The sequence below is a fragment of the Kineosporia rhizophila genome (assembly GCF_021277265.1).
In the GTDB taxonomy this organism is placed as follows: Bacteria; Actinomycetota; Actinomycetes; order Actinomycetales; family Kineosporiaceae; genus Kineosporia; species Kineosporia rhizophila.
The window spans coordinates 570,284-685,626 of record NZ_JAJSOH010000002.1; the positions used below are offsets into that span (position 1 = coordinate 570,284).

Annotated in this window: 97 protein-coding genes, 3 tRNA genes and 1 pseudogene (2 of these 101 running past the window's edge); 36 read left to right on the forward strand and 65 right to left on the reverse strand. The window is 70.8% G+C overall.

Features of this window, described 5'->3' with window-relative positions:
- The 4 genes from LWF15_RS05990 to LWF15_RS06005 form a co-directional block, all read left to right on the forward strand.
- Nucleotides 1-696 carry the final stretch of a magnesium chelatase gene (locus LWF15_RS05990; protein ID WP_232809358.1) on the forward strand. It extends 762 nt beyond the left edge of the window, so only the last 696 of its 1,458 coding nucleotides appear in the window; its start codon lies beyond the left edge, outside the window; it ends in the stop codon at nt 694-696.
- 197 nt (nt 697-893) lie between these two features.
- Nucleotides 894-2,393 (forward strand): integrin alpha, encoded by a 1,500-nt coding sequence (locus LWF15_RS05995; protein ID WP_232809359.1) that lies wholly within the window; start codon nt 894-896, stop codon nt 2,391-2,393.
- A 378-nt stretch (nt 2,394-2,771) separates the two neighbouring features.
- Nucleotides 2,772-4,790, forward strand: a complete 2,019-nt coding sequence (locus LWF15_RS06000; protein WP_232809360.1) for a vWA domain-containing protein — start codon at nt 2,772-2,774, stop codon at nt 4,788-4,790.
- Between the two features lie 106 nt (nt 4,791-4,896).
- Nucleotides 4,897-5,295, forward strand: a complete 399-nt coding sequence (locus LWF15_RS06005; protein ID WP_232809361.1) for a response regulator transcription factor — start codon at nt 4,897-4,899, stop codon at nt 5,293-5,295.
- A 5-nt stretch (nt 5,296-5,300) separates the two neighbouring features.
- Here LWF15_RS06005 and LWF15_RS06010 read toward each other — a convergent pair whose 3' ends face one another.
- From LWF15_RS06010 to LWF15_RS06055, 10 genes are all read right to left on the reverse strand, one after another.
- Nucleotides 5,301-6,782, reverse strand: a complete 1,482-nt coding sequence (locus LWF15_RS06010) for an ATP-binding response regulator (RefSeq protein ID WP_232809362.1) — start codon at nt 6,780-6,782, stop codon at nt 5,301-5,303.
- A gap of 42 nt (nt 6,783-6,824) precedes the next feature.
- Nucleotides 6,825-7,340: a response regulator gene (locus LWF15_RS06015; RefSeq protein ID WP_232809363.1), complete on the reverse strand. Its 516-nt coding sequence runs from the start codon at nt 7,338-7,340 to the stop codon at nt 6,825-6,827.
- Nucleotides 7,337-9,058 carry a sensor histidine kinase gene (locus LWF15_RS06020; RefSeq protein WP_232809364.1) on the reverse strand — a complete coding sequence of 574 codons (1,722 nt, stop codon included), beginning with the start codon at nt 9,056-9,058 and terminating at the stop codon, nt 7,337-7,339. Before LWF15_RS06020 ends, LWF15_RS06015 begins: the two co-directional genes overlap by 4 nt.
- Before the next feature lie 13 nt (nt 9,059-9,071).
- Entirely contained in the window at nt 9,072-9,464 is a 393-nt protein-coding gene (locus tag LWF15_RS06025; protein ID WP_232809365.1) for a response regulator transcription factor, read from the reverse strand.
- Nucleotides 9,465-9,648: 184 nt separating this feature from the next.
- The gene (locus LWF15_RS06030; RefSeq protein WP_232809366.1) at nt 9,649-11,022 is read right to left on the reverse strand and encodes a cystathionine beta-synthase; all 1,374 of its coding nucleotides are present in this window, start codon (nt 11,020-11,022) and stop codon (nt 9,649-9,651) included.
- Nucleotides 11,023-11,053: 31 nt separating this feature from the next.
- The gene (locus LWF15_RS06035) at nt 11,054-12,097 is read right to left on the reverse strand and encodes an SGNH/GDSL hydrolase family protein (protein ID WP_232809367.1); all 1,044 of its coding nucleotides are present in this window, start codon (nt 12,095-12,097) and stop codon (nt 11,054-11,056) included.
- 247 nt (nt 12,098-12,344) lie between these two features.
- Nucleotides 12,345-12,671 (reverse strand): hypothetical protein, encoded by a 327-nt coding sequence (locus LWF15_RS06040; RefSeq protein WP_232809368.1) that lies wholly within the window; start codon nt 12,669-12,671, stop codon nt 12,345-12,347.
- A gap of 23 nt (nt 12,672-12,694) precedes the next feature.
- Complete coding sequence (locus tag LWF15_RS06045; RefSeq protein ID WP_232809369.1) at nt 12,695-14,026, reverse strand: glutamine synthetase family protein; 1,332 nt, start codon at nt 14,024-14,026, stop codon at nt 12,695-12,697.
- Nucleotides 14,027-14,049: 23 nt separating this feature from the next.
- A complete protein-coding gene (gene cysC / locus LWF15_RS37330) occupies nt 14,050-15,321 on the reverse strand; it encodes an adenylyl-sulfate kinase (protein ID WP_232809370.1) in 1,272 nt (423 codons plus the stop codon).
- Nucleotides 15,322-15,514: 193 nt separating this feature from the next.
- Nucleotides 15,515-16,315, reverse strand: coding sequence for a Bax inhibitor-1/YccA family protein (locus LWF15_RS06055; protein ID WP_232809371.1), 801 nt, complete (start codon nt 16,313-16,315; stop codon nt 15,515-15,517).
- A gap of 454 nt (nt 16,316-16,769) precedes the next feature.
- On the opposite strand from LWF15_RS06055, the gene LWF15_RS37335 reads away from it, so the two are divergent.
- Complete coding sequence (locus tag LWF15_RS37335) at nt 16,770-19,244, forward strand: EAL domain-containing protein (protein WP_232809372.1); 2,475 nt, start codon at nt 16,770-16,772, stop codon at nt 19,242-19,244.
- A gap of 22 nt (nt 19,245-19,266) precedes the next feature.
- On the opposite strand, the gene LWF15_RS06065 is transcribed toward LWF15_RS37335, so the two are convergent.
- Nucleotides 19,267-19,339, reverse strand: a tRNA-Leu gene (locus LWF15_RS06065).
- Between the two features lie 90 nt (nt 19,340-19,429).
- On the opposite strand from LWF15_RS06065, the gene LWF15_RS06070 reads away from it, so the two are divergent.
- Complete coding sequence (locus LWF15_RS06070) at nt 19,430-20,326, forward strand: formate dehydrogenase accessory sulfurtransferase FdhD (protein ID WP_232809373.1); 897 nt, start codon at nt 19,430-19,432, stop codon at nt 20,324-20,326.
- Here LWF15_RS06070 and LWF15_RS06075 read toward each other — a convergent pair.
- The 9 genes from LWF15_RS06075 to mfd form a co-directional block, all read right to left on the reverse strand.
- The gene (locus LWF15_RS06075) at nt 20,323-21,255 is read right to left on the reverse strand and encodes a Ppx/GppA phosphatase family protein (protein WP_232809374.1); all 933 of its coding nucleotides are present in this window, start codon (nt 21,253-21,255) and stop codon (nt 20,323-20,325) included. The genes LWF15_RS06070 and LWF15_RS06075 overlap by 4 nt on opposite strands.
- Entirely contained in the window at nt 21,252-21,782 is a 531-nt protein-coding gene (locus LWF15_RS06080; protein ID WP_232809375.1) for a DUF501 domain-containing protein, read from the reverse strand. The genes LWF15_RS06075 and LWF15_RS06080 overlap by 4 nt, the downstream gene beginning before the upstream one ends.
- Complete coding sequence (locus LWF15_RS06085) at nt 21,779-22,780, reverse strand: septum formation initiator family protein (protein WP_232809376.1); 1,002 nt, start codon at nt 22,778-22,780, stop codon at nt 21,779-21,781. The genes LWF15_RS06080 and LWF15_RS06085 overlap by 4 nt, the downstream gene beginning before the upstream one ends.
- Complete coding sequence (gene eno, locus LWF15_RS06090; protein ID WP_232809377.1) at nt 22,777-24,060, reverse strand: phosphopyruvate hydratase; 1,284 nt, start codon at nt 24,058-24,060, stop codon at nt 22,777-22,779. Before eno ends, LWF15_RS06085 begins: the two co-directional genes overlap by 4 nt.
- 161 nt (nt 24,061-24,221) lie before the next feature.
- Nucleotides 24,222-25,871: a DUF885 domain-containing protein gene (locus tag LWF15_RS06095; protein ID WP_232809378.1), complete on the reverse strand. Its 1,650-nt coding sequence runs from the start codon at nt 25,869-25,871 to the stop codon at nt 24,222-24,224.
- Between the two features lie 49 nt (nt 25,872-25,920).
- Complete coding sequence (locus LWF15_RS06100) at nt 25,921-26,754, reverse strand: phosphoribosylaminoimidazolesuccinocarboxamide synthase (RefSeq protein WP_232809379.1); 834 nt, start codon at nt 26,752-26,754, stop codon at nt 25,921-25,923.
- Between the two features lie 36 nt (nt 26,755-26,790).
- A complete protein-coding gene (locus tag LWF15_RS37340) occupies nt 26,791-27,831 on the reverse strand; it encodes a MazG family protein (protein WP_232809380.1) in 1,041 nt (346 codons plus the stop codon).
- Nucleotides 27,831-28,472, reverse strand: a complete 642-nt coding sequence (locus LWF15_RS06110) for a SurA N-terminal domain-containing protein (RefSeq protein WP_232809381.1) — start codon at nt 28,470-28,472, stop codon at nt 27,831-27,833. Before LWF15_RS06110 ends, LWF15_RS37340 begins: the two co-directional genes overlap by 1 nt.
- A gap of 294 nt (nt 28,473-28,766) precedes the next feature.
- Nucleotides 28,767-32,375, reverse strand: a complete 3,609-nt coding sequence (gene mfd / locus LWF15_RS06115) for a transcription-repair coupling factor (RefSeq protein ID WP_232809382.1) — start codon at nt 32,373-32,375, stop codon at nt 28,767-28,769.
- A gap of 386 nt (nt 32,376-32,761) precedes the next feature.
- On the opposite strand from mfd, the gene LWF15_RS06120 reads away from it, so the two are divergent.
- Nucleotides 32,762-33,949: an IS701 family transposase gene (locus LWF15_RS06120; RefSeq protein WP_456298970.1), complete on the forward strand. Its 1,188-nt coding sequence runs from the start codon at nt 32,762-32,764 to the stop codon at nt 33,947-33,949.
- A gap of 140 nt (nt 33,950-34,089) precedes the next feature.
- Here LWF15_RS06120 and LWF15_RS06125 read toward each other — a convergent pair whose 3' ends face one another.
- Nucleotides 34,090-35,136, reverse strand: a complete 1,047-nt coding sequence (locus LWF15_RS06125) for a glutathione S-transferase family protein (protein ID WP_232809384.1) — start codon at nt 35,134-35,136, stop codon at nt 34,090-34,092.
- 103 nt (nt 35,137-35,239) lie between these two features.
- Between LWF15_RS06125 and LWF15_RS06130 the strand changes: the two genes are divergently transcribed.
- Nucleotides 35,240-36,202, forward strand: a complete 963-nt coding sequence (locus tag LWF15_RS06130; protein WP_232809385.1) for a sulfite exporter TauE/SafE family protein — start codon at nt 35,240-35,242, stop codon at nt 36,200-36,202.
- Nucleotides 36,203-36,256: 54 nt separating this feature from the next.
- Here LWF15_RS06130 and cysN read toward each other — a convergent pair whose 3' ends face one another.
- The 8 genes from cysN to LWF15_RS06170 all read right to left on the reverse strand — a co-directional run bounded on the left by cysN (nt 36,257) and on the right by LWF15_RS06170 (nt 44,102).
- Nucleotides 36,257-37,501, reverse strand: coding sequence for a sulfate adenylyltransferase subunit CysN (cysN, locus tag LWF15_RS06135; protein ID WP_232809492.1), 1,245 nt, complete (start codon nt 37,499-37,501; stop codon nt 36,257-36,259).
- Between the two features lie 8 nt (nt 37,502-37,509).
- Nucleotides 37,510-38,418, reverse strand: a complete 909-nt coding sequence (gene cysD / locus LWF15_RS06140; protein WP_232809386.1) for a sulfate adenylyltransferase subunit CysD — start codon at nt 38,416-38,418, stop codon at nt 37,510-37,512.
- Nucleotides 38,415-39,179, reverse strand: coding sequence for a 3'(2'),5'-bisphosphate nucleotidase CysQ (locus LWF15_RS06145; protein WP_232809387.1), 765 nt, complete (start codon nt 39,177-39,179; stop codon nt 38,415-38,417). The genes cysD and LWF15_RS06145 overlap by 4 nt, the downstream gene beginning before the upstream one ends.
- A gap of 38 nt (nt 39,180-39,217) precedes the next feature.
- Complete coding sequence (locus tag LWF15_RS06150; RefSeq protein ID WP_232809388.1) at nt 39,218-40,741, reverse strand: sugar transferase; 1,524 nt, start codon at nt 40,739-40,741, stop codon at nt 39,218-39,220.
- A gap of 53 nt (nt 40,742-40,794) precedes the next feature.
- Nucleotides 40,795-41,424: an aminoacyl-tRNA hydrolase gene (pth, locus tag LWF15_RS06155; RefSeq protein ID WP_232809389.1), complete on the reverse strand. Its 630-nt coding sequence runs from the start codon at nt 41,422-41,424 to the stop codon at nt 40,795-40,797.
- A gap of 293 nt (nt 41,425-41,717) precedes the next feature.
- Nucleotides 41,718-42,323: a 50S ribosomal protein L25/general stress protein Ctc gene (locus tag LWF15_RS06160; protein ID WP_232809390.1), complete on the reverse strand. Its 606-nt coding sequence runs from the start codon at nt 42,321-42,323 to the stop codon at nt 41,718-41,720.
- A gap of 222 nt (nt 42,324-42,545) precedes the next feature.
- Entirely contained in the window at nt 42,546-44,000 is a 1,455-nt protein-coding gene (glmU, locus tag LWF15_RS06165; RefSeq protein ID WP_232809391.1) for a bifunctional UDP-N-acetylglucosamine diphosphorylase/glucosamine-1-phosphate N-acetyltransferase GlmU, read from the reverse strand.
- 30 nt (nt 44,001-44,030) lie between these two features.
- A tRNA-Gln gene (locus LWF15_RS06170) sits at nt 44,031-44,102 on the reverse strand.
- A gap of 287 nt (nt 44,103-44,389) precedes the next feature.
- On the opposite strand from LWF15_RS06170, the gene LWF15_RS06175 reads away from it, so the two are divergent.
- The 7 genes from LWF15_RS06175 (at nt 44,390) to LWF15_RS06205 (ending at nt 51,094) form a co-directional block, all read left to right on the forward strand.
- Nucleotides 44,390-45,379, forward strand: a complete 990-nt coding sequence (locus tag LWF15_RS06175) for an acyl-CoA desaturase (protein ID WP_232809392.1) — start codon at nt 44,390-44,392, stop codon at nt 45,377-45,379.
- Nucleotides 45,380-45,531: 152 nt separating this feature from the next.
- A complete protein-coding gene (locus tag LWF15_RS06180; protein ID WP_232809393.1) occupies nt 45,532-46,215 on the forward strand; it encodes a TetR/AcrR family transcriptional regulator in 684 nt (227 codons plus the stop codon).
- Nucleotides 46,212-46,715: a MarR family winged helix-turn-helix transcriptional regulator gene (locus LWF15_RS36050; RefSeq protein ID WP_285617622.1), complete on the forward strand. Its 504-nt coding sequence runs from the start codon at nt 46,212-46,214 to the stop codon at nt 46,713-46,715. Before LWF15_RS06180 ends, LWF15_RS36050 begins: the two co-directional genes overlap by 4 nt.
- 181 nt (nt 46,716-46,896) lie before the next feature.
- Nucleotides 46,897-47,664, forward strand: a complete 768-nt coding sequence (locus LWF15_RS06190) for a DeoR/GlpR family DNA-binding transcription regulator (protein WP_232809394.1) — start codon at nt 46,897-46,899, stop codon at nt 47,662-47,664.
- A 147-nt stretch (nt 47,665-47,811) separates the two neighbouring features.
- Entirely contained in the window at nt 47,812-49,152 is a 1,341-nt protein-coding gene (locus LWF15_RS06195; protein ID WP_269809730.1) for an ABC transporter substrate-binding protein, read from the forward strand.
- Between the two features lie 38 nt (nt 49,153-49,190).
- The gene (locus LWF15_RS06200; protein ID WP_232809396.1) at nt 49,191-50,186 is read left to right on the forward strand and encodes a carbohydrate ABC transporter permease; all 996 of its coding nucleotides are present in this window, start codon (nt 49,191-49,193) and stop codon (nt 50,184-50,186) included.
- A complete protein-coding gene (locus tag LWF15_RS06205) occupies nt 50,183-51,094 on the forward strand; it encodes a carbohydrate ABC transporter permease (protein WP_232809397.1) in 912 nt (303 codons plus the stop codon). The genes LWF15_RS06200 and LWF15_RS06205 overlap by 4 nt, the downstream gene beginning before the upstream one ends.
- Before the next feature lie 21 nt (nt 51,095-51,115).
- Here LWF15_RS06205 and LWF15_RS06210 read toward each other — a convergent pair whose 3' ends face one another.
- The 14 genes and pseudogenes from LWF15_RS06210 to LWF15_RS06280 all read right to left on the reverse strand — a co-directional run bounded on the left by LWF15_RS06210 (nt 51,116) and on the right by LWF15_RS06280 (nt 70,739).
- Nucleotides 51,116-52,939 (reverse strand): ABC-F family ATP-binding cassette domain-containing protein, encoded by a 1,824-nt coding sequence (locus LWF15_RS06210; protein ID WP_408622665.1) that lies wholly within the window; start codon nt 52,937-52,939, stop codon nt 51,116-51,118.
- Nucleotides 52,939-53,883, reverse strand: a complete 945-nt coding sequence (locus LWF15_RS06215) for a 4-(cytidine 5'-diphospho)-2-C-methyl-D-erythritol kinase (protein WP_232809399.1) — start codon at nt 53,881-53,883, stop codon at nt 52,939-52,941. Before LWF15_RS06215 ends, LWF15_RS06210 begins: the two co-directional genes overlap by 1 nt.
- A 164-nt stretch (nt 53,884-54,047) precedes the next feature.
- On the reverse strand, nt 54,048-57,530 hold the full coding sequence (locus LWF15_RS06220) for an ATP-binding cassette domain-containing protein (protein ID WP_232809400.1): 3,483 nt from the start codon (nt 57,528-57,530) through the stop codon (nt 54,048-54,050).
- 48 nt (nt 57,531-57,578) lie between these two features.
- On the reverse strand, nt 57,579-57,752 hold the full coding sequence (locus tag LWF15_RS06225) for a hypothetical protein (protein ID WP_232809401.1): 174 nt from the start codon (nt 57,750-57,752) through the stop codon (nt 57,579-57,581).
- A 116-nt stretch (nt 57,753-57,868) separates the two neighbouring features.
- The gene (locus LWF15_RS06230) at nt 57,869-58,228 is read right to left on the reverse strand and encodes a VOC family protein (protein WP_232809402.1); all 360 of its coding nucleotides are present in this window, start codon (nt 58,226-58,228) and stop codon (nt 57,869-57,871) included.
- Between the two features lie 10 nt (nt 58,229-58,238).
- Entirely contained in the window at nt 58,239-59,105 is an 867-nt protein-coding gene (gene rsmA, locus LWF15_RS06235; RefSeq protein ID WP_232809403.1) for a 16S rRNA (adenine(1518)-N(6)/adenine(1519)-N(6))-dimethyltransferase RsmA, read from the reverse strand.
- Between the two features lie 97 nt (nt 59,106-59,202).
- Nucleotides 59,203-60,336, reverse strand: coding sequence for a ubiquitin-like domain-containing protein (locus LWF15_RS36055; protein ID WP_332879877.1), 1,134 nt, complete (start codon nt 60,334-60,336; stop codon nt 59,203-59,205).
- Between the two features lie 368 nt (nt 60,337-60,704).
- A complete protein-coding gene (locus LWF15_RS06250; protein ID WP_232809404.1) occupies nt 60,705-61,571 on the reverse strand; it encodes a TatD family hydrolase in 867 nt (288 codons plus the stop codon).
- A gap of 60 nt (nt 61,572-61,631) precedes the next feature.
- On the reverse strand, nt 61,632-63,431 hold the full coding sequence (gene metG / locus LWF15_RS06255) for a methionine--tRNA ligase (RefSeq protein ID WP_232809405.1): 1,800 nt from the start codon (nt 63,429-63,431) through the stop codon (nt 61,632-61,634).
- A gap of 67 nt (nt 63,432-63,498) precedes the next feature.
- The gene (locus LWF15_RS06260) at nt 63,499-64,698 is read right to left on the reverse strand and encodes an ATP-binding protein (RefSeq protein WP_232809406.1); all 1,200 of its coding nucleotides are present in this window, start codon (nt 64,696-64,698) and stop codon (nt 63,499-63,501) included.
- Between the two features lie 75 nt (nt 64,699-64,773).
- Nucleotides 64,774-65,100, reverse strand: a pseudogene (locus LWF15_RS38075) (AlbA family DNA-binding domain-containing protein); the annotation flags it as partial.
- Nucleotides 65,101-65,175: 75 nt separating this feature from the next.
- Complete coding sequence (locus LWF15_RS06270; protein ID WP_232809408.1) at nt 65,176-68,073, reverse strand: hypothetical protein; 2,898 nt, start codon at nt 68,071-68,073, stop codon at nt 65,176-65,178.
- 3 nt (nt 68,074-68,076) lie between these two features.
- Nucleotides 68,077-69,456 (reverse strand): SWIM zinc finger family protein, encoded by a 1,380-nt coding sequence (locus LWF15_RS06275; protein ID WP_232809409.1) that lies wholly within the window; start codon nt 69,454-69,456, stop codon nt 68,077-68,079.
- 92 nt (nt 69,457-69,548) lie between these two features.
- Nucleotides 69,549-70,739, reverse strand: coding sequence for an aminotransferase class I/II-fold pyridoxal phosphate-dependent enzyme (locus LWF15_RS06280; protein ID WP_232809410.1), 1,191 nt, complete (start codon nt 70,737-70,739; stop codon nt 69,549-69,551).
- A 131-nt stretch (nt 70,740-70,870) separates the two neighbouring features.
- On the opposite strand from LWF15_RS06280, the gene LWF15_RS06285 reads away from it, so the two are divergent.
- The 3 genes from LWF15_RS06285 (at nt 70,871) to LWF15_RS06295 (ending at nt 73,345) form a co-directional block, all read left to right on the forward strand.
- A complete protein-coding gene (locus tag LWF15_RS06285) occupies nt 70,871-71,815 on the forward strand; it encodes a hypothetical protein (protein ID WP_232809411.1) in 945 nt (314 codons plus the stop codon).
- 198 nt (nt 71,816-72,013) lie between these two features.
- Nucleotides 72,014-72,751: a VOC family protein gene (locus tag LWF15_RS06290; protein WP_232809412.1), complete on the forward strand. Its 738-nt coding sequence runs from the start codon at nt 72,014-72,016 to the stop codon at nt 72,749-72,751.
- 42 nt (nt 72,752-72,793) lie between these two features.
- Complete coding sequence (locus LWF15_RS06295; protein WP_232809413.1) at nt 72,794-73,345, forward strand: GNAT family N-acetyltransferase; 552 nt, start codon at nt 72,794-72,796, stop codon at nt 73,343-73,345.
- A gap of 49 nt (nt 73,346-73,394) precedes the next feature.
- Here LWF15_RS06295 and rsmI read toward each other — a convergent pair whose 3' ends face one another.
- Together rsmI and LWF15_RS06305 are read right to left on the reverse strand one after the other, a co-directional pair.
- Nucleotides 73,395-74,261 (reverse strand): 16S rRNA (cytidine(1402)-2'-O)-methyltransferase, encoded by an 867-nt coding sequence (gene rsmI, locus LWF15_RS06300; protein ID WP_232809414.1) that lies wholly within the window; start codon nt 74,259-74,261, stop codon nt 73,395-73,397.
- Nucleotides 74,258-76,108 carry a hypothetical protein gene (locus tag LWF15_RS06305; protein ID WP_232809415.1) on the reverse strand — a complete coding sequence of 617 codons (1,851 nt, stop codon included), beginning with the start codon at nt 76,106-76,108 and terminating at the stop codon, nt 74,258-74,260. The genes rsmI and LWF15_RS06305 overlap by 4 nt, the downstream gene beginning before the upstream one ends.
- Nucleotides 76,109-76,231: 123 nt before the next feature.
- Here LWF15_RS06305 and LWF15_RS06310 point away from each other — a divergent pair, with 123 nt between their 5' ends.
- From LWF15_RS06310 to LWF15_RS06325, 4 genes are all read left to right on the forward strand, one after another.
- On the forward strand, nt 76,232-77,842 hold the full coding sequence (locus LWF15_RS06310) for a dolichyl-phosphate-mannose--protein mannosyltransferase (protein ID WP_269809604.1): 1,611 nt from the start codon (nt 76,232-76,234) through the stop codon (nt 77,840-77,842).
- A gap of 90 nt (nt 77,843-77,932) precedes the next feature.
- Nucleotides 77,933-80,368, forward strand: a complete 2,436-nt coding sequence (locus LWF15_RS06315; RefSeq protein WP_232809417.1) for a methyl-accepting chemotaxis protein — start codon at nt 77,933-77,935, stop codon at nt 80,366-80,368.
- On the forward strand, nt 80,365-81,867 hold the full coding sequence (locus LWF15_RS06320) for a chemotaxis protein CheW (protein ID WP_232809418.1): 1,503 nt from the start codon (nt 80,365-80,367) through the stop codon (nt 81,865-81,867). The genes LWF15_RS06315 and LWF15_RS06320 overlap by 4 nt, the downstream gene beginning before the upstream one ends.
- Nucleotides 81,868-81,990: 123 nt before the next feature.
- Nucleotides 81,991-83,025, forward strand: a complete 1,035-nt coding sequence (locus LWF15_RS06325) for an LLM class F420-dependent oxidoreductase (protein ID WP_232809419.1) — start codon at nt 81,991-81,993, stop codon at nt 83,023-83,025.
- A gap of 18 nt (nt 83,026-83,043) precedes the next feature.
- On the opposite strand, the gene LWF15_RS06330 is transcribed toward LWF15_RS06325, so the two are convergent.
- On the reverse strand, nt 83,044-84,192 hold the full coding sequence (locus tag LWF15_RS06330; protein ID WP_232809420.1) for an ROK family transcriptional regulator: 1,149 nt from the start codon (nt 84,190-84,192) through the stop codon (nt 83,044-83,046).
- Nucleotides 84,193-84,305: 113 nt separating this feature from the next.
- On the opposite strand from LWF15_RS06330, the gene xylA reads away from it, so the two are divergent.
- Nucleotides 84,306-85,496: a xylose isomerase gene (gene xylA, locus LWF15_RS06335; RefSeq protein WP_232809421.1), complete on the forward strand. Its 1,191-nt coding sequence runs from the start codon at nt 84,306-84,308 to the stop codon at nt 85,494-85,496.
- 10 nt (nt 85,497-85,506) lie between these two features.
- Here xylA and LWF15_RS06340 read toward each other — a convergent pair whose 3' ends face one another.
- Nucleotides 85,507-85,659, reverse strand: coding sequence for a hypothetical protein (locus LWF15_RS06340; protein WP_232809422.1), 153 nt, complete (start codon nt 85,657-85,659; stop codon nt 85,507-85,509).
- Between the two features lie 224 nt (nt 85,660-85,883).
- On the reverse strand, nt 85,884-87,881 hold the full coding sequence (locus LWF15_RS06345) for a glycoside hydrolase family 26 protein (RefSeq protein WP_232809423.1): 1,998 nt from the start codon (nt 87,879-87,881) through the stop codon (nt 85,884-85,886).
- 217 nt (nt 87,882-88,098) lie between these two features.
- Here LWF15_RS06345 and LWF15_RS06350 point away from each other — a divergent pair, with 217 nt between their 5' ends.
- Both LWF15_RS06350 and LWF15_RS06355 read left to right on the forward strand, forming a co-directional pair.
- Complete coding sequence (locus LWF15_RS06350; RefSeq protein ID WP_232809424.1) at nt 88,099-89,091, forward strand: cation diffusion facilitator family transporter; 993 nt, start codon at nt 88,099-88,101, stop codon at nt 89,089-89,091.
- Between the two features lie 102 nt (nt 89,092-89,193).
- The gene (locus tag LWF15_RS06355; protein ID WP_232809425.1) at nt 89,194-90,645 is read left to right on the forward strand and encodes an amino acid permease; all 1,452 of its coding nucleotides are present in this window, start codon (nt 89,194-89,196) and stop codon (nt 90,643-90,645) included.
- Nucleotides 90,646-90,654: 9 nt separating this feature from the next.
- On the opposite strand, the gene LWF15_RS06360 is transcribed toward LWF15_RS06355, so the two are convergent.
- The 3 genes from LWF15_RS06360 to LWF15_RS06370 are packed head-to-tail and all read right to left on the reverse strand — an operon-like array spanning nt 90,655 to nt 93,775.
- Complete coding sequence (locus tag LWF15_RS06360) at nt 90,655-91,500, reverse strand: carbohydrate ABC transporter permease (protein WP_232809426.1); 846 nt, start codon at nt 91,498-91,500, stop codon at nt 90,655-90,657.
- On the reverse strand, nt 91,497-92,399 hold the full coding sequence (locus tag LWF15_RS06365; protein WP_232809427.1) for a carbohydrate ABC transporter permease: 903 nt from the start codon (nt 92,397-92,399) through the stop codon (nt 91,497-91,499). Before LWF15_RS06365 ends, LWF15_RS06360 begins: the two co-directional genes overlap by 4 nt.
- Nucleotides 92,399-93,775, reverse strand: coding sequence for an ABC transporter substrate-binding protein (locus LWF15_RS06370; RefSeq protein WP_232809428.1), 1,377 nt, complete (start codon nt 93,773-93,775; stop codon nt 92,399-92,401). The genes LWF15_RS06365 and LWF15_RS06370 overlap by 1 nt, the downstream gene beginning before the upstream one ends.
- Nucleotides 93,776-93,981: 206 nt before the next feature.
- On the opposite strand from LWF15_RS06370, the gene LWF15_RS06375 reads away from it, so the two are divergent.
- The 3 genes from LWF15_RS06375 to LWF15_RS06385 are packed head-to-tail and all read left to right on the forward strand — an operon-like array spanning nt 93,982 to nt 96,180.
- Complete coding sequence (locus LWF15_RS06375) at nt 93,982-94,398, forward strand: YciI family protein (protein ID WP_232809429.1); 417 nt, start codon at nt 93,982-93,984, stop codon at nt 94,396-94,398.
- A gap of 2 nt (nt 94,399-94,400) precedes the next feature.
- Nucleotides 94,401-95,549 (forward strand): RNA polymerase sigma factor, encoded by a 1,149-nt coding sequence (locus LWF15_RS06380; RefSeq protein ID WP_232809430.1) that lies wholly within the window; start codon nt 94,401-94,403, stop codon nt 95,547-95,549.
- 13 nt (nt 95,550-95,562) lie between these two features.
- A complete protein-coding gene (locus LWF15_RS06385) occupies nt 95,563-96,180 on the forward strand; it encodes a TetR/AcrR family transcriptional regulator (RefSeq protein ID WP_232809431.1) in 618 nt (205 codons plus the stop codon).
- 12 nt (nt 96,181-96,192) lie between these two features.
- Here LWF15_RS06385 and paaI read toward each other — a convergent pair whose 3' ends face one another.
- From paaI to paaA, 6 genes are read right to left on the reverse strand one after another with little or no spacing between them, the layout of a single operon-like run.
- The gene (gene paaI / locus LWF15_RS06390) at nt 96,193-96,627 is read right to left on the reverse strand and encodes a hydroxyphenylacetyl-CoA thioesterase PaaI (protein WP_232809432.1); all 435 of its coding nucleotides are present in this window, start codon (nt 96,625-96,627) and stop codon (nt 96,193-96,195) included.
- Nucleotides 96,627-97,706, reverse strand: a complete 1,080-nt coding sequence (gene paaE / locus LWF15_RS06395) for a 1,2-phenylacetyl-CoA epoxidase subunit PaaE (RefSeq protein ID WP_232809433.1) — start codon at nt 97,704-97,706, stop codon at nt 96,627-96,629. Before paaE ends, paaI begins: the two co-directional genes overlap by 1 nt.
- A complete protein-coding gene (gene paaD, locus LWF15_RS06400; RefSeq protein WP_232809434.1) occupies nt 97,706-98,197 on the reverse strand; it encodes a 1,2-phenylacetyl-CoA epoxidase subunit PaaD in 492 nt (163 codons plus the stop codon). The genes paaE and paaD overlap by 1 nt, the downstream gene beginning before the upstream one ends.
- Entirely contained in the window at nt 98,194-99,096 is a 903-nt protein-coding gene (gene paaC, locus LWF15_RS06405; protein ID WP_408622679.1) for a 1,2-phenylacetyl-CoA epoxidase subunit PaaC, read from the reverse strand. Before paaC ends, paaD begins: the two co-directional genes overlap by 4 nt.
- A 3-nt stretch (nt 99,097-99,099) precedes the next feature.
- Nucleotides 99,100-99,390, reverse strand: coding sequence for a 1,2-phenylacetyl-CoA epoxidase subunit PaaB (gene paaB, locus LWF15_RS06410; protein WP_232809436.1), 291 nt, complete (start codon nt 99,388-99,390; stop codon nt 99,100-99,102).
- On the reverse strand, nt 99,383-100,318 hold the full coding sequence (paaA, locus tag LWF15_RS06415) for a 1,2-phenylacetyl-CoA epoxidase subunit PaaA (RefSeq protein WP_232809437.1): 936 nt from the start codon (nt 100,316-100,318) through the stop codon (nt 99,383-99,385). The genes paaB and paaA overlap by 8 nt, the downstream gene beginning before the upstream one ends.
- 99 nt (nt 100,319-100,417) lie before the next feature.
- Between paaA and paaZ the strand changes: the two genes are divergently transcribed.
- Both paaZ and LWF15_RS06425 read left to right on the forward strand, forming a co-directional pair.
- On the forward strand, nt 100,418-102,439 hold the full coding sequence (gene paaZ / locus LWF15_RS06420) for a phenylacetic acid degradation bifunctional protein PaaZ (protein WP_232809438.1): 2,022 nt from the start codon (nt 100,418-100,420) through the stop codon (nt 102,437-102,439).
- Nucleotides 102,436-103,209: an enoyl-CoA hydratase/isomerase family protein gene (locus LWF15_RS06425; protein ID WP_232809439.1), complete on the forward strand. Its 774-nt coding sequence runs from the start codon at nt 102,436-102,438 to the stop codon at nt 103,207-103,209. The genes paaZ and LWF15_RS06425 overlap by 4 nt, the downstream gene beginning before the upstream one ends.
- A 165-nt stretch (nt 103,210-103,374) precedes the next feature.
- Here the strand turns inward: LWF15_RS06425 and LWF15_RS06430 are convergent.
- Nucleotides 103,375-103,448, reverse strand: a tRNA-Ala gene (locus tag LWF15_RS06430).
- Between the two features lie 206 nt (nt 103,449-103,654).
- Here LWF15_RS06430 and LWF15_RS06435 point away from each other — a divergent pair.
- Entirely contained in the window at nt 103,655-104,734 is a 1,080-nt protein-coding gene (locus tag LWF15_RS06435) for a CapA family protein (RefSeq protein WP_232809440.1), read from the forward strand.
- Nucleotides 104,735-104,751: 17 nt separating this feature from the next.
- Here the strand turns inward: LWF15_RS06435 and LWF15_RS06440 are convergent, their stop codons facing one another.
- The 3 genes from LWF15_RS06440 to LWF15_RS06450 all read right to left on the reverse strand — a co-directional run bounded on the left by LWF15_RS06440 (nt 104,752) and on the right by LWF15_RS06450 (nt 106,799).
- Nucleotides 104,752-105,423: an NADPH-dependent F420 reductase gene (locus LWF15_RS06440; protein ID WP_232809441.1), complete on the reverse strand. Its 672-nt coding sequence runs from the start codon at nt 105,421-105,423 to the stop codon at nt 104,752-104,754.
- 3 nt (nt 105,424-105,426) lie between these two features.
- Complete coding sequence (locus LWF15_RS06445; RefSeq protein WP_232809442.1) at nt 105,427-106,458, reverse strand: LLM class flavin-dependent oxidoreductase; 1,032 nt, start codon at nt 106,456-106,458, stop codon at nt 105,427-105,429.
- Nucleotides 106,459-106,577: 119 nt separating this feature from the next.
- The gene (locus tag LWF15_RS06450) at nt 106,578-106,799 is read right to left on the reverse strand and encodes a hypothetical protein (RefSeq protein WP_232809443.1); all 222 of its coding nucleotides are present in this window, start codon (nt 106,797-106,799) and stop codon (nt 106,578-106,580) included.
- Nucleotides 106,800-107,248: 449 nt separating this feature from the next.
- Between LWF15_RS06450 and LWF15_RS06455 the strand changes: the two genes are divergently transcribed.
- Nucleotides 107,249-107,728, forward strand: a complete 480-nt coding sequence (locus LWF15_RS06455; protein WP_232809444.1) for a nucleotidyl cyclase domain-containing protein — start codon at nt 107,249-107,251, stop codon at nt 107,726-107,728.
- On the forward strand, nt 107,725-108,447 hold the full coding sequence (locus LWF15_RS06460; protein ID WP_232809445.1) for a GAF and ANTAR domain-containing protein: 723 nt from the start codon (nt 107,725-107,727) through the stop codon (nt 108,445-108,447). Before LWF15_RS06455 ends, LWF15_RS06460 begins: the two co-directional genes overlap by 4 nt.
- A gap of 38 nt (nt 108,448-108,485) precedes the next feature.
- Here LWF15_RS06460 and LWF15_RS06465 read toward each other — a convergent pair whose 3' ends face one another.
- A complete protein-coding gene (locus tag LWF15_RS06465) occupies nt 108,486-110,861 on the reverse strand; it encodes an ATP-binding cassette domain-containing protein (protein ID WP_232809446.1) in 2,376 nt (791 codons plus the stop codon).
- A 117-nt stretch (nt 110,862-110,978) separates the two neighbouring features.
- A complete protein-coding gene (locus LWF15_RS06470; protein WP_232809447.1) occupies nt 110,979-111,602 on the reverse strand; it encodes an acyltransferase in 624 nt (207 codons plus the stop codon).
- Nucleotides 111,603-111,742: 140 nt separating this feature from the next.
- Here LWF15_RS06470 and LWF15_RS06475 point away from each other — a divergent pair, with 140 nt between their 5' ends.
- Together LWF15_RS06475 and LWF15_RS06480 are read left to right on the forward strand one after the other, a co-directional pair.
- On the forward strand, nt 111,743-112,651 hold the full coding sequence (locus tag LWF15_RS06475) for a phosphotransferase (protein WP_232809448.1): 909 nt from the start codon (nt 111,743-111,745) through the stop codon (nt 112,649-112,651).
- 230 nt (nt 112,652-112,881) lie between these two features.
- Nucleotides 112,882-113,118 (forward strand): hypothetical protein, encoded by a 237-nt coding sequence (locus tag LWF15_RS06480; RefSeq protein ID WP_232809449.1) that lies wholly within the window; start codon nt 112,882-112,884, stop codon nt 113,116-113,118.
- A gap of 27 nt (nt 113,119-113,145) precedes the next feature.
- Here LWF15_RS06480 and LWF15_RS06485 read toward each other — a convergent pair whose 3' ends face one another.
- Both LWF15_RS06485 and LWF15_RS06490 read right to left on the reverse strand, forming a co-directional pair.
- Complete coding sequence (locus LWF15_RS06485; RefSeq protein WP_332879880.1) at nt 113,146-113,808, reverse strand: DUF305 domain-containing protein; 663 nt, start codon at nt 113,806-113,808, stop codon at nt 113,146-113,148.
- Nucleotides 113,805-114,656, reverse strand: a complete 852-nt coding sequence (locus LWF15_RS06490; RefSeq protein WP_232809450.1) for a lytic polysaccharide monooxygenase — start codon at nt 114,654-114,656, stop codon at nt 113,805-113,807. The genes LWF15_RS06485 and LWF15_RS06490 overlap by 4 nt, the downstream gene beginning before the upstream one ends.
- Nucleotides 114,657-115,125: 469 nt before the next feature.
- On the opposite strand from LWF15_RS06490, the gene LWF15_RS06495 reads away from it, so the two are divergent.
- A protein-coding gene (locus LWF15_RS06495; RefSeq protein WP_232809451.1) for a rhamnogalacturonan lyase crosses the window boundary here: on the forward strand, nt 115,126-115,343 show its 5' end (the start). It continues 1,654 nt past the right edge of the window; 218 of the gene's 1,872 nt are visible here — the first part of the coding sequence; the start codon lies at nt 115,126-115,128; its stop codon lies off the right edge, out of view.

Consider the following 115,343-nt stretch of genomic DNA (forward strand, 5'->3'; position numbering starts at 1 on the left):
CTGAAGGACCGCTTCGGCGCCGAGATCCGCACCCACTACCCGGTCGACCTCGAGCTGGAGATGGAGCTCGTCCGGCAGGAGGCCGGGCTGGTCGCGGTGCTGCCCGAGCACCTGCTGGAGGTCCTGGCCCGGTTCACCCGCGCGGTGCGCGAGTCCAACGCCGTCGACCAGCGTTCCGGGGTCTCGGCCCGGTTCTCGATCGCGGCGGCCGAGACGGTTACGGCGGCCGCCCTGCGACGGGCCACGCTGAACGGCGAGACCGACCCGGACGGCGCCCCGCCGGTGGCCCGGGTCGGCGACACCGAGACGATCACCGGGACCCTGCGCGGCAAGGTCGAGTTCGAGGCCGACGGCGAGGGCCGGGAGACCGAACTGCTCGACCACCTGCTGCGCCGGTCGGTCGCCGAGACCTGGCGCAACCGGCTCGGCGGGGTCGACCTGGCCGGCTTCGTGGCCGCGGTGACCGAGGGCGAGGGGGTCTCCACCGGCGACGCGGTGGCCTCCAGCGACCTGCTGGCCCAGCTCGGCACCGTTCCCGGGCTGTCCACCGTGCTCGAGCGCCTCGGGTTCGACGAGGTGCCCGGCCCGGCCGACGCCGCCTCGGCGATCGAGTTCACCCTCGAAGGGCTGCACCTGACCCGGCGGCTGGCCAAGGACTTCCTGGCCGACGGACGCACGGTCTACGGCGGCGAGTAGGTCGCACGGTGAACGGGGCGGCCCTGCGACGGGCCGCCTCGTTCGTCGGTTATGTCCCTGATCTGCAGTGCCCGTTGAGGCAGCTTCCCACCCGGCCGCGACAACTCGGCTCAAACCCCTCCTGTTTTGTCGGACCCCCGGTCTAGAGTCGCCGTGGCGAGGTGACGCGGGTCACTTCCGGTCCAGGTGGGGGCATTGTGAAAACGTCTGGTGCGATCCGAGGGCTGGCCGCTCTGGCCGGGGTTCTGCTGGTCGCGAGCGCGCCTTCGCCGGCGTTCGCCGCAGCCGATGCGCCGGTGGGCGCCGCGGCCTCGCCCGGGCGCTACAGCTTCGACCTGACCGTGGTGGGTGTGCCCACGCGCACGGTGTCCGGGGCGAAGCAGGCCGGGGTGGTCGACGTGCACTTCCCCGACGGGCGCACCCAGCGGCTCAGCCAGCGCTCGCTCGGCCTGGGAACCAGCTCCCACCAACGGTTCGGCGCCGCCGTCTCGGTGCGCGACCTGAACGGCGACGGCCTGTCCGACCTGGTGGTCGGGGCCCCCGGCGCGGCCGGCAAGAGCCGCACCGGCGCGGCCTACCTGCTGCTGCAGAGCGCGGGCGGCTTCACCGCGGCCAATGCCTCCGCGCTCGACAACAACGCCGGGCCGGGCGACCGGTTCGGCAGCGCCGTCGCGGTCGGCACCCGCGCGAGCGGCACCGGCATGCTCGACCTGTGGGTGGGCGCGCCGGGGCGCGACGTGAACGGCAAGAAGGACGCGGGCGCCGTCTACCGCTACTACCTGAACGCGACCACCGGCAGCGCGTCCTTCAACGACGTGATCTCGCAGGACACAGCCGAGCTCAGCCAGTCCGCCGAGACCGGCGACCAGTTCGGCGAGGTGCTGGCCGACTCGCTGAACGGAGTGGTGGTCGGCGTGCCGCACGAAGACGTGGGGGCCGGGCGGGACGCCGGTGAGGTGGTGTTCGTGCGTACCAACACCACCACCGACCTGCTTACTGCGGCAACCACATTCACCCAGAACACCAAGGGCATCCCCGGAGCGGCCGCTTCCGGCGACCGGTTCGGCGCCGCGCTGGCCCCGTTCGGGTTCGCGGTGGGCGCGCCCGGTGACGACCTGGGCACGGTCACCGACGCCGGGCGGGTGCAGGTGTTCCAGGTCAACGCCGGTAGCACACCGCGCCCATTCTTCTCCTTCACGCAGGACACGAGCACCATTCTCGGCAAGGCCAAGAAGGGCAACCAGTACGGCGCGGCACTGGCTCTCGGGTCCTTCCGTTGTCCGGGCGCCTTCCAGCTGGCGGTCGGCGCCCCCGGCACCGATGTGGGTAAGGCGAAGGACGCCGGGGCGGTCTTCGTGCAGTCGCTGCCCGGCACCGGGGCCGACAACTGCAAGTCCACACAGCTCAACCAGGGCAAGGGCGGGGGCCTCGGCGGCACCGCGAAGAAGAACGACCACCTGGGCCGGGTGATCACCACGCTGCCGGGCGACCCGGCCGAGCCGAACGCGAAGATCGACAACCTGATCGTCGGAGTGCCGGGCAAGGACATCGGGAAGGCGGCCGGCACCGGGGTCTCGGTGGTCTGGACCGGCAAGAAGGTGCTGAAGACCTTCGGCTTCTCCGGCGGGAACGCGAAGAACCAGGCCTACGGCAGCAGTTTCGGGGTCAGCGACGTCCTGCCCGAGATGGTGATGTAGAGACTGAGGGTCGTGGCCGGGCTGCTCCTGGGGGGCGCGGTCGGGCTGTGCGGCGGTGACCGGGGTGAAGGATGGCCGGGCGCGGCCCGGGCAGAGCGGGCCAGCGGGTTCGGCGGTTTCGTGCGCGGCACGGTTCGGCGGTTTCGTGCGCGGCACGGTTCGGCGGTTTCGTGCGCGGCACGGTTCGGCGGTTTCGTGCGCGGCACGGTTCGGCGGTTTCGTGCGCGGCACGGTTCGGCGGTGAGGCGGCCTGGCGCCGACCAAGGCTTGCGTCGGGCTGAAGAGTGGCACGGGGCGGGCTTATTCCCGGTGATCGGGTAATCAGCTAAGGGCGATCAGGGGTGACCTTGGGGGCCCTTGCCGACGTACGGTCTTCCGGTGACTCCTCGGCGGCGCGATCCGCGTTATCGGTACGGTCCGTGGCGCGGCGGGCCGGATCCGCTGACTCCTCCCTACGACGTGCGCCGGGCCCTCGACGCGATCGGCGATCGGGTGCTCAGCGGCGAGAACGTTCGCGAGGCCCTGCGCGACCTGCTGCGGCGCGGCCTGCCCGACGAGAACGGGCGGCGCACCGGGCTGGACTCGCTGCGCGCGCGGGCCGAGCGGATGCGCAAGGAGACGTCGCGACGGGGCCGGCTGGACGGCGCCGTCACCCGGGCCCGGGCCCAGCTCGACCAGGCCCTGGCCTCCGAGCGGGAAGAGCTCTCGCTGCGCGACGGCGACGAGGCCCGGTTCGCCGAGGCCCAGCTCGACGCCCTGCCCCGTTCCACCAGCGCGGCGGTGCAGGAGCTGTCCGAGTACCGCTGGGCCTCGAAGGAGGCCGAGCAGATCTACCGGCAGATCCTCGACGGCCTGCGCAGCGACGTGATCGACCAGCAGTTCAACGGCATGCGCAACGCCCTGCAGGGGCTCGGGCCGGACGCCGACCCGCAGCAGCGGGCAGCGGCGATGGCAGCGATGAACGAGATGCTCGACGACCTGAACTCGCTGCTGGACAAGCACGCCCGCAACCAGGACACGCCCGAGGACTTCGAGCAGTTCATGGCCAAGCACGGCCAGATGTTCCCGGACGACCCGCAGAACGTGGACGAGCTGATCGACTCGCTGGCCCGTCAGGCGGCCGCGGCCGAGCGGCTGATGAACGCGCTCAGCCCGCAGCAGCGCGAAGAGCTGCAGGGCCTGATGCAGCAGGCCCTGGGCGACGCCGGGCTGGCCGCCAAGATGGGGCAGCTGACCGACAACCTGCGGGCCCTGCGGCCGGGTGAGGCCTGGGGCCAGGGTCGCGGTGAGGGCCGGCGGATGAAGGGCCAGGGCGAGCTGGGCTACGGCGACGCCGCCGGGGCCCTGCAGGAACTGGCCGACCTGGACGACCTGATCGACCAGCTCAGCCAGGACCACGCGGGCGCCACGCTCGACGACATCGACGTGGAGACGGTCGAGCGCTCGCTCGGCGCCGGTGCGGCCGCCGACGTGCAGGCCCTTCAGGAGCTGGAACGCGAGCTCGAGCGGCAGGGCTGGCTCACTCGGGCCGACGGTGCGCTCACCCTCTCCCCCAAGGCGCTGCGGCGGCTCGGGCAGAGCGCGCTGCGGCAGGTGTTCGCGCACCTGGGCTCGGGTCGCCGCGGCGAGCACGACATTCGCGACGCCGGAGCCGCCGGCGAGGCCACCGGGGCCTCCCGACGCTGGGAGTTCGGCGACGAGCAGCCGATCGACGTGGTGCGCTCGCTGCGCAACGCGGTGCACCGTCAGGCCGCGGCCGGCAACCGGGGCGGGATCCAGCTGCTGGCCGAGGATTTCGAGGTCGTCGAGACCGAGCGCCGGGCCAGTGCGGCGGTGGCGCTGTGCGTGGACCTGTCGTTCTCGATGATCTCGGAGGGCCGCTGGGGCCCGATGAAGGAGACCGCGCTGGCCCTGGCCCACCTGGTCGCCACCCGGTTCCCGCAGGACGCCCTGCAGATCGTCGGTTTCGGCCGCTACGCCTCGAAACTCACCGTGGAGCAGCTGGCCGGCATCGAGCCGGACTACGTGCAGGGCACCAACCTGCAGCACGCCCTGTCGATCGCCGGACGGCACCTGCGCCGGCACCCCGACGCCGAGCCGGTGGTGCTGGTGGTCACCGACGGCGAGCCCACGGCCCACCTCGAGCCGGACGGCACCGCCTACTTCGACTACCCGCCCACCCAGACCACGATCAGCCTGACCGTGGCCGAGGTGGACGCGCTGACCCGTTACGGCGCCGCGATCAACGTGTTCATGCTGGGCGAGAACGAGGGGCTGCGGCGCTTCGTCGACGCGATCGCCCGGCGCAACGGCGGCCGGGTCTTCACCCCCGGACTGGAGAACCTGGGCGAGTACGTGGTGAGTGACTATCTGAAGTCGCGCCGCGGCCGGAAGTAGACCGAACGAGCCAAAGGCGTTGTGGACGTCCATTGTTGCCTCAAGCGACTGTGCCTCGCCGCCGAGAACGGGGAGACCCACATCCATAGTCGCGAGGGGATTCCCCATGGCCGAGATCCTCGTCATCGACGACGACCCCGACATCCGGGACCTGCTGTTCGACGCCCTCAGCGGGGCCGGGCACGCGGTCCGGGTCGCCCCCGACGGGGACTCGGGGCTGAAGGCCGCCAGCGGGCACGCGCCTGACCTGGTGGTGCTGGACTGGATGCTGCCCGAGCACAGCGGCCTGGAGGTCTGCAAGGCGCTGCGGGCCGACCGCGCGCTGGCCGACGTGCGGGTGCTGATGCTCTCGGCCCGGGGCACCGAGTCGGACATCGAGTACGGGCACGAGGCCGGGGCCGACGGCTACATCGTCAAGCCGTTCAGCCCCCGGGCCCTGGTCTGGCGGGTGGAGTCGATGCTGGCGCAGGAGCACAAGGTCATCGACGCCACCCCGGACGAGTAGCTCTTCTACAGCCGCAGCGGGACGGGGAGCGAGGTCATCGCCGGGAGGTTGACGGTGAAGGTCGCTCCCTCGTCCGCCGCGCTCTTCACCCCGATCGTGCCGTGGTGCGCCTCGACGATCTGACGGACCACCGCCAGCCCCAGCCCGGTGCCCTGGATCGCCTGCCGGCGGGCCTGCTCGGTGCGGAAGAAGCGGGTGAACAACTGGCCCTGCTCCTCCACCGGGATGCCGATACCGGTGTCGCTGACACTGATCTGCACACCGGGCCGGGTCAGGTCGGGCACCGACGCCGCGACGGTCACCGTGCCACCCGCGGTGGAGAACTTCACCGCGTTCGAGAGCAGGTTCAGCAGAACCCTTTCCAGCTGCGAGCGATTGCCGATCAGGTAGGGCAGGCCGGGCGGGATCTGCACGTCGATCTCCACCCCCTGCGACTCCATCGCCGGCCCGAGCACCCCCACCGACGTGGCGACCAGCTCGGCCACGTCGACCTCCTCGTCCATCCGGGCCGCGGCCCCGGAGTCCACCCGGGACAGCGTGAGCAGGTCCTCGACCAGGGCGAGCAGCCGGCGGGAGTTCCGGTCGATCACCTGGACCATGCGGGTGTGGGTGGGGTCCTCGGCGGAGGCCAGCAGCATCTCCGCGTAGCCGGTGATGCTGGTCAGCGGGGTGCGCAGCTCGTGGCTCACGGTCGCCACGAACTCGCCCTTGAGCCGGTCGAGTTCGCGCAGTTCCTCCTCGACCTGCTTCTGCCGGGTGATGTCGACGTAGATCGCCCCGATCGCGAACCGCCTTCCGGTGCCGTCCACCACGGGGTAGCGGACCACCAGGAAGGTGCGGTCCTCGCCGTCCACCGACCAGATCTCCTCACCCTCGACCTTGTCGGCGCCGTCCAGGCAGGCCTGCTCCACCGAGGTCAGCTTGCGGCGGTCGAGCACGGCGGGACGGGGGGCGGCGGCGGTCGGGCGCAGCCGGTCGAACTCGGTGTTGGTGAGCAGCGTGCGGCCGGTGGCGTCGCGCACGCAGATCGCCGCCGGCGCGTGATCGACCACCCCGCGCAGGATCTCGGCGGTCTCCCGGCGTTCCTGCTCGATCACCCGGGCCTGGGTGGCGAGCCGGCGCTTGGCCAGCGCGTGCTCGATCGCCGGGGCGAGCCGGACCAGCCGGTCCTTCAGCAGGTAGTCGGAGGCGCCCAGGCGCAGCGAGTTCACGCAGGTGTCCTCGTCCATCACCCCGCTGACCACGATCAGCGGGATGTCCATCTGCAGCTCGCGGAGCATGCGCAGGGCGTCCGGCGCCGCCATCGAGGGCAGGGAGTAGTCGCACAGGACGATGTCCGGCTGCTCACCGAGGCCGGAGACGAACTCCTCCGGGGTCTCCACCCGGGTCCAGGTGGGCTCGTACCCGGCCCGTTTCAGCTCCAGCAGGAGCAGCTCGGCGTCGTCGGGGCGATCCTCGACGATGAGCAGCCGCAGTGGCGATGGCATGGTTTCTCCCGTGTCGTGATGCCGTTCCCGCTCTTTCGTCCGTCACCGGCCCCCACCGGCCAGGACGACCCTCCGGTCGCGGGGTGGATGGTTGTGGACGAGCCAGTACCGGCCGATGTCGAGGACCGTCTCGAAGTACGGCTCGATCTCGACCGGCTTGACGATGTAGCTGTTCGCGCCCAGCGTGTAACAGGTCTCCAGGTCGCCGTCCTCGGCCGACGACGTCATCATCACCACCGGTACCTCGCTCAGCACCGGGTGCGCCCGCATCTCCCGCAGCACGTCGATGCCCGAGACCATCGGCATCTTGATGTCCAGCAGCACCGCGCGGGGCAGGTCGTGCAGGTCCCGCCCGGCCCAGGGCCCGCGGCCCAGCAGCAGGTCCAGTGCCTCGACACCGTCCCGCGCCGACTCCACCCGCCCCGGGAACCGTCCCCGCCGCAGCGCGTGCAACGCCAGTTCCCGGTCGTGCGGGCTGTCCTCCACCAGCAGCAACCAGGGCTGCAGCTCACCGATCGGCCCGTTGTTGACCCCGGCGGCCGAAACCACTCCGCTCATCGCAGATCACCCCCCGGTGACGGCAGTGTGAAACCCATCGTGGCGCCGACTCCCGGTTCACCCACCGCCGAGAGCTGCCCGCCGTGCCGTTGCACGATCCGCTGCGACAGCGCCAGGCCGATCCCGGTGCCGGTGAACTCCTCGTTGTGGTGCAGACGCTGGAACACCTGCCCGAGCTTGGCCACGTAGCGCATGTCGAACCCGGCGCCGTTGTCCTTCACCAGATACATCACGGTGTCCGGGACCGGCAGCGGATCCGGCCCGGGCCGGGCCGGCTCGTCCTGCTCGGCCACCTCGGCCCGCACCTCGATCCGGGCCGACTCCTTCTTCCCGGTGTACTTGATCGCGTTGTCCAGCAGGTTCATCCAGACCTGCTGGATCAGCCGCCGGTCGCCGTAGGCGGGTGGCAGCGGGGCCACGACGAATTCGATCTGCCGCCCCTCCCGGGCCGGTTCCAGCGCGTTCCAGCACTCCCGGGCCAGCGCCGCCATGTCGATCGCCCGGGACTGCATCTGCTGGCGCTGCATCCGCGAGAACGACAGCAGGGCGTCGATGAGATTGCCCATGTGCTCGGCATTCTCGGTGACCTTGGCGAGGTAGTGCAGGGCCTCGGCGGGCATCTGCTCGCCGTAGTCCTCGGTCATGATCCGGGCGAAGCCGCTCATCGCCCGCAGCGGCGCCCGCAGGTCGTGCGAGACGCTGTAGGAGAACGCCTCCAGCTCGGCGTTGACCGCGGCCAGGTCGGCGTTCTTCTGCTCCAGCTCGACCGTGCGCTCGGCCACCCGCTCCTCCAGCAGCTCGGTAAGTTCCTGGCTGGCCTGCTGCAACGCCCGCTGCTCGGAGACGTCGTGGGTGACCTTGACGTAGCCCTGCAGCCGCCCGTGCTCGTCCCGCATCGCCGAGATCGAAGCGTGCGCCCAGAACACCGATCCGTCCTGGCGGACCCGCTTGCCCTCGACGTGGATCTTCCCGAGGGCCTGCGCGTCGGCCAGGATCTTCCCCGGTAGCCCGGAGGCCTGGTCGGCGGCGTCGAAGAAGCTGGCGTAGGGCAGCCCGATCGCCTCTTCGTGGGAGTAGCCCTGCATGCGCTCGGCCGCCGCGCTCCAGCTGTGCACCTTCCCGCAGCCGTCGAGCATGATGATGGCGTAGTCCGAGGCTCCCTCGAGAAGCCTTGCCAAACGGGCCAGCTCGTTGCGGCTGCGCTCGGCCGACTGCCAGCTGTCGGTGATGTCGGTCCAGATCATCAGCGCGCCGGCGGTGCCGTCGTCCAGCTCGATCGGCTGTCCCGACAGCAGCATCCGGCGGGGCCCCGAGTTCGGACCCAGGCTCACGTCGACCAGTTCCCGGGAGAGCGTGGCCCCGCCGAGGACCTTTTCCACGGGCGCGCTCTCGACCGACTCGTCCACCGCCGGGTGCTGGTCCGGGCCGGAGCGCACCGGCCGCACCTGACGGCCGAAACGCTGCATCCGCTGACCCACCCCGATCCCGAGGTCGTTCAGCAGCGCGGCGGCGGCCGGGTTGGCGTGTCGCACCACCCGGTCGCCGTCCAGTACCGCCATCGCGGCCTCGGAATTACGCCACAGCAGATCGATCAGCGAGTGCCCGCCACTGACCGGCGGAACGAACGAGGCGGCCGCCGACGGCGCCGGCGACGGGTACGTGCTGGTCACTTCCCCACCCCCGGCCTGGTGCGGGACCTCGGCGGCCCCGCTCGTCATCAACTGATCCAGGTCACCAGGCATGCTCGGTGACGGAAGGGATGGGCCGTCCGGTGATCGCCTCGTCGACCGCGTCGAGCAGGGCGTGCGCGGCGAACGGTTTGGTCAGGTAGGCGGCGCCCAGTTCGTGCCCGCGCAGGATGTCGCGTTCCCGGGCGGATGCGGAGACGAAGATCGCGGGGATGTCGTGCCGGCCCTTGCGCAGCCGGGTGAGCAGGTCGAAACCGTCCATCCCGGGCAGGCCGACGTCGAGGACGTAGGCGTCCGGGGCCCCGAACTGGTCCACCGAGTCCAGCGCCAGGTCGGCGTCGGGCATGGCGATGACCCGGTGGCCCACCATGACCAGCCGCATCGAGATCAGGTCACGGACGTCCGGGTCGTCCTCGACAACCAGCAGTCGGGCCACGGTGTCTCCTCGTTCGCCAGGTGGAGCGGGGGCAGGTCGCTTGCCCTGATCCATCGGCGCGGGAGGAGGAGATCCTTCAGTTCCGGGCGCGCAGACACCCGGTTGCCCTATCCAGGTGACCGCCACCTGACGCAGAGTGGCGGTGGAACCGGCCGGTATTCACCCGGCCGGCCCCCTCACCCACTCAGCCGGCGTAGACGCCGAGCAGATCCAGACGGGTCAGCACGCCGGTCGGCTTGCCGTCGGCGACCACCATCACGGCATCGACGCCTTCCAGCGCCTTCCTGACCACCTCGACCGGTTCGCCGGCACCGACCAGCGGCAGCGCCCCGGACATGTGCCGCTCCACCGGGTCGGCCAGGTTCGCCCGGCCGGTGAACACGGCCTCCAGCAGGGCCCGCTCGCTGACCGAGCCGGCCACCTCACCGGCCATCACCGGCGGCTCGGCCTTGACCACCGGCATCTGCGACACGCCGTACTCGCGCAGGATCCCGATGGCGTCGCGCACCGTCTCGGTGGGGTGGGTGTGCACCAGGTCGGGCAGGTCACCGGCCTTGGCCCGGAGCACGTCGCCGACGGTCAGGCCGCTGTCCTGGCTGAGGAAGCCGTAGGAGGCCATCCACTGGTCGTTGAAGATCTTGCCCAGGTACCCGCGGCCGCCGTCGGGCAGCAGGACGACCACCACGTCGTTCTCGGTCAGGTTCTGGGCCGCGCGCAGCGCGGCCACCACGGCCATCCCGCACGAGCCGCCGACCAGCAGCCCCTCCTCCCGGGCGAGCCGCCGGGTCATGGCGAAGGAGTCGGCGTCGGAGACGGCGATGATCTCGTCGGGCACCGAGGGGTCGTAGGCGGAGGGCCAGAAGTCCTCACCGACCCCCTCGACCAGGTACGGACGTCCCGTGCCCCCGGAGTACACCGATCCCTCGGGATCGGCTCCGATCACCTTCACGCGTCCTTCGGACGCCTGCTTCAGGTAGCGGCCGGTGCCGGTGATCGTGCCGCCGGTGCCCACCCCGGTGACGAAGTGGGTGATCCGGCCCTCGGTGTCGTTCCAGATCTCCGGGCCGGTGCTGGCGAAGTGGCTGGCCGGGCCCTCCGGGTTGGCGTACTGGTTGGGCTTCCAGGCGCCCTCGATCTCCTTCACCAGCCGGTCCGAGACCGAGTAGTAGGAGTCGGGGTGCTCGGGGGCCACCGCGGTCGGGCAGACCACCACCTCGGCGCCGTAGGCCTTGAGGACGTTGCGCTTGTCCTCGCTGACCTTGTCCGGGCAGACGAACACACATTTGTAGCCCCGGCGCTGGGCCACCAGCGCCAGCCCGACCCCGGTGTTGCCCGAGGTGGGCTCGACGATCGTGCCGCCGGGGCGCAGTTCCCCGCTCTTCTCGGCGGCCTCGATCATCCGCAGGGCGATCCGGTCCTTCACCGAACCGCCCGGATTCAGGTACTCCACCTTGGCCAGGACCAGGGGGGCGACGTGCTCGGCAACCCGGCCCAGCCGCACCAGCGGGGTGTTGCCCATAAGTTCGACGATCGACTCTGCGTACTTCACAGGGCCCATCCAACACCCGTCGGCGCGGCCGCGCCGGGATCTACGCGTTTCGTGATGGCTGAGCGGTCTCTTCCCGGCCGGGCGGCTCGGGCTGTTCCACCTGTTCGGGGCGGGGTGCGCGGCGCCGGCGGAAGGCCGCCCAGCGGCCTCGGGGGCCGCGCTCGGCCCCGGAGACCTCGATACCCGCGACCTCGGTACCGCCGCTCTCGGCGGCCCGGACCGCGGCGTGCGCCACGTCGTCGATGCCCTCACCGCGGCGCCGGTCGGGCACCCGGTCACGCTCGCCGGGCAGGTAGCCCAGGGCGGCGGCGACACTGGGCAGGATCGCCTCGCCCACCCGCGCGTAGCCGGTGGCCGAGGGGTGGAAGCGGTCGCTGGAGAACATCTCGAAGCGGTGCTGGACGAACTCGTCGGCCAGCAGGTCGGCCAGCGACACCGAGGCGCCCCCGGCCTCGACCACCGCGATGGTCTGCGCGGCGGCCAGCTGACGGCTCAGCCGCTGGGCGAGATACCGCAGCGGACGCGGGATCTCCTGGATCGTGCCGAGGTCGGGACAGGTGCCCACGACGACCTCGACCCCGGCCTCCCGCAGCCGGCGGACCGAGGCCTCCAGGGCCCGGACCGCGGCCTCCGGCTTGACCCGGTGGGTCACGTCGTTGGCGCCGACCATGATCACCACCACGTCGGGCCGCGGGCCCTCGTCCAGGGCCCGGGCGGTCTGCCCCTCGAGCTCCCAGGACTGGCCGCCGACCCGGCCGAACATCCGCATCTCGACCGGGCGCCGGGCGATCGGGGCCAAGCCGGCCGCGATCACCGCCCCCGGCGTCTGGTGGCCGGACTCCGCGCCGAGCCCGACCGAGGTCGAGTCGCCGAGCATGACCAGCTGGACCGGTTCTCCCGGGAAGTCGCCGTAGCGCCCCTCCCCACCGGGCCCCGCGTTGCCGAACGGCTGGCCGATCACCTTACGGGCGATCCGGACCTCGGTGAGCAGGAGCCCGTAGGCCGCAGCCCCCAGGGCACCGATCCCCCCACCCCCGAAGGCCGCCGCAGCAGCAATCTTCCGGGCTCTTCTGGCTCGGCTCACGTGCGCTCCCTTCGCTCGCGGGTACCAGTACCCCACCCGCAGTTGAACAGCGCAGGCCGTTCCCGGCAACACCGTAACCACGGATCGGAAACCAGTTCTGGTTCTGGGCACCCACCTTCGTCGCCAGGGCCGGTGGCCTCACCTGCGCCACCCTCATTGCAGCACGCGGAGTTTGGCATTCTGTTCCCGATCCAGGTCACGAACCGGTCCAGTTCTCATGTGATTCGGGCACCCCGCGCGGCGCAGATCACACCAGGTCGTGCACGTCCTGGAGGGCGGCGACGGCCTCGACCCGGAAGAGATCGGTCCGGTCCCCGTCGCGCAGCAGGTCGTGGCCGAGCACGAGGGCCTGGTCGGCCAGCGCGTAGGCGGACAGCACCGGGACCTCCCGCCGCGGCTCACCGTCGGCGTCGGCGGTCAGGTCGGCGATGCGCTGCAGGCCGGCCCGGATCCGCGCGAGCAGCTCGGCCGCCTCGGCCCCCTGCCGGGCACCCAGCCGGGGCCCCACCACCCGCAGCCGGTCGGCGAGCCGCTCCAGCCGCTTGGCGGCCTCTTCGTGGGTGGGGCTGAGCACAGGCCCGATGCTAGCCCTCCGGCCTACTGCATCTCGAAGCCGCGGCGGCGCTCCCAGTCGGTGACCGACGACTCGAACGCCTCCAGCTCCGCGTCGGCCGCGCGCAGGCAGGTCGCCACCACGTCTTCTCCGAACGCGTTGCGGGCCAGGTCGGAGCCGGCGAAGGTGTCGCGGGCGGCGGCCAGCGAGGCCGGCACACGGGCCAGGCCGGGGGCCCGGGAGTCACCGATCAGCGGTTGCTCCAGCGGCAGCCCGGCCCGGATGCCGTACAGCCCGCCGGCCAGCATCCCGGCCAGCGCCAGGTACGGGTTCACGTCCGCCCCCGGCACCCGGTTCTGCACGCGCAGCGTCTCGCCCCGCCCGGCCACCCGCAGCGCGCTCGCCGTGCCGCCCTCGCCCCAGGTGATCGCGGTGGGGGCGGAGGGGTCGCGACGGAAGCGCTTGTACGAGTTCACCGTGGGGGCGTAGAGCAGGGTGAAGTCGCGCAGGGTGGCCAGGACACCGGCCACGAAGCTGCGGAACACCGCGCTGCGGCCGTCCGAGAAGTCCTGGTTGGCGGTGTCGTTGAAGACGAACGAGCCGTCCAGCCCGCGCAGGCTCATCGAGGGCCGGGCGCCGTTGCCGGGCCGGTCGTCGTAGCGGGCCATGAAGGTCAGCGACTTCTCGTGCCGGTGGGCCAGCTCGGTGGCCGCGGCCCGGAAGGCGATGTGGTTGTCGGCCGTGCGCAGCAGGTCGTCGTGGACGAAGGCGATGTCGTGCTGCCCGGGCACACCGGTGCCGTGCGACGACTGCACGGTCAGCCCGGCGTTGTAGGCGGTCTGCCGCACGTCGCGCAGCAGGTCCTCGTCGATGTTGGTGGCGCCGAGCCCGGCGCCGGTGGAGCTGGGCAGCTCTTTCCAGCCCTGGCCGGCGGCGGCCGCGTAGGTGGGGCCGAACACGGTGAACTGCACGGCGACGGCGCCGGTGGGCACGACCCCGAGATCGGCCGCCTCCTTCACCTGTGCGGCCAGCACCTGCCGGGGAGCGGTGCGCACCGGCAGACCGTCGGCCCGGAACAGGTCGCCCTGCACCATCACCGATCCGGCCAGCCAGGGCGCCGGGCGCAGGGTGGCCGGGTCGGGCCGCAGCACCAGGGCGCCGGAGGGGGCGGCCAGGGCGGCCGCGCCGGGATCGGCCCGGACCGGTTCCACGTTCAGGCCACCGGCCAGCACCTGGCTGATGAAGTGCCGGGCGTGCACCCGCTCGCCCTGCGACCGCCCGCCCGGATCGGTCCACACCACCAGCACGGTGTCGACGTGCCCGGAGTCGACCAGGCGCTGGAGTTCGTCGAGCTCCAGGGGTGGGCCGGCGGTCATCAGCGATTCCCTTCCTCGGGGACTCAGTCCTTGCCAGGGCCGTCCAGGTAGCCCCGTTCGGTCAGCAGCGCCCAGACCTTCTCCACCGCTTCGTCGATGGAGATGCCGGTGGTGTCGATCCGCAGCTCGGGATCGGCCGGGACGTCGTAGGGCGAGGAGATCCCGGTGAAGTCGGGGATCTCGCCGCGCCGGGCCTTGGCGTACAGCCCCTTGCGGTCGCGGCGCTCGCACTCCTCCAGCGGCGTGGACACGTGCACCAGGACGAAGTCGCCGACCTGTTCCACACCGGCCCGGACCTCGGCCCGGACGCTCTCGAAGGGGGCGATCGGGGCGCAGACGGCCAGGCCGCCGTGCCGGGTGATCTCGGCCGCGACGAAGCCGATCCGGCGGATGTTCAGGTCGCGGTCGGCCCGGCTGAAGGTCAGGCCGGCCGAGAGCATGCGGCGCACCTCGTCCCCGTCGAGCAGCGAGACGGTGCGGGTGGTGCGGTCGAGGAGCCGCTCGGTCAGCGCCTTGGCCACGGTTGACTTGCCCGAGCCGGAGAGACCGGTGAAGAAGAGCGTGACTCCCCGGCGGTGCGGCGGGGGAACGGCCCGGGCGTGTTCGCGGGCGAAGGCCGGATGCAACTCCCCCTCGGCACCGGGAAGAGTGGTGAGGACCTCGCCCGCGCCGAAGCTGCGGGCCACGGCGGTCAGCAGCGCTGCGTCGTCGGTGTGGGCCAACAGCGGCACCGCAACCAACGCAGCCCCAGCTCCAGCCTCGGTGGCGACGTCTCGCACAGCGCGCCACAGCCCGTCGGGGGGCAGCGGCAGCTGGCGGCCGGCGCCGAGGACAGCGATCCAGAGGAGCTGCTGACCGGCCCGCTGGGCCTGAGCCCGTACCTGTTCCACCTGGGTCGCGGTGAGCTCGGTGGTCACCGGCACCGCGAGCACCTCGCCCGGGCCGAGCTCGTCCAGCTCGGCGCGGACCTGGGCCGGAGTACGCCGCGCGGACCGGACCGGACCGTGGGTGAACGGCTGGAGCGGGGTGAACTGCGGCAGCGGAAGAGTCTCGGTGTTCTCGTGTTCTCCGGCCAGCACCCGGCTGAGCCCGGCGACCGGGGTGCCCTCGGCGTCTTCCAGGGTGATCGTCTCGCCCGCGTCGAGCCGCTTGTCGATCTCCGCAGGCACCTCCACGATGCCCGGGGCCGCGGTCAGGCCGCCGCTCAGGACGAGTTCGGCCAGTTCCAGCAACTGCTGCGGCGGGTGCCAGGAGTAGGTGGAGACGGTCGTGGGCGCGGCAGTGGGATCGGGCACGTTGTCAGCCTATGGGAGCTCTGAGCATCCGTCAGCGTCCGGCGCGAAGGGGACGTTTTCGTGGGTCGGGCACGCGGGCTGGGCTGACCGAACAGGCGCAGGCCGGAGACAAAGACCGCCCCCGCCAGGAGGAGCCCGGCGGGGGCGGTCTGCTCGGGCCGGCCTTCAGGGGGCCGGCTGACTGCGAGGGTGATCAGTCGTCGCCCCGCAGGATGGCGAGCAGACGCAGGATCTCGATGTACAGCCAGACCAGCGTGACCGTGAGGCCGAACGCCGCGGTCCAGGCGTACTCCTGGGGCAGGCCGTTGCGGATGCCCTGTTCGACGAAGTCGAAGTCGAGCACCAGGAAGAACGAGGCCAGGCCGACGCCGAAGGCCGCGATCAGCCAGCCCAGCGGGCTGTTGTAGGCGCTGTTGCCGCTGACCAGCGAGACGACCAGGTTGATCAGGCCGAAGGCCAGGTAGCCGGCACCGGCGATCAGCAGGATCTTGGTGAACTTCGGGGTGGCCCGCACGACGCCGGTCTTGTAGAGCACCAGCATCGCCACGAAGGCACCGAGCGTGCCCAGGATGGCCTGGGTGACGATGCCGTCGTACATGGTCTCGAACAGCAGGCTGATGCCACCGACGAAGAGGCCCTCGGCCGCCGCGTAGGCGAGCATCGCGGCCGGGCGGATCTTCTTGCTGAACGAGATCCAGAGGCTGAGGCCGAGACCGGCGATCATGCCGCCGAAGATCAGCGGGACGATGATCGGGTCGTCGGGCTCGACCAGGGCGAAGACGGCACCGGCGGCGACGAGCAGGACGCCGAACAGGGACGCGGTCCGGATGACCACGTCGTCGATGGTCATCCGGGCAGTGTTGCGCGCCTTGACCGAAGGCGCGTCGTACATGCCCTGGAGGTCGTTCGCGCTCGGGGTGCGAGTGTCGAACGTCGCGTAACCCCCACGAGCGAACTCGTCACTGCGCCCGAAGACGGGGTTTCTGCTTTCCATCGGTCCTCCGACCGTTTGTACGAGTCTCGTTCGGCCCGGAGTTGGTCACGTCCGGGCACGGCCATCTTGTGCGACCGTTGTGAATCTAATGCTTGGGCGGGCGTGGTAGTTCCCGACGTGAAGATCTTTCTGTGAAGTTCTGCCACCGGAGCCCTCTGTGCCCGATCGGACGCGTTCAGTGTCCGACTTCGTCCGCATTCTCACCCACAGCTTTGCCCCGATCACGCTGAGGTGACAGCGTTGCCTGCTGATGCCCTGGTTGCCACCGGGATGGTTGTGTCGTCACCGGCTCGTCACCGTTAGGCTTCGGGTCACGCGATTGCACTACGGGATGTCGGGTTTGGGACGTCGCCGGTCCGGGCGCACCGGCCGCGGCGAAGGCGGGAGCTGGGGACGACATGAGGGGTGACCGGAGAGGTCGGTCCGGCCGCACCCCCTGCGTACCCCGGCTGCGGTGCAGTCCTTCGTGCTGAGACCGGACGGCCGGGAAGCGGGGAACCTGCCCTCCGGGGCCGGGCCCCAGGGCACCGACGCCTCGCCCCGGGCCCGTGGCGAGGGCAACGATGTCGGCCCCTCGCCGGTCCTGCTCGGCGCGCTCGCCCTTCTCACCCTGCTGATCGCGGTGCACGCCGTGCTGCCCGACGACCTGGCCGGCCCCTTCGGGGTGCTGATCGGCATCGGGGCGGTGGTCACCGGTCTGGCCGGGATGCTCCGGCACCGGCCGGCCCGCCGGCGGGGCTGGCTGCTGCTGCTGGCGGGTGCCTCGCTCTGGGTGCTGGGCGATCTGGTGCACACCATCGAGCCCCCGACCCCCGGTGCCTACCCGGCCGCCTCCGACCTGCTCTCGCTGGCCGCCTATCCCCTGCTCGGGGCCGGTGCCCTCGACTTCTCCCGGGCCCGCGGCGGCGGCAGCGACCACGGCGCCGTGCTGGACGCGCTGATCGTCACCACCGGCATCGGCGTGGTGCTGGGCATCTTCATGATCGCGCCGCTGGCCGACAGCTCCACGCTGCCGCTCAGCGCGAAGGCCATCGGCGCCGCCTACCCGCTCGGCGACCTCTTCCTGCTCGGCGTGCTGGCCCGGCTCTACGCCGTCCCCGGCGCCCGCACCGTCTCCTACGCGCTGCTGGTGGCCGGGATCGGCCTGACCCTGGCCGCCGACGTGGGCTACGAGGTCACCACCCTGATCGCCTCCACCCTGGAGTCCAGCCCGCTGATCGAGGCCGGCACCCTCGGCGGCTACGCCCTGATCGCAGCCGCGGCCGTGGTGCCCTCGATGCGGGTGCTGGCCGACCCCGACCCCTCGGCGCCGGAGAACCGGCTGAGCCGCCCCCGCCAGGCCGCCCTGGTTTTGGCCCTGCTGATGCCCAACCTGGCGCTGCTGGCCGACGGGTACAACAGCGACGCCCGGCACTGGCAGGTGATCGCCGCCGGGATGCTGCTGATCTGCATCCTGATCCTGGTCCGGGTGCTCTGGCTGGTGTACAAGGTGCAGACCCTGGCGGTCGAGCTCACCGAGCAGGCCCGGGCCGACGGCCTGACCGGCGCGCCGAACCGGCGCACCTGGGACTGGGAGCTGGCCCGGGCCACCGCGATGGCCCGCGAGCACGGCACCGCGCTGTGCATCGCGATGATCGACCTGGACAAGTTCAAGGCCTACAACGACAGCCGCGGCCACCAGGCCGGTGACATCCTCCTGCGCGACTCCGTCGCCGCCTGGACGGCCCAGCTGCAGCCCCCGGCCATGCTCGCCCGCTACGGGGGTGAGGAGTTCGCCCTGCTCGCCCCCGGGTTCAGCCCGCTCCAGCTGGCCACCGTGCTGGAACGGCTGCGCGAAGTGACCCCGCACGGGCAGACCTTCTCGGCCGGCGTGGCCCAGTGGGACCCGCAGACCGACCCGGGCACCGCCGTGGCCGCCGCCGACGAGGCCCTGTACGCGGCCAAGCGGGCCGGGCGCAACCGCGTGGTGATCGCCGGTGACGAGCCGCCGGCCGGCCCGCCCTCCGGTTCGATCGAGCTCACCTCGATCACCGTCAAGGCCGAGCCGATCCGCCCGAACGACGAGTCCAGCCCGCCGTTGGGCACCCGCCGCGGCCGCCGCCGGGTGCACCGGATGCCGAGCTTCAGCATGGTCACCCAGCCCATCGTCGACCTGCGGGTCCAGCAGGTCCGGGCGCACGAGGCACTGGCCCGCTTCGACTTCCCGGGCACCTTCCCGGACACCGCCGAGGTGTTCCGCCAGGCCCACCGCGAGGGCTTCGGCGACCTGCTGGAACTGGCCGCCATCCGGGCCGCCCTGGACCTGCCGGGCCGCCCCCGCGAGCACGACCTCTACGTGAACGCCTCGGCCCGCGCGCTGATGTCGGCCCGGATGCGCACCGGCCTGCCCGACGACCTGTCCGGCGTGGTGGTGGAGCTCAGCGAGGACCCGGGCGACGTGGACATGGGCGACCTGATGCGGGCGGTCAACGACCTGCGTGACCGAGGCGCCGGGATCGCCCTGGACGACGTCGGCGCCGGCGCCCTGGAGTTCGCCCGGCTGGCCATGCTCCAGCCCGACATGGTGAAGATCGACCGCACGCTGGTGGTCGGCTGCTCGACCGACATCGGCCGTACCGCGGTGCTGAAGGGCCTGGTCACCTACGCCGAGGGCCTGGGTTCACTGCTGTGCGCCGAGGGCCCGGAGACCGCCGCCGACCTGGGCCACCTGGCCGCCCTCGGGGTCACCCACGCCCAGGGCAACATCTTCGCCCCGGCCAAGGCGGGCTGGCACCGCGTGCACACCCCGGTACCCGGTTTCGGGTCCGCCCGGGCGCGGGTGCTGGAACAGCCCCGCCCGGCCGAGACCACCTGGACCTACCGCCCGCCCGGCTACGACGACCCCGACTCGACCAGCCCGATCGTCATCCAGCTGGACCCGGAGAACTGATCCCGGCGGGGTGCCGCACCTGTGCCCTCGACGGGTTTCGAACCCGCACTGAAGCGCTTTTAAGGCGCCTGCCTCTGCCGTTGGGCTACGAGGGCGTCGAGCACAGGTTATTCGGTCCGGGCGGGTGGATGTGCCGGGACCTGGTCACAGGGCCGGGCGAACCGGACAGGCTTACGCTGGCCTGTATGGGACATCTCGTCGACCGCCGCCCAGTGGTGCGTGTGCGTGGGGCCGGAGGCCCGGGGGCTGCAGCCACCCGGCGCCCCGATCAGCTCGCAGTGGAGGCGCCGCTCACGCTCAAGGTGGGCGAGCAGACCATTGCCACCACGATGCGTACTCCCGGCCACGATCTGGAGCTGGCGCTGGGCTGGCTGGTCGCCGAGGGGGTGGCCCGCTCGTCGGGTGACCTCACCGAGCTGACGTCGTGCGATGCCGACACGGTGCGGATCGGGCTGGCTCCCGGGGTGCAGACGCCGCAGCCCCGGCTCGGGGCCACGTCCAGCGCCTGCGGCGTGTGCGGGAGCGATTCGATCGCAGAGGTGCTGTCCAGGCGTCCTCTGGTCGGGGTGGTGTCACTGCCAATTGTGGTCCCCCAGCCCCTGGGGGGCCGGGAGGTGCCCCCAGCCGATGGGCACCGCAGTCTCTCGGTGGAACCTTTGGTGGACGCGGGGGTTCTGGTCTCCCTGCCTGACCGGTTGCGGGAGGCGCAGCGCGCGTTCGACCGGACCGGGGGGCTGCACGCGGCGGGGCTCTTCACCCCGGCCGGGGAGCTGCTCTGTGTGCGGGAAGACGTGGGGCGGCACAACGCCGTGGACAAGGTGATCGGCTGGGCGCTGACCCACGGCCTGCTGCCCGCCACCGACAAGGTGCTGCAGGTCAGCGGGCGGGCCTCGTTCGAGCTCACGCAGAAGGCGACGATGGCCGGGATCCCGCTGCTGTCGGCGGTTTCCGCACCCTCGACGCTGGCCGTCGACCTGGCCGACGAGGCCGGCCTGACCCTCGCCGGCTTCGTGCGGGGCGACTCGATGAACCTCTACACGCACCCCGGCCGGGTACGCGTAGAGGTTCCCGCAACCGTCTAGGCCAGGCCCCAGGCGATCCCGTCGAGAATGTCCCGCTCCGACGTGACCTGTGTGGAGATCCGGCCGGTGGCGTCCATCCGCTCGGTGATCCGCCGCCAGATCAGCGCCCCGGCACCGATCACGTCGACCCGGCCCGGGTGCATGTAGGGCAGGGCGGCCCGCTCGGAGCGCGGCATCTCCAGCAGCTCGGTGCAGGCCGTCCGGACCTGGTCGAGCGAGAGCTGCGCACCGTGGATCGCCTTCGGGTCGTACTCCTTCAGGCCGAGCGCGTGCGCCGTCACCGTGGTGATCGTGCCGGCCACACCGACCAGCGTGCGGGCCTGCTCCAGCGGCACCTTCTCGGCCACCGCGGACAGCGCCGCGTCGATGTCCCGGGTGGCCGCGGCCACCTCGGAGGCGGTCGGCGGATCGCTGCGCAGGTGCCGCTCGGTGAGCCGGACACAGCCCACGTTCACCGAGATCGCGCTCTCGACGCTCTTGTCGCCGAGCACGAACTCGGTCGAGCCCCCACCCAGGTCGACCACCAGGTACGGCGCCTCGTGACCGCCCGGCAGACCGGCCGTGGCGCCGGTGAACGACAGCTCGGCCTCTTCCGAGCCGGGGATCACCTCCGGCTCCACGCCGAGCGCCTCCCGGATGCCCTGCACGAAGATCTTCCGGTTCCGGGCGTCGCGGGTCGCCGAGGTCGCGACGAACCGGATGGCGTGCACCTCGTGCCGATGGCAGAGGTCGGCGTACCGGCGGGCGGCGTCGAGCGTGCGCTCCATCGCCTCCGGGGCGATCTCGCCGGTCTGGTCCACTCCCTGACCCAGTCTGACGATCTCCATCCGGCGCTCCACGTCGACCAGCGTGCCGCGGCTGCGGCTCATGTCGGCGATCAGAAGCCGGATCGAGTTGGTGCCGCAGTCGATCGCAGCAACCCTTGTCATCGTTCCTCCACTCCGCAGGGCCCTCTCTCCCACCAGCACGGCAGGGCGTCGAGAACCTCGTCCCCCAGCGGATTCACCCCACGTCCGGCGGCCAGAGCGTGCGCTGCGTAGACGTGCAGGCACTTCACCCGGTCGGGCATGCCACCGGCGCTGACGCCGGCGATCTCGGGCACCTCGGCGAGCTGGGCCCGCCGCTGGAGGTAGTCCTCGTGCGCCCGGCGCTGGGCGGCTGCCAGGTCCGGATCGTCGGCGATCCGGGCCGTCATCTCCTTCATCAACCCCGAGGCCTCCAGCGTGCCGATGGCACCGGCGGCCCGGGGGCAGGTCAGGTAGTACATCGTCGGGAACGGCGTACCGTCGTCCAGCCTGGGGGCAGTCTGCACGACATCCGGCTGACCGCAAGGGCACCTGGCCCCGACGGCGACCACGTTACGGGCCGGGCGGCCCAGCTGACGGTGGACGGCCTGCAGATCCTCGGCGGTGGCGGGGCTCGGGCCCGGGTTCCGCTGGGCCTCGGCGGCGCTCACGGAACCACGGTGGTGGCCTGGGCCTCGCCCTGAGACCCGGCGGCCTCGGCGGAGAGCCAGATGTCGGAGAACCACGAGCGGTCACCGCTGGGCACGTCGGTCCGGGCCGGGTCGGTGGCCGAGGGCTGCGGGGTGGGCGTGGGATCGGCCACCACCAGACCGGTCTCTCCGGGCATCACGTAGTTCAGCCGCACCCGGGCCTGGGCTCGCACGTAGTCGTCGTCCTTCCAGCGTTCCTGTTGTCTGCGCAGGTCGGCCACGTCCTGGCCGGCCTGGTCCACCTCGTTGCGCATCGACTCCAGCTCCGAGCGCTGCACCAGCCACTTCTGGAAGTAGGGCAGGATCAGCAGCGCGAGCACCACGCCGACGGCCCCGAGGACCCACACCGGGCGTCCGCTGCCGGCCCCGAAACCGCGCTTGCGCGTGCCTCTTCCGGAGGCGCCCGGGCGGGGCCGGGCCGATCCGGGACGGGTGCTGGCGGGCCGGAGCCCACCGGAGCGGGTGGCGGTGGTGCGGGTGCGGCTCTTGTGGGGTGCGTGCGAGACCAGCGATCCGGCCGCGACGGTGCGGGCCCGTTGCTGGGCCGCGGCGCGCTTCTTCGCCGCCGCCATCCGTTCCGCGACCGTGGCCGGGCGGTTCTGGGCCGGGGCCGCGCGGGTCGGGGCCGTGGCCGACGGCCCTTCGGCGCGGCGGGGAGCGGCCGTCTTTTTCGGGGCGGCCTTCTTCACCGGCTGCCCGGCCCGGCCCGGCTGGGCCGGGGTCTTCCGGGCGGCGGCCTTCTTGGACGGCTGGGCCTTGGCGGAGTCGGCGCGTGAGGCCCTCGATGCCGCCGAGGCCCCGGAAGCCCGCCCGGTCCCGGAAGCCTTGGGAGCAGCTTTCGGGACGCGGGCGGAACCGGAGGTCCTGCTGCCGTCTCCCCGCGCCCGGGACACCCGGGAACCACCGGTGGGATCGGAGGATCCGCCGGGACCGGGCGCGGAGGGACGGCGGGGACTCATCGGTGGGCGAACCGCGGGAACGCGCCGGCGCCGGCGTAGACCGCCGCGTCGTCGAGCTCCTCCTCGATGCGCAGGAGCTGGTTGTACTTGGCCACCCGGTCCGAGCGGGCCGGGGCGCCGGTCTTGATCTGACCGCAGTCGGTGGCCACGGCCAGGTCGGCGATCGTGGTGTCCTCGGTCTCACCGGAACGGTGGCTCATCATGCAGCGGTAGCCGTTGCGGTGGGCCAGCGCGACCGCGTCGAACGTCTCGGTCAGCGTGCCGATCTGGTTCACCTTGACCAGCAGCGCGTTGGCGGCGCCGGTCTCGATGCCCTGCTGCAGGCGGGAGGGGTTGGTGACGAACAGGTCGTCGCCGACGATCTGCACCTTCGAGCCGATCGCGGTGGTCAGGGCGGTCCAGCCCTCCCAGTCGCTCTCGTCCAGCGGGTCCTCAATCGAGACCAGCGGGTAGTCGTTGACCAGGCTGGTGTAGAACTCGACCATCTCGGCCGAGCTGCGCTTGCCGCCCTCGAACGAGTACACGCCCTCGCTGTGGAACTCGGTGGCGGCGACGTCGAGGGCCAGGCCCAGGTCGGTGCCGAGCACGTAACCGGCCTTGTCGATCGCGGTGGCGATCAGCTCCAGGGCCTCCTTGGTGCCGGCCACGCTGGGGGCGAAGCCGCCCTCGTCGCCCAGACCGGTGCTCAGGCCCTGGGCCTTCAGCACCGACTTCAGCGAGTGGTAGACCTCGGCGCCCATCCGCAGCGCCTCCTTGAAGGAGGGCGCGCCGAACGGGGCGATCATGAACTCCTGCACGTCCACGCCGCTGTCGGCGTGCGCGCCACCGTTGACGATGTTCATCATCGGGACGGGGAGGATGTGCGCGTTCGGGCCGCCCAGGTAGCGGAACAGCGGCAGCTCGGCCGACTCGGCGGCGGCCTTGGCCACGGCCAGCGAGGCGCCCAGGATCGCGTTCGCGCCCAGCGTGCCCTTGTTGTCGGTGCCGTCCAGGTCGAGCATGGCCTGGTCGATCATCCGCTGGTCGCTGGCCTCGAAGCCGAGCAGCGCGGGCTGGATCTGGTCGAGCACCGCGTTGACCGCGTTCTCGACCCCCTTGCCCAGGTAGCGCTTCTTGTCGCCGTCGCGGCGCTCGACCGCCTCGAAGGCGCCGGTGGAGGCACCGGACGGGACGGCGGCCCGGGAGATGGTGCCGTCGTCCAGGGCGACCTCGACCTCTACGGTCGGGTTGCCCCGGGAGTCGAGGATCTCGCGGGCGCCGACGGCCTCGATGGTTGCCATACTTCGTGCTCCTGATCGTGCGACGGTGGGCCGGACCGATGAGCCCGGCCGATGTGTCTGACCGTTACGTCTACGGAACGGAGCCTATCGCCAGCCATGCGTGCAGCCCCTCACCCGGGGCCGGTGTCCACCCACGGCCGGTGACGCTGTTCACCCGCTGTTCAGTCCAGCTGCAGCAGGGCCCGCAGGTGCCGGGGCGGTGGGGCGCCGTGGGCCAGGAGCTCGTCGTTGACCTCGCGCGGCGACAGTTCGGGACGGGCGGCGGCGAGCCCGGCGGCCAGGTCACGGATCTCGTGGTGGCCGACGTAGTAGGTGGACAGCTGGGTGGAGGTGAGCAGGGCCCGCCGCCACTTGCCGGCCGCCTCCCCCGCCTCTTGGTGACCTCGCGCCGTCATCAGCAGGATCGCCTCGTCCTCGTTCATCCCGTGGGCGTGCACCCGGATGTCCAGGATCGCGTTGATGGCACTGCGCAGCGCCGTCTTCAGCGACATCAGCCGCAGCCGGTCGTCGTCCTCCGCGCTCTGGCCCAGGCCGGCCGAGGAGATGAGTTCTTCCGCGCGGCCCGCCCAGCCCTCGGCGAACGTGCCGCTGCGGACGGCGGTGCGCACCGGGGTGCCCCCGCGGTAGCGCGCGGCGTGCGCCAGCTGCAGCGCATGCCCCGGAATCGCCTCGTGCGCCGCGAGATTGCGCAGCAGGTGCGCGTCGTACCCGCGCCCCTGGCTCGGGGCCACGGCGAAGAAGGTGGGCAGCAGGCCCTCGGCGGCCCCGGGCTCGAGCGGGCCGGGCGGGTCGCAGTAGGCCACCGCGATCCCGGCCTGCGAGGGCGGCATCTCGATCACCCGCACCGGGACCGGCAGCAGGGTGACCAGGTCGAGCTCGCGTACCCGGTCGGTGAGCAGGGCCAGCGCCTGCTCGCAGAACGGGCGCACCTGCTCGGGCGGGACCGGGGCGGCCGCGGCCACCTCGTCGAGCACCTCCCGCACCAGGCCGGGCGACATCGGGCGGCCACTGATCCGCACGGCCAGCTCGGCGATCTCCTCCTCGATCGCCTGCAGGTCGCTCTCGGCCCGGGTGAGCAGGGCGTCCGGGCTGGTCTCGGTGTCCAGCGTGTACCAGAGCCGGGCGGCGTAGTTGAGCTCGCCGAGCCGGGGGTCGCCGTCGCTGACCGGCAACTGGGCCTGCAGCCAGTCCACGTGCCGGTCGAGGGCCTCGAGGGCGTCGCGGCGGGCCTGCCGGGCCGGGCCGGCCAGCGACTCGTCCTGGGCCAGCAGGGGTTCCAGGTCTTCGGTGAGCAGCGGCACGGTGCTGCGGGCCCGCTCGATCGCGGTCTGCACCGACAGCCTGGGCATGTCGTGCAGCACCGACCGGGCCTGCTCGAGCCGGGCCGGGACCTGGCCCAGCCGGGCGGTCAGGGCGCGCAGCCGCTCCGGCACCGGGCCGTCCCGGCTGATCAGCGGGTGGAGCCCGGCCGCGGGCAGGTGCATCAGCGGATCGGACTCGAAGCGCCGCAGCTCGGTCTGTTCCCACAGCGTGCCGCTGACCCGGGTGCGCAGGATCTCCAGGTCGACCCGGTCGTCCGGGGTGAGCCCGGTGTCGTCCACGTCGTCCAGCGCCGACAGCGCGTCGACCAGCATCGAGGCCCGGCCGATGGTGGCCTCGACGGTCAGCTCGGTGGTGCGGTCGTCGTAACGGTGCTCGCCCAGCTCGGTGGCCGCCTCGGGAGCGGCCTCGAGCAGGGCGTCCAGCACCTTCGTGGCGGCATCACGGAACCGGGCCGTGACGATCGGGTCCTCACCGTGCTGCTCGCGCATGTCCCCCATCGTGCCGCACGTTCGCCCGGACAACCCGCCGGAGCGGGACTTACCAGCGGTTACCGGTGATCCGCTCGTAGACGTCGACGTAGAGCGCGCGGGTCTTCTCCACGATCTCCTCGGGGATCTCGGGCCCGGGGTAGGTCTTGTCCCAGCCGCTGCTCAGCGACCAGTCGCGGACGAACTGCTTGTCCCACGACTTCTGCGGCCCGCCCGGCGTCCAGGTGTCGGCCGGCCAGAACCGGGAGGAGTCGGAGGTCAGCACCTCGTCGCCGAGCACCAGCTCACCGTTCGCGTCGAGACCGAACTCGAGCTTGGTGTCGGCGATGATCACCCCGCTGCGGGCGGCGATCTCGGCGCCCCGGCCGTACACGGCCAGAGTCAGCTGCCTCAGCCGGTCGCTCAGGTCGGCGCCCTGCTGGGCGACCACCTCGTCGAAGGTCATGAACTCGTCGTGGCCCTCGCTGGCCTTGGTGGTGGGGGTGAACACCGGCTCGGGCAGCTTCGAGCCCTCGAGCAGACCGTCCGGCAGCGAGACCCCGGAGATCGCCCGGTCGCGGCGGTACTCCTCCAGGCCCAGCCCGGCCAGGTAGCCACGGGCGATGCACTCCACCGGGATCATGCTCAGCCGCTTGCACCGCACGGCCCGGCCGGCCCACTCCTCGGGCACGTCGGTGGCCGAGATGATGTGGTGCGGCACCAGGTCTTTCAGCTGCTCGAACCACCACAGCGAGAGCTGCGTGAGGATCGCGCCCTTGTCCGGCACCGGGGTGGGCAGGACCACGTCGTAGACGGAGACCCGGTCGGAGGCGACCAGGATGATGTCGTCGCCGTCGGCGTAGACGTCACGCACCTTGCCGGAGTGGAGCAACTGCGGGCTCATCGGGAACTGCCTTTCCTTGACGCGAGGAAGGACAAACTACTGCCCCGGCGGGACCATCCGGCCCAGCGCCGAACGCAACGCGGCCTCCGCGTCCTCGCCGGAGACCCGGGCCAGCGCGACCAGCCGCAGCAGCGCCGCCGCCAGTTCGTCGCCCTTGGCCGCCTGCTCGATCGCCTGGTCCACGTCCGCCCCCGCGCGGGTCAGCCGGCCGAGCATCTTCTGGGCCTTGGCCAGCGCGGGCAGCGTGGCCGGGATGCCCTCGAACCCCTGCCGACCGGACTTCTCGGCGGCCTTCAGCGTCTCCCACGACACCTCGACGTCGGCCGCGGAACCGGCGGTGGCGTCGCCGAAGACGTGCGGGTGCCGGCGGACCAGCTTGGCCACGATGTCCGCCGCCACGTCGTCGATGCCGAAACCGGCGCCGTCCTCGGCCACCCGGGCGTGGAAGACCACCTGCAGCAGCAGGTCGCCGAGTTCCTCCTGCAGGTGGGCCGGGTCGCCGGACTCCACCGCCTCGATCACCTCGTGCGCCTCCTCCAGCAGGTAGGGCAGCAGCGAGGTGTGGGTCTGCTCGGCGTCCCACGGGCAGCCGCCGGGCGAGCGCAGCGTGTCCATCACCGAGACCAGGTCGAGCAGCCGGGCCCCGGGCAGGTCGTAGGAGCCGGTGAGGACCTCGACCTCGGGCGGCACGGCGGCCACCGCCCGGCGGGAAAGGTGCTCGGCCAGGGCGTCGGTCAGGCCCGGATCGCCGTCGTCGCTGCCCCACCAGACCAGTTCGCGCCCGGCCGAGGCGTCTTCGACCAGGCGGCCGGCCCGCTCGCCGACCCCCAGCCCGGCCACGTCGAGCGGCACCACCCCGGCCGCGGCGAAGGCCTCCAGCCAGGCCGGGTCGGGGTCGGCGGCGAGCACCGCGTCGGCGGCCCGCAGCTTCTCCCAGGCGGCGAAGGTGAGCAGCCCCGGAGCGGTTCGCGGGGTGGTCAGCAGCAGCACGATGCGGCCGGAGTCGGGGAGCGCCTCGCTGAGGATCTCCCCGGCCCCCGGGCCACCGACCGCGGCCTGGTCCTGATCGGGTTCCACTACGGCGCAGGCGTCTCTTCGGGAGCCGGAACCGGAGCCTCAGTACCCGGAGCCTCGGTACCCGGAGCCTCGGTGCCCGGAGCCTCGGTGGCCGGGGCCTCGGCCGTCTTCAGCCACTCCGGCGAGGCCTGGGTGATGGTGAAGGTGGAGTAGTCGATGCCGTTGCCGTAGCGCGGGTTGATGTGCACCCCCTGGGCCTTCAGCTTCTCCTCGATGCCCGAGTAGGTGTCGGTGATCTCGGCGGCCGCCCGGTCGGTCTGCAGGGCGGTGTTGGCCAGGTTGGCCCGCCACACCTCGACCCCGGCCTCGCTCAGGTCGGCGGGCTGCACGGCCCCGGAGGAGGAGATGTCCAGCCGGGCGTCCTGTTCCGAGACGCCGCGGCCAAGGTCGGCCGCGGCCTGGCTCAGGTACGGCTGCAGGATCAGCAGATTCAGGATCTGCGCCTGGGTCACCCCGGCGTCCTGGCCGACCAGCGGCAGCACGTCCCGGTAGCCCTCCTGGACCTGGGCCACCGAGATCCGGCGGTCACCCACCACCGCGGCCGCACCCGCCTGGCTGCTGCCGCAGCCGGAGAGGGTCACGGCGAGAACGGCGCTCGCCCCTGCCACAAGAGCGCCCACCCGGCGCCGGGTCGCAATCACGCACGGAATGCTATCGCCCGAGCACGCCGGCACCAGACCCCGGGGTGACCTTCACAACAAACCTTCAGCCAACGGACGTCCACATCGCCTCACGCTCGACCCTCACCCCACCCCCCGGGCAGGGCACGCCCGGACTGCGAGATCGGATGCCAAAAGTGTTCCCTGGGGCCACTTTTGTCATCCGATCCTGGCGATGAGGTCTGCCCAGGGGCGATGCGAGCCCGGCCCGCACCAGAACCCGGCCACCGGCCTCAGGTGCCGCTGGGCACCTGAGGCCTGACCGACGTCCAAAAGCTACTTACGTGACCCCACCGCGGCCGCAGCCTTCACCGACGACAGCAGCACCGACTCGATGAACTCCCGCGCCCAGTTCAGCACCGCCACGTCGCGCAGCGGCCGGCCGCCGATCCGCGCCGTGGTCGGCCCGGGCACCAGCACCGTCTTGGTGGCGGGCTTGTCCTGCGTGCCGGGGTAGAGCCGGTGCAGGCGCAGCCGGGCCGAGTCGGGCAGGTCGATCGGGCCGAACCGGATCGCCTTGCCCATCGTGGCGATCTCGGTGAGCCCGGCCTGGCGGGCCAGGATCCGAAGCCGGGCGACCTCGAGCAGGTTGGTCACCACGTCGGGCAGCGGACCGTACCGGTCGACCAGTTCGGCCTTGACCGCGTCCAGGGCCTCGTCCGAGGCCACCTCGGCGAGCTTGCGGTAGGCCTCCAGCCGCAGCCGCTCGTCCGGCAGGTAGGCGGTGGGCAGGTGCGCGTCGACCGGCAGGTCGATCTTGACCTCGTGGTGCTCCTGCTCGTTCTCGCCGCGGAACTCGGCCACCGCCTCGCCGACCAGCCGGATGTACAGGTCGAAGCCGACGCCGGCGATGTGCCCGGACTGCTCGCCGCCGAGCAGGTTGCCGGCGCCGCGGATCTCCAGGTCCTTCATTGCCACCCGCATACCGGCGCCCAGGTCGGTGTTCGCCGCGATCGTCTGCAGGCGGTCCAGAGCCGTTTCGGTGAGCGGCTTCTCGGCCGGGTAGAGGAAGTACGCATAGGCCCGCTCGCGACCTCGCCCGACCCGCCCGCGCAGCTGGTGCAGCTGCGAAAGGCCCATCATGTCGGCGCGTTCCAGGATCAGCGTGTTGGCGTTGGAGATGTCCAGGCCGGTCTCGATGATCGTGGTGCAGACCAGGACGTCGAAGCGCTTCTCCCAGAAGTCGACCATCACCTGCTCGAGCTGGTGCTCGCCCATCTTGCCGTGGGCGGTGGCGATCCGGGCCTCGGGCACCAATTCGTGCAGCCGGGCGGCGGTGCGGTCGATCGACTCCACCCGGTTGTGGATGAAGAAGACCTGGCCCTCGCGCAGCAGCTCACGACGGATCGCGGCGGAGATCTGCCGCTCGTCGTAGCCGCCCACGAAAGTCAGCACCGGGTGCCGCTCCTCGGGCGGCGTGGCCAGTGTGGACATCTCCCGGATACCGGTGACCGCCAGCTCGAGCGTGCGCGGGATCGGGGTGGCGCTCATCGCCAGCACGTCGACGTTGGTGCGCAGCTGCTTCAGCCGCTCCTTGTGCTCGACGCCGAAGCGCTGCTCCTCGTCGATCACCACCAGGCCGAGGTCCTTGAACTTGATCTCGCCGGTGAGCAGCCGGTGGGTACCGATCACCACGTCGACCGAGCCGTCGGTGATGCCCTCCTTGACCGCGCGGGCCTCGGCCTCGGTGGAGAACCGGGACAGGCCCTTCACGTTCACCGGGAAGTTCACGTAGCGCTCGACGAAGGTGTCCAGGTGCTGCTGCACCAGCAGCGTGGTGGGCACCAGCACGGCCACCTGCTTGCCGTCCTGCACCGCCTTGAACGCCGCCCGCACCGCGATCTCGGTCTTGCCGTAGCCCACGTCACCACAGATCAGCCGGTCCATCGGGACCGTCTTCTCCATGTCCCGCTTGACCTCTTCGATGGTGACCAGCTGGTCCGGCGTCTCCACGTAGGCGAAGGCGTCTTCCAGCTCGCGCTGCCACGGGGTGTCCGGGCCGAAGGCGTGCCCGGAGGTGGCCATCCGGGCCGAATAGAGCTGGATCAGCTCGCCGGCGATCTGCTTGACCGCCTTGCGGGCCCGGCCCTTGGTCTTGGCCCAGTCCGAGCCGCCCAGCTTGTTCAGCGACGGCTGCTCGCCGCCCACGTACCGGGTGACCTGGTCGAGCGCATCGGTGGGCACGAACAGCCGGTCGCCCGGCTGGCCCCGCTTGCTCGGCGCGTACTCGATCACCAGGTACTCGCGGGTGGCCCCGGCCACGGTGCGCTGCACCAGCTCGACGAACTTGCCCACCCCGTGCTGCTCGTGCACCACGTTGTCGCCGGTGGTGAGCTGCATCGGGTCGACCACGTTCTTGCGGCGCGCCGGCATCCGGCGCATGTCCTTGGTGGTCGAGCCGGGAGCGCTGCCGCCGGTCAGGTCCGTCTCGGTGAGGACGGCCAGCTTCAGTTCGGGGGCGATGAAACCCTGGGTGAGTCGCCCGGTCCCGACCGCCACGACAGAGGACGCCGGTGGCTGGGAGAGGTCCTCGACCGCGGTTGCGGCGAGGTCGGCCTCGGTGAGCATCTCGACCACCCGCCGGGCCAGACCACTGCCCTCGGTGATCACCACGACCCGCCAGCCCTCGTGCAGCCAGCCGCCGATGTCGGCGATCGTGCGCTCCCGGTCGCCGCGGTAGGGCTCGGGGGCGCTGATCTGCGGGACCAGGACCAGGGCGCCCTCGTCGCCCTCGTCGTGGGCCGCCTGCCCGGTCTCGTCCAGACCGAACGGGGAGACCGTCCACCAGGGCAGGGCCCGCTTGAGGGCGTGGGCGCGCACGTCGGCCAGCGACCAGAACGAGGCGGTGCCCAGCACCGGCTCCAGGTCGACCGGGACGGCGCTGCCGGCGGCCGCGCTCAGCCAGCTCGCCTGCAGGAACTCCTCGCTGGTGGCGACCAGGTCGTGGGCCCGGGCCCGGATCCGCTCGGGATCGGCCAGCAGCACGTGGGTGCCCTCGGGCAGCACGTCGAGCACCGACTCCATCGCGTCCACCAGGACCGGGGTGAGCGACTCCATGCCCTCCACCGCGATCCCGGCGGCGACCTTGCCGAGCAGGTCGGCCACGCCGGGCAGGCGCTCGGCGAGCTCGGCCGCCTTCTGCCGCACCGAGTCGGTCAGCAGCAGCTCACGGCACGGCGGGGCCCACAGGCCGGACTCGGCGACGTGCAGGCTGCGCTGGTCGGCCACCGCGAAGTAGCGGACCTCCTCGACCTCGTCGCCCCAGAACTCCACCCGCAGCGGGTGTTCCTCGGTGGGCGGGAACACGTCGAGGATGCCGCCGCGCACGGCGAACTCACCGCGCCGCTCGACCAGGTCGGTGCGCGAGTAGGCGGCCGCGGCCAGGCGCTCGACCACCTCGGTGAGCTCGGCCTCCTGGCCGGCGTGCAGGGCCACCGGCTCGAGGTCGCCCAGACCGCGCACCACCGGCTGCAGCACCGCCCGCACCGGGGCGACCACCACCCGGACCGGGCCGTGCTCGTCCTGCTCCGGGTGGGCGAGGCGGCGCAGCACGGCGATCCGCCGGCCCACCGTGTCGCTGCGCGGGCTCAGCCGCTCGTGCGGCAGCGTCTCCCAGGCCCCGAACTCGGCCACCGAGTGCTCGGGCAGGAAGCAGCGCAGGGCGCCGGCCAGGTCTTCGGCCTCCCGGCCGGTGGCGGTGACGGCCAGCACGGTGCGCCCGGCGCCCTGGGGCGGCGGGGCGGCCAGCGCGGCGGCCAGAGGCGCGCGCAGGCCGGGCGGACCGGTCAGGTCGAGCAGGGGTTCGCCGCCGTCGCGGGCGATCCGCAGGACGTCGCTCACGGCGCGGTCGGCGCCGAGCAGGTCGAGGATTCCGGTGAGGCTCATGGCTCCGGTGACTTGACGCAGGGTTTCTATGCGAACAGCACAACGGGCCGGACTGCACAGACAGTCCGGGCCGCAGTCAGCTTACGGCGATTTCCGGTCCGGGGCGGAGCCCGGCGGCCGGCTTGCAAGGATGCGATTTGCGCAGGCCGAGCGGGTGACGGCGGATTCCGCCCAGGTCGGAGGCAGAAAACTGGCCGACAAGTGGCGGGCATCTTTTTTGTCGACACGGCACTCTTCCGGCCACCAGAATTCTGGGATCTGGCGCAAATCGGTGCGACTCATAAAATGATCCGGATCCGGAAACACACTCGGCACGGGGCCGGGATTCCGGCGCCTGTCGAATCCCCCCGCGGGAAAGAGACGCCTGGCATCTGTGGAGGGGGCACGTGCACGATCCCGGGTACGAGAGATCTTTGAAGGTTGTCTACGATCGGATCGCACATAATTTCAGCCGGGCCGAACCAAGGAAGCGGGCCTGGAACTATCTGGTCGATCTTCCCAGGGCGCATTCGGCGGGGCTGCGGCGTGGTGAGACGGTCGGCCACTATTCCGGGGAGATCCGGGCCGACGGGGTGCAGCGGCTGCTCACCTCGGCCCGGTGGGACGAGTTCTCGGTGCGCGAGGAGCTGCGGTCCATCGCGATCCAGGCCGGGGGGCGCACCGGGGGCACGCTGTTCCTGACCGAGATCGCCTTCCCCAAGAAGGGCCGCAACGCGGTCGCGGTGGAGCGGCAGTACAGCCACGACACCCAGCGGGTGGAGAACTGCCAGATCGGTCTCCTGCTGTTCTACCTCACCGCCGACCGGCAGGCTTTTCTGATCGACTCGGAGCTGTATCTGCCGCCGGCCTGGGTGAGCGACCCGAAACGGCGTGAGCAGGCGCAGATCCCGCCGGAAGTGGTTTACCGCAGCAAGTCGGCGATCGCGGCGGAGATGATTCGCCGGGCCTGGGAAAGCTCGATCCGCCCGGTCTGGGTGGCCTGCAATCTGGTCTGCACCGAGAAGGCCATCCTGCACCGGCTGCTGCGCCGTTACGGGGTCCAGCACCTGGTGGCCGGCAGTGCGGGCGAGATGCAGGCGGGCGGGGTGGGCCAGTTCGGCCAGTTCGGCAAGACCCTGACCGACGAGTCGCTCAGTCCCCCGGCGGCCGGGACGGTGCCCGGTCACGAGATGCTCCAGCTGCGCAACACGGTGCTGCACCGGTTCTCCACCCGCAGCGCCGACCCGGCCCGGATCGAGATGTCGTACCTGATGCTCTCGGGCACCAGCCGCAACGCCCGGGCGCGCTCGTACTACACGGCCTACCTGCGCCCGCACGCCGGGCTGGCCGAGGTGGTGCCGATCGTGCAGCTGATCGAGGGGGCGGCCGCGCACTGCCGGGCGGTCAAGCAGAAGACCGGGCTGGGGCACTACGAGGTGCGCAGCTGGCGGGGCTGGTACCGGCACGTCACGCTCGCCTCGGCCGCACAGATGGCCCTGGAGCTGGCCCGGCACGACAACCACGGCGACCTACGGCCGCAGTACGTCGACCTGCGCGACGTGGCCTACTCGGGGAAAGGCCAGACCGCCGTCTGAAATCGGTACCGACCAATAACGGACGCCTGTGAGCAAGTCGTGCTCACAGGCGTCCGTTGTTTGTGTGGTCCGGAACAACACGCTTACGGACGCCTGTGCGCGCCACCCGCACACAGGCGTCCGTTGGTTCGTGGTTCTCTCTACAGACGCGCGAGCGGCGTGTGCTCCGCAGGAACCTGCTCCCCCTCACGCACCGGTCCGGGCGGGGTGCCGTCGCCGAAGGGGCGGCCACCCAACTGCTCGCGGTGGTGCGGCGTGAGCCAGTTGGCCAGGCCGGGCCCGGCCGGGACGATCTGGGTGGGGTTGGTGTCCTCGTGGACCACGTAGTAGTGCCGCTTGATGTGGTCGAAGTCGATCGTGTCGCCGAAGCCGGGGGTCTGGAACAGGTCGCGGGCGTAGGCCCAGAGCGCGGGGAACTCGATCAGCTTCTGCCGGTTGCACTTGAAGTGCCCGTGGTAGACCGGGTCGAAGCGGGCCAGCGTGGTGAACAGCCGCACGTCCGCCTCGGTGATCGTGTCGCCGACCAGGAAGCGCTGCGCGGTCAGGCGCTCCTCCAGCCAGTCGAGCGCGTCGAACAGCCGCTTGTAGGCCCGGTCGTAGGCCTCCTGACTGCCCGCGAACCCGCAGCGGTAGACCCCGTTGTTGACCTCCTTGAACACCTTGAGGGCGACCTCGTCGATCTCCTCGCGCAGGTGCTCGGGGTAGAGCTGGGGAGCGCCCTCGCGGTGGTGCTCGACCCACTCGGTGGAGAAGTCGAGGGTGATCTGCGGGTAGTTGTTGGTGACCACCTGCCCGGTGGGCACGTCGACCATCGCCGGCACGGTGATCCCGCGCGGGTAGTCGGGGAACCGGGCGAAGTAGGCGTCCTGGATGCGCGGGATCTGCAGCACCGGGTCGAGCCCGCCCGGGTCGAGGTCGAAGGTCCAGCTGCGGCGGTCGTGGGTGGGGCCGCAGACCCCCATCGAGATCGCGTCCTCCAGCCCGAGCAGCCGGCGCACGATGATCGCCCGGTTGGCCCACGGGCAGGCCCGGGCCACGACGAGCCGGTAGCGGCCGGCCTCGACCGGGTAGCCGTCGGCCCCGTCCCGGGTGATCCGGGTGGCGATGTAGTTGGCGTCGCGGGTGAACTCCTGCCCACTCGTGACGTACGCACCGGCCGTGGAGTTCTCCGAGTTTTCGTTGCTCACGCAACCATTCTGCCCTCTCGGCGCCCCCCTGCCCACCCGAGGTCGCCGTAACAGTCCATTCACGGGCCTGTGCAGAATTTTCTCTACCTTTTATAGTCGCCCGATGGACTTTGATCCCCTGATGGCCCTGGCCGCGTTCGGTATCGGCATCGTGGTCGGCCTGACCGGGATGGGCGGGGGCGCCCTGATGACCCCGGTGCTGGTGCTGTTCTTCGGAGTCACGCCGATGGCAGCGGTCTCCAGCGACCTGGTCGCGGCCGCGGTGATGAAGCCGGTGGGTTCCTGGGTGCACCTCCGGCGCGGCACGGTGAACCTGAAGCTGGTGTCCTGGCTCTGCGCCGGCTCGGTCCCGGCCGCATTCTGCGGGGTGCTGGTGGCCCGGGCCTTCGGCAGCGGCGAGTCGGTGCAGCACGGCATCAAGATCGCGCTGGGTGTGGCCCTGCTGATCGCCCTGGCCGGGCTGTGTGTGCGCATGTACCAGGGTCTTCGCGAGCGGGCGGCCCGACGCGACGGCCGTCTGGCCACCGTCACCGACGAGCGCCCCGAGGTGGCGGTCCGGCCGGTACCGACCCTGCTGGTCGGCGCCCTCGGAGGGCTGATCGTGGGGATCACCTCGGTGGGCAGCGGCTCACTGATCATCATCGCCCTGATGGGCCTCTACCCGGCCCTGAAGGCCGCCCAGCTGGTCGGCACCGATCTGGTGCAGGCCGTGCCGCTGGTGTTCTCCGCGGCGATCGGGCACATCCTGTTCGGCGACTTCCAGCTCGACCTCACCCTGGCCCTGATCGTCGGCAGTGTGCCCGGCGCCTGGCTGGGCGCCCAGCTGTCCACCCGGCTGCCCGGCGCCCTGGTCCAGCGGGCCCTGGCCTTCGTGCTGCTGGCCTCCGCGCTCAAGCTGTTCGGGGTGGGCAACACGGAGACCGGGCTGATCCTGCTGGGTGCGCTGGCCGGAGCCCCGTTGGTGTGGATGTACCTGCGGCGGCGCAACGGCTTCCCGGCGCTGGCCACCCCGCCGGAGAAGCCGGCCGAGGACGAGGTGGAGGCGCAGCCGGCGAGCCGTACCTGACAACGAACAGGGCCCCTTCGGTGCGTACCGAAGGGGCCCCGTTCGTGCTCGGCGTCAGTCGGCGGAGGTGATCATCCCGGCGCCGACCGTGCGGTTGGTGTTCTCGTCGATCAGGATGAACCCGCCGGTCTCCCGGTTACGGGAGTACTCGTCGCACAGCAGGGGCTGCGTGGTGCGCAGCCGGACCCGGCCGATGTCGTTGAGGTTCAGCTCCTGGGCGGACTGGTCGCGGTGCAGGGTGTTCACGTCGAGCCGGTAGTCCAGCTCCTTCACCATCGCCCGGGCACTGCGCGAGGTGTGCTTGATCCCCAGCTTGCGCCCCGGGCGCAGGGCGTCCTCGGCCATCCAGCAGATCATCGCGTCGATGTTCTGGGCGGCCTTGGGCGCGTTCTGCGGCCGGCAGATCATGTCGCCGCGGGAGATGTCGATCTCGTCGTTCAGCCGGACCGTGACGGCCATCGGCGGGAACGCCTCGGACACCGGGCCGTCGGCGGTCTCGACCGCGGCCACGGTGCTGGTGAAGCCCGAGGGCAGCACCATGATCTCGTCGCCGGCCTTGATCGTGCCGCTGGCCACGGTGCCCGCGTAGCCCCGGTAGTCCGGGTACTGCGCCGACTGTGGGCGGATCACGTACTGCACCGGGAACCGCACGTCGATCAGGTTGCGGTCGCTGGAGACGTGCACGTGCTCCAGGTGGTGCAGCAGCGAGGGCCCCTCGTACCAGGGCATGTTCGCCGAGCGGGTGACGATGTTGTCGCCCTTGAGCGCGGACAGCGGGATCACCGTCAGGTCGGCCACGTTGAGCTTGTCGGCGAACCGGGTGAACTCGTCGTGGATCTCCTCGTAGACACTCTGCGAGTAGTCGACCAGGTCCATCTTGTTCACCGCGAGCACCAGGTGCGGCACCCGCAGCAGGGTGGCCAGGAACGCGTGCCGGCGGCTCTGCTCGACCAGGCCCTTGCGGGCGTCGACCAGGATGATCGCCAGGTCGGCGGTGGAGGCCCCGGTGACCATGTTCCGGGTGTACTGGATGTGCCCGGGGGTGTCGGCGATGATGAACTTGCGCCGCGGGGTGGCGAAGTACCGGTAGGCCACGTCGATCGTGATGCCCTGCTCCCGCTCGGCCCGCAGGCCGTCGGTGAGCAGCGCCAGGTTCACGTAGTCGTCGCCCTTGGCCGTGCTGGCCGCCTCGACCGCGCTGAGCTGGTCCTCGAAGATCGACTTCGAGTCGAACAGCAACCGGCCGATCAGGGTGCTCTTACCGTCGTCCACCGAGCCCGCGGTGGCGAACCGCAACATGTCCACTGTCAGAAATACCCTTCGCGCTTGCGGTCTTCCATCGCGGCCTCGCTGAACTTGTCGTCGCCCCGGGTGGCACCGCGCTCGGTGATCCGGGTGGACGCGACCTCGTCGATGATCTTGTCGAGGGTGTCGGCGTCACTGCGGACGGCGGCGGTCAGGCTGGCGTCGCCGACGGTGCGGTAGCGCACGGTCTCGGTGAACACCGTCTCGCCGGCCTTGGGCCGGCAGACCTCGTGCACGCCGTAGAGCATGCCGCCGCGGTCGAACACCTCGCGCTGGTGGGCGAAGTAGATCGACGGCAGGGCGATGCCCTCGTGCTTGACGTACTGCCAGATGTCCAGCTCGGTCCAGTTGGACAGCGGGAAGACCCGGATGTTCTCGCCCGCCTGGATCCGGCCGTTGTAGATGTTCCACAGCTCGGGCCGCTGGTTCTTGGGGTCCCACTGGCCGAACTCGTCGCGGAACGAGAACACCCGCTCCTTGGCCCGGGCCTTGTCCTCGTCCCGCCGGGCACCGCCGAAAGCGGCCGTGAAGCGGTACTTCTCGAGGGCGTCGAGCAGCACCGGGGTCTGGATCCGGTTGCGCGTGCCGTCCGGCGGCTCGCTGACCAGACCGCGGTCGAGGGCCTCGGGCACGCTGGCGACGATCAGCTGGACGCCGAGCTCGGCGACCCGGCGGTCGCGGAAGTCGAGGACCTCCTGGAAGTTGTGGCCAGTGTCGACGTGCATCACCGGGAAGGGGATGCGGGCCGGGGCGAACGCCTTCTCCGCCAGGCGCAGCATCACGATCGAGTCCTTCCCCCCGCTGAACAGCAGGACAGGACGCTCGAGCTCGGCCACCACCTCCCGGATGATGTGGATGGACTCGGCCTCCAGCGTCTGCAGCTGGGAGAGCCGGTACTCCGACGTGCTCATCGGGCGATCACCTCTTGGGAACTGTGACGGGCAACAGCGGCCAGAATCGTCTCAGCGAACTCTGTGCGGCAGACCAGCAGGTCCGGCAGCTTCGGGTCGGGCCGGTTGTACAGCAGCGGGGAGCCGTCGATCCGGCTGGTGTGCAGGCCGGCCGCGCGGGCCACGGCGACCGGGGCGGCGGAGTCCCACTCGAACTGGCCGCCGGCGTGCAGGTAGGCGTCGGCCTCGCCGAGCCAGACGCTGGCGCACTTGACCCCGGCCGAGCCCATCGGCACCAGCTCCGCGCCGAGATCCTCGGCCACCTCGGTGACGAAGGCCGGCGGACGGGAACGGCTCACGGCCAGACGGATCGGGCCCTCGGCGCGGGGCGGCAGCACCGGCGGGTCGTCGGTGCCGTAGGTGACGTCGCGGGCGGGCAGCGCGATGGCGCCCTCGGACAGCTCACCGGCCTCCCAGAAGGCGACGTGCACGGCCCAGTCGGTGCGCGGGCGCTCGGAGAACTCCCGGGTGCCGTCGAGCGGGTCGATGATCCAGACCCGGCCCGCGCTCAGCCGGGCGGCCGAGTCGGCCGCTTCTTCGCTCAGCACCGCGTCGCCCGGGCGGTGGTAGTCGAGCAGCGCGGCGAGCACGGCCTGGGCCCGGGCGTCGCCCTCGTTCTTCAGGTCCTTGCCCTCGGCCGGGCCGGATCGCACGTCGAGCAGCGCGAGACCGGCCGCATGAGCCAGGGTGCGGGACAGACGCGCGTCATCCCCGATCGTCATTGCAATGTTCCCTTCGCAGCAGCCGAAGCGGCATTCTCTCAGGAAGCGCCGGTTCCTCCGACCACTGTCCGCAGCGTCCGCCAGAGGATCGCGACGTCCAGGGCGAGCGACCAGTTCTGGGTGTAGCGCAGGTCGGTCCGCAGCGAGTCCTCCCAGCTCAGGTCGCTGCGCCCGGTCACCGGCCCGAGGCCGGTGAGTCCGGGCCGCACGCTCGCCCGGCGGGGCGCGCCGGCCGGCTCGTCGGGCATCTGCCGGGGCAACGGCGGACGGGGCCCGACCAGCGACATGTCGCCGCGCAGCACGTTCAGCAGCTGGGGCAGCTCGTCCAGGGAGAACCGGCGCAGCACGGCCCCGAACCGGGTGACCCGCGGATCCCGGCGCAGCTTGAACAGGACCTCGGTGCTCTCGCCGCGGCCGAGCAGGGCGGCCGGGCGGCGGTCGGCGTCGGCCACCATGGAGCGGAACTTCAGCATGGTGAACTCGCGCCCCTCGGCCCCCACCCTCTTCTGCCGGTAGAACACCGGCCCCCGGCTGGTGAGCCTGACGCCGAGCGCGATCAGCACCAGCAGGGGCAGCGCCAGCAGGGTGACCGAGAGGGCGGCGACCCGGTCGAACACGGCCTTGCCGAGCAGCCCCGAGCCACCGGTGGCCGGCCGTTCCAGCTGCAGGAGCGAGAGCCCGGCGACCGGCCGGACCGACAGCCGGGGCCCGGCCACCTCGACGATCCCGGGGGCGACGATCAGCTGCACCCCAAGGTCTTCCAGCGCCCAGGACAGCCGGCGCAGCGCCTGGCCGGACAGGTCAGGATGAGAGACCACGGCCACCGCGTGGGCCCCGGTCTCACGGACCGCGTCGAGCACCCGGCCCGGGTCTCCGGCCACCGGCACGTCGTGCCCGCGGGACAGTTCGCCACCGACGAAGGGCACGCAGGCCCCGACCGGCAGCAGCCCGTGCTGCGGTTCGCGGTCGAGCTTCTCGATCACCGGGACCACCGCGTCGGCCCGGCCCACCACCAGCACCCGCTGCAGGGCCAGCCCCCGGGCCCGCAGCCGGCGGACCCAGGCCCGCAACCGCCGCCGGGCGAACATGGTCAGCAGCACCGTGGCCGGTACCGCCAGGAAGACGAACCCGCGGGCCACCTCGCTGCGCAGGGCGTAGGCGAGGACCGCGATCGAGCCCAGCATCACCAGCCCGGCCGTGACCAGCCGGCGGAACTCCTCGGCCCCGCTGCCCAGGAAGCGCCGCTCGTAGCCGCCCTGCAGGGCCACCACGGCCACCCAGGCCGGCGGCAGGGCCAGAGTCAGCGAGAAGTAGGTGAGGAAGGGGGCCGAGAGCGCGGGCTCCAGCGGCCCGAAGCGCACCAGAACCGCTGCGAGACAGGCGATCGTGGCCGCCAGGAGGTCACCGGTGACGGCCCGGCGCCGGTAGCGGCGCAGCAGCACGGCCGGTTCGCTGTCACCCTGACCGATGTGCCGGGGCGGGCGCCGGGAGGCCGGCCGGGCCGGGGCGGGACCGAGGAGCTCCTGGTCGAGGAGGTCCAGATCCTGGCCGAGCGGTCCCATGAAGGCTCCCTGGTGAAAATGGATGAAAGCCGCTGGTTCTCACCGAGTCCGGACTAGCTACGCTGGGTATTATAGGTGCCCTGAACCCGGGCGAAAACGGACAGCGCGAGTTCTTCCACCGCGTCCGCGGCGTCGCCGACCATCAGGGCCACGTCCGTGCTCTGGGCGCTCGGGAAGTCGCGCAGCACGAAGTCGGCGGCCTCCATCCGGCCCGGCGGGCGCCCGACCCCCAGGCGCAGGCGTCCGTAGTCCTTGCTCCCCGTCGACTTGCTGATCGAGCGCAGCCCGTTGTGGCCCCCTTCGCCCCCGCCCCACTTCAGGCGCAGCTCCCCGAACGGGATGTCGAGCTCGTCGTGGGCCACGAGCAGCCGGGCCGGGGTCAGGCCGAAGAACTTGAGCAGGCCGGCCACCGGCCCACCCGACTCGTTCATGTAGGTGCTGGGCTTGGCCACGATCATCCGGGCCCCCGGCCGTCCCCCGCGCGGGGCCCAGCGGCCGTCGTAGACCTGGGCCCGGGCCCGGTGGGTGGTGAACCGCCCGCCCATCCGCGACACCACCTCGTCGGCCACCAGGTGCCCGACGTTGTGCCGGTTGCGGGCGTACTTGTCCCCCGGATTGCCGAGACCGACCACCAGCCAGGGCAGGTCGCTCTCGGTGGTGGTGGGGTCGGGGGCGGCGGGCATCCGGTTCTCCGGTCGGTGGGGGCGCCAATGGGGGACGGGGGTGGGCACCTGGGCGGGGACGGCTCAGGTGGTCCAGTCGAGCCGATGGGTCCGGTGGGGCGGGCCTTGGGTGGTCCCGGTGGGGCAGGCCTTGGGTAGTCCCGGTGGGACGGGCCTTGGGTGGTCCCGGTGGGACGGGTTGCCGGGCCGGGCTGCCGCCAGGCTCAGGTGACCGGGACGCGACACAGGGCCGGTCCCCCGCGTGGGCGGCGGACCGGCCCTGTGGCCGTGCAGTGCTGGGCGGAGCTGGAGGCTCAGGCCTGGGCGGCCTCGTCGGCGGCACCCTCGGTGGCCTCACCCGCGTCTTCCGCGGAGACCTGACGGGCGGCGTCGGAGACGATCAGGGCGATCGCCTCGGGGTCGCCGGCCAGGGTGGCACCCTGGGGCAGGGTGATCGAGCCGGCGGTGACCTGGGTGCCGACCTCGGCGCCCTCGATGCTGTACTCGACGCCGTCCGGGATGGCGGTGGCCTCGACCTCGAGGCTCAGCGAGGTGAGCTCGATCTGGACCAGGCCGCCGGGGGCCGGGTCGCCGGCGAAGTGCAGCGGGACGTCGACGGTGACCTTCTCGCCGCGACGGACGATCAGCAGGTCGACGTGCTCGATGGTGCCCTTGAGCGGGTGACGCTGCACGTCCTTCGGCAGGGCGAGCTGGCTCTGGCCCTCGATGTCGATGGTCAGCAGAGCGTTCGCGTTGCCCTTGAGCGCCAGCATGGTGGCGTGCCCGGGCAGCGCGACGTGGACCGGGTCGGTGCCGTGCCCGTACAGAACGGCCGGCACCTGGTGGTCGCGGCGCAGCCGACGCGCAGCGCCCTTGCCGAAGTCGTTACGCGGCGTGGCGCTGAGCTTTACCTCGGACACAACAGTTCTCCTCAATCACGGGGCGCGACCGAGGGGCCACGCGCAGATTCAGCTGACGAAACGATATGAAGACGGCACGCCCGGCGGAGTCACAGGCGCAGTGCGCGTAGTGGTGTCCGCGTCGATCACGGTTGCTCGTGTTGCCCGCAACCCTCGCCGAGGTAACCGGACCACTGTACATGACCGGGCCGGGCCCAGATTCGCCCGTACACCCGATCCGACCTAGGCGTTCGGGGGGAGTTCCGGCGCGTCGGCGGCCTGGGCCGCCTCGGCCGCGCGGGCCGATGGCGTGCCCTCGCGGCGCTTGGACACCCAGCCCTCGCTGTTGTGCTGCCGGCCCCGGGCCACCGCGAGCGCCCCGGCGGGCACGTCCTCGGTGATCGTCGAGCCGGCCGCGGTGTAGGCGCCGTCGCCGATGGTGACCGGGGCGACGAGCACCGTGTCGCTGCCGACCCGGGCGTGGGCACCGACGGTGGTGTGGTGCTTCTTCACCCCGTCGTAGTTGGCGAAGATCGTGGCCGCGCCGATGTTGGCACCCTCACCGATCGTCGCGTCGCCCGCGTAGGTCAGGTGCGGCACCTTGGCGCCGGCGCCGATCGTGGCGTTCTTGGTCTCGACGAACGCGCCGATCTTGCCGTCCGGGCCGAGCACGGTGCCCGGGCGCAGGTAGCTGAAGGGACCGACACCGGCCCCGGCCTCGATGCGGGCACCGTTGCCGTGGCTGCGCACCACCGACGCCCCCTCACCCACGGCGCAGGCCGAGAGCGTGGTGTCGGGGCCGATCGTGGCCCCCGCGGCGACCGTGGTGCCGGCCAGCAACTGGGAGCCCGGCAGCACGGTGACGTCGGCGGCGATCCGCACGTCCACGTCGACCCAGGTGCTGGCCGGGTCGACCACGGTGACCCCGGCCCGCATGTGCGCGACCAGCAGGCGGCGGTTCAGCTCGGCGCCCAGGGTGGCCAGCTGCACCCGGTCGTTCACCCCCTCGACCTGCCACAGGTCGGTGGTGACGAGCGCCCGCACCACCCGGCCGTCGGCGTGGGCGATGCCCAGCACGTCGGTCAGGTACATCTCGTTCTGGTCGTTGTCCGAGGTGATCCGGCTCAGCGCGTCGGCCAGGACGGCCGCGTCGAAGGCGTAGATGCCGGAGTTGATCTCGCGGATCGCCCGCTGCGACGCGGTGGCGTCGCGCTGCTCGACGATGCCGGTGACGTTGCCCGCCGCGTCCCGCAGCACCCGCCCGTAGCCGGTCGGGTCGCCCACCTCGGCGGTGAGCACCGTGACCGCGGCCTGCCCCTCCCGGTGGGCGGCGACCAGCGCGGCCAGCGTCTCGCCGGAGAGCAGGGGCACGTCGGCGTAGGTGACCACGACCACGCCGTCGAGCGCGCCGACCGCCCGCAGCCCAGCGGCCACCGCACTGCCGGTGCCGGGCACCTCGTCCTGGTCGGCGATCACCGCCTCGGGGGCGATCTGCGCGACGTGCCCGGCGACCAGTTCGCGCTGGTGGCGGACCACCACGACGAGGTGCTCGGGCCGCAGGCTCCAGGCCGCGGCGAGGGCGTGACCGACCAGGGACCGGCCCGCGATCGGGTGCAGCACCTTGGGGGTGCGCGAGCGCATCCGCTTGCCCTCGCCGGCCGCCAGGACGATGACGGCTGCCGGCTGCTCTGTACTCACGGACGAACCCTCCGATGCGCGGACCTGACGCTCCCCCCACCTGATTCGAACAGGTATCTCAAGGCTCCAAAGGCCTGTGTGTTGCCGTTACACCAGGGGGGAAAGGCCGCCCACGGGTTCGTCACCCACGAGGACCGCGACCCAGTCTAGCCGGGCCGGATCATTGCCCGGATCGTCACCCGGGGTCCGCAGAACTTCACCTCGCCGCTACTGCCCAGCGCGCGGATCTCGGGTTACGCTTTCGTAGGTTACGGACCGTAGGTTGGCCGTCGCGGCTGGTCCGCGCCCTGTTCCAGACCTGGTCCAGACCTGTTCGAACCTTGCGGGCAAGCAGCGCCCGGCATCCTGCGACCGCGCACGCGCACCTCCCGGCAGATGGGATCCCCACCGTGAGCTCACCGGCAGCCGCCGCCCCCGTGCCCAGCCCCAGCAGTCAGAGCAGCCCCCGGACCAGCCTGCCCGGCCGGCCGGTGCGCGGCGAACCCCACGTCGACCCGAACCCCAAGCGCCGGGGCGAGCAGACCGCCCTCGTGGTGTTCATCGCGGTGCCCTTCGTCGCCCTGCTGGCGTCGGTCCCGATGGCCTGGGGGCGGATGCTGCACTGGCACGACCTGGTCATCGCCTTCGTCCTCTACATGATCTCCGGCCTGGGCATCACCGTCGGCTTCCACCGCTTCTTCACCCACGGCTCGTTCCGCGCCAACCGCCCGCTGACCATCGCCCTGGCCGTGGCCGGCTCCCTGGCGATCGAGGGCCCGGTGCTGCGCTGGGTGGCCGACCACCGCCGGCACCACGCCTTCAGCGACCGCGAGGGCGACCCGCACTCGCCGTGGCGCTACGGCGAGACGGTGCCCGCCCTGCTCAAGGGCCTCTGGTACGCGCACATGGGCTGGCTGTTCGACCCGGAGAACACCAACCCGCGCCGCTACGCCCCGGACCTGATGCGCGATCGCGGCGTGATGCTGGTGTCGAAGCTCTTCCCCCTGTGGGTGGCGGTCTCCCTGGGCCTGCCCGCGCTGATCGGCTTCGCCATCACCGGCACCTGGCAGGGGGCGGCCACCGCGTTCTTCTGGGGCTCCCTGGTCCGGGTCGGCCTGCTGCACCACGTCACCTGGTCGATCAACTCGATCTGCCACGCGCTGGGCGAGCGGCCGTTCAAGAGCCGCGACCGCTCCGGCAACGTCTGGTGGCTGGCCCTGCTGTCGTTCGGCGAGTCCTGGCACAACCTGCACCACGCCGACCCGACCTGCGCCCGGCACGGGGTGCTGCGCGGGCAGATCGACTCCAGCGCCCGGGTGATCTGGTTCTTCGAGAAGTTCGGCTGGGCCACGAACGTGCGCTGGCCGGACACCTCCCGGCTGGCCTCCCGGCGAGCCTGAGCCGGTGGCCCAACCGGCCCGAACCACCCCGAACCGAAGGACCGTCCTCCACACCGGGCGAGCGAGTTGGGCATGATAGCTGCGTGAGTACAGGCCACCAGTCCCCGACGCCCGACCGTCCGCGCGCGTCCAGGAGTGGGGGCCGCTCCCGCATGACGGGGGCCCAGCGGCGCGAGCAACTGCTCGAGATCGGCCGGGGGCTGTTCGCCGAGAAGGGCTTCGAGGGCACCAGCGTCGAGGAGATCGCGGCCACCGCCGGGGTCTCCAAACCCGTGGTGTACGAACACTTCGGCGGGAAGGACGGCCTCTACGCGGTGGTCGTGGAGGTGGAGACCCGCAAGCTGCTCGAGGCGATGACGGCGGCGCTGGTGCGGCCCAACCACCCGCGCCGGGTGCTCGAGATCGCCGCGATGACCCTGCTCGACTACATCGAGGCCGAGACCGACGGCTTCCGCATCCTGGTGCGCGACTCCCCGATCAGCGACCAGCGCGGCGGTTTCTCCAGCCTGCTCAGCGACGTGGCCGGGCACGTGGAGTACATCCTGGCCGAGCAGTTCGCCGACCGCGGGTTCGACGCCCAGACCGCCCCCCTGTACGCCCAGATGCTGGTCGGCATGGTGGCCTTCACCGGCCAGTTCTGGCTCGACCACCGCAAGCCGGACAAGGCGATGGTGGCCGCCCACATCGTGAACCTCGCCTGGAACGGGCTGACCGGACTGGAGGCCCGGCCCGGGCTGCGCGACGAGCGGGCGCTGCGGGCCGAGGCCGGGGCCGCCACCGAGGCGGGCCTGCGGGCCGAGAGCAGCCTGGTCGCAGAGACAGCGCCCGAGGAGTGAGCGGACCGCAGGTGGACGAGGTCGACCGGATCGTCGAGGCCTGGCGACGCGAGCGCCCGGACCTGGACGTGGCTCCCCTGGAGGTACTTTCGCGGGTCAGCCGGCTCTCCCGCCTGCTGGACAAGGCCCGTTCGGCCGCGTTCGCCCGGCACGGCCTGGAAACCTGGGAGTTCGACGTGCTTTCGGCGCTGCGCCGCAGCGGTGACCCGTACCAGCTCTCCCCCGGTCAGCTGACCGGCCTGACCATGGTCACCAGCGGCACGATGACCAACCGGATCGACCGGCTGGCCGGCCGCGGGCTGGTGCGCCGGCTGCCCGACCCGGCCGACGGGCGCGGGGTGATGGTGCGGCTGGAGACCGAGGGCCGGGTGGTGACCGACGCCGCCCTGGCCGACCTCCTGGAGGTCGAGCGGTCGGTCCTGAAGGCACTCGACGGCGGCGAGCACGACCGGCTGGCGCAGCTGCTGCGTGACCTGCTCACCGCCTTCGACGCGAACTGAGCCCACCTCGTCGAAAATGACAAAAAGGACGAACGGGACCCGCTCGGGCGCCCGTTTGTGACCGTTTAGCGCAAGATATTGCCCGCTTTGGCTCACCCCCTTGTGGAGCAGCTGTGCCTGAGGTTTACATCACAGACACATGCACCGGGCCGGTTCGGCCACGGACGGGCGGAGGCGGGCAATGGAGCTCTATGCCTATGAGCGGCGGCGGTGGCTGGTCGATCAGGCAAGACAGGCGGGACGGATCGACGTGGCGGAAGTGGCGCGTGAGCTCACGGTGGCGAAGGAGACGGTGCGACGGGACCTGACCGCACTGGAGGCGGAGGGGCTGCTGCGGCGGGTGCACGGCGGGGCGATCCCGGTGGAGCGGCTCGGTTTCGAGGGAACCCTGGCGCTGCGCAACACTTCTCGCACCGACGAGAAGGGCCGCATCGCCGACCACGCGATCGGGCTGGTGGGTACGGCCGAGTCGGTCTACATCGACGAGGGTTCCACCACCCAGGCCTTCGCCGAGCGGCTCACCCCCCGCCGGCCACTCACCGTGGTCACCAACTCGCTGCCGATCGCCTTGGTGATGGCGCCGCGCGAGGCGGTGTCGGTGGTGCTGATCGGCGGCCGGGTGCGGGGCAAGACGCTGGGCACGATCGACCACTGGGCGCTTCGCATGCTGGAGGACTTCGTCTTCGACCTGTGCGTGATGGGCACCAACGGGCTCACCATGGAACGCGGTGCGACCTGCCCGGATGCAGCGGTGGCGGCGGTCAAGGCGCGGGCCGTGGGGTCGAGCCGGCGCACCGTTCTGCTCAGCGATGCCTCAAAACTCGGTTCTGACTCTTCCTACCGATTTGCGCAGGCCCGGGATTTTTCCACTATCGTCACCGACCGCTCGGCCAACGAGGGTCAGGTCCGGCGTCTGCGGGCGATCGGGGTGGAGGCGGTGATGGTGTGAGTCGGCCGCCGCAAGGCTCAGGCAAGACCATTCTGACAACCTTGTCATTACTTTGAGTAACTATGACGCAACTCAAGCGCTAGTGGTCCCGCACAAGTCAAGGAGGATTTCGTGACCCGGACGAAGAACAACTGGCGGCTCGGCCTGATGGCCGGAGCCGTGACCACCGCTCTGGTCACCACCGCGTGCGCAGGCGCCGGCGGTGGTGGCGGTGGGGGTGGCGACGGTGAGGGCGAGTCGATCAACGTCCTCATGGTCGGGAACCCGCAGATGGTGGACATCCAGGAGCTCACCGCCGACACGTTCACCAAGGACACCGGCATCAAGGTGAACTACACCGTGCTGCCGGAGAACCAGCTGCGCGACAAGGTGACCCAGGACGTGGCCAGCCAGGCCGGCCAGTACGACCTGGCTACCGTGGGGGCCTACGAGACCGCCCTCTGGCAGGAGAACGGCTGGCTGCACGAGCTGAGCTCGTACGCCGACGGTGACGCCGCCTACGACAGTGCCGACCTGCTCAAGCCGGTGGCCGACAGCATCTCCGGCGAGGACGGCAAGCTCTACGCCCTGCCGTTCTACGGCGAGTCCTCGTTCCTGATGTACCGCAAGGACGTTCTCGAGGCCAAGGGTCTGGAGATGCCGGCCAAGCCCACCTGGGACGAGGTCGCCGACCTGGCCGCCGAGCTGGACGGCGCCGAGCCCGGCATGAAAGGCATCTGCCTGCGCGGCCTTCCGGGCTGGGGCGAGATGTTCGCCCCGCTGACCACGGTGGTCAACACCTTCGGCGGCACCTGGTTCACCGAGGACTGGCAGGCCCAGGTGAACTCGCCCGAGTTCACCGAGGCGGTCGAGTTCTACGTCGACCTGATCAACGAGCACGGCGAGGAGGGCGCGGCCCAGGCCGGGTTCACCGAGTGCCTGAACGCGATGAGCCAGAGCAAGGTGGCGATGTGGTACGACGCCACCTCGGCCGCCGGTTCGCTGGAGAACCCGGAGAGCAGCAAGGTCGTGGGCAAGGTCGGTTACGCCCCGGCCCCGGTCAAGGAGACCGAGAACAGCGGCTGGCTCTGGTCGTGGAACTGGGTCATGCCCAAGACCACCAAGAAGGCCGACGCGGCAGCCAAGTTCGCGCTCTGGGCGACCAGCAAGGACTACGAGAAGACGGTCGGCGAGGAGCTGGGCTGGAGCCGGGTGCCCTCGGGCAAGCGGGCCAGCACCTACGAGATCCCGGAGTACAAGGAGGCGGCCGGTGACTTCGGCCCGCTGACCCTGGAGGCGATCCAGAACGCCGACCCGACGAACCCGGGTGTGCAGCCGCGCCCGACCGTGGGCGTGCAGTACGTGACCATCCCCGAGTTCCAGGACCTGGGCACCAAGGTGTCGCAGTCGATCAGTGCGGCGCTGACCGGCTCGGGAACGGTGAAGGAGGCCCTGGACGCGGGGCAGAAGGAAGCCGAGGAAGTCGCCAAGAACTACCAGAACAAGTAGTACCCGGCCCCCGTCGTCTCGAAACCTGAGGAGTGGCAATGTCTACCGTTGCCGAAACGCATCAGGATGAGAACGCGGCTCCGCCGGCGCGCCGGGCCACCGGGACCTCATCGAGGTCCCGGTGGATCCGGCGCGCACCGCTGCTGCCGGCCCTCATCTTCACCATCGTCATCACCCAGATCCCGTTCCTGGTCACCCTGGTCATCTCCTCGCTGCACTGGAGTGCCCTGAACCCCGGGGACAAGAGCTTCCTGGGCCTGGGCAACTACAACGAGTTCGTCGGCCTGGACAACTACGTCACGGTCTTCACCGACGGCCGGCTGCGCAGCGCGGTGATCAACACGGTCACGCTGACCGTCGGGACGGTGGGCATCAGCCTGCTGCTCGGTCTCGGCCTGGCCATCCTGCTGGACCGGAAGTTCCCGGGCCGCGGCCTGGCCCGCACCCTGCTGATCGCCCCGTTCCTGATCATGCCGGTGGCCTCGGCCCTGCTCTGGAAGCACGCCATCTACAACCCCTCCTACGGTCTGATCAACGGCACCCTGAACTGGGTCTGGCAGCTGTTCGGGGCCGACCAGGGCCCGACCGTCGACTTCGTGTCCAACTACCCGATGCCCGCGGTGATCGCGGCGCTGGTCTGGCAGTGGACGCCGTTCATGATGCTGATCCTGCTGGCCGGTCTGCAGGCCCAGCCCACGGACATCATCGAGGCGGCCCGGGTCGACGGGGCCGGCGGCCTGAAGATCTTCCGCTACATCACGCTGCCGCACCTGCGGCAGTACCTGGAACTGGCCACCCTGCTCGGGGCGATCTACATCGTGCAGCACATCGACGCGGTGTTCTCGATCACCCAGGGCGGCCCGGGCAGTGCCACCACCAACCTGCCCTACGAGATCTACCTGACCACGTTCCGCAAGTTCGAGTACGGCGAGGCCGCGGCGGCCGGTGTGGTGACCGTGATCGGCACGATCATCGTGGCCACCTTCGCCCTGCGCGTGGTCAGCTCGCTCTTCCGAGAGGAGCAAGGCCGATGACCGCACCGACCCAGACCCGACCCGCAGCAACCGGTTCCGGTAGCAAGGGAACCCTGCTCAACCGCCGTAAGAAGGCCGGCCGGGGCGAGGGCGACATCGCCGAGAAGGGCGGTCTCGTCTGGACCACGGTGGCCTGGGTGGCCACCCTGCTGTTCTTCGCCCCGGTGGCCTGGATGGTGCTCACCTCGCTGCACAGCGAGGCGGACGCCGCGACCAACCCGCCCACCCTGTTCTCCGGCCTGTCGCTGGAGAACTACTCGGCCCTCTTCGACCGTGGGGTCGGGCCGTACCTGATCAACTCGGCGATGGCCAGCGTCGTCTCGACGCTGCTGGTGCTGCTGCTGGCCATCCCGGCGGCCTACGCGCTGTCGATCCGTCCGGTGGAGAAGTGGACGGACGTCATGTTCTTCTTCCTCTCCACCAAGTTCCTGCCCGCCATCGCCGCCCTGCTGCCGATCTACCTGCTGGTCAAGCGGATCGGGATGCTGGACAACATCTGGGTGCTGGTGATCCTCTACACCGCGATGAACCTGCCGATCGCGGTCTGGATGATGCAGTCGTTCCTGGCCGAGGTGCCGAAGGAGATCCTGGAGGCGGCCGAGGTCGACGGTGCCGGGGTACTGCGCTCGATCTGGAGCGTGGTGGTGCCGATCGTCACCCCCGGGATCGCGGCCACCGCCCTGATCTGTTTCATCTTCAGCTGGAACGAGTTCCTGTTCGCGGTGAACCTGACCGCCACCGTCTCCTCGACCACACCGGTGTTCCTGGTCGGCTTCATCAGCAGCCAGGGCCTGTTCCTGGCCAAGCTCTGCGCGGCCGCCACCCTGGTCTCGCTGCCGGTGCTGATCGCCGGTTTCGCCGCCCAGGACAAGCTGGTGCGCGGACTCTCGCTCGGCGCGGTCAAGTAGACCCCCGGTCTGGGGGCCGCCCTAACCAGCGGTTTCGGCGGCCTCCAGCCAGGCTTCTTCCAGTGCTTCCTTCTCGGCCGTGAGCTCCCGCAACTGGGCGTCGAGCTCGGCCACGGCGGCGAAGTCGGTGGCCTTCTCGGCCATCTGGGCGTGCAGCTTCTCCTCGCGCGCAGCAAGTTTCGAGATCTGGCGCTCCAGCCGGTTCATCTCCTTCTGGGCAGCCCGGGCGTCCGCGGCGGAAACCTTGCGCTCGGGTCGGCTCTCAGAAACTGAAGACGTCGGTGAGGCTTGCGCCTCTTCCTGGCGGGCCCGGAGGGTCAGGTACTCCTCGACCCCACCCGGCAGGTCGCGAATCTGACGGTCGCCGAGCAGGGCCACCTGGCGGTCGCACAACCGCTCCAGCAGATACCGGTCGTGGGAGACCACGATCAGCGTGCCCGGCCACTCGTCCAGCGTGTCCTCGATCGCCGCCAGCGTGTCGGTGTCCAGGTCGTTGGTCGGCTCGTCGAGCAGCAGCACGTTCGGCTCGCCCATCAGCAGGCGCAGCAGCTGCAGCCGGCGCCGCTCACCACCGGACAGGTCGCCCACCCGGGTCCAGATCTTGTCTTTAGTGAAGCCCAGCCGCTCCAGCAGCTGCCCGGCGGTGACGTCCTTGTTGCCGATCCGGACGGTGCCGCGGACCTTCTCGACCGCCTCCTGCACCTTCTGGTCGGCCACCGCGTCGAGCTCGCGCACGTCCTGGCTGAGAATCACCGCCTGGACGGTCTTTCCGCGCTTCACCCGGCCGCCGGTGGGCGTCGGGGCGTCCGGGCCGCCGAGCATCATCCGCATCAGCGTGGTCTTGCCCGAGCCGTTGACCCCGACGATGCCGATCCGGTCGCCCGGACCGAGGCGCCAGGTGACGTGCTCGAGAAGGGTTTTCGCCTCGTCGCCGGAACCCAGGGTGACGGTGACGTCCTCCAGGTCGATCACGTCTTTACCGAGCCGGGCGGTGGCCATCTTGGCCAGGTTCATCTGGTCGCGCGGCGGCGGCTCGTCGGCGATCAGCGACTCGGCCGCGTCGATCCGGAACCGCGGCTTGCTGGTCCGGGCCGGGGCCCCGCGCTGCAGCCAGGCCAGTTCCTTGCGCAGGGTGTTCTGGCGCCGTTCCTCGGTCACCGCGGCCACCCGGGCGCGCTCGGCGCGGGTCAGCGTGTAGGCCGCGTAACCGCCCTCGTAGCTGTCCACCACCCCGTCGTGGACCTCCCAGATGCTGCCGCAGACAGCGTCCAGGAACCACCGGTCGTGGGTGACCACCAGCAGCCCGCCGCGACCGGCCGGCCAGCGCTCGTTCAGGTGCCGGGCCAGCCAGGCCACACCCTCCACGTCCAGGTGGTTGGTCGGCTCGTCGAGCATCACCAGGTCGTGCTCACCGATCAGCAGGGCGGCCAGGCCGACCCGGCGCCGCTGACCACCGGAGAGCCGGCCGAACTTCGCGTCCAGCCCGCCGACCGCGGGCGCGTCGAGCCCGCCGAGGATCCCCCCGAGCACGTCGCGCACCCGGGCGTCACCGGCCCACTCGTGCGCCTCCAGCGACCCCATGACTGCTTGCCGCACAGTCATTTCCGGATCGAGCCGGTCTTCCTGCCAGAGCGCGCCGAGCCGCACGTCGCGGCCCCTGGTGACCCGGCCGCCGTCCGGTTCCTGACGGCGGGCGAGCACCCGGAGCAGGGTGGACTTGCCCTCGCCGTTCCGGCCGACCACACCGATCCGGTCACCGTCGTCCAGACCCAGCGACACCGCGTCCAAAAGCGTTCGGGAGCCGTGCACGACCGTGACGGACTCCGCATTGAGAAGGTGAGCCACTATCCCCGCACCGATTCGACAAGACGGGCACCGGGAACCGGGCCGTTGGCGCGGCGGACGTCGACCGCCGCACCGGAGGCGGTCAGGGCGACCGCCAGATCAAGGGCATGACTGGAGTCACGGGCCAGGAACACGGTGGTCGGGCCGGACCCGGAGACGATGCCACCGAGTGCACCCACCTTGCGGCCGATCTCCAGCGCCTGCTCCAGCTCGGGCGCCAGGGCCAGGGCGGCCGGCTGCAGTTCGTTGTGCAGGGTGGCGCCGAGCGCCTCGGCGTCACCGGCCCGCAGCGCGGCCATCAGCGCGTCGTCGATCTCGGGGACCGGCGTGGGCGGCGGGGCCTCGCCCGCCTCGCGCATCGCGTCGATCTTGCCGTAGACGCCCGGGGTGGACAGGCCGCGGCCGGCCAGGGCGATGACCCAGATGTACTCGCCGCGGGCCAGCACCGGCGTCAGGACCTCGCCCCGGCCCCCGCCGATCGCCGTGCCGCCGAGCAGCGAGAAGGGCACGTCCGAGCCGAGCTGGGCGGCGAGCCCGTGCAGCTGCTCGCGGTCGAGCCCGGCGTGCCAGAGCGCGTCGCAGGCGACCAGTGCGGCGGCCGCGTCGGCCGACCCCCCGGCCATGCCGCCGGCCACCGGGATGCCCTTGCGCAGCTCGAACGCCACGTCGGCCGACTCCAGGCCGATGTGCGCGGCCAGTAGCTCGGCCGCCTTGACCGCCAGGTTCGAGCCGTCGGTGGGCACCTCGTCGGCCTGGATGCCGTCGACCACGATCGAGACCCCGGAGCCGGGCTCGGTGGCCCGGGCGGTCAGGTCGTCGAACAGGGCCACCGCGTGGAACACGGTGGCCAGCTCGTGATAGCCGTCGTCCCGGACCGGGCCCACCCGCAACTCAAGATTGATCTTGGCGGGCGCCCGCACGATCACTGCTTCCGTCGCCGCCATGTCGCCACTCTATTCGAGCTTTGCGTTCCCCCCTCACCCAGCCCGGCCTCGCGCGCGGGCCCGCGCGCTTGACCTGCTGAACGCCGTCCCAAGCCCCCGCCCGCCCTGGGAAACACAACACGCCGAACCAGAAGTTGAGAAGGGTGCCGCAACGCTCACTGCACTCACCCCGCGAGGTGACCCCAGTCGTCCTCCAGTTCCGCCCAGCGGCCCTGCGCGGCCGAACGCCCGTTGACCATCACCACCACCCGGTCGGCCCGCTCCAGCGCCGCCCGCTTGGACGTCGAGCCGACCACCGTCACGCCGTGCTCCCGCAGCGCCTGCCACAGGTCCAGCTCGGTGGCCACGTCCAGCGCCGAGGACACGTCGTCGGCGACCAGCAGCTCGGTGCGCGGGGCCAGCGCCCGGGCCAGGGCCAGCCGCTGCAGCTGACCGCCGGACAGCCGGGTGCCCTTGTGGCCGATCATCAGGCCCAGGCCCGCGCCGGAGTCCTTCAGGTCCCGCTCCAGCTGGGCGGTCGCCACCGCGGTGGCCACCTCCACGTCGTGGCCCAGGGCGATGTTGTCGGCGATCGTGCCGGACAGCACCCGGGGCACCTGGCCGACATAACCCACCTGGTTCGGCCGCAGGAACCGCGCCGGCTCGGTGACCTCGGAACCGTTCCAGGCCAGCGACCCGGTGTGGTGCACGATCCCGGCCAGGGCCCGCAGCAGCGAGGACTTGCCCGCGCCGACCGGGCCGACCACCAGCACCAGCTCGCCCTGCCGCACGGTGAGGTCCACGTCGCGGGCCCCGACGATGCCGTCCTCGTGCACCGCGGTGAAGCGGGACAGAGTGAGTTCGCGCAGCGGCTCGCGCGAGGGCAGCACCGGGCTCGGCGCGGTACCGGCCGAGATGTCCAGGTCGGCCACCGGCGCCGAGTAGTTGGTGCCGCCGATCATCGCGTGCGTGCGCTCGGTCCAGACCCGGGCCGAGGGCAGCTGGGACACGAACGCCGCCGTGGTCCAGGCGAACCAGCGGGCCGAGCCCAGGGTGGACACCGCGATCAGCACCCCGGCCGCGTTCAGGCCGCCGGTCAGGTAGACCGCCCAGGCCCCGATCGGCAGCAGGCCGGTGGTCAGCGCCGGGGTGGAGCGCGACCAGACCTGGATCATGATCTCGTCGCGCTGCCGGTCGCTGCGCACCCGGTCGAGCCCGGCCAGGTGGTCCAGCACCGGCCCGGTGGCCCCGCTCAGCTTCACCGTGCGGGAGGCCGACAGCGACGAGACCAGCGAGGTGGCGAACGCCGCGCGGGCCTTCACCGTGCGGTTGGCCGCCTTTTCCAGCTTCGGCCCGAACAGGGTGGCCGCGAGCCCGGACAGCACCATCGTGGCCAGGAAGAACAGGGCCGGCACGATCGAGCCGGAGATCGCCGTCATCGCGGCCATGACCAGGATCGCGATCCCGTTGTCCATGGCGTTGTCGGCCAGCTGCACCACCCGCTCGGTGTCGCCGGACTGCGCGATCACCGCTGCCGGGGTGTGGTTGCTGACCCGCCGCTCACCGGTCTGGGCGTGTGTGAGCCGGGCGCTGATCCGCAGCATCTGGCGCACCCACCACTCCGGGAACCAGCGGTCCGGGAACCACGGCAGCGGGGCGGTGACCAGCAGCGCGGCCACGATCCCGGCGGCCGGCCAGAACATCCCACCCTCGCCGTCGACCAGATCGGCCCAGAGCCAGGGCAGCACCGAGCCGTCCAGGCCGAGCAGCAGCATGACCAGGAACACCCCGAGCGCGCCCATCCCGTAGCGCGGGTCGTTGCGCAGCAGCCGCAGGATCTCGGACACCGTGGAACCGCGCACCGGCTCCCCGGCGGGCGGCGGGTCGGTCCGGCCCGGCGCCTGGGAGGCCGCCTGCACCGGAAGCTCGGGAGCGTCGGCGAGCAGCACTCCCGAACGCTGAGCCGGGACCCCGGCCGAGACCAGCTCCGGGGCCCGCATCCGGCTGGTCTCGGCGAGCTGGGCGAACCGCTCCGAGCGGGCCAGCGGACCGGCCTCGACCACCCGGCCGTTCTCCAGCACGACCACCTCGTCGCAGTCGGCCACCGACGAGAGCCGGTGCGCGATCACGATGCCGATCCGGCCCTCCAGCAGCCGCGCCGAGGCCCGCTGCACCTGCAGTTCAGTGACCGGGTCCATCCGGGCGGTGGCCTCGTCGAGGATCACCAGGTGCGGGTCGCGCACCAGGATCCGGCCGAAGGCCACCAGCTGCTCCTGCCCGGCGCTGAGCACGTAGCCCTCGTCGCCCAGGCGGGTGTCCAGCCCGTCCGGCAGCCCGGCCACCCAGTTCTCCAGGCCCAGCTCGGCCATCACCCGGCCGGCCGAGCCGACCAGCTCGGGGTCGAACAACGCGATGTTCTCGGCCAGGGTGCCGGCCAGGATCTCGGTGCGTTGCGGCACCACCGCCACCCAGCGCCGCAGCAGCTCCAGGTCGATCCCGGTGAGGTCGGTGCCGGCCAGGTGCACGGTGCCCGGCGGCACCGCGACCGAGCGGGTGAGGATCTTGGTCAGCGTGGACTTGCCCGACCCGGTGCGGCCGATCAGCGCGTACGAGCGGCCCGGCACGAAGGTCAGCGACACGTCGTGCAGCACCGGGCCCCGCCCCGAGTCGTCGTCGCTGCCCGGGTAGGCGAAAGTCAGGTTCTTCAGCACCAGTTCGCCCTCGGCGGGCACGTCCCCGCCGACCGGCTCGACCTCGGCCGAGGCCAGCTGCTGCACCCGGCTCCAGGCGCCCAGCGCCTGTTGCAGGTGCGGCACCATCCGGCTGATGTGGTCGACGGTGGCGCCGAAAGCCAGGGCCAGCAGCCAGAGTGAGGTGAGCCGGGCCCCGTCGACGTGACCGGCCTGCAGCGCCCAGACGCCGGCCACCACCACCAGGACGATCGACGTCCGCACCACGAACGAGGCGACCACCGCCAGTTTCGCGCTCAGCCGCCAGACCACCCGGCCCCGGGCCAGCACCTGGCTGGCCCGGTCGGCGTACAGCCGCAGCACGTAGGGCCGGCCCAGCGTGGTGCGCACGTCGTCCTGGCCGTGGATCGACTCCTCCATCACCGCCGCCAGGTCCGACCAGGCCTCCTCCTCGCGCATCCGGGCCGGGTTGATCCGCTGGATCGGCCCCGCCAGCGTCTTCACCATCAGGGCGACGACGAGCGTCATGCCGACACCGGCCGGCCACCAGACGAAGAACGCGGTGACGATGGAAAGGACGGCCACGGTGAGGCTCTGGAAGATCCGCAGGCCGGTGTTCCGCATCTCGCTGGCAACCTGGTAGATGTCGCCGTCGATCCGGTCGAGCAGCTCCCCCACCGGGGTGCCCTCGAGGGTCTGCAACGGCTGGGCGAAGGCCACCCGGCACAGCCGGCGGCGCAGGTCGGCCGACCAGTCGGCGGTCAGCCCGGCGGCGATCATGTTGACCGCCAGATCGCCCACCACGGTCAGCGACAGACCGATCGCCAGCAGGGTGAACATCAGCCAGGAGCGCTCCACCAGCACCGGCCCGGCCAGCGCGGTGGCCACCGCCTGCCCGGCGCCGCCGAGGATCACCAGCGCCACCACCACTGCGCACCGACGAGGTGAGGTCTGCCAGAGATCTCGGAGCAGGCGCATGACAGACGGATCCTTAGGGAGGCTGGGGGCGGCCTCCCTACACTGCCGTCAGATGTGCCTGCGGCTCAAACGAATTTTCGGGGTACTGAACGTCTGAGCACGCGAGGACTGCCCCGGAATCTCCAGGAGGGCCGCCCGCCGGTCCAGGTCGATGCTGATCGAGCTCATCGTGGACACGCTGATGGTGGGCGTGCCCGGAGTCTCACTGTCGGTCGTCGGCATGGGCAGACGCTACGACCCCGGAACGCGCCACGCCTCCCGGCGACACGGACATATCGTCACCCTGGCGAGAGAATCCGCCGTAAGGACCGTGCGGACGGCCCGCGAACGGCCGGTGTTCAGAGATTCTGGGTGAGGTTCAGGGTGGTGCCGTCCGGGTCCTGCGCGTGCGCCACCCGCTGCCCCCAGGGCATGTCGTTGGCCGGGCCCAGCACCTTTCCGCCGGCCGCCTCGACCTTCACCGCGGTGACGTCGGCGTCGGCCACCTCGATGGCCAGCAGCACCCGTCCCGGCTCACCGGCCGGCATCTGCGGTTCGGAGACGATGCCGAACTCGCTGTCGCCGATCTTCAGGCCGACGTAAAACACGTCTCCCTCGGCCGGCTCCCGGGAGGTCTCGGTGGCCCCGAACACCTGCGTGTAGAACGCGGTGAGCCGGGCCACGTCCGCGGTCATCAGCATCGGCTGGATCGTCGGCATGACGACGAAGCTAGCGTGCGGCGGCCAGGGCGGCGAACTGTTCCACGGTGAGTCGTTCGCCCCGGGTCTTCGGGTCGATCCCGGCCTTGCGCAGAGCGGCCTCGGCGGCGTCGGCCGAACCGGCCCAGCCGGCCAGGGCGGCCCGCAGGGTCTTGCGGCGCTGGGCGAAGGCCGCGTCGACGCAGGCGAACACCTCTTCCCGGCTGACGTCGGCGACCGGGTGCGGGCGGGCGGTGAACTGCACCAGGCCCGACTCCACGTTGGGCACCGGCCAGAACACCTGCCGGGAGACCGCGCCGGCCCAGCGCACGTCGGCGTACCAGGCGGCCTTGACCGAGGGCACCCCGTAAGCCTTCTCACCCGGCCGGGCGGCCAGTCGGTCGGCCACCTCGGCCTGCACCATCACCAGCCCCGAGCGCAGGGTGGGGATGCGTTCCAGCAGGGTGAGCAGCACCGGCACGGCCACGTTGTAGGGCAGGTTGGCGACCACGGCGGTGGGGGTGCGCCCGTCGACCTCCAGCTGGGCGGCCTGCACCAGCAGGGCGTCCGACTCGACGATGCTGAAGCGGGCGGCCACCTCGGGCGGGCAGCGGGTGGCGATCGTGGCCGGCAGCTCGGCGGCCAGCTTGGGGTCGATCTCCACCGCGACCACCTGCGCCCCGGTCTCCAGCAGGGCCAGGGTCAGCGAGCCCAGGCCCGGGCCGATCTCGGTGACCAGGTCGTCCGGGCCGATCTCGGCCAGCCGGGCGATCCGGCGCACGGTGTTGGCGTCGACCACGAAGTTCTGCCCGAGCTGCTTGGTCGGGCGGACGTCGAGCCGTCCGGCCAGCTGACGGATGTCGGCGGGGCCAAGCAGGGCCGGAGACGTCGTGGACACAGCCGCCGACCTTACCTTCCCGAGTCGGGCACCGACCAAAGGACGGGTGTGGGCCTCAGGGCCCACACCCGTCCTCAGGTGGGTTGTTGCGTTGTGGTCAGAGCCGCTTGCCGCAGACCGGCCACTGACCGGCGCCGGCCTTGTTGTACAGAATCTGCGCCCGCTTGGTCTGCTCGGAGGCGCTGGCGTCGGCCGGGTTGCCCGAGCCGCCCACCGACTGCCAGGTGCTCAGGCTGAACTGGTACAGCCCGTAGTAGCCGGCCGGGTTGACCGCCGAGGGGTTGCCACCGGACTCGCACTCGGCCAGCGCGGCCCAGTTCAGCCCGGAGGCGGCGCCGCCGGCGCTGCCACCGCCCGAAGAGCTGCCACCGGAGGACGTGGCCGGGCGGGCCTTGGTGCCGACCTGGACGACCTCGGTCACCGGCTTGCGGGTGACGTCGGTGTCGATCAGCTTGCGCTTGGTGATCTTGCCGTCGGTCTTCGTGATCTGCCAGACCGACTTCTGCACGCCGTCGCGGCCCTCGGTGACCACCTTCGACTGGCCCTCGTAGAGCTTGCTGGTCTCGGTGCGGCGGGTCTTGTGCTCGACCGAACCGGTCTTGGTGACCTCGTCGCGGGTGACCCGGGCCAGCTTGACGGTCAGGCCGTCACGCAGCGGGGTGCTCGGCACCTGGGACAGCTTGTCCAGCGAGCCGACCTTCACCTTCTCGTCGGTCAGCAGGTCGGAGACCGTGGCCGCGGTGGTGGTGATCTTCTCGCGCTCGCCGTCGGCCACCAGCGTGACCGCCTTGGGCGTGGTCAGCGACATGGTCAGGCCGGCCCGGTCGATCCGGGCGGAGCGGGAGGCGGAGAGCTCGGCGCCCTCGGAACGCACCCCGAGAGCCAGCAGCGCCTTGTCCACGCTGAGCTCGGTGGTCCAGAAGGTCTTCTCTTCGCCGTCGACCGTGAGCTTCAGGGGGCGCGCGTAGCGCACGACCACGGTGTCGCCCTCGCCGACCTTGCTGTCGACGGCCGGGGCGACCAGGTCGCGCTCGCGGACCTGGATGTTCTGGTCGGCCAGGATGTCGGCCACGTCGGTGGAGAACGTGCTGATCTCGGTCGTCCGGCCGTCGACGGAGAGGGTGATGGTCTTGTTCGCCTGGCTGTACCAGACGCTGCCGCCGACCGCTGCGGCGAGAACTGCTGCCTGCGCGATGTACCGCGCGGGTCTGCTGTGGACGAGCGAGCGCACGATGCTCCAAGCCTCGTACTCCCCGGGCACGGTCGGCGGAGGCGATCCGGAGGGTTGATCGCGGGTCCGGACCACCCTCGCGGGTGGCCCGGTTCTCCGCCGGGAGGGTCCGATCCCGGCTGTCGACCGCACACCGTAATCGAACCGCAACCGATTCCCAAGCCGAAGTTGCCGGCCCGGATCTCGGCGCGGACCCACCCGAAACCGATCAACGCAGGTCAGGACGGCTTCTGCGCGGCTGCCCGAGGGGCGGAAAATAGTGCGCTTCAGGGCTTTCGGCGACCCCCGAAAACGTGACACCGCGAGATGTCACGAACTCCCCCGTAGATCGTCCCGGTTGGGCTAGAGGAGCACTCGTTCACCACGGGTCACCACTGTCCGTAAACCGTTTCGGAGGTGGCGCTGAGAGTGGCGCACATCTCGTCCAGATCGCGGCCCAGCGTCTCGGCCATGAACCGCACCGTGAGCGGCACCAGGTAGCTGGCGTTCGGACGTCCGCGGTGGGGCATGGGAGTCAGGTAGGGGGCGTCGGTCTCGACCATCACCTGCTCCAGCGGCACCGCGGCCAGCGCCTCGCGCAGGTCGGCGGCGTTCTTGAACGTCACCGTGCCGGCGAACGACAGGTACCAGCCTCGGTCGGCGGCCAGCCGGGCCATCGCCGCATCGCCGGAAAAGCAGTGGAACACCGTCTTTTCCGGCGCCCCTTCCGATTCCAGCACCCGGATCACGTCGTCGTGCGCATCCCGGTCGTGGATCTGCAGCGCCTTGCCCAGCCGCTTGGCGAGGTCGATGTGCCGACGGAAACTCTCCTCCTGCGCAGCCCGGCCGGCCTCGTCGTCCACCCAGTAGTGGTCCAGGCCGGTCTCCCCCACCACCCGGACACGGGGATGCTCGGCGAGCTTCTCGATCTCGTCGAAGGCGGTCGTGAAGTCGCCCGCTGCAGCATGTTTCGTTGCTTCAGTGGGGTGCAGGGCCACACCACCGAGCAACTGCGGGAACCGGTCCACGGCCTGCACGGTCCAGCGAGCGGCCGGAAGGTCGCAGCCGATCTGCACCATCCGCGTCACGTTCACCGAAACCGCTTGCGTGATCAGCGCTTCCACGGCCTCGAACTGCGCGACCTCACCGACGTCGGTGCCCCGCACGTGGTCGAGGTGGGTGTGGTTGTCCACCACCGGCAGCGGGAGCGCCGGCGGGACCGGGACAGGGCCGTCGTTGTTCTTCTTCTTACTCATCAACAGACCAATGGGGGACGTGCGTGGGCACCAGGCCCACACATGTCCCCCATTTGCTCCTTACTTGTCTTTGTCGGCCAGCCGCGCGAGCTCTTCCTCGATCACGGACTCGTCCAGCTTGCGGAAGATCGGGGTGGGCGCGGGCACCGCCGTGCCCGGCACGATCGGCGCCGACTCCCAGGCCGCCACCGTCTCGCCGAGCTTGTAGTTGCCCATCAGCACCGGGTAGCCCTGGCCACCGTCGAGATCCTCCACCTCACGGATCTCCGGCAGCGGGGAGACCGTGCCGGTGCCGCCCAGCGCCTCGTGCACCAGCTGCGAACTGTGCGGCAGGAACGGCGACAGCAGCACCCGGCAGTCGTTGATCGCCTGCGCCGCGACGTGCAGCACCGTCTTCATCCGCTCGAAGTCGGTCTTCTTCAGCTTCCACGGCTCGGTCTCGGACAGGTAGCGGTTGACCTCCGCCACCACCCGCATCGCCTCGGTCAGTGCGGCCTTCTGCTTGTGCGTGGCCAGCAGCTCGCCGACCGTGGCGAAACCCGCCTTCGTGGTCTCCAGCACGGCCTGGTCGATCGGCTGCAGCTCACCGGCCTCGGGGATGGCGCCCAGGTTCTTGTGGATCAGCGAGGCGGTGCGGTTGACCAGGTTGCCCCAGCCGGCGACCAGCTCGTCGTTGGTGCGGCGGACGAACTCGGCCCAGGTGAAGTCGGTGTCCTGGTTCTCCGGCCCGGCCGCGCAGATGAAGTAGCGCAGCGCGTCGGGCTGGTAGCGGGACAGGATGTCGCGCACGTAGATGACCACGCCGCGGCTGGAGGAGAACTGCTTGCCCTCCATGGTCAGGAACTCGCTGCTGACCACCTCGGTGGGCAGGTTCAGCTCACCGAACTCACCCGGCTCGCCGCCCTTGGCCCCCTTGCCCGCGTAGGCCAGCAGCTCGGCCGGCCAGATCTGCGAGTGGAAGGTGATGTTGTCCTTGCCCATGAAGTAGTTGGACACGGCGCTGGAGTCGTTCCACCACTTGCGCCACTGCTCCGGGTCGTCGGTGCGGCGGGCCCACTCGATCGAGGCCGAGAGGTAGCCGACGACGGCGTCGAACCAGACGTACAGACGCTTGTGCGAGTTCTCTTCCCAGCCCGGCAGCGGCACCGGGATGCCCCAGTCGATGTCCCGGGTCATCGCCCGGGGCTTCAGGTCGTCGAGCAGGTTGAGCGAGAACTTCAGGACGTTGGGACGCCAGCCCTCACGGGTGCGCAGCCAGTCGCCGAGCGCCTCGGCCAGCGCGGGCAGGTCGAGGAAGAAGTGCGTGGTCTCGACGAACTTCGGCGTCTCCCCGTTGATCCGGCTCTTCGGGTCGATCAGGTCGGACGGGTCGAGCTGGTTGCCGCAGTTGTCGCACTGGTCGCCCCGGGCCGAGGTGAACCCGCAGATCGGGCAGGTGCCCTCGATGTACCGGTCGGGCAGGGTGCGCCCGGTGGACGGCGAGACCGCCCCGGTGGTGGTCTGCTCGATCATGTAGCCGTTGGCGTGGTCGGTGCGGAACAGCTTCTGCGCAACGGTGTAGTGGTTGCGGGTGGTGGTGCGGGTGAACAGGTCGTAGGACAGGCCGAGAGCGTGCAGGTCCTCGACGATCATGCGGTTGTAGCGGTCGGCCAGCTCGCGCGGCGACACACCCTCCTGCTCGGCCTGGACCAGGATCGGCGTGCCGTGCTCGTCGGTGCCGCTCACCATCAGCACGTCGTGACCCGCCATCCGCATGTAGCGGCTGTAGACGTCGGAGGGCACGCCGAAGCCGGCGACATGGCCGATGTGACGAGGGCCGTTGGCGTAGGGCCAAGCGACCGCGGTGAGGATCCTGGTCATGCCTTAGATCTTTCCACGTCCGGCAACCCGATTTGCGCATGCCCTGACCATCGGCAGACGGGGTCTCTCATCTGTGTAGCGCCTGGTCGGCGAGACTCGGCAGGGTGTACGTCGTGCCTCTGCGGGTGCCGTGCTGCTCAAGCACACCCTCGGCGACCAGTCCCTGCAGAAGGGTCCGGGCAGCCACACGATCCAGCCCGGTGAGCCGGCGCACCTTCTCGTTCGTGATCGGTCCTGCCCCCGCCGCATCCATCACCACCTGCTGGTCGGTGCGATCCGGGCCGACCCGACCCAGGGTGTAGTAAGCCCGCCCTCGGGTTCCGTGCTGGGTCATGAGCCCGGCCTTGCAGAGCCGGCGCAGTCGTGTCCGAACATCCGTACTGTCCACCGACAAGGCCTCTCGGGCCCGGGCATTGGTCAGACGTCCCTCACGAAGCAGGACCAGAAGCAGGCCGCGCTCCTCCGGCAGCAGGCGCCCTTCTCGTTCGTACTCCAGGAGCCAGGCTCGTTCGGTCGTGGACATCAGCCCCCGCAACGGCAGAACCACCCGGAACGAGTCACTGGATTCGCTGAATCCCGGTTCCCTGAGCATTTCCAGCCGCATCGAGTCCTGCATGATGTCGATTCCCTGCCCACTGTCCTCAGCCAGGCCGAAGCGCCGCAGCACATCGATCACCGTGTGATTGCGGGGAGACTGGGCCTGTCGGAGCGTCTCGACCGACACCGGAGGGGGCAGAGAACCGGGGCTCGTAACAACCACCTCGTTCGGGCGGATCTCGACCACCACCGGAGATGTGTCGAGTTCGTACGATCGATGCGCGACTGCGTTGGCCAGGGCTTCGCGGACCACCCGGGCCGGAAGCCTCGGCACATCGTGGCGTCGGGCACCGGTGATCACCATCTCGGTCCCCATCCGCTCCAGGACCATCCCCGTAGCGATCTCCACCTGCTGCTGAACCGGCCCGTCGACCGTTCGCCGAAAGACGTAGGACAGGTCCTGGTCGCTCTCGTAGACCCGGACGTCCACCGTGAACTTGGCCGCCTGGAGGGATGTGGCCGGATCGGTCAGGGTCAGCGCACCGGCCACCGAGAGGTTTCCGGATTCGTGCAGGAGGCCGCGCTCGGACCACCGGTCCTGGGAGTCCCGCGGGTTCCAGCCGAAAGCACGGGAGACGGCCCGCACGAGTTGCGGGTCAGCATCCGCGGCGCGTACTCCAGAATCGGTCGACTCGTACCGAACAAGCGTTCGTGAAGCCAGGAGCGCCATGAGGTCTCTTCCGAACAACGGCTGATTGTGGCCGCCGCGGCGAACCAGAACCCGCCCGTCGCTGGTCTGGGCGACCTCGTCGTTGCGCCGCTGCACCTCTACTGCCACCAGAACCCGGCCGTCGACTTGGATCTCCCGGATCGAGTAACGCCCGACGTTGTGCGCATCGGTGGCTGCGCTGTGAACCGCGTCGTCGAGACCCTGGCTTCTTCCGTGACCAACGACCTCCCGGGCATCAGTGACACCGATCAAGATGGTTCCGCCGTCGGTGTTGGACATGGCCACGAAAGCCTCTTGCAGCGGCTTACGGCCCGCACCGGTTTTCAGTTCGAGGTGCTCATGCTCGCGTTGAATGAAGAGTCGCAGGTGCTGCAGGGACACCTCATCCGGAAGTCTCTCCATGGCCGCAGTATGAACCGATTATGAAACTGAACTCCACTCCGATTTAGCCGGGGTCAGTTCGGATTCATAACCGGTTCATACCTGTCCTATCGCCAGGCCGGGCAGCCCCGCCGGATCGGCCGGCCCCTTGTTCGCCTCCGCCAGGATGCCGCTGAGACGCCGGGCCTCGGTGCGCAGGCGGCTGGCGCTCTTGCGGGCCGCGACCTCGGCCAGGCCGTCGACCGGGCAATGACCGAGAAGCTCGCCGGTGGCCTGGGTGTGCTGCGCGGCCTCCACCGCCAGGGCGACCACATCGGCGAGCCGGGCGAGGGGTTCGCCGGCGGGGGCCGGCAGGCACTGGGGCAGAGCTGAGGCCAGGATTGCCCAGACGGTCGGCCAGGCCCCGGCCTCGCCCAGGCCGCGTAGTGCGTCGACCACCCGGTTGAGCTTGACCTGGCGTTCCACAGCCAGTCGGCCGAGCAGATGGCCGAGAGCCGGGGAGTCGAGTTCATCCCGGCCGAGCAGGACGGCCAGGGCCTCGGCGGCCGCCACCCGGGTCTCGGCCCGGGCCGAGTCGAGAGCGCGGCAGTACAGCAGGAGGCCGGCCGGACCGATCGGCCCGGGCACCCGGGCGTGCGCAAGAACCACTTCGTCGGCCCCCCGGTTGAGTTCGGCGAGTTCGCGATGCAGGTGTGCGGCCGTCACCTCCCGGTCGAACGGCAGGATCGCCGGCCAGCAACTGAGCCAGGCCGTGTCGTAGAAGAACATCTTGGCCCCCGGCATGGGCAGCCTCCAGAGCCTGGCCCACGGCTGCGGCAGCTCCGCCGAGTGCGTGGGGTGAAGAACGGCCAGCAGGTCGGACCGGGACTCGTTCTTGTCGAAGTAGTGAACGGCGTAGCGGGTCTGCCGGGTCCAGAGCTGAAGACTTGTCCTGCTACCGGCCGATCCGAGTGCGGCCAGGCCGGATGCGCTCTGCTCACCGGCAACCCGCCGGACGGCCTCCAGCACCGGGCCACGGTCGGCCGGGCGCACACGCAGGTAGGCCTGGCGCAGATCGTCGGGCCAGGGCCGGCACCCGGCCGCCTCGACCAGTCCCAGCCGGCTGAGCAGGTGTGCGGCCTCGAGAACGCCCTCGTCGGTGCTGGGCGTGGCCAGCAGCACCGGGACGGGGGACCACAGGATGCCGGCCCCGACCTCGGCAACCCTTCGCAGGATGACGTCACCGGCCCGCACGCCGTGTTTGTTCTCGAGGTGAAAGAGTTCTTCAGGAGCCACTTCCGGCTGACGGCGCAGCTCCGGAGGGCCTGCGGCGAGGGCCCGGACCGATCGCAGGCACAGGACCAGCAGGTCGAGGACGGAGGTGTATCTCACGAACTCGTCCCGGCCCGGAAGCTGGGGCTGCGGCGGGCCTTCGGGCAACCACGTCATTCTCTTCATCATCGGGTCCAGAGCTGCCTGCAGCCGCTCCGGGTCCTGCCAGCTGAAGGCCACCAGGCCCGCGAGAAAACGCTCGACCTGCGGGAAATCGACCTGCCCGTTGCTGTCCCACCTCTGGTAGAAGATCGCCAGTTCCTCGGCCAGGATCTCTGCGTCGGCGAACAGCTCGAGGGACTGGGCCGGCTGCACAGCCGGAGGTGGGGCCGGAAGAGGCGCGGCCTCCAGAGCCGGCGGCGAGTGCTCACCGCCGGTCAGGGCTGCGGCCAGTGGACGCAGATCTGGCGCAATCGCACCGACCGCCACCGCGAGTTCGGCCCGGGCCGGAGCAGACAGATCTGCCGCATACGGGATCAGCAGATTCAGCACCTGCTTCTGCAGCGCCGGATCCGGATGGCCGAGCCCCACAGCCACCGCGAGGATGAGAGACTCCGGCACCACGAACGCCGGCATCCCCTCCCCCGGCGCCCCTGCCCCCGGCGCCCCTGCCCCCGGCACCACAGACTCCAGCACCCCTGCCCCCGGGGCCACAGACTCGGGCACCACGGAGCCCGGCCGTCGAAGAGCCGGCCGCAACCAGCTGAGCTGCGCCCGGAAGAGCCCCTTTTCCGGCCGTACAAGAACCGCCGTCGTGGCCTGTTCGACGACCGAGGCGTCGAGCCGGCCCACTTCGTCGAGCGCCCGCAGGCGTTGCTGGGCCACCGTGGCGACGAAAGCGGGAGCCCCGGCAATGAGGCTGACGTACTGCCCTACCCGGGAGTGCACCTCGTCGAGAGAAGGATTGAGCTGCTCGTGCAGGGCGAGCAGGCCGTGCAGATCCACCTTCCGGTCGGTGCTCTGGAGGGCACCGATACAGGCGTCGAGCAGTTCGGAACGCTCGAGCAGCGCAGGACGTCCGGGCGGCCTGTCACCGGTCAGCCGGATCAGGAGTGCTCGTAGGTCTGGACCGTCGAGCAACTGGCCGGTGCCCCGGCTCGCCAGCGCCTCCATCACCAGCGCCGACCACTGCGGCCGGGCGCGGAGGTCGGCCTCGACCTGGCGGTGGTCCTGCAGCCAGAGCTGCACGTAGGCAACCTCTACCGGCGGCGGCCCGGGTTGGCGGAGCAGGACCTCACGGGCCAGTTCGAAGTACCAGCGGCCGCTGTCCCACCGGTCCCAGTCGCGGACCCGCCGAACCAGCTCGGCGGCGAGGCGGGGATCGTCGATCAGCCCTCGCGCCTGAAGAACCTGGACGATCCCGGTGACCACGGCCTGTCGGGCCCGGCGGCTCGGCGCATCTACGCTGAGCCGCCGCAGCGCCCCTGGCAACCGGGCCACCGTCAGGGTGCCCGCCACCGCGACCGCCGTTGCACTCTCCGACGCCTTCGGGCGCGGGGTATCTTCCTGCCACCAGCGGGTGTGAGCCCGGACCAGGGCAGCGACCTCCGCTGCGAGCGAGCGCCTTTCGGCCTCGGCGAGATGCAGCATGATCTGAACGGTTTGCTCGACGCCACCGGAAGGCCCGCCGGAGCGCGGCCAGGGCCGGCCCTTCATGGCCTCCAGCAGATCTTGGAACTCCATCCCTCAGCCCTCCACCCGCATCGACTGCTGCACGGCCAGGACGTGCTTGCACGGCCCTCGAGTGCCGAGATGCTTCGCGTACCAGATGCAGGTGCAGGAACGCCGATCGCCGTCGAGGCGTACCCGGTGCGTGTCTGTCCCGCTGCTCACGAGGGCGGCCACATCACCCGGCCGGTTGCGCTCGAACTGAACCGCGCCGGCCGCGACCAGGGCCCGGGCGGCACCGTGGCGGGGGTTGAGTGCTTCCACCACGGCCCCGTCGAACGGGAGTTCGCGATGGAACGAGGCCGCCTCGGCCAGATCGCGCCCGATCCGGCCGGCCGCCCCGAGACGGACCAGGGCGGCCCGGACCCGGGTCTGGTCGAGGCCCGATTCGGCGGCCAGGGTGGGGGTGTCGATGTGCGGCTCGAACGCCAGTAGTGCACTGATCAGATCGGCGTCCTCGGCCACCGTGTCGCCGGAGAGCGCATCAAGGACCGCGCCTTCGCCGGAGAACCCCCGAGTGGCATCGGGCGAGACGGTGGCGGTGAGCCGCATTCCGGGCAGGGTGACCTCCCAGGCACTGGCCACTGCCTGACTGCTTGCGTTCACCACCGGCCCGTAGACCCGCAGACCCGAAGCGAACCGGAGCAGGGGCAGCAGCGCGGCCAGACGCTGAGGGCCGGCCAGGCAGACCGCCCCTGGCACCGGACGGGAGACCAGGCGCAGCGAACGCCCGGCGGGCGCGAACCAGAACGCACCTGAGGCCCGCCGCTGGCTGGGCAGGGCCCGCAGGAAGCGAGCCGCCTCGGCCGCGGACAGTTCCGCCCGGGCGTCGAACTCGCCGCTCAGTACGTAGATCTCACCGAACCCGCGCACCCACCTGCGGGGCAGCGGGACCTTACGCTCGACCAGCTTCTCGGTCTTCGTGGTGACCGTGACCTCGTCAGGGCCGACGGAAAGGTGCAACGCCGCCCCGTCGAGAACGCCACTGAGCGCCCGGCGCAGCGGCTCGTTCACGTCGACGTTGGTGGTACCGCGGTCGACCACGTCGCCGTCATGACCGGCCGCCAGGACGTCGAGCCGCAGGTGCACACCGCCGCACACGGAGAACGACTCGAACCGCAACCGCTCACCGTCACTGGTGACCACGGGATCACGGAAAGACGTTTCGGCCGGCTGGAAGTAACGGGTACGCGCAACCTCGGCCACCGCCAGCAGCCCGGCCGCGGCGACGGCCGGGCGCTGCAGGAAACCGGTGAAGAACTGAGGGTGCGCGTCGGTACCCGACGGGTTGGTGGCCGCCAGACTCCGCGCCGTGGTGCCGCCGGAGGTCTCCAGACCGAGGCCGCCCGGCCGTAACAAGGACGGACGACGGTAGCTGTAGGTCTGAGTCGCTTCCATGCTCGAGACCATAGGGGCGGGGTACGACAAAATGGGCTCTCAGCCCTTTGCCCCCGAACCGGACCGGCGAGCGATCGCCGTGGCGAGCGTCCTCAAACGGACTCCCCCAACCCGGGCAGCCCGCGCTTGATCTGCCGCACCGCCTGGGCGATCCGGTGCTCGTTCTCGATCAGGGCGAAGCGCACGTAGCCGTCGCCGTCCGGCCCGAAGCCGACGCCCGGGGACACTGCCACGTCGCACTCCTTGACCAGCCGGGTGGCGAACTCGATCGAGCCCAGCGAACGGAACTGCTCGGGGATCGGGGCCCAGACGAACATCGTGCCCTTGGGCCGGGCCACCTCCCAGCCGATCCGGGTGAGGCCGTCGCACAGGGCGTTGCGCCGGGCCTCGTAGACGGCGTTGACCTCGGCCGGATAGTCGGACGCCTCGTTCAGGGTGACCGTGGCGGCGATCTGCACCGGCTGGAAGGTGCCGTAGTCGAGGTAGCTCTTGAGCTTGGCCAGCGCGGCGACCACCTCGGCGTTGCCGAGCAGGAAGGCCATCCGCCAGCCGGCCATGGAGAACGACTTGGTCATCGAGTACAGCTCGACCGCGCAGTCCATCGCCCCCTCGCACTCCAGGATCGAGGGCGGGCGGACACCGTCGAACCAGACGTCTGCGTAGGCGAAGTCGTGCACCAGCACCACGTCGCGCTCCCGGGCCCAGTCGACCAGGCGCTGCAGATCCTTCTTCTCGATGGTGGCGGTGGTGGGGTTGTGCGGGAAGCAGAGAACCACCACGCGCGGCTTGGGCCAGCCGTACTCCCAGGCCTCCATCACCGCGTCGACGTAGTCCTTGCCGCCCGAGGGCCCGATGGTCACCTGGCGGGCGTCGGCGCCGGCGAAGTAGGGGCCCCAGATGTGGATGGGGTAGGACGGGGAGGGCACCAGGGCCGCGTCACCGGGCTGCAGCAGCACCCACATCAGGTGACTGAAGCCCTCTTTCGCGCCGATCGTGGCGATCACGTTCTTGCCCGGGTCGAGCTCGACCCCGTACTCCTGGGCGTAGCGGGCGGCGATGGCCTCGCGCAGCTTGGGGATGCCCCGGCTGGAGGAGTAGCGGTGGTTGCGGGAGTTGTGCGCGGCCTCGGCCAGCTTCTCCACCGCGATCTCGGGGCTGGGGATGTCGGGGTTGCCGAAACCCAGGTCGACGATGTCTTTCCCGTCCCGGCGGGCCTGCAGTTTGAGGCCGTCGATGATGGTGAAGACGTACGGCGGCAGACCCGGGATTCTCCTGAACTCCATCGTGATCACGTTAGTCCGGCCCGGCGCCGGAGCCGGATAGCCAATCACCTGATCCTGGCCTGCCCGAGGGCGAGCGGTGCAGTTATCCTCAGGTGGACGGATCACGTCGGAAAAGGCGGCAAAGTGGAGATGTGCCCGACGACTGGGAGGGTCTGGCCTCGGCCCAGGAAGGAGTGATCACCCGGCGGCAGCTCCTGGATCTGGGCCGCTCGCGCGACCAGGCCCGGCGCCACATCGACGATCACCGCTGGCAGACCCTTTGGCCAGGGGTCTATCTGACGCACTCCGGTCCGCGCACCGACCGGGCGCTGATCTGGGGCGCAGTGCTCTTCTGCGGGAAGAGCGCCCTGGCCGGAGGCCGGACCGCGCTCTGGCTGGCAGGGGCCCTGCCCCGGCGGACCGGCCCGGTCGAAGTCTGCGTTCCTCATCCCGGACCGCGGCGCCCGGCTGAGGGCATTCAGATCCGGCAGGTGCGGGGGCAACTGGCACGGCGCCGTGCCGATGGTCCTGGCCCGCCACGGCTACGGGTCGAAGACGCGGTTCTGGACGTGGCCGACCGCGAGACGGACCCGGAGGCCGTGTGCGACGTCGTGCTGCGGGTCGTCCAACAGCGGCTGACCACCAGCGGGCTGGTCGGCCTGGCCCTGTCCGAGCGGGCGCGACACCGCTGGCGTGCTCTGATCAGCGAGATGCTGCAGGAGTTCGAGGACGGGGTGCACTCGCTGCTGGAGCTCAGATACGCACGGCTGGAAGCTGTTCACGGACTTCCGCGCGGCACGCGCAACCTTCCGCAGCGCGAGGCCGACGGCCGAACTCGGTACCGGGACGTCCGCTACGACTCCTACTGTCTGGTGGTGGAACTCGACGGACGTGAGGCCCATCCCGTGCACGAGTCCTTCCGGGACCTGCGACGTGACAACGCTGCGGCCCTCGGCGGTGAGACCGTTCTGCGCTACGGCTGGCGCGACGTGGCCCAACGCCCTTGCCTCGTTGCCCGGCAGGTTGCCACCGCCCTGAACCGGCGAGGCTGGTCCGGCTCCCCCAGAGCCTGCTCCCCCACCTGTCCCCTTCCCTGATTGCTCGCGTGCTGCCCATTATCGGATGCCAAAAGTGGGCTATAGAGCAACTTTTGTCATCCGATCTTGGCGGGGGGCGCTTTTGTCATCCGATCCTGGGGCGCGGGACGGGGCAGAACGGGGACGGGCGAGGCGGGCCACTTCCGGAAGCGGGCAATTGGGCTGCGCCCGGCGCCCCCGTCGGCCACACTGATCCCCATGCCGACCCGTCTGACGAGTGTCGTGATCGACTGCGCCGACCAGCGCGCCCAGGCCCGCTGGTGGGGTGAGGCACTGGGGTGGGGCATCTCGTTCGAGAACGAGCTGGAGAGCGACATCGCCCCGGCCCCGGGCGAGCCCGGCATCGAGCTGGTGTTCGGGCCGGTGCCGGAGGCCAAGTCGGGCTGGAACCGGGTGCATCTCGACCTGGCCAGTCGTGATGCGGCGCACCAGGCCGAGACGGTGGCCCGGCTGGAGGCGGCGGGGGCGCGGCTGATCGAGCTCGACGTGGAGCGGCCGTGGGTGGTGCTGGCCGATCCCGAGGGCAACGAGTTCTGCGTGCTGGAGCACCGGGACGAGTACGACGGGCTCGGGCCGATCGCGGCCATCGTGATGCAGGCCCACGATCCGGCTGCGCTGGGCGCATTCTGGCAGCAGGCCGGGGCCGGTGAGCTGCGGGCCGAGGGTGGGCCGGTGGCCACGTTGACCCTGACCACCCCCGGTCCGTTCCTGGAGTTCATCCGCACCGACGAACCCAAGACCGTGAAGAACCGGGTCCACCTCGACGTGCGTCCCTACGCCGCCGACGACCAGGCGGCCGAGGTGGAGCGGCTGATCAAGGCCGGGGCCCGGCACACCGAGATCGGCCAGTCCGAGGCGCCGAAGGGCGAGGTCACCTGGGTGGTGCTGGCCGATCCGGAGGGCAACGAGGTCTGCGTGCTACGCCCGCAGGACTGAAAAGGACTTTCGGCGCAGAAGCCGCAGTGGCATCGTGAGCCGGTGACGACTCAGCTGCAGACCGAGCGCCTGATCCTGCGCCAGTGGAAGGACTCCGACCGAGATGCCTTCTTCGCGCTGAACTCCGACCCGGAAGTGCGCCGTTTCTTCCCCACCACCCAGACCCGCGAGCAGAGCGACCAGGCGCTGGACACCATCCGCCAGCACATCGACGAGCACGGCTGGGGGCTGTGGGCGGCCGAGCTGCGCGAGACCGGTGAGGTGGTCGGCCCGATCGGGCTCTGGCCGATGCCCGGCTGGTTCACCGAGAACGCCGTCGAGGTGGGCTGGCGGGTGGCGAAAGCCCACTGGGGCAAGGGATATGCGCCCGAGGCGGGCCGGGCGGCGCTGGCCTACGCGTTCGGCGAACTCAAGCTGCCGCAGGTGGTCTCGATGACCACGGTGACGAACGAGCCGTCCCAGCGGGTGATGCGGAAGATCGGGCTGACCCGTGATCCGGCCGACGACTTCGAACACCCGGGTCACCCGGGCTGGTGGGGCACGCCGCACGTGCTCTACCGGATCACCGCCGAGCGGTACCGGGCCCTCTCTTAAAAGCACAAATTGAGGACGGGGGGCGCGCCTCGGGCGCGAAACCGCAGGACTACGAGGAACGGGCTTTTACGGCGGCGTCGTAGAGCCCCCGCTTGTTCACCCCGGTCTCCCCAGCGACCGTGGCCACTGCGTCCTTGAGCCGCTCACCCTCGTCCACCATTTGTTCTACTCGAGCGACCAGGGCGGCCACGTCATCCTTGGCTGACGGGTCCGCCAGGTCGACCGGCGTGCGCTCGGGCGCCCCGCCCACAACGATCGAGATCTCGCCCAACACCTCGGTTTCCGTGGCCCAGTCGGTCAGCTGGGCCAGGGAACCGCGCTTGACCTCTTCGTACGTCTTGGTCAGCTCACGGCAGACCGCGGCCGGCCGATCGGCGCCGAGGGCGTCGCGCAGGGCGGTAAGGGTGTCGGCCGTGCGCCGGGGCGACTCGAAGAAGATCAGGGTGCGGGGTTCCTCGGCGAGCGCACGAAAAGCACTGGCACGCTTGCCGTTGGTGCGGGGCGGGAAACCCTCGAAGCAGAACCGGTCGGAGGGCAGGCCGGACAGCGCCAGAGCGGTCAGTGCCGCGGAGGGGCCGGGCAGCGCGGTCACCGGCAGACCGGCCTCGACCACGGCCCGCACCGCCTTGAGCCCCGGGTCGGAGACCCCGGGCATGCCCGCGTCGGTGACCACCAGCACCGTGCCACCACCGGCCACCACCTCCAGCAGGGTGCCGGAGCGGGCCTCTTCGTTGTGCTCGTAGTTGCTGATCACCTTGCCCTGCGGAGTGATCCCCAGGGCCGCGGCCAGCCGCCGGAAGCGGCGGGTGTCCTCGGCCGCGATCAGGTCGGCGGTCTCGATCAGCCGGGCGAGCCGCACCGAGGCGTCTTCCGGGTCGCCGATCGGGGTGGCGGCCAGGACCAGCCGGCCGGTCACCGGATCTCCCAGATCTCGACGCCGCCCTCGCTGACCGGGGCCTGCTCGAGCAGGTCGGAGACGGTCCGGCGGAGCGCGTCGGATGCCTGGTCCGGCCCGAGCACGATCTTGTCGGCCCCCCAGGCCTGCAGATCGGCCTGGGCCTGGGCCCGGTCGGCCGGGGTGACCACCCTGGCCACACCGGTGTACTGCACCTCGGAGAGCAGCCGTGCGGTGGCCGGATCGGCGGCTCCCCCGACGTAGGCCTGGCCGTCCTCGGCGGGGCCGAGGAAGTAGCCGCCCGGCATCCGGAACGGGTAGCCGGCCTCGGACTGCCAGCGCATCGCGGTGGGCAGGGTCGGCACCGGGTAGGGCAGCACGACCACGACCGTATCGTTCGGCAGATCCTGCGCCTGGCTGGTGAACCACTGCGGGGTCTCGGGCGCGTCGACGACCGGGATCGCGGCCGGCAGCAGCGGCGCGAGGCAGGCCACCGAGACAGCGACCGCCCCGACCGCCCTGGCGGTGACGTTGGTGCGACCGCTCGGCCGGCTGGCGGGGTGCAGCAGACGATGACGGGAACCGCTGCGCAGCCCCTGGACGGCCAGGGCCAGCAGCACCCCGGAGAACAAAGCCACCAGCAGGCCGAGCCGGGTGGCCAGCGAGGCCTCGGTGACCGGCAGTTCCTGCAGCAGGTGGTAGGGACCGCGGTGCTCGGTCCAGACCCCGTCGATCCAGAGCCGCCCGCCGAGCGAGAGCGCCGCCGACACCAGCAGACCCACCGCCGCGCAGCGCACCGCCAGCATGCGCCAGCCCAGCACGATCGTGATCAGGCAGGTGATGATCAGCGGCCAGCCCAGGTAGGCCAGGTGCTCCTCGATCCCGCCCGGGAAGTTGCGGGCGTTCTCCAGGTCGGCCGCGCGGTGCAGCAGCACCCCCGGGGTCGGGGTGAAGAACGCGGTCACGTCGGCGCCGAAGTAGTCCTTGGTGAACGGGCTGCCGTGGTGCGCGTGCGGCCCGAAGAACTGCAGGTAGAGCGGGTAGGCGGCGAGCGGCAGGAACACCGTGAAGGCGACCAGCAGGGTGCGGGCCAGGCGGGCGGCGCCGGCCTTGATCTGACGCGGCCGGAAGACCGCGGCGGTGAGCAGGATCAGCAGGGCGCCGAGACCGGCCTGGAACAGCACTTCCTCACCGAGGAACACCTGCAGCAGGGCGACCAGGCCGAGCCAGAACCCGACCCGGATCGGGCCGTGCGCGTCCCAGCGGCTGCTGCGGCGGTGGTCGGTGCGCCACGCCTCCACGCTGAGCGCGATCAGGATCGGCAGGCCGGGGGCCAGGGCCATGGTGATGTGCCCGGTCAGCGAGTTGACGATGGCCGGGGAGACGGCGAAGGCGGCGGCGCCGACCGCGGCCGCGCCGGAGGAGACGCCCGGCACCTTGCGCAGCGCCCAATAGCCGGCCGCGAAGCAGGCGGGCACCGCCAGCAGGTTCAGGATGTTCAGCGTGAGGACCGAGTTGACCAGCACCGTCACCGGGGCGAGGAGCACCGCCGGCAGGAGCAGCGTGGTGTTGTTCATCGCGCCCACGCCGGTCGGGTAGTTCAGGTCCTGGGTCTCGAACGGGCTGCGCACCTCGCCCAGCGAGTGCGGGGTGTGCCCGAGCCACCAGGAGTAGTGGATGGCGTCCGGCACGTTGCCGGCGACGAACCGGCCGGCCGGATCGGCCCAGAGGCCGGCCGTGGCGGCCAGGCCGAAACCCAGGGCGGCCAGGGCGACCAGCACGAGCACCGGCCCGGACGGGTCCTCCCGTCGGGGTCTGGGCAGCCAGACCCGCTGATCGACCGGTGTGGCCTGCGGCGACGCACTCACCCGCGCCTGTCCTCCTGTTTCGGCGTTCCTGCTGTCCAGCTCCGCGTCGACCCCCTGGCGAGCGCCCGGCGGAGGTCAGTCTGACAGGTGAGGGCATCCGGCCCCACCCCCGCACCCTTTACGATGACGCGGGTGATTAGCCCTGCCGTGGCCACCCGCGCCGCGGTGCGCGCGGTCCGCCCGCCCTCGCCCACCCAGCGCAGTCCCCGTCTGACGCTGCGCGGTTGGCTCGCCGTGCTGGCCGTCACCGCCTTCGGCGGGTTCATCCGGTTCTGGCACCTCGGCACCCCCGGCACCCTGGTCTTCGACGAGACGTACTACGTCAAGCAGGGCTGGTCGATGATCGAGGCCGGTTACGAGCTGGCCTGGAAGGGCAAGGGCGAGGAGGTCGACCCGCTGTGGAACCGCGGTGACACCGACGTCTTCCTGAGCACCCCCGACTTCGTGGTGCACCCGCCGGTGGGCAAGTGGATGATCGGCCTGGGCGAGTGGATCTTCGGGCCGACCAGCGCGTTCGGCTGGCGTTTCGCCTCGGCCGTGGTCGGCACCCTGTCGATCCTGATGATCATCCTGATCGCCCGGCGGCTGTTCGGTTCCACCCTGCTCGGGCTCACCGCCGGCCTGCTGCTGGCGATCGACGGCCAGCACTTCGTGCACAGCCGCACCGGCCTGCTCGACGTGTTCGTGATGTTCTGGGCCCTGGCCGCGTTCGGCTGTGTGGTGGCCGACCGGGACATGGGACGCCGGCGGCTGGCACTGCGGGCCGCCACTGAATTCGGCGAGTTCGGCGAGGGCCGCGAACAACGCGCGGCCGACTCGTGGTCGTGGTGGATGGGCGTGCGCTGGTGGCGGATCGCCGCCGCGGTCTGCCTGGGGCTGTGCGCCGGGACCAAGTGGTCGGGCCTGTACTTCGCCCTGGTCTTCGGCATCATGATCATCCTGTGGGACGCCGGGGCCCGGCGGGCCGCGGGGCTGCGGCACTGGTTCGCCGGCTCGGTGATCTGGGGCGCGCTCTCCGGGACGCTCATGCTGGCGGTGGCGTTCGCCACCTACCTGCTCTCCTGGACCGGCTGGTTCCTCTCCAGCGACGCCTACGACCGCCGGTGGGCCCAGGACCATCCGGGCGAGGGCATCACCTGGCTGCCCGGGGCCCTGCGCAGCCTGGCGCACTACCACCAGCAGATGTGGGACTTCAACATCAACCTGGCGGCCACCCACCCCTACGAGGCCAACCCCTGGTCGTGGATCGTGGTGGGCCGGCCCACCGCCTTCTACTACGAGGACCCCAAGCGCGGGGAGCTGGGCTGCGCGGTCGACGTCTGCTCGCAGGCGATCACCGCCCTGGGCAACCCGGTGATCTGGTGGGGCGCCACCCTGGGCATCGTGGTGCTGCTGTTCTGCTGGGTGCTGCGCCGCGACTGGCGGGCCGGGGCCGTGCTGGCCGGGCTGGCCGCCGGCTACCTGCCCTGGTTCCAGTACCAGCACCGCACGATCTTCAACTTCTACACGATCGCCTTCACCCCCTGGGTCGTGCTCACCGTGGTCTACGTGCTCGGGCTGATCCTGGGGCGCCGCAGCGACTCGGCCCGCCGCCGGCGCAACGGGGCCTGGATCGCCGGGACGCTGGTGCTGCTGGCCGTGCTCTGCTTCTGGTTCTTCCTGCCCCTCTACACCGCCCAGGTGATCCCCCAGCCCAGCTGGAGCGACCGGATGTGGCTGCCCAGCTGGATCTGAGGCCCGCACGGGTGGCAACCACCCCTCGTCCTCAAGCGCGGTTCTCCTCAGGACGACCGTCCTGGCACAACCAGAGGACGGAGGGCCGCAGTGACGGTGGACGAGGAGCTGGCCGAACTCAGGAGCCAGGTGGAGGCGTTCGCCCGGGGACAGGCCAGGGCCGAGTACGGTCTGGACGGCACGGTTCTGGCCGTGAACGAGGCCTACGCCACGCTGATGGGCTACTCGGTCGGCGAGCTGATCGGCCGTAGCCACACCGATCTCGTGCCGCCCGACGTCGCCGAGTCGGAGGCCTACACCAGCCTCTGGGCCGACCTACGGGCCGGCGACTCCTCGTCCGGTGAGTTCCGCCGGGTCTGGCAGGGCCGGCGCGACCTGTGGATCCGCTCCACCTGGACCCCGGTGCGCAACGTGGCCGGCAAGGTGATCAAGGTGATCGAGTACGCCCTCGACATCACCGACGCCAAGCGTGCGGCCGCCGACGCTCAGGGCAAGATCGCCGCGATCGACCGGTCCCAGGCGGTGATCGAGTTCGACCTGGGCGGCATCATCCTCGAGGCCAACGAGAACTTCCTGCAGACCGTGGGTTACAGCCGCGGCGAGGTGGTCGGCCAGCACCACCGGATGTTCGTCCCCCCGGACGAGGCCCGCTCGGCCGCCTACCGGCAGTTCTGGCAGCGTCTGGGGGCCGGCGAGTTCGTGGCCGGGGAGTTCCACCGGGTGGGCAAGGGCGGACGCGACATCTGGCTCCAGGCCGTCTACAACCCGATCCTGGACATCGACGGCCACCCCTGGAAGGTGGTCAAGTACGCCACCGACGTCACCGAGGCCAAGCGCCGCAACGCCGACTTCGAGGGCAAGGTGGCCGCGATCGACCGTTCTCAGGCGGTGATCGAGTTCGACCTCAACGGTGTGATCCAGACGGCCAACGAGAACTTCCTGACCACCATGGGCTACGACCGGGAAGAGGTGATCGGTAAGCACCACCGGATGTTCGTGCCCCCGCTCGAGGCCGCTTCGGAGGAGTACCAGACGTTCTGGCGACGCCTTCGCGAGGGCGAGTTCATCTCGGGCGAGTTCCATCGCGTCGCCCGGGGCGGGCGCGACGTCTGGCTCCAGGCGATCTACAACCCGGTCCTGGACCTGGACGGAAAGCCCTGGAAGGTGGTCAAGTTCGCGGTCGACGTGACCGCCGAGAAGACCCGCAACGCCGACTTCGAGGGCAAGATCAACGCCATCCTGCGCTCGCAGGCGGTGATCGAGTTCGATCTCGAGGGCAACGTGCTGGACGCCAACGACGCCTTCCTCGACCTGCTGGGCTACCGCCTGGAAGAGGTCCGGGGCCGGCACCACCGGCTGTTCGTGCGCCCGGAAGAGGCCGCGAGCACCGAGTACCAGCTGTTCTGGAGCAAACTGGCACGCGGCGAGTTCGACTCCGGCGAGTACCTGCGGGTGGGCAAGGACGGGCGCGAGGTCTGGATCCGGGCCACCTACAACCCGATCCTGAACGCCGAGGGCCGGCCGTTCAAGGTGGTCAAGTACGCCACCGACGTGACCGCCGACAAGCTGCGCAACGCCGAGTACGCCGGCCGGGTGCAGGCTCTGGACCGCGCCCAGGCGGTGATCGAGTTCGACCTCGAGGGCCGGATTCTCGATGCCAACGACAACTTCCTGAAGACCGTGGGCTACACCCTGCGCGAGATCGTCGGCCAGCACCACAGCATCTTCTGCACCCCCGACTACGTGACCTCCGAGGAGTACCGGGACTTCTGGCTGCGCCTGCAGCGCGGCGAGTTCCGCTCCGGGCAGTTCCACCGGGTCGGCAAGTACGGCCGGGACGTGTGGATCCAGGCCAGCTACAACCCGATCCTCGACCTGTCCGGCCGGCCGGTGAAGGTGATCAAGTACGCCTCCGACATCACCCAGCAGGTGCAGCTGGAACAGCGGCTGAAGGCCAAGACCGAGGCGATGAGCGCCGCGGTGCAGCGGCTGACCGAGTCGATCGACGCGATCTCGATGAGCACCGCCGACGCCAACCGCTGGTCCACCTCCACCCAGGACGACGCCGAGACCGGCTCGGCCGCGCTGCGCGAGTCCGCCGAGGCGATCTCCCTGATCCAGCGCAGCTCCGCCCAGATCGCCGAGATCGTCCAGGTGATGAGCGACATCGCCGACCAGACCAACCTGCTCGCCTTCAACGCCTCGATCGAGGCGGCCCGGGCCGGCGAGCACGGCCTGGGCTTCTCGGTGGTGGCCGGTGAGGTGCGCAAGCTGGCCGAGCGCTCGGCCGACGCCGCCCGGGAGATCTCCAAGCTGGTGAAGGAGTCGACCCAGCGGGTGGACCAGGGCGCCGAGGTCTCCCGCAAGGCCGGGGACGCGTTCGAGGACATCGTCTCCAGCGTCGGGCAGACCAGCGGCTCGATCGAGCTCATCGTGATGGCCACGAAGACCCAGGTGGAGGCCTCGGCCGAGGTCACCGCGCTGATCGCCGAACTGCTCGGGCCGGCCGACAGCAGCAGCCGATGACGCACGGGCTGTTCGCGATCGGACAGGCCTGTGTCGCCCTGCCGCTGACCGCCGTCCGGGAGGTCACGCCCTGCCCGGCCGAACTGGCGGCGCTGCCCACCAGTGCACCGGGACTGCTCGGCGCGGTGAACCTCCGGGGCCAGGTGATCCCGGTGCTGGACCTGCTGGCGCTGGACCGGCCCGGCGAGAGCCCGGGGGGCCACCACGTCATCGTGGTGATCCTCCACGGCGGACGGCTTCTCGGGCTGGCGGTGGACGGCGTACACGGGGTGACCACGCCGGAGGGGCTTCGGGAGGTGGGGGGACCCGGGCAGCGGCTCCCGGTCTCGCACACCTTCACGTCCACCGACGGCGAGATCGTCAGCGTCCTCGACGTGGAGATCCTCTTCACCCTGCCCGGGATCCCGGTGGTGCAGGACGACCGGGCCGGGGGTGAGGGGGCCTTCGGCGACCAGGTCGAGCACCGGCTGGAGGCGGCCGACCTGTCCGGCTCGATCCTGCTGGTGCGCTGCGCGGAACACCTCCTGGCGGTGAACATCGAGGCGGTGCACACCATCGTGCCGCGGGTGCAGGTGCGCAACTCCCCGCTGCGGCAGGGATCGTGCCGCGGAGTGACCGACTACGACGGCGCCGAGGTCCCGGTGTTCGACCCGCTGATGCTGGCCGGGCTCGGTGAGCTCTCGGCCCACGACACCGAGGGGGTGGCCATCCGCTTCCACGAGGGCGTAGTGGTGATGCTGCTGTCAGAGGTGCTGGAGCTGATCCCGGCAAGCGCGGCCCAGCGCTTCCCCCTGCCCGCCGTACCGGTGGCGGGCCGCCAGTACCTGGACGGGGTGGTGCGCATCCCGGGCCGGGGCGACTTCCTGTCCTTGGCCGTGCCGGAGATTCTCGGGCACCCGGACCTGAACGCGCTCTCCCGGCTCAACACCCCGCACGCCAACGACAACGGGGAAGCGGTGCCGGCCCAGCGTTCCGGCGAGGACCCGCAGGAGAGTGCGGGCGAGGCCCGGGCCGGTGGCACCTACCTCACCTTCTCGGTGTACCCCGGCAGCAAGGACCTGGCGGTACCGCTCGACCAGGTGGTCGAGATCCTGCCGTTCCCCGAGCGGTTCAGCGTGCTCCAGGCCGGCGACGACACCGTCCTGGGCCTGTTCACCCACCGGGACAACGTGGTGCCCCTGATCCGGCTGGCCGCCCTTCTCGGCCTGGGTCACTCGCCCGAGCACAGCCAGTACCTGCTGCTGGTGAGCACCCGGCCGGGTCTGGTCGGCCTGGCCGTGCACGCCCTGCGGGCGATCGAGCGCTCGGTGTGGGAGGACCCGGCGGCCTCGAGCCGGCCGGCCGGCAGTTCACTGGCGGAGGCCCTGGACCGGAGGTGGATGATCCGCCTGGCCGCCATCGGCACCTCGGACGAGCCCCGGATGCTCTCCCGGATCGACCTCGCCGCGATCGGGGCGGCGCTCGTCCCGCCGGCGGCCCTCGCTGCTGCGAGCCTCTGACCGGCCCGAGAGCCGAAACCGCTCGCGGACTGGCTGATCGATCACACTCTGCCCACTGGTGGCCGCCATCCCCGGGGAGCAGGATGCTCAGAGCCCGTTCCGAGCGACGCCAGGAGGTCCCGAGTGCGGATCGGTATGCCGCTGTCCTACAGCGAGAGCTTCGTCGAGGTGGTGGACCAGCTGCCGGACTACCGCCGGGCCGGCCTGTCCATCGTCTACGTGGCCGAGGCGTACAGCTTCGACGCGGTGAGCCAGCTCGGCTTCATCGCGGCCAAGGTGCCCGACCTGGAGATCGCCTCCAACATCCTGCCGATCTACACCCGCACCCCGGCCCTGCTGGCGATGACCGCGGCCGGGCTGGACCACGTCTCCGGCGGCCGGTTCACCCTCGGGCTGGGCGCCAGCGGACCGCAGGTGATCGAGGGTTTCCACGGCGTGCCCTACGACGCCCCGATCGGCCGGACCCGGGAGATCATCGGGATCTGCCGGCAGATCTGGCGGCGCGAGCGCCTGGAGCACACCGGCAAGCACTACACGATGCCCCTGGAAGGGGGTACCGGCCTGGGCAAGCCGCTGAAGCTGATCAATCATCCGGTGCGCGAGCGCATCCCGATCCTGATCGCCGCCATGGGCCCGAAGAACGTGGAGCTGGCGGCCGAGCTGGCCGAGGGCTGGGCGCCGTTCTTCTTCCGGCCCGAAGGGGCTTCCGAGGTCTGGGGAGACGCGCTGGCGGCCGGGCGTTCCCGGCGCGACGAGCAGCTGGGCGAGCTGGACGTGGTGGTCCCGGTCCCGGTGGCGATCGGCGAGGACGTGGGGCCGCTGATCGACTTCATGCGCCCGCAGTTCGCGCTGTACCTGGGCGGGATGGGCGCCAAGGGCAAGAACTTCTACCACGACCTGGCCTCCCGCTACGGGTTCGAGGCCGAGGCCGACCGCATCCAGGAGCTGTACCTGGCCGGGCGCAAGGAGGAGGCGGCCGCGGCGGTGCCCGGCGAGCTTTTGCGCTCGATCGGCCTGGTCGGCCCGAAGGGCTGGGTGGCGGAACGGGTCTCGGCCCTGCACGAGGCCGGGGTGACCACCCTCTCGATCCAGCCGCTGGCCCGCACCCACGAGGAGCGGGTGGCCACGATCGAGACGCTGGCCGGGCTGCTTCCCTAGGGTCGTCCGGGTCAGGCCCTAGGACGCGGAGAGCCACAGGCTGGGCTGGGCGACCAGGCGGTCGATGACGGTGAACGCCGCTCCCGTCATCGCCGCGTAGTCGCCCGCCCGCGCGCGGCTCACCCGGACCGGCACCCAGTCGCTGAACACCACCAGCTCGGCCAGGGTGGTCTCGACCGGGCCGGCGATCACGTCGAACAACGAGGCGAAGGTGCCGCCCAGCACCACCTCGTCCACGTCCGAGATGTGCGCGACCGCCGACAGCGCGATGCCGAGCGCCCGGCCGGCCTCCTGCACCGCGGTCACCGCCCTCGCCTGTCCGGAGTCCACGGCCGCAAGCAGTTCTTCCAAAGGCGCCCCGAGCAGGCCCGCCGCCTTCAGTAACGCATGCTGCCCGGCCACGTCCTCGAGCCGGATCAGGTCCGAGGTGCCCTTGGAACCGACCACCACGTGCCCGATCTCGCCCGCCCAGCCGTGCCGCCCGGCCGCGAGCTCGCCGCCCAGCACCCGGGCGCCGCCGATCCCGATCTCGCCGGAGACGTAGAAGAAACTGGGCCGGCCGTTCTCGCTCAGCCGGGCCCGGACCTCGGCCCGGGCCGCCAGGTCGGCCTCGTTGGCCACCGCGAAACCGGCCACCCCGCCCAGCAGTTCGGCCGGGAGCAGCTGCGGCGCGTCGAGATCCCGCCAGCCCAGGTTGGGTGCGGTGCGCAGGACCGAGGACGAGTCGAGCAGGCCCGGCAGCGCCAGGGTGGCGCCCGCGATCCGCACCCCCTTGGCCAGCACCGAGGCCCGCACCTCCCGGGCCACCTCTTCCAGCTGCGCGGCCACCGCCGTCGGGTCGGAACCGCGCAGGTCTCCCTGCACCACCCGCTGGGCGATCACCTCGCCGGTCAGGTCGAGGGCGCGCACGCCGAGATAGTCGACGTTCACCTCCAGACCGAGCGCCGCCACCGCTCCCCGCACCGGCACCAGGGGTACAGCGGGACGGCCGCGAGAAAGCACCACCGGTGCCAGTTCCCGTACCAGGCCGGTCTCCACCAGCCGGTCGACGATGTTGGTCACCGCGGCCCGGGAGAGCCCGGTGAGCGTGGAGATCTGGGCCCGGGAGACCGGCTCGGCCGCCTCCAGCACCACCGACAGCGCCAGTGACAGATTGTGTTCACGCATCCAGTCCTGCCTGAGTGGCGCAACCGGAGGTGACATGCCTTGACCCTACCGTCACAGCTGGATAAATTCACGGCGTCAACAAAAGACGTTCGAACTGACTGGAGTGATTCGCGATGACGCGTACCCCGACCCCCGCCGACCGCTTCTCCTTCGGGCTCTGGACGGTCGGATGGCCGGGCCAGGACCAGTTCGGCAGCGCCAGCCGGGCCGACCTGGACCCGGTCGAGTCGGTGCACAAGCTGGCCGAGCTGGGCGCCGCGCACGTCACCTTCCACGACGACGACGTGGTGCCGTTCGGCAGCAGCGCGGCCGACCGCGACAAGATCCTCGAGCGGTTCAAGGGCGCCCTGACCGAGACCGGCGTCACCGTCGAGATGGTCACCACCAACACGTTCAGCCACCCGATCTTCAAGGACGGCGCGTTCACCTCGAACGACCGCCGGGTGCGCCGTTACGGCCTGCGCAAGGTGATCCGCAACGTCGACCTGGCCGCCGAGCTGGGCGCCGACACCTTCGTGATGTGGGGCGGGCGCGAGGGCGCCGAGTACGACAGCGCCAAGGACCTGAACGCCGCCCACGACCGGTACGCCGAGGGCATCGACACGGTCGCCGCCTACATCAAGGAGAAGGGCTACGGGCTCCGGATCGCGATCGAGCCCAAGCCGAACGAGCCGCGGGGCGACATCCTGCTGCCGACCGTCGGTCACGCGCTCGGCCTGATCGCCAAGCTCCAGCACGGTGACATCGTCGGGCTCAACCCCGAGGTCGGCCACGAGCAGATGGCCGGGCTGAACTACACCACCGGCATCGCCCAGGCGCTGTGGGCGGGCAAGCTCTTCCACATCGACCTGAACGGCCAGAAGAGCATCAAGTACGACCAGGACCTGGTGTTCGGCCACGGCGACCTGTTCTCCGCGTTCGCCACCGTGGACCTGATCGAGAACGGCTTCCCCGGCGGCGGCCCGACCTACGACGGCCCGCGGCACTTCGACTACAAGCCCTCGCGCACCGAGGACAAGCAGGGCGTGTGGGACTCGGCCGCGGCCAACATGTCCAGCTACCTGCTGCTGGCCGAGCGGGCCAAGGCCTTCCGGGCCGACCCCGAGGTGCAGGAGGCGCTGGAGTACTCCGGCGTGCTGGAGCTCTCGCAGCCGACCCTGGCCGAGGGCGAGACCCTGGCCGACCTGCTGGCCGACAAGTCCGCCTACGAGGACCTGGACGTGGACGCCGTGGCCGAGCGCGGCTTCGGGTTCGTCCGGCTGAACCAGCTGGCCATGGAGCACGCCGTGGGCGCCCGCTCCTGAATCCTCACCGCTAGTCGTCGGTCCGGTCGGGCGGCGTGCCCTCGAAGGTCTTGAGGAACTCGTCGCCCCGCCGGCTGATCCGCCGGCTGCTCCAGGAGTCGCGCAGGTACAGGACGAGCAGGCCGCAGCCGGTGAGAACCATGAATGCGATCAGCAGAGCCATCCGACACCTCGCTCGCGTCGAGAAGAACCGGGGCATGATCTGCCTCGACTTCGAGTGAACAGCCTCGGGTGAACCGCGTCCAAGGCTAATCACGAACGAACCGCGCGATGGGGCCCGATTGCGGCGAACGGGTTGACCTGCAACCCGTTCTCTGTAGCCAAGTGGCACCAAACCGGAACGGACGCCCCCGCGCGAGCGGGGGCGTCCGTTCGTTCGGTCTGCTCCTATTCGGTGGCCGGGGGCTGGGTCGCCGAATCCGAGGACGCTGTCCCCGACTCGGTGCCTTCGCTCCAGGAGGGTTGGGTGGTGACGCTCGAGCGGGCCGCGTCGGTCGGGATGTCTCCCGACTCGGGAGCCTGGGTCTCGGACGACTCCCCCTCGGCGGAGTCGCCGGAACCCTCACTCACCTCGATGTCCGCCTGCTCACCGGTGGGCGCCGCGGCGTAGAGCGCCTTGTAGGCCTCGGAGCCGATCGGGTTCTGGTTCGGCTCGAAGATGGCCCCCGCGTAGTAGCTGGCGTCCTCGTTGAAGTACGCCTCGTAGGCCAGGTTCGGGCCGAGACTCTTGAAGAACTCGACCATCTTGTTGATGTAGAACGAGTTGTCGCCACCGTTCTGGCCGGCGTGCGCGGTGCCCGGGTACAGGCCCCACTCCGGCACGGCCAGCTTCTTGCCGTGCTCGGCCGCGAAGTCGGCCCAGAACTTCAGCCCGAAGTCGCCGTTGTAGTGCGTCTGCCAGCCCTCTTCGGTGTTGCCGGCAGGCCAGCTGTCGTAGGAGTCGATCCCCACGATGTCGACGTACTCGTCACCCGGGTAGGCCTGGGTGGCGTCGGCCAGACCGGCGCTGACACCGCGGTTCACCGTCCAGTCGAACTTCATGTCCGGGGCCACGGCCCGCACCGTGGTGACGATCTGCCGCCAGCACCCGACGTACTCCTGCGGGTTCTGGGCGCTCCACTTGTACCAGTTGCCGTTGAACTCCCAGCCCAGCCGGATGATCGCGTCACCCAGGCCGTTGTTCTTGAAGTTCTGGCCGAACTGTGTCCACTTGTCGTTGTACTGACCCGCCGCGCAGCCGGCCATGGTGGCGCTGTCGTCGGCCTCGGGCACCGGCGCCACACCGATCGCCTTCATGTACGGGGTGCCCCGCCAGGAGTCGAAGATCCAGGTCGGGTTGATCAGGTCTTCCCAGCTCTGCCGGGCGGTCCAGTCGACCACCACGTCGACCGGCGCACCCCGCCAGGCCCCGAACGCCTCGGCGTTGGCGGCACTGCTGCCGGGCATGTACAGACCGCTGCCGCCCCAGGGCAGACCGGACCGGTTGGTGGTGGAGCACGGCGTCATCACGTCGTCCGGCGCCGCCGTGTTGGCGACCTCGACGCCGGGGGCGCTGGGCTGCGCCTCCGATCCCAGAGGGGCTGCCACCAGCGACGTCTCGGCCGACTCGGTGCTCTCACCGGCCGTGGCGCTCGACGTGGGTGCGGCGGTGGGCGTGGCCCCGGTCGGCGCGGGGGCCGACTCACTGGCCGACGCCGTGGCTGACGCACTGGCCGACTCGCCGGCCGACTCGCCGGCACTGGAGCTCGCCGAGGAACTGGCCGAGGCGCCTGCGGTCGGCTGGATGCCGTTGCACACGCCACTGATGCCGGCTCCGCCGCCGGTGGCCGGAGGAAGGGTGCTCTCGCCCGTGCCCGGAGTACCGGTGCTCTGGGTGGGCTCGGCCGTGACCGACGCCGTACCGGTCGCTGACGCGGAGGCCGAACCGGACGTGGCCGAGACGGTCGGCGTGTACGTCTCGGTCTGCGTCTGGGTCTCGGTCTGCGTCGCAGTCTGGGTGGCCGCCTCCGTGACCGTCTCGGTACGGGTCTCGGTGGCCGTCTCGGTATGGGTACCGGCCTCGGTGCCGACCACCGGCGGGATGCTGGGACGGGCCTTCTCCCGCTCGATCTCCTGCTCGACCACCTCGGTCTGCCAGCGCCCGGGGAAGTTACCGGTGCTGTTGCGGTGGTCGCGCCGCCACTTCTTGCTCTTCGGCTTCTCCGAGTAGTCGGAGATGTAGGCGGCGCCGTCGGTGCTCGCCCAGGAGACGGCCGATCCGACCTTCTCGTCCCCGTCGGGCCCCTGGCCGGCGACGGCCGGAACCGTCCCGATCGCCGCGGCGATCAGGACCAGTGCGGTTGCCCCCACAACCCGCTTCTTGGTCATCCCCTTCTTGGTCAGCACGCCTTTGCCACTCCCCTGTCTATGGCCTTGTGTTGCCGTCCACGCCCAGTTGGCGCAGGTAACAGGGTGCAGTCAATCAATTGTCTGAATCTTAATGAGAGGTCAAGTTCGAACAGTTTCACCACTCAGTGTCAGTGTTTGGTGACGGCTAGCCAGATACGCCTGTTCCGGGCGGGCCTGCCGGGCACGAAGTAGTCCCCCGTGCTAGACCTGCCCCATGCCCGGCGAACCACCCGGCGGCGAGGCCGCGATCACCTTCCCCCTCGAACCGGGCGACAGTTCCGGCGGCAACGAGTCCACGCTCACCGTGATCGTCGCCTTCGTCGCGAACCTGCTGATCGCGGTGGCCAAGTCGGTCGCGGCGGTGATCACCGGCTCGGCCTCGCTGGTGGCCGAGGCCGCCCACTCCTGGGCGGACACCGGCAACGAGATCTTCCTGCTGATCGCCAACCGCCGGGCCGCGCGGCCGGCCGATCCGGCGCACCCGCACGGCTACGGGCGCGAGGCCTACGTCTGGTCGATGTTCGCCGCGCTCGGGCTGTTCGTGGCCGGCGCCGCCGTCTCCGTGACCCACGGCGTGCAGGAGCTGTTCTCCGAGCAGGAGGCCGGCGACTTCGTCGTGGGCTACGTGGTGCTCGGCGTGGCCTTCCTGCTCGAGGGCACCTCGTTCCTGCAGTCGCTGCGCCAGGCCCGGCCGGAGGCCGCCTCGATGCAGCGCGACGTGTTCGAGCACATCGTGCAGACCTCGGACCCGACGTTGCGGGCGGTCTTCTTCGAGGACTCGGCCGCCCTGATCGGCATCGTGATCGCCGCCGCCGGGCTCGGCCTGCACCAAGTCACCGGTTCGCCGGTGCCCGACGCGATCGGGTCGATCCTGGTCGGCCTGGTGCTCGGCGTGGTGGCGATCGTGCTGATCCAGCGCAACCGCAGCTTCCTGGTCGGCCAAGAGGCCGACCCCAGGGTGCGCTCGGAGGTGATCCGGGCCCTGCTCGATCTGCCCGAGGTCAGCCGGGTGACCTACCTGCGGATCGAGATCGTGGGCCCGCGCACGGTCACCGTGGTCGGTGACGTGGACCTGGCCGGCGACGACGTGGAGTCGAACCTGGCGGTCCGGCTGCGGGCCCTGGAAGCCCGGATCAGCGCCTCTCCTGCGGTGGCCGGCACGGTGCTCAGCCTCTCCTCACCGGACGAGAAGTCCCTGACCCCCTGACCGCCACCTGCGCACCCGAGTGGCGCAAGGACGTCCATAGGCTTACTACTGGGTCTTCCGGGCACAACCGAACGTAATTCCAGATTTCTGGAGGTGCGGTCCATGGCCACTACGTCACCAGCCGGCGGAACCGGGGGGATGCGCTCGGGGCTGTTCGCCCGGCGCTCCCTGGAGAGTCTGGTCGCCCAGCCCGACGAGGAGGGCGGCGAGAAGCTGAAACGGGCCGTCGGCCCGGTGCAGCTCACCGCGCTGGGCATCGGCGGCACCATCGGGACCGGCATCTTCGTGGTCATCGGCGAGGGCGCCGAGCTGGCCGGGCCGGCGGTCGTGCTCTCGTTCGTGCTGGCCGCCGTGGCCTGCATGTTCTCCGCGCTCTCGTACGCCGAACTGTCGTCCAGCATCCCGGTCTCGGGCAGTGCCTACACCTACACCTACGCCTCGCTCGGCGAACTGGTGGCCTGGATCATCGGCTGGGACCTGGTGCTGGAGTACGGGGTCTCGGTGGCCGGTATCGCGGTCGGCTGGGGCGGCAACTGGAACGAGTTCCTGGACAGCACGTTCGGCTGGGAGATGCCCACCGCGATCGCCACCTCGCCGGAGAACGGCGGGGGGGGGAACCTTCCCGCCGTGGTCATCGTGCTGGCCATCACCGCGGTGCTGGTGCTCGGCGTGCGCGAGAGTGCCCGCGCCAACCTGGTCATGGTCGCCATCAAGCTGGTGGTCCTGGTCTTCTTCATCATCGTGGCGTTCGCCAACTTCAGCAGCGGCAACCTCACCCCGTTCGCCCCGGAGGGCCGCGACGGCGTGGTCAGCGCGGCCGCGGTGATCTTCTTCGCCTTCATCGGGTTCGACGCGATCTCCACCGGCAGCGAGGAGGCGCGGAACCCCAAGCGGGACCTGCCGATCGCCCTGCTCGCCTCGCTGGCCATCTGCACCGTGTTCTACGTGCTGGTCGCGCTCGGCGCGGTCGGCCTGGCCAGCAGCGACCAGCTGGCCGGCAGCGAGGCCCCGCTGGCCGCGGCGCTGGACGACGGCGCGGGCATCAGCTGGGCCGCCTCGGTGCTCTCGTTCGGGGCGCTGATCGCGATCACCAGCGTCTGCCTGGTGATCCTGTTCGGCCAGACCCGCATCCTGTACTCGATGTGCCGGGACGGCCTGCTGCCCCGGGGCATGGCCCGGGTGAGCCCGCGGTTCGGCACCCCGGCCCGGCTCACCGTGGTGCTCGGGGTGCTGATCGCGATCCTGGCCGCGCTGGTCCCGCTCAGCGAGATCGTGAAGCTGGTGAACGTCGGCACCCTGTTCGCCTTCGTCCTGGTCAACGCGGGCGTGATCATCCTGAAGTACCGGCAGCCGGACTTCCCGCGGGCCTACCGGGTGCCCTGGAATCCGGTGCTGCCGCTGATCGGCATCGGCTTCTCGGTCTACCTGATGAGCACCCTGGAGTGGGAGACCTGGATCCGGTTCCTGGGCTGGATGGCGCTCGGGCTGATCATCTACTTCGCCTACGGCTACCGGCACTCACGGCTGCGCAGCCACCCCGAAGAGGTGGCCTGACCGCAAGTCTCAGCCCTTGACCGCTCCGGCCGTGGCGCCCTCGGCCAGCGTGCGCTCGGCGATGCCGTAGAGCGCCACGATCGGCACGGTCAGCAGCACCGAACCGGCCATCAGCACGGTCTTGGGCACCTCGACCCCGCTGGTGAGCTGGGACAGGCCGAGCGAGACGGTCCAGTTGTCCCGGTCGCCGGTGAGGAAGAGCAGGGCGAACAGGAACTCGTTCCAGGCGATCATGAAGATGTACAGGCCGGTGGACATGATCGCGGGGACCGACAACGGCAGGGTGATCCGCCAGAGCATGCTCCAGCGCCCGCAGCCGTCGATCGCGGCCGCCTCCTCGATGCTCACCGGCACCGAGCGGAAGTGCCCACGCAGCATGTGCACCGAGACCGGCACGGTCAGCGCGATGTAGACGAACACCAGCCCGGCCAGCGAGGAGGTCAGTCCCAGGCGGGCGAACGCGATGTAGAGCGGCCCGGCCAGGACCACGGCCGGGAACAGGTACACGGCCAGGAAGGCCACCCCCAGCCAGTTCCGGCCGGAAAACGGGATCCGGGCCAGCGCGTAGGCCCCGAGCACCGAGAACAGCAGGGTGAACAGCACCGTGGCCAGCGCCACGAGCAGGGAGTTCAGCATCAGCGAGGGAAAGCCCTGGCCGCCGTCGGAGACCGGGCGCAGCACCTCGCGGTAGGCGTCCAGGTCGATCTGCTCGGGCCAGAGCCGGCCCGGGTCCTGCAGCAGCGCGCTGATCGGGGTGACGCTGAGCAGCAGCATGTAGAAGAACGGGAACGCGGTCACCAGGACCAGGACGGCGATCACCACCCAGCGCAGTACCCCGAAGACCCGGCTGCTCATTCCTCCCGCCCTTCCACGCGCCGCGAATACGTCACGTACAGCACCAGGAACACCGACAGCACCGCGGCCAGGGCCAGCGCCTCGGCCGCCGCCGCACCGATGTCGAAGCGGGTGTTCAGCGTCTCGATCACCCGCACCGCGGCCACCTGGGTGCCGGCCGTGCCCCCGGTGAGCAGGTAGACGTCGTCGAACTTGTTGAAGGTCATCACCACCCGCAGCACCGCCAGCAGCGCGATCACCCCGGACAGTTGCGGCAGCACGACGTGCCGGAAGGTCTGCCAGATCGACGCGCCGTCCACCGTCGCCGCCTCTTCGAGTTCCCGCGGGACGGTGAGCAGGCGCGCGGTGATGAAGAGGAAGGCGAACGGGAAGTACCGCCAGATCTCGAAGGCGATCACCGTGATCAGCGCGTAGGGGCGGGTGCCGAGGAAGCTGATCGGCTCGTCCCACCCGAGATAGGTGGTGCCCCAGTGGTTCACGATGCCGGACTGGCCGTCCAGCATGACCTTCCAGACGAAGGTCACGGCCACCACCGGGGCCACGTAGGGCAGCAGCATCAGGGCGCGCAGCAACCCCCGGCCCGGGAACGGGCGCCGGAACGCCAGCGCAGCCACCAGGCCGACCACGATCGAGCCCACGGTGGCGGCGACCGAGTAGACCGTGGTGATCCACAGCGAGCGCCAGAACCGCTCGGAACCGAAGACGCCGGTGATGTTCTCCAGGGTGAACCGGCCGAACAGGCCGGTGCGGCGCATCGTCACCAGCGAGAGGTCCTGGAAGGCGAGCACCACGTTCCAGAGCACCGGCAGGACCACCACCAGGGTGACCACGACCACGGTGGGGACGACCAGGGTCCAGCCCTCGCGGTTGCGCCGGGCCGAGAGCGAGCGGACGGCCATCAGCTGAGGTCCTCCTGTACCTGCTCGACCGCGTCCTGCGCGGCCGGCCCGAGATCGGCTCCCCCGGCCGCACTCTCCGCGACCGCCTGGGACAGCGGCAGTTGACTCGCCACCGCGCCGAGCAGTTCGCCCTGGTCCTGGGTGATCGCCCAGCGTTCGATCGTCCCGGCCACCCCGCTGATCTGCTCGAGGGTGGTGGCGTCGTAGACCTCGACCAGAGGACGCCGGCGGTCGACTCCGGCGGGTAGGCGGGCCCATTCGTCGGTGAAGCGTTGCGGATCGTCCGGGTCGCCGTTGCGGACCGGGAACTTGCCCTCGGGGGCCAGGCCCAGCCAGTCGGGGTAGGCGTCGGACATCATGTACTCGATCAGCTGCTCGGCCGGCCCGGTCTTGGCCCCGGCCACGGCGATCCACGAGGTGATCTCGCCGAAGGTGCCGGCCGCGCCGCCCTGCGGTCCGGTGACCGAGGTGACCACCCCGCTGTTGCGGGAGAGGAACTCCGGGTCGGCCGCACACTCGGGACAGGTGGGCAGCGCGTCGTCGCGCAGGCCGGCCAGCTCGTCGAGCAGGAAGGTGGACCACAGCACCATCGCCGACTGCCCGGCGAAGTACGACTCGCGGGTGGTGTCGACGGTCTGGATGCCCTTGGGCGAGTACTGCCGGGCCAGCTCGGTGTAGAGCCCGAAGGTGGTGGCGCACTCCGGAGAGTCCAGCCGCACCTGCCCCTCGGCGTCGACGAGCTGACAGCCGTTGCCCAGGGCCAGCGCCTCCAGGGTCTGGGAGGTGAACACGTCGGCCGGGTCGGTGGCCAGCGTGATGCCGAAGCGCCCGTCGCCGGTCAGCTCCGCGGCCGCCCGGCGCAGTGCGTCGTAGCTGGTCGGGGCGGACAGCCCGGCCTGCTCGAAGAGGTCCTTGCGGTAGACCAGGACCTGCGCCCAGGCGTCGGAGGGCACGGCCAGCTGCCGGTCGCCGTTGCGGGTCAGTTCCAGCGCCGAGGGGGCGAAGGTCGGTTCGCCGAGACGGTCCACCACCCGCCCGGCCGCGTCGGCGTCCAGCACCTCCTGCGCGTCGAGCTGCCGGACCAGCGCCAGCGGGAGGCCGCCGATCGCGTCCGGCAGCGTTCCGGCGGCGGCGCTCTGCACGACCAGCTGCGGCAGCTGCCCCTCGTCGATCCCCTGCAGATCGACCTGGATGCCGGTGCGCGCGGTGAAGTCGCGCATCATCTCCTGCTGCCGGGTGAACCGGTCGGAGAGGTTCTCCAGCGTCCAGACCTTGATCCGGCGCAGGTCACCGGCCGACGGGTCCTGCGCGCAGGCGGCCAGGGCGGCGCACAGCAGCGCCATCACCACGGCCACCGCGACTCTGCGGTCAGGCATCTTCACGTCCGCCGATCCGGAGGTTTGGGACGGTTCGAGCCCCTTGGCTGGAGATGGGCAGTAGAGCATCCCGCGTCACCGCAGATCAATGGCTGGGCGCACCGCCCGTGGAAAACTTGCCGCGCGCCCGGTGTCGAGAACGGCCCAGCGGCTCCGACCACGGGGTGAGAACGGTCATCGGGCCGTTCCGAGCGAAGGAGACCGACATGGCCAAGTACCTGCTGCTCAAGCACTACGGCGTCAGCCCCGAGGGGGAGAGCGGCTACGCCCCGTTGTTCGAGTGGACCCAGGCCGAGATCGAGACGCACATGGCGTTCCAGCACCAGATGATCGAAGAGCTGCGCGAGAGCGGTGAGTTCGTCGCCGTGGCGGCGCTCGGGTCTCAGTCGGCCTGTGTGCGCTCCGGCGGTGAGGACAAGCCGCCGGTGGTCACCGACGGCCCCTACGCCGAGTCGAAGGAGCTGGTGGCCGGCTGGTTCATGATCGACGTGGACTCGGCCGAACGGGCCTACGAGATCGCCGCGCGGGTCTCGTCGGCGCCCGGGCGCGGTGGCGAGCCGGTGAACGAACTGATCGAGGTACGGCCGCTGATGGGCACCGGGCCGGCGGAGGCGGACGTCTGAGCGTGGAGCACCTGCTGCGCGAGCTCGCCCCGCAGGTTCTGGCCGCCCTCGTGCGCCGCGGGCATCCGTTCGCGGCGGCCGAGGACGCCCTGCAGGAGGCCCTGCTCGAGGCCTGGACCAGCTGGCCGGAAGCAGGGACGCCCGCAAGCCCGCGGGGCTGGCTGGTCACCGTGGCATCGAGGCGGCTGATCGACAGTACGCGCTCGGAGGTCTCGCGGCGCCGGCGGGAAGAGCAGCTCGAGGCCGAGCCGGGGCCCGGGCCCACCGAGCAGAGCGACGACACTCTGCTGCTGCTGTTCCTGTGCTGCCATTCCTCGCTCAGCCCCTCATCGGCGGTGGCGCTGACCCTGCGGGCGGTGGGCGGCCTGACCACCAGGCAGATCGCCGAGGCCTTCCTGGTGCCGGAAGCCACCATGGCCCAGCGGATCTCACGGGCGAAGAAGATGCTCGAAGGAGCCCGGTTCGGGGCGCGCGGTGATCTCGGGCTGGTGCTTCGCGTGCTCTACCTGATCTTCAACGAGGGCTACACCGGGTCGCTCGACCTGGGCGCCGAGGCGATCCGGCTCACCCGCCGGCTGGTGGCCGAAACCCGTTCAGCACCAGAGCCGCTGGGCCTGCTGGCCCTGATGCTGCTGCACGACGCCCGGCGCCCGGCCCGGTTCGCTGCCGACGGCAGCCTGGTACCGCTCGACCGGCAGGACCGCTCACTGTGGAACACCGCCCGGATCGAGGAGGGCGTGAGACTGCTGCAGGCCGCCCTGGCCCAGGACCAGCTGGGTGAGTACCAGGCACAGGCGGCCGTCGCGGCGCTGCACGACGATGCGGCCACCGCCGCCGAGACCGACTGGCCGCAGATCCTGTCCTGGTACGACGAACTGCTGGCGATCCACGACACACCCGCCGCCGCGCTCAGCCGGGCGGTGGCCGTCGGCGAGGCGGACGGACCGCAGGCCGGGCTGCGGGCGCTCGAGGCCGTGCGGCCGCGACTGCCCGCCGGGCATCACCGGTTTCATGCCGTGCGCGGGCATTTGCTGGAACGCTCCGGTGATACGACGGGCGCGGCCGCGGCCTATGCCCAGGCGGCCCGGCTGGCCACCAACACGGCCGAACGCGACCACCTGAGCAGGCAGGCCGGGCGAATGCGGGCGTGAGAGTGTAGGAGCCGTGAGCACCCCCTCGGCACCCCGGCGACGTGGGCGCCCCGGCAACGACCAGGCCACCGTTCTGCGCACTGCGGTAGAGCTGTTCAACCGCCGGGGCTACGACGCGACCAGCATGGGCGACCTGGCCAAGGAGCTGGGGCTGACCAAGGCCGCGATCTACCACCACGTGGAAAGCAAGGAACAGCTGCTGATCGCGGCCCTCGACGATGCGCTGGACGAGCTGACCGCGGTGGTCGAGGAGGCCACGCGGCCGGGGGCCGAGGGCACCGCCTACGCACGACTGCGGGCGGTGGTCCGGCGCAGCGTGGAGGTGCTGATGGCGCATCAGCCGAGTGTCACGCTGCTGCTCCGGGTGCGGGGCAACAGCGAGGTCGAGGTGGCTGCGCTGCAGCGCCGGCGGCGGCTGGACGAGCAGCTGGCGGAACTGGTGTCGGAGGCCGTGCGGGAGGGTTCGCTGCGGGCCGACCTGCCGCCCTCCCTGGTCAGCCGGCTGCTCTTCGGCATGGTGAACTCACTGGTCGAGTGGTACCAGCCGACCGGCTCCTACGATCCGGCGACGGTGGCCGACGCCCTGACCACGCTGGCCTTCGACGGGCTGGCCGCAGGAGGCAAGGCCTAGGTCCTGGAGCCCTCAGCCGATCGGCCGGCCCAGCGAACGGCTGCGGCCCCGGAACTCGGCGATCACGGCCTGGTCGGACTCCCGCACCACGCTCACGTCGTACAGCCCGGACCGGCCCCGCCGGGCCCGCTCTTCGGCATGCGCCGCCAACCGGTCGCCCAGCCGGGCGGATTCGAGCAGGGTGATGTCGAACCCGGCCGCCACGGTCACCTCGCCGTAGCTGTTGCACGCGACCGCGAACGCCGTGTCGGCCACCGCCGCCACCAGCCCGCCGTGGCAGAGCTGGAAGCCGTTGGTCATGTCGGCCCGCACCGGCATCGACACGATCGCCCGGCCCGGGGCGACGTGCTCCAGTCTCATCCCCAGGGCCGCACTGGCCAGATCGCCGCCCAGCATGATCCGGGCACTGCGCTCGGCGATCTCCTGGGCCTCGGTGGTCGCGGGCATCAGGCGTCGTAGTCCACGGTCACGGTGTTCGACACCGGGAAGGACTGGCAGGTGAGAACGAAGCCGGCGGCCACCTCGGCCGGTTCGAGAGCGTAGTTGCGTCGCATGTCCACTTCTCCTTCCCGCACCGCCGCGCGGCACGTTCCGCACACTCCCCCCTTGCAGGCGAAGGGAAGATCGGCCCGGATGCCCTGAGCCCCGTCCAGAATGGTCTTTTCCCGGGATGTCTCGCCCGTGGTCCGCACGCCGTCCAGCACCGTGGTGAGTGAGGTGGTGGCGCCCAGCGGCCTCTCCGGATCCCGGCGCGGTTGCGGTGGCGGCTCGTCCACGTGAAAGAGCTCCACGTGGATGCGCTCGTCCGGCACCCCCAGTTCGGTCAGCACCCGCCGGCACTCCAGCACGAGCGGCAGGGGGCCGCACAGCCAGACCTGGTCGAACACCTCGAACGGCACCAGTTCGGTGAGTAGCCGGCGCACTCGCTCACCGTCGAGCCGGCCGGAGAACAGCTCGACGTCTCGCGGCTCCCGGCTGAGCACGTGGGCAATCTGGAGGCGGGGCCCGAAGGCATTCTTCAGGTCGCCCAGCTCCTCGGCGAACATCACGGTGCGACTGGTGCGATTGCCGTAGAGCAGCGAGACCTGCGCCCGCGGATGCCGCAGTACGCTCGAGGCCACCGAAAGCATCGGCGTGATACCGGATCCCGCAGCAATACACAGATGCCGCTCACCGGCCTCCGGGTCCGCCTGCCAGGAGCCCGACGGGGTGGACACCTCGATCTCGTCGCCCGGCCGTACCTCGCGCACGAGCCACGACGAGAACAGCCCGTCGGGGATCTCCCGCACCCCGATCCTGGGCAGCTCACCCACCGCGGCGCAGATCGAGTACGAACGGCGGTGCTCCACCCCGTCGATCAGGCGCCGGAGAGTCAGGGACTGCCCGGCCCCGAAGGCGTAGGCCGGCCCGAGGTCGGGCGGCACGTCGAAGGTGACGGCCGTGGCGTCGTCACAGACCCGGTCCACCCGCAGCACCCGCAGGCGGTGGAAGGCGATCCGGCTCCGGGCGGGGGCGAGCAGCGTCATCAGATCTCCTTCACGTGCTCGAAGGGCTCGAGGCACTCGTTGCAGCGGTACTGCGCCTTGCACGCCGTTGCCCCGAACTCCGAGACCAGGCTGGTGCGGGAAGAGCCGCAGCGTGGGCACACCAGGTTCCGCCGCACCGGACCGAGCTGGATACCGACGGGCCGCTGCACCGATCCCGGCGCCGAGAGCCCGTGCTGAGTCAGAGCTTTCCGGCCCGCCTCGCTGATCCAGTCACTCGTCCAGGGAGGATCCAGCACCACCCGAACGTCGACCCGATCGAAACCCGCGGCGCCCAGTCGGTGCACGAGGTCGTCGCGCATCGTCGCCAGAGCCGGGCACCCCAGATAGGTGGGAGTGATCGATGCGGTGACCACCCCGTTGTCGATCTCGACGTCCCGCAGCACCCCGAGATCGGCCAGCGTGAGCATCGGCATCTCGGGGTCGGTGACCTGCCCGGCCACCCGCTGGGCCGTGGCCAGGTCGGCGCTCACCAGCGCCCCATCGGGTGCGCTCGGGCCACCACCTGCATCTCGGCCAGCATCCGGCTCAGGGCCTCGGTGTGCAGCCCGTCGCGCCCACCGGCCCAGACCACTCCCCCAGCAGGTCGCTCCACCCCGGCAGCCGCGAAAACCTCGTCCAGCACGGTGTTCACGGCCTGCGCGAACGAGGCCGGATCAACGCCGATCCCGGCCGCGGCCAGCGAAGCCTCCAGCGGATGGGACGACACCAGTTCACCCTGGAAAGGCCACAGTTCACGCAGAGCGGCGAGCAGTCGGCGCCGCGACTCGGCCGTGCCCCGGCCCAGCGTCACGAACCAGCGGCCGGCCCAGTCTCGCTGATAGGAAACTTCTTTGACCCCGCGGGCAGCCACGGCCGCGAGCACCTGGTCGCGACTCACCCGCAACCGTGCGAGCAATTCGTAGCGGGCCACCGAGAACAACAACAAACGGACGATCACATGGGCGAAGTCTCCGTTCGGCACCTCGGCGAGGCGTACGTTGCGAAACGCCTCGGCCTCCCGGAAGAACGCCAGGGCGTCTTCGGGCGGGACCGGGGAGCCGGCCGGCAGCGCCGGCACCACCGAGGGCGAGGCCGCCGCCGCCCGGGCCAGCAACAGCCGGGCCTGACCGAGCAGGTCGAGCGCGAGGTTGGCCAGGGCCACGTCGTCTTCCAGCTCCGGCGCCCGGCTGCACCATTCGGCCAGACGCTGCGACATGACCAGCGCATCGTCCCCCAGAGCCAGGCAGTAGCGCGCCAGTTCGGCCGGATCGACGCCGGGCGGGACCGACGTGTCGACCCCGGCCAGCGGGTCCTCGAAGTCGGTGCCGAACGCCCACTGCGAGGAGTCCCCGCCGAGCAGGCCCTCGTAGACGCTGTCCTCGTGCATCACACCTCACAGATGGGGTACGTCGCCGGGGATCGAGTAGAAGGTGGGGTGCCGGTAGACCTTGTCGCCGCTCGGGCCGAACAGCGGGTCCTTCTCGTCCGGGCTGGAGGCGGTGATCGCCTCGGCCCGCACCACCCAGATGCTCACGCCCTCGTTGCGCCGGGTGTACACGTCGCGGGCGTTCCGCAGCGCGCTCGGGTCGTCGGCGGCGTGCAACGAGCCCACGTGCACATGGTTGAGCCCACGCTTGCCCCGCACGAAGACCTCGTACAGCGGCCACTCCCGGCGCTCAGTCACGGTCGGCCTCCGCGAAGGCCAGGGCCGCTTCCCGCACCCAGGCGCCGTCTTCGTGGGCCTTGCGCCGGTGCGCCAGACGCTGGGCGTTGCAGGGGCCTTCGCCCCGGATCACCGCCGCCAGCTCGGCCCAGTCGGGCGACCCGAAGTCGTGGTGCCCGCGCTCGGCGTTCCAGGCCAGCTCCGGATCGGGCAGCGTGACCCCCAGCGCCTCGGCCTGCGGCACGGTCATGTCGACGAACTTCTGCCGCAGCTCGTCGTTCGAGTTGCGCTTGATCCCCCAGGCCAGCGAGCGCTCGCTGTTCGGCGAGTCGGTGTCGGGCGGGCCGAACATCATCAGGCTGGGCCACCAGAACCGGTTCACCGACTCCTGCACCATCTCCCGCTGCTGCGCGGTGCCCCGCATCATCGTCATCAGCAGCTCGTAGCCCTGCCGCTGGTGGAACGACTCCTCCTTGCAGATCCGGATCATCGCCCGCCCGTACGGCCCGTACGAGGTGCGGCACAGCGGCACCTGGTTGCAGATCGCGGCGCCGTCGACCAGCCAGCCGATGGTGCCCACGTCCGCGTACGACAACGTGGGGTAGTTGAAGATGGAGGAGTACTTCTGCCGCCCCTGGAGCAGGTTCTGCACCAGCTCGTCGCGGGAGACCCCGAGGGTCTCGCAGGCAGCGTAGAGGTAGAGCCCGTGCCCGGCCTCGTCCTGCACCTTGGCCAGCAGGATCGCCTTGCGGCGGAGCGAGGGCGCCCGGCTGATCCAGTTGCCCTCGGGCTGCATCCCGATGATCTCGGAGTGGGCGTGCTGGGCGATCTGCCGGACCAGGGTGCGCCGGTAGGCCTCGGGCATCCAGTCGCGCGGTTCCACCCGCTGCTGCCGGGCGATCACCGCGTCGAAGTGCTCCTGCAGGCCGGGCCCGGCCACCGTCGTCATCACTGCCTCCGAAGCTGCCGATGATTTACTAACCGATCGGTCTGTTATAACGTGACACGAATCGGGCACACAGCGCAATGGGGCAAGGGGTGAGCCGACGTGGGCACGCTGCTGGAGAGCTACGCCGCCGGGCACTGGTTCCGGGCCGACGACGAGGGCGAACCCCTTCTCGACGCCGCCACCGGCGAGGAGGTCGCCCGGATCTCGGCGCGTGGCCTCGACTACTCGGCCATGGTGGGCTGGGCGCGTGAAGTGGGTGGTCCGGCCGTCCGTGCCCTCACCTTCCATCAGCGCGCCAAGCTGCTGAAGACGCTGGCCCTGCATCTCGCCGACCACAAGCCGGAGCTGTACGACCTGAGCACCTGCACCGGCGCCACGGTCAAGGACACCTGGGTGGACGTCGACGGCGGCATCGGCACCCTGTTCAGCTACGCGAGTAAGGGTGTACGGGAGCTGCCCAACGACACGATCGCCTTTGACGGGGGTCTGGAACCGCTGGGCAAGGCCGGCACTTTCGTGGGCCAGCACGTCTACACCTCGCGCCCGGGCGTCAACGTCCAGATCAACGCCTTCAACTTCCCGGTCTGGGGCATGCTCGAGAAGCTGGCCCCGGCGTTCCTGGCCGGGCTGCCCACGATCGTGAAACCGGCCAGCCAGACGGCCTATCTCACCGAGCGCACGGTCCGCCTGATCATCACCTCCGGCATCCTCCCGCCGGGCGCGCTGCAGCTGGTGTCGGGCAGCGCCGGCTCGCTGCTCGACGAGCTGGGCGTGCACGACTCGGTCGCCTTCACCGGATCCGCCCACACCGCAGGCGTTCTCCGGCGCCACCCCAACGTGCTGGACAACGGCGTCCGGCTCGGGGTGGAGGCCGACTCGCTGAACTGCTCGGTGCTCGGGCCGGACGTGCGGGCCGAAGACCCGGAGTTCGACCTGTTCGTCAAGGGCGTCGTCACCGAGATGACGGTGAAGGCCGGGCAGAAGTGCACGGCCACCCGACGGGTGATCGTGCCCGCGCCGATGGCCGGGCCGGTGAGCGAGGCGATCGCGGCCCGGCTGGAGCGGATCACCGTGGGCGACCCGCGCGATCCCGAGGTCCGGATGGGCGCCCTGGCCAGCCTGGGGCAGCGTGAAGAGGTGCGCAAGGCGGTCGAGGCGCTGCGATCCGAGGCCGAGCTGGTCTTCGGCGATCCGTCGCGGCCGGTCGCCGATCGCGGCGCCTTCCTCGGCCCCCTGCTGCTGCGGGCCCGCCCAGGGGCACGGCAACCGCACGACGTGGAGCCGTTCGGTCCGGTGAGCACGGTGCTGACCTACGAAACAATGGACGAGGCGGTCACCTTGGCCGCTCAGGGCAAGGGAAGTCTGGTCGGGTCGGTAGTCACACACGATCCCCAGGTGGCCCGGCACCTGGTGCTGGGGCTGGCCCCCTGGCACGGCCGCATCCTGGTCCTCGACCGGGACGACGCGAAAGAGTCCACCGGGCACGGCTCTCCGCTGCCCACCCTGGTGCACGGCGGGCCGGGGCGGGCCGGGGGCGGTGAGGAGCTCGGCGGCGTTCGCGGTGTGTTCGCCCATCTCCAGCGCACCGCCGTTCAGGCCTCGCCCGACCTGCTCACCGCCATCACCGGGCGCTGGACCACCGGGGCCGCGCGGAACCACCCGCCGCAGCACGCCTTCCGGTCGTCGCTGGCCGAGCTCCGCATCGGCGACACGATCAGCGCCGGCCCGCGCACCGTCTCGCTCTACGACATCGAGCACTTCGCCGAGTTCACCGGAGACCGGTTCTACGCCCACACCGATGCGGCCGCGGCTGCGAAGAACCCGCTCTTCGGCGGCATCGTGGCGCACGGCTATCTGGTGGTCTCGCTGGCGGCCGGGCTGTTCGTCGATCCGGCGCCGGGCCCCGTGCTGGCCAACTTCGGGGTGGACGGCCTGCGCTTCCTCACCCCGGTCAAGGTCGGCGACGCCATCTCGGTCGAGCTCACGGTCAAGCAGATCACCCCCCGCAACAGCGCCGACTACGGTGAAGTGCGCTGGGACGCGTTGGTCTCCAACCAGAACGGGGAAGCGGTGGCGACTTACGACGTACTCACCCTCGTCGCCAAAGAGCGGGAGGAATGATGGTTCTCGTCGAGCGCGAAGGCGCGGTCAGCGTCCTCTGTCTGAATCGCCCGAAGCGCCGCAACGCGCTCGACGCCGAGAGCAAGAAGGCTCTACGGCGGGCAATGGAAGAGGCCGCGGCCGACGACCAGGTGCGGGCGGTGGTCCTGACCGGCGCGGGTGGGGCGTTCTGCGGCGGGCAGGATCTGGCCGAGCACGCCGAGGCGCTGCGGGCCGACCCGGGCCACGCCTTCGACACGGTCGAGCAGGACTACGCCCCGGTGATCCAGGCCCTGCTCACCATGCCCAAGCCGGTCATCGCCGCGGTCGAGGGCGCTTGTGCGGGCGCCGGGCTGGCCCTCGCCCTGGCCTGTGACCTGCGCGTGTTCGCTCAGGACGCAGTGCTGACAACGGCTTTCACGGCGATCGGGCTGACCTGCGACTCCGGCCTGTCGCTCACCCTGCCCCGTTCGGTCGGTGAGACCCGGGCCAAGGAACTGCTCCTGCTCGGCGACACCTTCTCCCCCACCGACGCCGTTGCCTGGGGCATTGCCGGCCGCATCGTCCCGGCCGGCCAGGCCCTGCCGCAGGCCCGTGAACTGGCCGGGCGACTCGCAGCCGGCCCGACCCTGGCCTACGCCGAGACCAAGCGCCTGATCAGCACCGCGCCCCTGGCCACGGTGCTGCACAACGAGGCGCTGGCCCAGGCCCGCCTCGGCCTGACCCACGACCACACCGGCGCCGTCGAGGCGTTCCTGGACCGCCGGCGTTTTCAGTTCGAAGGGCACTGAGCGCACGGCCGCTGTCCGAGCCCTCGTGGTGCGGGCGGCCGCTGCGGTGGCGCGAGCCAGCTGCGCGCGACAGGCGAGCAGCGACCGGACCACTGCGCGCCTACCCAAGCCGCAAAGCCGTCAGGGGCGGTCTCCCGAAACCGGGAAACCGCCCCTGACCTGCGGTGGAGCTATAGGGATTTGAACCCTAGACCCCCTCGATGCGAACGAGGTGCGCTACCAGACTGCGCTATAGCCCCAACGAGAAGAAGACTAGCACTGACCGGCCCGATGCTCCGAATCGGTCGGGGGCGGGAGTGCGGCCCGTGCTCGGCTGCCCGTTCGGGCGACACCCGGATGCCTCAACCGACCCCCGGGTGGGACCGATGTTGCCAAAGAGCTGATGATGGCTTGGACAATCCCCTTTAATGGGGCACCGTCGTGGGACGGGGCCAGGGAGGGCCAAGTGTTAGGTCGTAAGCAGGCGGGCGCGTTGCTCTGCCTTGCCCTTGTCGCCGGGATGGCCGCCTGTTCCTCCGGTGAGGACGTGTCGCTGCAGGCGGGCCCGGAAGCGCCCGCCACCTCGGAGCCCGCGCCGCAGCCCTCCGCGGAAGTCACGCCGAAGCCCAAGAAGCCGAAGAGCGGACGGGTGCGGCTGTCGTTCGGGGGTGACGTGCACTTCGCCGGTTCGTCGGCGAGCGCACTGGGCGGCGACATCGGCAGCGCCTCCAAGCCGCTGAAGAAGGCCGACCTGGCCATCGTGAACCTGGAGACGGCGATCACCGACGGCGGTGTGCCGGCCCCGAAGGAGTACACCTTCCGGGCGCCCGCCAAGGCTCTCAAGGCGCTGAAGAAGTCGGGCGTGGACGTGGTCACGGTGGCCAACAACCACGGGATGGACTACGGCCAGGAAGGGCTGGCCGACACCCTGGCGGCGGGTGAGAAGGCGAAGCTGCCGATGATCGGCATCGGCCGCGACGAGGACGAGGCCTTCGCGCCCTACCAGACCACGATCAACGGGGTCCGGATCTCGGTCATCGGCGCCACCGACGTGCTCGACAACTTCGCCATCACCACCTGGACGGCCACCGACTCGCAGCCGGGCCTGGCCTCGGCCAAGGTGCCGGGCCGGCTGGCCGAGGCGGTGCGCAGCGCCGCGGACGAGTCCGACGTGGTGGTCGTCGTGCTGCACTGGGGCGTGGAGATGGAGTCCTGCCCCACCCCGCGCCAGCAGGAACTGGCCGCCGAGCTCACCGAGGCCGGGGCCCAGGTGGTCGTGGGCAGTCACGCGCACGTTCTTGAGCCGCACGTGGAGCAGGGACGAACCGCGATCCACTACGGCCTGGGCAATTTCGTCTTCTACGCCACCCGGGCCGAGTCGGTGAAGTCCGGCGTCTACGACGTGGTGGTGGACAAGGGCGGGGTGGTCAAGACCAAGTGGCACCCCGCGCAGATCCGCGGCGGCCGCCCGGAACTGCTCTCCGGGTCGGCCGCCGAGGCGGCCAACGCCGAAGAGGACGCGCTGGCCGAAAGCTGCGGAGTTTAGCGGGGTCTAGCGAGGGTCTAGCGGAGGTCCGGGGGCACGGTCGGCTGCTCCCGGGCCTCGAAGTCCTCGGCCAGCAGGCTGCGGATCGTTGCCGCGTCGGTGTTGGCCCCGAACAACGGGGTACCCGGCTGCAGGCGCGCCCCCTCGGCCAGTGACCCGGCCTCGACCGGGTCGAAGCCGAGTGCGTCGACGAACGCGGACACCTCGCTCACCGCTGCCGAGTCGTCGCCGGCCAGGGCGATCGCCTTGCGGTCGGCACTGCCCGCCGGCCGCGACCCGCTCTCCAGGTCGTGGTAGCCCATGTGGTTGAAGCCCTTGACCACCCGGGCCCCGGTCAGGAACTGCTGGACGATCTCACTGGAAGAGATGCGCGGATCGTTCAGATCGTCCCGCACTCCATCGGTCTCCCACCAGTAGTTCATCGCGTCGATCACCAGCTTGCCGCGCAGGGCCTCGACCGGGATCTCGCGGTACTTGCCCAGCGGCAGGGCCAGGATCACGATCTCGGCCTGCGCGGCCACCTCGGCCGAGGTGACCGCGCGCGCCCCGGGCGCCAGCACGCTGATGATCAGCGAGATCTTGGCCGGGTCACCGGAGCCGGAGATCAGGACGTCGTAGCCGGCTGCGGTGGCGAGCCGGGCCAGGACGGTGCCGACCTTGCCGGCCCCGAGAATGCCCACGGTGGTCATGGTTCAGCCCTCCACCAGGTCGCGGACCATCGGGACGACCTTGGTGCCGTACAGCTCGACGGTGCGCAGCCGGGCGCTGCTCGGCAGCGTGCCACCCGTGTAGGTCAGGTCGAAACGGCCCACGCCGAGCGCCTTCACGGTCTTGGCGATGCGCCGGGCCACGGTCTCCGGGGAGCCCACGTAGAGCGAGCCGTCCTCGACCTCGGCCTCGAACTGCGCCCGGGTGCGGGGCGGCCAGCCGCGCTCGGCGCCGATCGTGTCCATCATCGCCTTGTGCGGCTCGTAGTAGACCTCCAGGGCCTCCTCGTCGGTGTCCGCGATGAACCCGTGCGAGTGCATGCCGACCGGGTGCGCGGTGGTGCCGAGCTGGTCGGCCGCGCGCCGGTAGAGGTCGACGTAGGGCGCGAACCGGGCCGGGTCGCCACCGATGATCGCCAGCATCAGCTTGAGGCCGTGCTGGGCGGTGCGGACCACCGACTGCGGGGAGCCGCCCACGCCGACCCAGGTGTCGAGCCGGCCGGACTCGGTCTTGGGGAACACGTCGGCGTTCTGCAGCGCCGGCCGGGTGGTGCCCTTCCAGGTGACCGGCTTCTCGTCGAGGAGCTTCACGAAGAGGTCGAGCTTCTCCTCGAACAGCACGTCGTAGTCGGCCAGGTCGTAGCCGAACAGCGGGAAGGACTCGGTGAAGGAGCCCCGCCCGAGGATCGCCTGGGCGCGGCCCTGCGACAGCGCGTCGAGGGTGGCGAAACGCTGGAAGACCCGGACCGGGTCGTCGGAGCTGAGCACGGTGACCGCGGTGGCCAGCTTGATCCGCTCGGTGCGGCTGGCGATGCCGGCCAGCACCGTCTCGGGGCTGGAGATCGCGTACTCGGAGCGATGGTGCTCACCCAGCGCGATGACGTCCACGCCGGTCTGGTCGGCCAGCACCGACTCCTCGACGACCTGACGGATTGCGGCGGCCTGGGACACCGGCGCGCCCGAGTCGTCCACCGGCACCTCTCCGAAGGTGTCGAGGCCCAGAACCAGCTCGCTCATGACTTTGTCTCCCGGTGGTTGATAGCTCAACTACATTGTGGACGACTCGCTCAACCACACGCCACCCCGGGATATGCCCGCTCCGCCGCACGGGTGACGGAGGGGCCGGAAAACCTGCGTCAGGACAGGGCGGAGAGCCTCTGCTCGACCGCCATGGCGACGTCGGTGGGCGGGTACCCCCGCAGGGCGATGGTGAACACCGTGGTGCTCAGTTCCTGGCGGATCGCCGCCCGGGCGTCCGCGTCACCGTTCGCCAGCACCTCGTCGACGCGGGCGAAGAGCTCGTCGATCTGGGACGTGTCGTAGCCGCGCAGCACGACAGGGAAGAGCTTCTTGGCCATGCGGCGGAGTGTAGCCGGGCGGTCCCGGCCCTCCGGACAATCACATCGGACCGACCCGAAGACGACAGCGCTGATCCACAAGAACCTGAACTGCACCGTCACTGCACTACAAAGTGCCTTCTCGCCCCGAAGGGCAGACCGCTTCATGCGGCTTCCGAGATCCCGAACAGTTGCCCAATGAATCGACCTGTCTGTCGGAAACGCCTTTCCTACAGCAGTTTACGGATCGTCCAGAGCTCCGGACCGGGACGCGCCATCTGGTTTCCCGGACCAGACCTACCAGTATTTGCCAGAGGAAAGGCACTTAGGGTGATGCATCGACTACAGATGGCTTAGGGTTGTGGGGCTGGGCCACAGCCGCTTCGGACCGGGCCGCCGGGGACACCCCGCGACCAGGATGCATACGCAACGCCGAAGGCTCCGAGCGCGATCAATCTCCTGGAGCACACATGTCCACCGGACATGGTTTTCTCCTCAGGCAACCCCCGGCTGCCCGGAACCACACCTTCGTCTCGCAGGCCCGGCACCCCGCTGATCCGGGTGACCCGCAGTTGCGGCACGGTGCCGTGCTGGTGGCCGGGATCGTCCAGACCCCGGGCGGGAAGAGGCTCGACGCCGTACTCGCCGAGACCCTGCTGTCGTCGTACACCAAGCATCTGCGCCGACTGGTGCGGGCCCGGGACCCGATCCGCCGGATCGGCCCCGACCGGGTGGCCCTGGCCTGCCCGGGCGTGGCCGACTGGCACGAGCTGAGCGCGCTGCTGGAGCGACTGCAGCGGTCGGTGGGCCCACCGCTGCCCCGGCCGGACGGTGACGGTCACGTCGCCCTGTCCATCACCGGGATGCTGGCCCAGGAAGCGGTCGAACGCCTGCTCGATCTTCCTTGGCAGCCCCGTGGACCGGTCCAGGAAGGCACCCGATCACCATGACGGCAGATCCCGAACAGAACCTGCGGGACAGCCTCGAGGGCCTGGCCGGGGTCCTGACCGGGGACGAGCCCCTGGCCGCCACCCTGGCCCGGATCACCGCGTTCGCGGTCTGCGCGATCCCCGGCGCCGACGGGGCCGGGGTGATGCTGCTCGAACGCCACGGGCGCGACACCAGGGTGGCCGGCGACGAGCTCGTGGCGGCGGTCGATGCCGTGCAGTACGGCCTCGGTGAAGGGCCGGGCCTGCTCGCGGTCGAGTCGAGGACCACGCAACGTTCGGGTTCTCTCGGCGGCGAGTCGCGCTGGCCGCGGTTCGGGCCACGGGCCGGCCGGCTCGGGGTGCACAGTGTCCTTTCGCTGCCGCTGCTGATCACCGACCGGGCGGTCGGGGTGCTGAACGTCTACGGCCGCCCGCACGAGGCCTTCGACGACCGGTCGGTCACCGTCGGGGAGAGGTTTGCCCGGCCCGCCGCGGTCACCGCGTCGCACGCCCTGCTGCTGGAAGAGAGCCGGCGCGTGGCCGCGCAACTGCAGGAGGCACTGGTCAGCCGGGCGGTGATCGACCAGGCGATCGGCATCGTGATAAGCCGGACCGGCAAGAACGCCGAAGAAGCCTTCGCCGAGATCCGGGACCGCAGTCAGCGCGACCACGTCAAACTCAGCGAAGTGGCCGCGCGGATCGTGGACCGGGTCCGCGCCCGCTACCAGCGCACGCAGTAGCGGGAAACCGGTTGCGCCCGGCCACGATCCGGCCTGGCTCAGGCCCCGACGTACTCGGCCAGGTGCCGGCCGGTCAGCGTGCTCCGGTCGGCCACCAGCTCGGCCGGGGTGCCCTGGAAGACGATGTTCCCGCCGTCGTGACCGGCCCCCGGGCCGAGGTCGATGATCCAGTCGGCGTGCGCCATCACGGCCTGGTGGTGCTCGATCACGATCACCGACTTGCCCGCCTCGACCAGCCGGTCGAGCAGGCCGAGCAACTGCGCCACATCGGCCAGGTGCAGGCCGGTGGTGGGCTCGTCCAGGATGTAGACGCCGCCCTTCTCCCCCATGTGCGTGGCCAGCTTCAGCCGCTGCCGCTCACCGCCGGAGAGGGTGGTGAGCGGCTGCCCCAGGGTCAGGTAGCCCAGGCCGACGTCTTCCATCCGGTCGAGGATCTTGTACGCCGCAGGCAGTTTCGCCTCGCCCGCCTCGAAGAACTTCTCCGCCTCGGCCACCGGCATGGAGAGCACCTCGCTGATGTTCTTGCCGCCGAAGGTGTACTCCAGCACCGCGGCCTGGAATCGCCGGCCCTCGCACTCCTCGCACGGGGTGGAGACCCCGGCCATCATCGCCAGGTCGGTGTAGATCACCCCGGCGCCGTTGCAGACCGGGCAGGCGCCCTCGGAGTTGGCGCTGAACAGAGCCGGTTTCACGCCGTTGGCCTTGGCGAAGGCCTTGCGGATGGGCTCCAGCAGCCCGGTGTAGGTGGCCGGGTTGCTGCGCCGGGAGCCCTTGATCGGGGCCTGGTCGATCGCCACCACGTCGTCCAGCGGGGCGACCGAGCCGTGGATCAGCGAGCTCTTGCCCGACCCGGCCACCCCGGTGACCACCACCAGCACACCCAGGGGGATGTCGACGTCCACCTTTTTCAGGTTGTTGGCCTCGGCGCCGCGGATCTGCAGCACCTCGGCGGCCTCGCGGACCTCCGGCTTCAGCGCGGCCCGGTCGTCCAGGTGCTGGCCGGTGAGCGTGCCGCTGGTGCGCAGCCCCGCCAGCGGACCCTGGTAGACCACCTGGCCACCGGCGGTACCGGCGCGGGGGCCGAGGTCGACCACGTGGTCGGCGATCGCGATGGCCTCGGGCTTGTGCTCGACCACCAGCACCGTGTTGCCCTTGTCGCGCAGTTCCAGCAGCAGGTTGTTCATCCGCTGGATGTCGTGCGGGTGCAGGCCGATGGTGGGCTCGTCGAAGACGTAGGTGACGTCGGTGAGGGCCGAGCCGAGGTGCCGGATCATCTTGGTGCGCTGCGACTCCCCGCCGGACAGGGTGCCCGAGGGCCGCTCCAGGCTGAGGTAGCCCAGGCCGATCTCGACGAACGAGTCCAGGGTGTGGCGCAGCTTGCCGAGCAGCGGGGCCACGCTCGGCTCCTTCAGCTCGCCGACCCACACCGCCAGGTCGCTGATCTGCATCCGGGCGGCGTCGGCGATGTTGATGCCCTTGATCTTCACCGACCGGGCGCCCTCGGCCAGCCGCGTGCCGTCGCAGTCCGGGCAGGTGGTGAAGGTGACCGCGCGCTCGACGAAGGCCCGCACGTGCGGCTGCATCGACTCGACGTCCTTGGACAGCATCGACTTCTGGATCTTGGGGATCAGCCCCTCGTAGGTGATGTTGATGCCGTCGACCTTGATCTTGGTCGGCTCCTTGTACAGCAGATCGTGCAGCTCGCGCTTGTTGTACTTGCGGATCGGCTTGTCCGGGTCGAAGTAGCCGCTGCCGATGAAGATCCGGCCGAACCAGCCCTCCATGCTGTACCCGGGGATCTTGAACGGGTTGTCGTTCAGCGACTGGCTGTCGTCGTACAGCTGGGTCAGGTCGATGTCGTTGACCGAGCCGCGGCCCTCGCAGCGCGGGCACATGCCGCCGACCCGGGAGTACTCGGCCTTGACGGCACGGGTGGCGGCGCCCCGCTCGACGGTGATCGCCCCGCTGCCGGAGACCGAGGCCACGTTGAACGAGAACGCGCCCGGCCCGCCGATGTGCGGTTTGCCCAGCCGGCTGAACAGGATCCGCAGCATGGCGTGGGCGTCGGTGGCGGTGCCCACGGTGGAGCGCGGGTCGGCACCCATCCGCTGCTGGTCGACGATGATCGCGGTGGTCAGGCCCTCCAGCACGTCCACGTCGGGCCGGGCCAGGGAGGGCATGAAGCCCTGCACGAAGCTGCTGTACGTCTCGTTGATCAGCCGCTGCGACTCGGCCGCGATGGTGCCGAAGACCAGCGAGCTCTTGCCCGATCCGGAGACCCCGGTGAACACCGTGAGCCGACGCTTGGGCAGCTCGACGCTGATGTCTTTCAGGTTGTTCTCGCGGGCTCCGTGCACCCGGATGATCTCGTGGGTGTCGGCGACGTGCGGCGGCTGCGCAGTGGCCCTGCTCATCGGGTCTCCATCGGTCGGGCGGACAGACGTGGAGTCGCATCGTGTCACGCAGGCGCCACGCATCCGGGCAACCCGCTTCTCGATTACTGACCGATCGGGAGAACCGAAGTCATCGGCTCAGGCGCTGCGGATGCTGCGGGTGCTGTGCGGCGCGGTGGCCTGGACCGCCTGCACCACCCGCATCGCCTTCTCGTCGTGCTCGAGCCGGCCCTTGCCCACCCGCCGGGTCCAGATCGCGTTGCTGCGGACCACCCGGGCCGGCACCCCGACACACACCGACAGCGGCGGGATCACGCCGGACACCACCCCGCGGGCCCCGACCACGCTGCCGGAGCCGACGTCGGCGCCCTTCAGCACGATCGCCTGCTTGCCCAGCCAGACGTGGTCGCCGATCCGGATCGGCTGGTCGGGATTGACCCGGCCGCCGCCGTCGACGTCGTAGATGGCGTGGGTGTCGGTGGTGCGGATCTCGACCGCGAACGAGAACATGCAGTCCTCACCGATCAGGACGTCACCGTTCTGCGCCACGATCTGCGTGGTCTCGCAGGTCGTGCTGCGGCCGATCACCACCCGGGCACCGCCCGAGACGGTGATGTTCCACTTGCCCTTCACACCCTCGCCGATGTGCACCGAGCAGGGCCCCGCATCGTCCCGGGCCTTGATCTGACCGGTCACCCCGGCGGACGGTGCGATCCGGATGTCGTGTCCCCTGCCCTGCAGGTCGAAGCGCATGTCCTCCACGAGTTCGGGAGTGTTCCACAGGATTCTTGACCTGACTAGTGAACAATGCTTTTGGACGTCGGTGAGCGGTATTTCGGTGAACGAGCGGGTCCGATCGGCTAAGTTCCGGAACGGTCCGGTGAAGTGGGAGGGCAGGTACGGTGCACGAGGATCAGCTGTCGATCTCCACCATCACGGTGGCCGAACTGCTGGCCGCGCAGTTCCCGCAGTGGGCCGGGCTCGCGGTGCGCCCGCTCGAGGCGGTCGGCACCGTCAACGCGGTGTTCCGGATCGGCGAGGAGCTCACCGCCCGGTTCCCGCTGCGCCCGGGAGACCCGGCCGCGATCGCCGCCGAGTTCGCCGCCGAGGCCGACGCCGCACGGAAACTCGCCGCCCACACCCGCTTCCGGGCACCCCAGCAGCTGGCGATCGGCGCCCCCGGCCCCGGGTACCCGCTGCCCTGGGCGGTGCAGACCTGGCTGCCCGGGACGACCGCCACCGAGGTCGACCCGGCCGGCTCCACCGCCTTCGCCCGCGATCTGGCCGAGCTGATCGGCCGGATCCGCACGATCCCGACCGAGGGCCGGGCGTTCTCCGGCTCCGGGCGGGGTGGCGACCTGAAACAGCACGACGACTGGATGGAGACCTGTTTCCGGCAGAGCGAGAGCTTGCAGGTGCTCGACGTGCCACCCCTGCGGGCGCTCTGGCAGCACTTCCGCGAACTGCTCCGCACCGCCCCGGACGTGACCAACCACAAGGACCTGATCCCCGGGAACCTGCTCGTGCAGCGGGAGGCGGGGCAGATCCGCCTGGCCGGGGTGCTCGACTCCGGCGGGCTCGGCCCGGCCGATCCGGCCCTCGACCTGGTGGCCGCCTGGCACCTGCTGGACGGCCCGGCCCGGGCGGTGCTGCGGGCCGGGCTCGGCTGCGACGACCTGGACTGGGAACGCGGCCGAGCCTGGGCGTTCGAGCAGGCCATGGGTCTGGTCTGGTACTACCGGGAGACGAACCCGACGATGAGCCGGATGGGCCGCCGGACTCTGCACCGCCTGACTCACGAAAAGGTCTGACCTTTGAGTGGCGCGGGTTGTGACGTGCTGTCACAGGGCAAGCCTGGGGTGCAGGCGTACGGCTACCGTGCGTTCTTCCGGCCCGGTTCAATGGTCCGACTTAGCGCGGCTTTCGCCGCCTGACCAGGCCGGACGTACCGTCGCTGCGTGGTAGCTTTCGAGCCGTTTAGCTCCAGAACATCCGCCCGGTCGCGTCTTTCGCTGCCCCCGCCGAAAGGACCAGTGCGTTCATGACCGCCACGCGAGGCATCATCGCGTCCCTGGTCGCCGTGACCCTGATCGCGGCCGGGGCGTTCTTCTGGGTGCAGACCCGGTCCACCTGCCCCGACCCGTACGGCGCGGGCCAGGACTACCAGGTGGACGACGAGGTCAAGTTCGCCGGCCAGGCCTGGCGGGCCGAGGTCGCCGGGACCAGCGAGGTGCCCGGGCCCAACGCCACTGAGTGGACCGCCCTCGGCGCCTGCTGACCGCAGCCGCCGAGGACAGTCCCGCACTCAGGCCGGAGTTTCCGCCAGCAGCCCGAGCATCTGCTTGACCTGCGCGGACCGGGAGGTCTCGATCCGGGTGGCCAGCTCGAGCACCTCGGGGTTGCTGCCCTTCTCACCCACGTAGCGGGCGATCTCGACCGCGTTGCTCTGCTGGGCGATCAGCAGGTTCAGGTACTGCGTCTGGAACTGCCCGGCCGAGGCCGACTTCAGGCTCTTCACGTCGGACTCGGTGAGCCGGCTGACCCCACCGTGCTCGGCGTGCAGGTCGGCCTCGTCGGCCATCTCGGCCGGCTCGCCCCAGGCCTTCAGCCAGCCGCTCATCTGCGCCTGCTCGTCGGTCTCGGTGATGCCGATCGCCGAGACCAGGGCGGCGGCCTGCTTCGTCAGCCGGCCCTCGGTGGCCAGGTCGGTCAGCTTCGCCGTCTCGACCTGACGGGCCACCATCATCTGCAGGAACATCACGTCGGCGTCGTTGTGGCCGGCGGCGGCCGACTGGGTGCCGGTGCCGTGGGCCCCGTGGGTGGACTCGGCCGCCGCCACCTCGGCGGTGGCGGCGTCACTCGAGCCGCTCACCGAGAGCCCGTTCAGCGCACCGCATCCGCCCAGGAACAGCACCGCCCCGGTGGCCAGGCTCAGCCCGGTGAGGGTGACCGCCCGCAGACGGCTCACTGGGGCAGCCAGAGCGCGAGCACGACCGGCGGCTCCCAGCCCGGCAGCGTGGTGTGCGACTGGCGGCACTCGTAGGTCACGCCGTCGTAGGTGACCTTGTCACCGCGGTTGTACCACTTCCAGCTCTGCCACTCGCCTTCCGCCGGGGCCTCGGTGTCTTCCGGGGCCGTGGTGGTCGGGGCCGTGGTGGGCGCCTCGGTGCTCGGCTCCTCGGTGGGCTCCTGCGTGGGTGCCTCGGTAGTCGGCTCCTCGGTGGCCGGCTCCTCGGTGGGGGTCTCGGCCGGGGTGGACGGCGCGGTGGTCGGCTGCCCGTTCCCGTTCCCGTTGCCCGAGCCGGTCCCGCCGATGTTCAGGTCGATGCAGTTGTAGAACGCCATCGCGGTGTCGCCGATGTTCCAGACCGCCAGCAGCGTCTTCTCGCCCGAGTAGGCGCTCAGGTCGACCTGGTGCGAGACGGTGGCGTTGGGGATGGCGTTCTTGTCGTCGAACTCCTTCACCAGCTTGCCGTCGATGTAGTACTGCCAGGTGCTGGTGCGGTGCCGGGCGGTCAGCGTCCAGTTGAAGGTGGGGGTGCTGCTGACCGAGGTGTGCGGCCAGTCGATCGACTCGTCGTCCAGCGCGGCGGCCATGGCGTTGCCGCCGCTGCACTTGGTCGAGCCCTTGGGCGCCTCGACGCTCTGCGGCTCGTACTGGATCTGGCCGCAGCCGGAGACGGCGCCGCTGGCGCACAGGGCCTGGCGGCTGGGCGGCGACGAGACGTAGCCGTGAGCGCTGGCCGGGGCGGCGAGGGCGACGCCGGCGGCCAGTGTGCCCATCGTCGCCAGAGGGAGGACGACCTTCTTGAGCATGGGAAATGCACTCCTGTCAGGGATGGAGCACTCGGCGGGTCGGGCCGGGCGAGGCCCTATGTTTCTGAACGTGAGCACCCGTGCACAAGTTGGTTGCAACCTCTTATCCGGCTCTTGATCGACACCTGACGCTGCCGGGCGCGCCGTGACGACCTGTCACGACGGGCGCACCGAAGGTAGGGGGACCGGAAAGGTTGCCCGGAACCGCTGCATTTCTTTTCCGCGATTTACGTTATGCATTCGCCTCCGCAGCGACGCGAACACAGTCTTTACGTTCCCCGCACCTGCTCATGACCTGTAGCGGGGCAACCTTTTTGAGGTTTGACAGCCTCCATCAAGGTGAGCAGGATTCTCGACACCATCACGGAATCGAAAAGCCCACCCGCACAGACGGATTGCCTGGGCCGATTCCACGCGCCCACTCCCGCCGGGAAGCCGCGCAGCCGATGACCGGTGAAAAGAGGAATCCGTGAGTCAACGTCGCCGTCCTGTCGCCCGCCGCAGACCCGGCCGCACCCTGGCCGTCGCCGCCGGTCTCGCCCTCACCGGTGGGCTGGCCGCCGGTGGCGCCGCGATCGCCGCCAACCAGACCACCACGGCCGCCCAGGGCACCGTGGGCAAGGCCGCCGCCAAGGTCACCGTGGCCGGCCACCAGCTGGAGACGCTCGGCCGGGGCGCGATCAGCGT

What these genes read in the sequence shown, in the direction of transcription:
- LWF15_RS06005 (WP_232809361.1), top strand. Translation starts at nt 4,897, where the DNA reads ATGGCCGAGATCCTCGTCATCGACGACGACCCCGACATCCGGGACCTG.
- LWF15_RS06010 (WP_232809362.1), bottom strand. Translation starts at nt 6,782, where the DNA reads ATGCCATCGCCACTGCGGCTGCTCATCGTCGAGGATCGCCCCGACGAC.
- LWF15_RS06015 (WP_232809363.1), bottom strand. Translation starts at nt 7,340, where the DNA reads ATGAGCGGAGTGGTTTCGGCCGCCGGGGTCAACAACGGGCCGATCGGT.
- LWF15_RS06020 (WP_232809364.1), bottom strand. Translation starts at nt 9,058, where the DNA reads ATGACGAGCGGGGCCGCCGAGGTCCCGCACCAGGCCGGGGGTGGGGAA.
- LWF15_RS06030 (WP_232809366.1), bottom strand. Translation starts at nt 11,022, where the DNA reads ATGGGCCCTGTGAAGTACGCAGAGTCGATCGTCGAACTTATGGGCAAC.
- LWF15_RS06045 (WP_232809369.1), bottom strand. Translation starts at nt 14,026, where the DNA reads ATGACCGCCGGCCCACCCCTGGAGCTCGACGAACTCCAGCGCCTGGTC.
- LWF15_RS06055 (WP_232809371.1), bottom strand. Translation starts at nt 16,315, where the DNA reads ATGGAAAGCAGAAACCCCGTCTTCGGGCGCAGTGACGAGTTCGCTCGT.
- LWF15_RS06070 (WP_232809373.1), top strand. Translation starts at nt 19,430, where the DNA reads ATGGGACATCTCGTCGACCGCCGCCCAGTGGTGCGTGTGCGTGGGGCC.
- LWF15_RS06075 (WP_232809374.1), bottom strand. Translation starts at nt 21,255, where the DNA reads ATGACAAGGGTTGCTGCGATCGACTGCGGCACCAACTCGATCCGGCTT.
- LWF15_RS06085 (WP_232809376.1), bottom strand. Translation starts at nt 22,780, where the DNA reads ATGAGTCCCCGCCGTCCCTCCGCGCCCGGTCCCGGCGGATCCTCCGAT.
- eno (WP_232809377.1), bottom strand. Translation starts at nt 24,060, where the DNA reads ATGGCAACCATCGAGGCCGTCGGCGCCCGCGAGATCCTCGACTCCCGG.
- LWF15_RS06095 (WP_232809378.1), bottom strand. Translation starts at nt 25,871, where the DNA reads ATGCGCGAGCAGCACGGTGAGGACCCGATCGTCACGGCCCGGTTCCGT.
- LWF15_RS06100 (WP_232809379.1), bottom strand. Translation starts at nt 26,754, where the DNA reads ATGAGCCCGCAGTTGCTCCACTCCGGCAAGGTGCGTGACGTCTACGCC.
- mfd (WP_232809382.1), bottom strand. Translation starts at nt 32,375, where the DNA reads ATGAGCCTCACCGGAATCCTCGACCTGCTCGGCGCCGACCGCGCCGTG.
- LWF15_RS06130 (WP_232809385.1), top strand. Translation starts at nt 35,240, where the DNA reads ATGGACTTTGATCCCCTGATGGCCCTGGCCGCGTTCGGTATCGGCATC.
- cysN (WP_232809492.1), bottom strand. Translation starts at nt 37,501, where the DNA reads ATGTTGCGGTTCGCCACCGCGGGCTCGGTGGACGACGGTAAGAGCACC.
- cysD (WP_232809386.1), bottom strand. Translation starts at nt 38,418, where the DNA reads ATGAGCACGTCGGAGTACCGGCTCTCCCAGCTGCAGACGCTGGAGGCC.
- LWF15_RS06145 (WP_232809387.1), bottom strand. Translation starts at nt 39,179, where the DNA reads ATGACGATCGGGGATGACGCGCGTCTGTCCCGCACCCTGGCTCATGCG.
- LWF15_RS06150 (WP_232809388.1), bottom strand. Translation starts at nt 40,741, where the DNA reads ATGGGACCGCTCGGCCAGGATCTGGACCTCCTCGACCAGGAGCTCCTC.
- pth (WP_232809389.1), bottom strand. Translation starts at nt 41,424, where the DNA reads ATGCCCGCCGCCCCCGACCCCACCACCACCGAGAGCGACCTGCCCTGG.
- LWF15_RS06180 (WP_232809393.1), top strand. Translation starts at nt 45,532, where the DNA reads ATGACGGGGGCCCAGCGGCGCGAGCAACTGCTCGAGATCGGCCGGGGG.
- LWF15_RS06190 (WP_232809394.1), top strand. Translation starts at nt 46,897, where the DNA reads ATGGAGCTCTATGCCTATGAGCGGCGGCGGTGGCTGGTCGATCAGGCA.
- LWF15_RS06195 (WP_269809730.1), top strand. Translation starts at nt 47,812, where the DNA reads ATGGCCGGAGCCGTGACCACCGCTCTGGTCACCACCGCGTGCGCAGGC.
- LWF15_RS06200 (WP_232809396.1), top strand. Translation starts at nt 49,191, where the DNA reads ATGTCTACCGTTGCCGAAACGCATCAGGATGAGAACGCGGCTCCGCCG.
- LWF15_RS06205 (WP_232809397.1), top strand. Translation starts at nt 50,183, where the DNA reads ATGACCGCACCGACCCAGACCCGACCCGCAGCAACCGGTTCCGGTAGC.
- LWF15_RS06215 (WP_232809399.1), bottom strand. Translation starts at nt 53,883, where the DNA reads ATGGCGGCGACGGAAGCAGTGATCGTGCGGGCGCCCGCCAAGATCAAT.
- LWF15_RS06220 (WP_232809400.1), bottom strand. Translation starts at nt 57,530, where the DNA reads ATGCGCCTGCTCCGAGATCTCTGGCAGACCTCACCTCGTCGGTGCGCA.
- LWF15_RS06225 (WP_232809401.1), bottom strand. Translation starts at nt 57,752, where the DNA reads ATGCCGACGACCGACAGTGAGACTCCGGGCACGCCCACCATCAGCGTG.
- LWF15_RS06230 (WP_232809402.1), bottom strand. Translation starts at nt 58,228, where the DNA reads ATGCCGACGATCCAGCCGATGCTGATGACCGCGGACGTGGCCCGGCTC.
- LWF15_RS06250 (WP_232809404.1), bottom strand. Translation starts at nt 61,571, where the DNA reads ATGAGTAAGAAGAAGAACAACGACGGCCCTGTCCCGGTCCCGCCGGCG.
- metG (WP_232809405.1), bottom strand. Translation starts at nt 63,431, where the DNA reads ATGACCAGGATCCTCACCGCGGTCGCTTGGCCCTACGCCAACGGCCCT.
- LWF15_RS06260 (WP_232809406.1), bottom strand. Translation starts at nt 64,698, where the DNA reads ATGGCGCTCCTGGCTTCACGAACGCTTGTTCGGTACGAGTCGACCGAT.
- LWF15_RS06270 (WP_232809408.1), bottom strand. Translation starts at nt 68,073, where the DNA reads ATGGAGTTCCAAGATCTGCTGGAGGCCATGAAGGGCCGGCCCTGGCCG.
- LWF15_RS06275 (WP_232809409.1), bottom strand. Translation starts at nt 69,456, where the DNA reads ATGGAAGCGACTCAGACCTACAGCTACCGTCGTCCGTCCTTGTTACGG.
- LWF15_RS06280 (WP_232809410.1), bottom strand. Translation starts at nt 70,739, where the DNA reads ATGGAGTTCAGGAGAATCCCGGGTCTGCCGCCGTACGTCTTCACCATC.
- LWF15_RS06290 (WP_232809412.1), top strand. Translation starts at nt 72,014, where the DNA reads ATGCCGACCCGTCTGACGAGTGTCGTGATCGACTGCGCCGACCAGCGC.
- LWF15_RS06310 (WP_269809604.1), top strand. Translation starts at nt 76,232, where the DNA reads ATGACGCGGGTGATTAGCCCTGCCGTGGCCACCCGCGCCGCGGTGCGC.
- LWF15_RS06320 (WP_232809418.1), top strand. Translation starts at nt 80,365, where the DNA reads ATGACGCACGGGCTGTTCGCGATCGGACAGGCCTGTGTCGCCCTGCCG.
- LWF15_RS06330 (WP_232809420.1), bottom strand. Translation starts at nt 84,192, where the DNA reads ATGCGTGAACACAATCTGTCACTGGCGCTGTCGGTGGTGCTGGAGGCG.
- xylA (WP_232809421.1), top strand. Translation starts at nt 84,306, where the DNA reads ATGACGCGTACCCCGACCCCCGCCGACCGCTTCTCCTTCGGGCTCTGG.
- LWF15_RS06340 (WP_232809422.1), bottom strand. Translation starts at nt 85,659, where the DNA reads ATGGCTCTGCTGATCGCATTCATGGTTCTCACCGGCTGCGGCCTGCTC.
- LWF15_RS06350 (WP_232809424.1), top strand. Translation starts at nt 88,099, where the DNA reads ATGCCCGGCGAACCACCCGGCGGCGAGGCCGCGATCACCTTCCCCCTC.
- LWF15_RS06355 (WP_232809425.1), top strand. Translation starts at nt 89,194, where the DNA reads ATGGCCACTACGTCACCAGCCGGCGGAACCGGGGGGATGCGCTCGGGG.
- LWF15_RS06360 (WP_232809426.1), bottom strand. Translation starts at nt 91,500, where the DNA reads ATGAGCAGCCGGGTCTTCGGGGTACTGCGCTGGGTGGTGATCGCCGTC.
- LWF15_RS06365 (WP_232809427.1), bottom strand. Translation starts at nt 92,399, where the DNA reads ATGGCCGTCCGCTCGCTCTCGGCCCGGCGCAACCGCGAGGGCTGGACC.
- LWF15_RS06370 (WP_232809428.1), bottom strand. Translation starts at nt 93,775, where the DNA reads ATGCCTGACCGCAGAGTCGCGGTGGCCGTGGTGATGGCGCTGCTGTGC.
- LWF15_RS06375 (WP_232809429.1), top strand. Translation starts at nt 93,982, where the DNA reads ATGGCCAAGTACCTGCTGCTCAAGCACTACGGCGTCAGCCCCGAGGGG.
- paaI (WP_232809432.1), bottom strand. Translation starts at nt 96,627, where the DNA reads ATGCCCGCGACCACCGAGGCCCAGGAGATCGCCGAGCGCAGTGCCCGG.
- paaE (WP_232809433.1), bottom strand. Translation starts at nt 97,706, where the DNA reads ATGACGCTGCTCGCCCCCGCCCGGAGCCGGATCGCCTTCCACCGCCTG.
- paaA (WP_232809437.1), bottom strand. Translation starts at nt 100,318, where the DNA reads ATGACGACGGTGGCCGGGCCCGGCCTGCAGGAGCACTTCGACGCGGTG.
- LWF15_RS06425 (WP_232809439.1), top strand. Translation starts at nt 102,436, where the DNA reads ATGATGGTTCTCGTCGAGCGCGAAGGCGCGGTCAGCGTCCTCTGTCTG.
- LWF15_RS06440 (WP_232809441.1), bottom strand. Translation starts at nt 105,423, where the DNA reads ATGACCACCGTGGGCATTCTCGGGGCCGGCAAGGTCGGCACCGTCCTG.
- LWF15_RS06445 (WP_232809442.1), bottom strand. Translation starts at nt 106,458, where the DNA reads ATGAGCGAGCTGGTTCTGGGCCTCGACACCTTCGGAGAGGTGCCGGTG.
- LWF15_RS06450 (WP_232809443.1), bottom strand. Translation starts at nt 106,799, where the DNA reads ATGGCCAAGAAGCTCTTCCCTGTCGTGCTGCGCGGCTACGACACGTCC.
- LWF15_RS06455 (WP_232809444.1), top strand. Translation starts at nt 107,249, where the DNA reads ATGTCCACCGGACATGGTTTTCTCCTCAGGCAACCCCCGGCTGCCCGG.
- LWF15_RS06460 (WP_232809445.1), top strand. Translation starts at nt 107,725, where the DNA reads ATGACGGCAGATCCCGAACAGAACCTGCGGGACAGCCTCGAGGGCCTG.
- LWF15_RS06465 (WP_232809446.1), bottom strand. Translation starts at nt 110,861, where the DNA reads ATGAGCAGGGCCACTGCGCAGCCGCCGCACGTCGCCGACACCCACGAG.
- LWF15_RS06480 (WP_232809449.1), top strand. Translation starts at nt 112,882, where the DNA reads ATGACCGCCACGCGAGGCATCATCGCGTCCCTGGTCGCCGTGACCCTG.
- LWF15_RS06490 (WP_232809450.1), bottom strand. Translation starts at nt 114,656, where the DNA reads ATGCTCAAGAAGGTCGTCCTCCCTCTGGCGACGATGGGCACACTGGCC.